A 115,343-nucleotide genomic window follows, 5' to 3' on the forward strand; every position below is an offset into this window, starting at 1 on the left:
CGCCGTACTCCAGCGAGTAGGACTCCTCGTACGTCGCTGCCGGCAGCTTCCCCTTCTTGCGGACCGGCACGAAGCCGGCCCCGAGGGCGAGAGCGACCGGAGCGGCCAGGATGAAGCCACGGGCTTCGATCCCGACCACCTTGTCGACCACGACGTTGCCGTCGGCATCCCGGCCCGAGGCGGCCAGCGCCTCCACCACCTGACTGAAGCCGGTGTGGTCCGCCAGCAGCGGGGTGATGTCCTTGAACACCACCCCCGCCTGCGGGTAGTCCGGGATATCGCGAATGCCGTCCTTCAGTACCTGTTCCAGCGAACGCATCAGCAGCCCGTCACTTACCGCGCTTGGAGCGCGGCTTGCGAGCCGGTTGCGGTCGTCCTGCACCGCTTGTCGGCCGCACCGGGCGGCTCGACGCTGTCGGTGCCCCTGCGGTCGCACTGGCGGCCTTGGGCCGGTCGTCCTGCACCCGCGGTCCGTCGGACGTTCTGGCAGCACCCGCCACTGCGCCGGCCGGGACCGGAGCACCGGCTGCGACGCCCAGCTGGGCGCGCTTGGCGAGCACCCGGCGGCTCAGGGCCTGCATGCCCGGCTCGCGCTCCTTGAAGAGGGCCAGCAGGGCCGGGGCGATGAAGATCGACGAGTACGCACCGACGGCGATACCGACGAACAACGCCAGCGACAGGTCCTTCAGCGGGCCGGTGCCCAGTACGACGGTACCGACGACCAGGATCGAGCCGACCGGCATCAGCGCAATCAGCGTGGTGTTGATCGAGCGGACGATGGTCTGGTTGACGGCCAGGTTGGTCGCGTCGCTGTAGGTGAAGCGGTTCGACCCGGTGATGCCGCGGGTGTTCTCCCGCACCTTGTCGAACACCACGACGGTGTCGTACAGCGAGTAACCCAGGATGGTCAGTACGCCGATCACCGTGGCCGGCGTGACGTCGAAGCCGATCAGCGCGTAGACACCGACCGTGATGAACACGTCGTGGATCAGCGCGATGATCGCGGCCATCGAGGCCTTGGGCTCTCGGAAGTACGCCCAGATGACGCCGAAGACGAGGACCAGGAAGACGATCAGGGCGAGGATCGCCTTGTTCGCGATCTGCGAGCCCCAGGAGGCGCCGATCTGCTGGTTGCTCACCTGGTCGGTCGCAACCCCGACCTCCTTGCCGATCGCCTGCCGGACCTTGACGATGTCGTCCTGGGCCAGCGGCTTGGTCTGCACCCGCACCTGGTCGTCGCCGACCGTGGTGACGACCGGGTCGCCGAGGTCCTTGGCGTTGGTCGCCTTCACCGCCGCGGTGACGTCGTCGACCGTGCTGTTGGTGATCTTGACCTTCGCCTGGTACTCGACGCCGCCCTTGAACTCGATGCCCAGCGCCAGCCCCTTGGCCAGCAGCGAGCCGAGCGAGATGACGATCAGCGCGATCGAGACGGCGAACCAGATCTTGCGCTTGCCGATGAAGTCGTAGGAGACCTCGCCGCGGTGCAACCGGGCACCGATGGTTCCGAGCTTCGACATCAGACCTCGCCTCCGACGGGCTTGGGCGTGGACTTCTTCGCGGCCGGGCGGGCCGATGGTTTCATCTGGCCGGGCAGCCGTTCGACGCCGAGATGCTCGGGGTCGAGACCGGACAGCTTGTGGCCGTGGCCGAAGAAGTCGGTCCGGGCCAGCAGCGTCACGATCGGCTTGGTGAAGACGAACACGACGAACAGGTCGATCAGGGTGGTCAGGCCGAGCGTGAACGCGAAGCCCTTCACGCTGCCGACCGCGAGGATGTAGAGCACCACGGCGGCGAGCAGTGAGATCGAGTCGGCCGCGATGATGGTGTGCTTGGCGCGGGCCCAGCCGGTCTCCACCGACGAGCGCAGGCTGCGGCCCTCACGGACCTCGTCCCGCAATCGTTCGAAGTAGATGACGAACGAGTCCGCGGTGATACCGATCGCCACGATCAGACCGGCGATCCCGGACAGCGTCAGGGCGAAGCCCATCGACTTGCCCAGCAGCACCACGGCCGCATACGTCAGCGCCGCCGCGACCACCAGCGACATCACGACGACGAGGCCCAGGCCGCGGTAGTACAGGAACGAGAAGAGCACGACCAGCGCGAGGCCGATCAGGCCGGCGGTGATACCGGCCGAGAGCTGGTCACCACCGAGCTGCGCCGAGACGGTCTCGACCGACGAGGTGTCGAACTTCACCGGCAGCGCACCGTACTTGAGCACGTTGCCCAGGTCGCGGGCTTCGGTCTCGGTGAACGAACCGGTGATCTGCGCCTGGCCACCCGGGATCGGCTGGCTCACGGTCGGGGTGGAGATCGTCACGCCGTCGAGCACGATCGCGAACAGGTTCGACGGCGGGGTGAGCTTGGAGATCGCGGTGGTGGCGTCCAGGAACTTGTCGCCGCCCTCACCGGTGAACTTCAGGTTGACCTGCCAGGCGACACCGTTCTGCGGGATGGCCGCGGAGGCGTCGGACAGGTCGGTGCCCTTCAGGATCGCCGGGCCGAGCAGGTACTTCGTGGAGTAGTCCTGGCTGCAGGAGAACAGCGGCTTCTTCTCGATGTCCTGCGGAAGCGGCTTGTCCTTGTCGCAGGTGAACGCCGCGAAGGCAGCAGTGGTGGCCGCGTCGGGCTTCCACGCCAGCGGGTCGCCGGTGACTTCCCCTCCCGGCACGGTCGGCGCCGCCGGGGTGGCCGGCGTGCTCGGCTTGGGGGTCGGGGTCGTCGACGGCTTGGGCGTCGGCGTGGCGGCACCGAGCACGCTCGACCAGGCGCGGCCGTTCGGCGTGGCGGTGCTGGACGGCTTGATCGTGCTGGCCGGCTTCGGCGTCGTGGTCGGCTTCGGCGTGGTCGACGGCTTGCCGGTCGGCGTGGCCGACGGCGGCGCGGGCGGCAGCGGCTGGCCGGCCTGCTGGTCGTACACGATCCGGAAGTTCAGCAGCGCGGTCTGGCCGATCTGCTTGACCAGCGCGTCCTGGTTGGCGCCCGGCACGGAGACGGTGATGTGGTTCTTGCCGGAGGTGGCGACCTCGGCCTCACCGACACCCGCACCGTTCACGCGCTGCGTGATGATGTTCTTCGCCTCGGACAGCTGTTCGGCCGTCGGGTCGCCGCCACCGCCCACGTTGCTGGCCGTCAGCGTGACGGTGGTGCCGCCGCGCAGGTCCAGGCCGAGCTTGGGCGCCCAGGTCTTGGCGATCGCCATGATCCCGAACAACAGGACCAGGATGACTGCCAGGACGATCAGGTTCCTGCCGGGGCGGGATGTCGTCGTCGTTGCCACGTCAAATTCTTCCTTGCGCTACTGGGCGCGCCCGGGCATCACCGTGATGCCCGTGCGCCGCACGCCGATAGGACGGGGTGGATCAGTTCTCGGTGTGCGTAGGGGGCAGCTTGGGCTTGTCCTGGACCTTGTCGGCGCCGGCGTCCGGCACCTCCACGGACTCCTTGACGTCAGCCGGCTCCGTCGCGGTCTCCCCGGCGGCCTCATCCGCCGGCTCGTCCGCCGCCACGTCCTCGGTCTCCTCCGGGAGAACCCGGCCGATCGCGGCCTTCACGAACTGCACGAGCACGCCGTCGGAGATCTCCAGCGTCACGTACTCGTCGTCGACCTCCTCGACGATGCCGACCTGGCCGCTGGTGGTGATCACCTTGGTACCCGGCTGCAGCGCGGCGACCGTCTCGGCCTGCCTGGTCTTCTGCTTGCGCTGGGTACGGCTCATGAACCAGATCATCCCGACGATCAGGATCAGCGGGAGCAGGAGCGTGATGCCCCCACCGCCGGAGGAGGCCATCGGTGCGGCGATCAATACCATCGGGACTCAGAATCCTTCGTCGAGAGTACGGGTGCCCCGCACGCTCTGCTCAAGCGCGCAGGGTCGTTGCGGGATGGCCCGGGTACGGGCCACCGGGGAGTCTAACGCGTGGGCGGCAACAAGTACCTCATGACTGCGGGTCACGTTTGAGTTACTCGGTATCCGTACAACGTCGGTTGCCGCCGGATGGTGCCCGGCTACTCGTCCTCGGTGTCGAAAAGCGTGTCCGCGAAGGTCGCGCCCTTCGGCACTGCGAGGCCGAGATGACGCCAGGCGGCCGGGGTGGCGACGCGGCCACGCGGAGTACGGGCCAGGTAGCCGGAGCGGACCAGGAAGGGTTCGGCGACCTCCTCCACGGTTTCGCGCTCCTCACCGACAGCGACCGCGAGGGTGGACAGGCCGACCGGTCCCCCGCCGAAGCGACGGCAGAGGGCGTCGAGGACCGACCGGTCGAGCCGGTCGAGGCCCATCCGGTCCACCTCGTACAGCTCCAGCGCGGCCTTCGAGAGCGCGATCGTGACGATGCCGTCGGCCCGTACCTCCGCGTAGTCGCGGACGCGGCGGAGCAGCCGGTTCGCGATCCGGGGTGTGCCACGGGACCGGGAGGCGATCTCGGCGGCCGCCTCCTTGGTGATGTCGACGTCGAGCAACGCCGCCGAGCGGTTGATGATCTTCTCCAGCTCGGCCGACTCGTAGAACTCCAGGTGTCCGGTGAACCCGAACCTGTCCCGCAGCGGTCCCGGCAGCAGCCCGGCCCGGGTGGTCGCGCCGACCAGCGTGAACGGCGGGATCTCCAGCGGGATGGCGGTCGCGCCGGGGCCCTTGCCGACGATCACGTCGACCCGGAAGTCCTCCATCGCCATGTAGAGCAGCTCTTCGGCCGGGCGGGACATCCGGTGGATCTCGTCGAGGAAGAGGACTTCGCCCTCGTTCAGCCCGGAGAGGATCGCGGCCAGGTCGCCGGCATGCTGGATCGCCGGTCCGCTGGTGATCCGCAGCGGCGCGGAGAGCTCGGCCGCGATGATCATGGCCAGGGTCGTCTTGCCCAGCCCGGGCGGGCCGGACAGCAGGACGTGGTCGGGCGCGCGGTTGCGGCCGCGGGCCGCGTGCAGGACCAGCTCGAGTTGCTCGCTGACTCGGCGCTGTCCACCGAACTCGGCCAACGTGCGCGGGCGCAGCGCGGACTCGATCTTGCGTTCCTCGATGTCCATAGCGTCCGCGGACACCAACGGGCGAACGTTGTCGTCCATCCGCTACGCCCCCACGATCTGGCCGGACGGCTGTGCTGACTTCATCGGCTACGCCTTCGAGAGGGCGCGGAGTGCGGCGCGGAGGAGATCGGGAACGGAGGGTTCAGTTTCACCCTGCGCCAGCGGTGAGACGGCGATGACCGCGTCGTCGGCGTCGCGGGCCGACCAGCCGAGGCCGACCAGACCGGCGTGTACTTGCTCGCGCCAGACCTCGGTCGACGCCAGCGGACGGCCGGCGACCGTGCGCGAGGGGGCGCCGATCTTGTCCTTGAGCTCCAGGACGAGGCGTTGCGCGACTTTCTTGCCGACGCCGGGGATCTTCACCAGCATCGCGAGGTCTTCTGCGGCCACGGCTTGGCGGAGCTGGTCCGGGCTCAGCACTGCGAGCGCTGCCTGAGCCAGCTTCGGGCCGACGCCCGAAGCTGTCTGCAGCAGCTCGAACAGTTCCTTCTCGTCGGCGTCGGAGAAGCCGTACAGGGTCAACGAGTCCTCGCGCACCACCAGCGAGGTGGCGAGCTTGAACTCCTGGCCGGGGCGCAGCGTCGCCAAGGTGCCGGGGTGGCAGTAGAGCTGCAGCCCGACTCCCCCGACCTCGATCACACAGCTGTCCAGCCCGATCGCGGCCACCGGGCCACGCACGAACGCGATCATCGTTTCCCTCCCGTAGTCATCGTCGGCCTTCCTGGGCGGCTACCGCGGCGCGCAGTCTTGCTACCTGGAGGCGGGATTGTGCTTGGGCGAGCGCTTCAAGGTTGGCTCGGCTGCTGGCGGCTTCTTCCAGGCGGCTTGTCACTCCGCCCCGCCAGACGTGGCAGATCGCCAGTGCCAGGGCGTCCGCGGCGTCGGCTGGTGTCGGTCGCTCGGGCAGCTTGAGGATCCGGGTCACCATCGTGGTGACCTGCTCCTTGCCGGCCCGGCCCGAGCCGGTCACCGCCGCCTTCACCTCGCTCGGCGTATGCAACGCCACCGGCAGACCTCGCCGGGCGGCCACCACCATCGCCACCCCGGAGGCCTGCGCCGTGCCCATCACCGTCCGCACGTTCTGCTGGGCGAACACCCGCTCGACCGCGACCGCGTCAGGCCGGTGCTCGATGATCCACTCCTCCAGCTCGGCCTCGATCCGGACCAGCCGCTTGGCGACGTCCAGGTCGGCCGGCGTCCGGATCACCCCGACCGCGATCATCGTCGGCGGCCGCCCAGGGCTGCCCTCGACAACACCGAGACCACACCGGGTCAGTCCCGGGTCCACTCCGAGCACGCGCACTGGATCACCTCCGAACGTTTGTTCGACAAACCCTAGACGCCCACCCGGAGACCGGTGAAATCGACGCGCCCAGGACCTGTGGACAACCTCAGAAGTAGTCGAGCATGTACGACGTCGCGCCCGAGAAGGCCGTGTCGATCGCCCCGTCGTCGGAGGCCGAGCCGCCCCACGCCAGCCCGGCCTTGCGCACCGAGCCCAGCGGCGTACCGGCGTACAGGGCGGTCAGGCCGCGGGAGCCCAGGCGCAGGGCGTCGCCAGTGGAACTAACAGGCGTCAGCGAGCCGGCGCCATCCGAGACGGACAGGTGCCAGCGGCCGGTGTTGGCGCTGAGTTCGGAGTCGTCGAGGTCCAGGTCGACCTCCAGAGAGGCACCAGGCGCGAAGCCGCGAGCGGCGATGGCTGCGGGAGCGTCGAGCAGCCGCAGCATCCAGTGCTCGACCTGTACGTTGTGGTCGGCTTCCGTGGGGACCAGGAGATTCGCGGGGTCGTCCGGAGCGAGGTGGGCCTCCACCTCGGTCGAGATGGACGATCCGGAGCCGACAATCGACCACAGCGCCCGCGCGGTGGCTTCGGAGCCGGCAATCAGCTCCTCCACCCGCAGCTTGCCGCCCTGCCAGCCGTAGACGACGAACCCGTCATCAGCCAGGTAGCAGAAGCTGTTGTCCTCCCCCAACCACTCGGCGACCTTCGCTTCGGGCCATACCAGCGGTCCACTGCTCCGCCCAGAACTGTGCAACTCCCCCGCTAGCTCCAGGAAGCGAGCGGCGTCAGCAGGGCCGGCTCGGCGGACGCTGACCTCCTTGCCGCCCAGCGAACGCAGGTCTGCCGCCGGGAAGGTGTACCGGTACCGGCCGCCGCCGAACTCGTATCCCAGGTGCCGATAGATCACAGTGGTCGCCGGGTAGAGCCCCGACAACGGATACCCCTGCTCGACAGCCCGGGCGAGGATCCCGCGCATCACCATGCTGCCGACCCCGCGTCCCCGGTACTCCGGTGCGACGACAACCCCGGCCACACCGGCCATCGGCACCTTGCGCCCGCTCCACCACTGCTCGAACGGCCAGAACCTGGCGGCGGCGACCACCTCGTCGCCATCCATCACGCCGACTATCCGCCGGTCGGTGATCCAGACCTGCGCATCCGCTTTCCACTCCTCGAGCCGCCCGGCCTCGAGTAGCCCGAAGGAGCGCGAACGCACCCGTACTACGTCGTCCAGGTGCTCGTTCTGAATATCCACCAACCGCAAGTCATCAGCCACGCTCAGACCCTACGACGCGGGCGGCCGCCACTACGCAGGCTTTTTCACTTCTTATCGGTAACCCAAAGGTTGATGGTGCCTTGTACTACGACCGTCCCGTCCGTACGGGTCGCCTTCACCTGAACGGGCACGTCGGGACCGGCCGTCCAGGCGTCAGGGTCGGTCTCAGCCGAGCAGGTGAGGTCCGACGTGGACTTGGCGAGGTACTCGACCTCCATCCCCTTCGGCAGCCAGCGCTTGCCGGAGGGGATGGTCGCCTCGGCCAGGGCGCCCATGGCTGCCTCCAGGCCGTTGCACACCGCGATCGCGTGCACGGTGCCGATGTGGTTCTGGACGGCCCGGCGCTTCGGAAGTACCAGGGAGGCGTAGTTGGGACTCACCTGGACGAAGCGCGGGCGGACCGAGCGGAAATACGGCGCCTTCAGCGTGAAGGCCAGCGAGAACAGCCGCGAACCGCCCGGAACCCCACGGAACTTCTCCCACCTGCGCAGCACGTCGTTGGCCATGCCGCACATGTTACCCACGGGTAAAGCTATTGTCAGCCGACCTCGGCCATGACCTCGTCGGAGACATCGAAGTTGGCGTAGACGTTCTGCACGTCGTCGCTCTCCTCGAGGGCGTCGATCAGCCGGAAGATCTTGCCGGCGCCGTCGGCGTCCAGGTCGACCGTCATCGAGGGGACGAAGGAGGCGTCGGCCGACTCGTAGTCGATCCCGGCGTCCTGCAGCGCCGTGCGGACCTTCACCAGGTCGCCCGCCTCGCTGATCACCTCGAAGGACTCGTCGAGGTCGTTCACCTCGTCGGCGCCGGCCTCGAGGACGGCCTCCATCACGTCGTCCTCGGTGTAGGTCTTGCCGTCCTGCACCTTGTTGACCACGATGACGCCCTTGCGGTGGAACAGGTAGGCGACGCTGTTCGGGTCGGCCAGCGAGCCGCCGTTGCGGGTCATCGCCGTCCGGACGTCGGCCGCCGCGCGGTTGCGGTTGTCGGTCAGGCACTCGATCAGCATCGCGACGCCGTTCGGCCCGTAGCCCTCGTACGTGATCGACTGCCAGTCCGCGCCACCGGCCTCGGCACCGGAGCCGCGCTTGACCGCGCGGTCGATGTTGTCGTTCGGGACCGAGGACTTCTTCGCCTTCTGGACCGCGTCGTACAGGGTCGGGTTGCCCGCGAGGTCACCGCCGCCCGTGCGGGCGGCCACCTCGATGTTCTTGATCAGCTTCGCGAAGAGCTTGGCGCGCCTCGAGTCGATGACCGCTTTCTTGTGCTTGGTGGTGGCCCATTTGGAGTGGCCTGACATCGCGAACCCAACCCTTCTACCGCCTGCAACTGACCTAGAGGTCGCGCACCAGATCGGCGAAGTAGCCGTGCAGCCGAGCATCACCCGTCATCTCGGGGTGGAACGACGTGGCCAGCAGCCGATCGTGGCGAACCGCGACGATCCTACCTGCGGCGGGGCCCGACCTCACCGTCGACAGTACTTCGACGTCGCGCCCGACGCGTTCCACCCACGGTGCCCGGATGAACACCGCGTGGTACGGCGCGTCGAAGGCCGCGAAGTCGAGATCCGCCTCGAACGAGTCGACCTGCCGCCCGAACGCGTTCCGCCGGACCGTCACGTCCAGGCCGCCGAGCGTCTCCTGGCCGTCGATCCCGCCGGTGATCTCGTTGGCCAGCATGATCATCCCGGCGCACGTCCCGAAGGTCGGCATGCCGTCCGCGATCCGCTTCTGCAACGGCTCGAACAGCTCGAAGGTCCGGGCCAGCTTGTCCATCGTGGTCGACTCGCCACCGGGCAGCACCAGCCCGTCCACCTCGGCGAGCTCGGACGGCCGGCGTACCGGGCGGGCCTCGACGCCGACCTGGGCCAGCATCGCCAGATGCTCACGCACGTTGCCCTGCAGCGCGAACACGCCGATAACCGTCACAGCTGGACCCTCCGTTGCCAGTCGATGGTCACTTCGATCCGGCCCTCGTCGAAGACCGCAGGCAGCCGCCGCTCGTGCAGCAGCGCCAGTACGTCGTCCAGCAACGCCTCCCCCGGCGCCACGTTGGCCGTGTCGGGGTGCCAGACCTTGAGCTCGAGCATGTTGAAGTCGACCGCGTGCCAGACGTCGGTGTCGGTGAAGAACACCAGCCCCTTCGGGTCCGCGGCTGCCTCCAACGCCTGACGTGCAGCGTGGTGATCCGAGGTGTAGCGCACTACTACGACGCCTAGCGACTCCAACTCAGCCAGTACTGCGTCCAGCCGGTCCGGGTCCGTCTCCTCGGCCCAGTCCGCGGCATCCGCCGTCACTGCAGCCACTGCCTCGTCGACCAGCTCCGGCACAAGTACTGCCGGGTCAGCCGCCGGTGCGTCCTCCTGCACGGCCTCCGTCAGGGCAGCCGTGACAGCGGCGCGGTCGGCGTACCCGGAACGGACCAGGACGCGAGCAAGACCGCGCAACTCGCGCGCGGTCCGCTCACTGATCGCCTGCTCTGTCACCGGCGTTGCTTACCAGCCGCGCTCGGCGAGCCGGTGCGGCTGCGGGATCTCGTCGACGTTGATGCCGACCATGGCCTCGCCCAGGCCGCGGGAGACCTTGGCGAGCACGTCCGGGTCGTCGTAGAAGGTGGTGGCCTTCACGATCGCCTCGGCGCGCTGGGCCGGGTTGCCGGACTTGAAGATGCCGGAGCCGACGAACACGCCCTCGGCGCCGAGCTGCATCATCATGGCCGCGTCGGCCGGGGTGGCGATGCCGCCGGCGGTGAACAGTACGACCGGGAGCTTGCCCGCCTGGGCGACCTCCTTGACCAGCTCGTACGGCGCCTGCAGCTCCTTCGCCGCGACGAACAGCTCGTCCTCGGGCAGGTTCTGCAGGTGGCGGAGCTGCTGGCGGATCTGGCGCATGTGGGTGGTCGCGTTGGAGACGTCACCGGTGCCGGCCTCACCCTTGGAGCGGATCATCGCCGCGCCCTCTGTGATCCGGCGCAGCGCCTCGCCCAGGTTGGTCGCGCCGCAGACGAACGGAACGGTGAAGTTCCACTTGTCGATGTGGTTCGCGTAGTCGGCCGGGGTGAGCACCTCGGACTCGTCGATGTAGTCGACGCCCAGGCTCTGCAGGATCTGCGCCTCGACGAAGTGACCGATCCGGGCCTTCGCCATCACCGGGATCGACACGGTGCTGATGATGGACTCGATCATGTCCGGGTCGCTCATCCGGGAGACGCCGCCCTGGGCGCGGATGTCGGCCGGGACCCGCTCGAGCGCCATCACCGCGACGGCGCCGGCGTCCTCGGCGATCTTGGCCTGCTCGGCGGTGACGACGTCCATGATCACGCCGCCCTTGAGCATCTCGGCCATGCCCCGCTTGACCTTGGCGGTACCGGTCTGCGGGCTGTTCTGGGTGTCGGTCACTGCATCCTCCTGGTCGCGGTCTGGCACGAGTCCAGCGTAGGACGATTGGCCTGCTGAGCTTCAGTCCACCTCGAATCAACTGGACTGAGCTAGCGCTGTTCCCAGGCGCGCGACGACAAGTTTCAAGGTGGCAGGTGGAGCGGTGAATGGGATGCGGATGTGCCTGCGGTCGGTCCCGTCCGGTGTGAACAGATCCCCGGCGCCTAGTAGCAAGCCCTGCTCCCGTGCGGCCTCCAGTACTCGCCTAGCCCGTACTTCCGTCAGCTCAAGCCACAGCGTCATGCCGCCGGTCGGGGTCGGCCAGGCCACGCCGTCCAGCGTCTTCAGCCCGGTCTCCAGAGCGGCCAGGTTGGACCTGAGCCGCGTCTTGCGCCGGGAGATCACCCGGTCGAGACGGCCGAGGATCGCCTGTGCCAGTAGGTCATCCAGCGCACTGGGCGAGGTCACGCTCAGCTGGGCCGACGTGTTGATCCTGCGTCTCAGTTGCCGGCCGGTACGGACCCAGCCGACGCGCAGGCCGCCCCAGACGGTCTTACTGAGCGAGCCGACGCTGACCGTGCGCGGGTACCGGCTCAGCGGCTCGGCCTGCTCTCCACTGGCGAGCCAGAGCGGCCGCATGGTCTCGTCGCTGATCAGTGCGGCGTCGTAGCGCCGGGCGATCTCCACCACTGCTGCACGCCGGTCCGCTGGGAGGCTGAGGCCAGTTGGGTTGTGGTTGTCCGCTTGGAGGTAGATCACCTTCGGCTTGTGACGCCTGCAGAGATGAGCGAGCTGGTCCGTGTCCCAGACGCCCGCTGGCCAGCCAACTACGTCCAGGCGGTGTCGGCGGAGTAGGTCGAAGGCTGCTGGGTAGGTGGGCGACTCGGTGATCGCGACGCCCGGTCCTAGGTCCAGCCCGGCTAGGGCCGCGTTGAGGCCAGCTGCGGCACCTACGGTCAGGGTCAACTGGCCTGGCTCGGTGGGGACGCCCTCAAGCGTGAGGCGTTCGGCTAGCGCCGTACGGAGGTCTAGGGAGCCGCCGGAGGGTGGGCCGTCGCCGCCCATGGCTTGTGGGAGGCCCTCGGCGATGATCTGCGCGGCTACCTCGGCTACGTCATGCGGTGCGGCGGTTGTGGCGAAGCGGAGGTCCAGGAGGGGTTGGTCGCCGGCCGAGACTGTTGAGGCCGGGGCGATGGGGTCCAGTAGGCGGTCGAGTGGCCTTACGTGAGTACCGGAGCCTCGTTTGGTCTCCAGTACGCCGTCTGCTCTTAGCTGGTCCAGAGCGCGGACGACGGTCACCCGGCTGAGGCCGAGGCGCTCAGCTAGTACTCGCTCCGAGGGGAGGCGGGATCCGATCGACAGGTCGCCGCGCTCGATCCGGCGCAGGACCAGGGCCTCGACCTGTTCGGTCTTGGTCCCGTCCGCTGGATCCAGATCGCTCCCCCGCCACATAAGTCCAGTGTCACATGATTGGCCTCACTCGACGCCCCGGCTCCTCCACCCGACCGGCGAACGCGGCGCCGTATCCCCTCCCGGCACCACCACCATTCAGCCAAAGCCCAGCCCCTCCCCTCCCCTCCCCTCGCCCCACGAGCGCGGTGGGCCGACATCTGAGGGGGTTAACCCCTCAACTTGTGGGTTGCCACCCCTGGTTCAAGGGTGACAACCCACAACCTCAGGGGTTAACCCCCCAAATGGCGGGGCCGAGGGGCGGACTCGAGGCCGGGCAGGCGGTAGCCGCTGAGGTGGAGCGAGGCGGCGGTGGGGGTGGTCGAGTCAGCCAAAGCCCAGCCCCTCCCCTCGACCGCGCCCGACGAGCGCCGTGGGCCGACACCTGAGGGGTTAACTGTGATGTTCAGGGAGGTTGTCCCGGATTTGGTGGGTGACTCGGCCTGTCGTTGAGGCATGACGAAGGCCTCCGGTTGTGAAGTGGAGATGTCGAGTAACCGCTTCAGCAACAGGAGGCCTTCGTGTCCCACGTTAACGCTCAACTGACCCCGCGTGCACGGTTACGGCTGGCGCGTTTGATCGTTGACCAGGGCTGGCCGGTCGCGACCACGGCCAAGATGTTTATGGTGGCGTCGAAGACAGCACGCAAGTGGGCTGATCGGTACCAGACCGAAGGCCCGGCCGGGATGTGTGATCGCAGCTCGCGTCCGCATCACAGCCCGACTAAGACCCCCACCGCGGTAGTACGCCGGATCGTACGGCTGCGCTGGCGTCACCGGCTCGGCCCCGTCCAGATCGCCGGGCGCCTCGGACTGCCGGCCTCCACCGTGCACGCCGTGCTCGTACGCTGCCGGATCAACCGGTTGTCACGCATCGACCGAGCCACCGGTGAACCATTACGCCGCTACGAACACGCCTACCCCGGCTCGCTGATCCACGTCGACGTCACCAAGTTCGGCAACATTCCCGACGGCGGCGGCGCACGCTACCTGGGCAAGCAACAAGGCAAACTCAACTCCCGCCACACCGCCAGAACGCGCACCGGCTACACCGCCAACCGCAACGTCCGCATCGGCACGGCCTACCTGCACACCGTCATCGACGACCACTCCCGCGTCGCCTACGCCGAAATCTGCGCCGACGAGAAAGCAGCCACCGCCATCGATGTCCTGCGCCGGGCCGTGGCCTGGTACGCCGAACACGGCGTCACCGTCGAACGAGTCCTGTCCGACAACGGATCAGCCTACAAAGCCCACGCGTGGCGCGACACCTGCACCGAACTCGGCATCACACCCAAGAAAACCAGGCCCTACCGACCCCAAACCAACGGCAAAATCGAACGCTTCCACCGCACCCTCGCAGACGGCTGGGCCTACGCCCGCTTCTACACCACCGAAGCCGAACGACGCGCTGCTCTACCCACCTGGCTCCACACCTACAATCACCACCGACTCCACACCGCAATCGGCAACAAACCACCCATCAGCCGACTGACCAACCTCCCTGAACATCACAGTTAACCCCTCAACCTGTGGGTCGCCACCCCTGGTTCAAAGGTGACAACCCACAACCTCGGGGGTTAACCCCCCAAATGGCGGGGCCGAGAGGCGGACTCGAGGCTGGGCAAGCGGTGGCCGCTGAGGTGGGGCGAGGCGGCGGCGGGGGTGGTCGAACGGGTGGGAGCCGAGTGGGTGGGTGGGAGGCGGGTGGGTGGGAGGCGGGTGGGTGGGAGGCGGGTGGGCGGGAGTCGGGTGGGCGGGGTGGTGGGTCGCGTGGGGTGGGTCGGTGGAGGTGGGGTGCGGGTTTTGTCCGTGGTAGGTGTGAGGATCTGGGCATGGACGAGCGGTGGGCGATCGCGCCGGTTGAGGGTGGTGGGGCGCTGTTGGTTGCCCTGCATCCTGACGGGCAGCCTGCCGGTCCTGTACTACGGGAGCCGGACCTGGCCGCCGCTGTCGGGTCGCGGCCGGAGGTGAGCCGGTGGGTTTGGCGGTCGAGTCCTGAGATCTACCCGCGGCTGCTGGCGGCCGGAGTACGGGTTGAGCGGTGCTACGACATCGAGAGCGCCGAGTTGTTGCTGCTCGGGCATGAGGGGCGATGGGGTGAGCCTCGGTCCGCGGCGGCGGCTTGGGCGCGGTTGAGTGGGAAGCCGGTTCCGGCGGATCCGCCGTTGCGGTCGACGACGCCTGGCGAGCAGTCGTCGCTGTTCGAGATTCAGGAAGAGCCGATCGGGTTCGAGGCGCTGCTTCGGGTGTACGCCGAGCAACTTCGCCGGCACCAGCAAGCGGAGTACCCGGAACGGATGCGGCTGCTGACTGCCTCGGAGTCGTCGGGGATGCTGGTCGCCGCTGAGATGGATCGGGCCGGGCTGCCGTGGAGTGCCTCGCGGCATCGCGCTTTGTTGAGCGAGTTGCTCGGGGAGCGGTTTGCGGGCAGTGGGGAGCCGCGGCGGCTGACTGAGTTGGCTGAGCAGATCTCGGAGGCGTTCGGGCGGCGGGTACGGCCGGAGCTGCCTGCTGATGTGCTGAAGGCGTTCAAGCAGGCTGGGTTCCAGGTCACGTCAACTCGCAAGTGGGAGCTGGAGCGGATCGAGCATCCGGCGGTGGCGCCGATCCTGGAGTACAAGACGCTCTATCGGATCTACACGGCCAACGGGTGGTCGTGGTTGAGCGATTGGGTGCATGACGGGCGGTTCCGGCCGGGGTTCATCCCGGGTGGCACGGTGTCTGGTCGGTGGGTGACCAACGGTGGTGGTGGGCTGCAGATTCCGAAGGTGATCCGGCGCGCCGTCGTCGCCGATCCGGGATGGCGGCTGGTCGTCGCCGACGCGTCGCAGCTGGAGCCGCGGGTGCTGGCTGCGATCTCGCGTGATCCGGGGTTGATGGAGGTCGCTGGTGATGCGGGTGATCTCTACAAAGCCGTTTCGGATAAGGCGTTCTCGGGCGATCGTGGGATGGCGAAGCTTGCCGTTCTCGGGTCGATCTACGGGCAGACGTCGGGCGACGGGTTGAAGAATCTGGCGATGCTGCGGAAGCGGTTCCCGAAGGCTGTTGCCTATGTGGACGATGCGGCTCGGGCTGGGGAGGAAGGGCGGTTGGTCCGGACCTGGCTCGGGCGGACCTGCCCGCCTTCGGGGTCGCCGATCGACGAAGCGATGTTGGAGGGGCCGTCGGAGGAGCGGCAGACGGATGCGCGGCATGCTCGGGCGCGGGGGCGGTTCACGCGGAACTTCGTTGTCCAGGGTTCGGCTGCCGACTGGGCGTTGTTGATGATGGCTGCGTTGCGACAGTCCATCACTGAGCTCAAGGCTGAGCTGGTCTTCTTCCAGCACGACGAGGTGATCGTGCATTGTCCGGTCGACGAGGCCGAGGAGGTTGCTCGGGCGATTCAGGCCGCGGGCGATCTAGCGGGGCGGATCACCTTTGGTGAGACGCCGACCCGCTTTCCCTTCACCACCGCCATTGTGGAGTGCTATGCCGACGCGAAATGAGTAGGCGCCAAGCTATGCCAGCTGATCAGGTAGGTCGAGGCGGTCGAAGTCGGTGAGTTCGAAGGCGGTCATCTCGGCGATCAGGCCGTGTTCGATCCGGAAGAGGTCGATGCCGAACGGGCGGTAGCGGTCGTCGCCGGGCACCTTGAGGTACGCGGCCAGGGCGGGCTGCCGGTTCACTTTGATGACCAGGAAGCGCCAGTCGCCGCGGTTGGTGTTGCCGTCCGGGTCGAGGTTGGCGGCCATGATCCGCTCGGCGTCGACGCGGCCCTCGAACCAGAACGGGTATGGCGGCATCGTGATGCGGATGTCCTCGTGCATAAGCTGGGCGATGCCTGCGGAGTCGGCTCGCTCCCAGGCGTCCATGTACTTCTGCAGGAGCGCCTGCTCCTCCGCTGACGGGTCGCCGGTGGGCGCCCACTCGGTACGCCGGGCCGGCAGGTGCTCCCGTAGTACCGGCCGGGCTCTTTGCAGCGCACTGTTGACCGAGGCCACGCTGGAGTCGAGCAGGTCAGCCGTCTCCTTCGCGGACCAGCCCAGTACGTCCCGGAGGATCAGTACTGCGCGCTGCCGCGCCGGAAGGTGCTGAATCGCGATCAGGAACGCCAGCTCGATCGTCTCCCGCCGGACAGCCGCCGCGTCGGGCTCCTCGGCGCGGTCGAGCAGGACGTCGGGGAACGGTTGCAGCCAAGGGAGGTCGGTGCGGGCGATGGCCTCGCCGGTCGGCCAGCAGGCGGGTTCGAGCTGGTGTGGGAGGACGCGTTGCGGGCGGCGTACGTCATCGATGCAGGCGTTGGTCGCGATCTTGTATAGCCAAGCGCGGAAGGACGAGCGGCCTGCGAAGTCGGTGCGCTTGCGCCAGGCGCGGAGGAAGGTCTCCTGGACCATGTCCTCGGCATCGTCGAAGGAACCGAGCATCCGGTAGCAGTGCACCCGCAGTTCGTGCCGGAACTGCTCCGCCTGCTCGGCGAAGGTCTCCTCGGCCACGATGGTCATCAGGCTGCGGTCCTCCCGGTTCATCAGCTGCCGTCCTCGCAGTTCATCAGCTGCCGTCTTCCAGTTCGATGGTGCCAGGCATCGGGGCGTGGCCGGCTAGGCGGAACCAGGTGACGATGCGGCGGCTGCGCAGCACGCGGGTCGACACCACGATGTCGTTGTGGAAGCGCCTGGCGAGCTGGACGCGGCGTACCGCAGTACCGAGCTCTGTGGCCCAGGGCTCGACGTCGGTGCCAGTTGCTCCGATTGCTCGGGTCAATGCCGACTCGGCTCGCTCGCGCGTGTCGCTGGTGGCAGTACGGGCTCGGTGGGCTGCATCCAGCAAGAGTAGGGATGAGGCGGGGTCTAGTACGCCGCTGCCGGCTAGCTCGGCGACTAGGGCGGAGCGGCGGGCGAGTTCGGTCTCGAGGGAGGCGCGGGCGGTGGCGACCCGGTGGTGCAGGCGGTCGAGGCGGCCGGCGGTCCAGCTGCAGTAGCCGCCGAGCAGGAGCAGCAGTACTCCCACGAGGATCAGCGCTGCGGAGACCGTCACGGGGACATTCGACCATCAATCAACAACTCGGCTACTGCGCAGCCCCGACCAGGTCGCGGGCCGCGGCGACCAAGGCTTCTCGGGGCCGCTGCATCTGCCGGCCCGGGTCGATTACGGAGTGCTGACGGAGTGGGCGAATCGGGTAGTTGCCGGGGCGCGGGATCCTAGGGTCGGAGGCATGGCGGAAATCGGTGTGATCGGTGGGTCTGGCTTCTACTCGTTCCTGTCCGGGGCGCGGACGGTCGAGGTGTCGACGCCGTTCGGGGCGCCGAGTGAGATGCCTGTGGTTGGGGTGGTGGAGGGGCGCGAGGTCGCCTTCATTCCGCGGCATGGCTCGGACCATCGGCTGCCACCTCATCGGGTCAACTATCGCGCCAACCTTTGGGCGTTGCGGTCGCTCGGTGTGCGGCAGGTGCTCGGGCCGTGCGCGGTTGGGTCGCTGAAGGCTTCGCTGACGCCGGGGACGATGGTCGTTCCAGACCAGTACGTCGACCGGACCTGGGGCCGCGAGCACACGGTGTACGACGGAGTCGCGGGCGGCGGCGTACCGGCTGCAGGTGGCGGCGTACCGGCTGATCGTGCGGGTGGGCCCGTTGTGCATGTGTCGGTGGCGGATCCGTACTGTCCGGCCGGGCGGGCTGCGGTGATTGCTGCGGGCAACGGATTGGTGGTTGCCGAGGGCACCATGGTGGTGATCAACGGGCCGCGGTTCTCCACCCGGGCCGAATCGCAATGGCACGCCACCCAAGGATGGTCCGTGGTCGGGATGACCGGCGCCCCGGAGGCGTCGATCGCGCGCGAACTGGCGCTCTGCTACACCTCAGTCGCCGTCGTCACCGACCACGATGCGGGAGTCGCGGCAGGCGGGGGCGTCACCCAGGCGGAGGTGTTCGAAGTCTTCGGCCGCAGCATCGAACGACTGAAGGGCCTCCTCACCGAGGTGATCGGCCAACTCCCCAAGGCCGACGAGGACTGCACCTGCCGGCACGCCCTGGACGGAACAGCCGGAGAGGACCTCTGGTGAAGATCCTGCTGACGGGCGGCGCCGGTTTCATCGGGCGACACGTCCACGCCCAGTTACTTGCCGACGGCCACGAGGTGCGGATCCTCGATTCCCTGCGCCCCGATGTGCACCAGTCGCGGCCTTCCATCGACGGCCTGATCGTCGGCGACATCCGCGATGCCGCCGCTGTCTCTGCAGCCCTACATGGCGTGGATGCAGTCGTACACCTCGCAGCGAAGGTCGGCCTCGGCGTCGACCTCAACGACATGGACGACTACGTCAGTACCAACAGCCTCGGTACCGCCGTACTGCTCCGCGCGATGGGCCAGCACCAGGTGCGACGACTCGTCTACGCCAGCTCAATGGTCGTCTACGGCGAAGGCCACTACGAATGCGACCGCCACGGCACCGTGGCCCCCGGCCCGCGCCGGATCGAGGACCTCGAATCCGGCCTCTTCGAACCCCCGTGCCCCGTCTGCTCCGAGCCCCTGCGACCGGGCTTGGTCAGCGAGGACGCCCCGACCGACCCTCGCAACACCTACGCCGCCACCAAACTCAACGGCGAACACCTAGCCGCCACCTGGTCCCGCGAAACCGGCAGCCAGGCGACCGCCCTCCGCTTCCACAACGTCTACGGCCTCGGCATGCCCCGCAACACCCCGTACGCCGGCGTCGCAGCCATCTTCCGCTCCATGCTCGAACGCGGCGAAGCTCCGCGCGTCTTCGAAGACGGTGCCCAACGCCGAGACTTCATCCACGTCACCGACATCGCCACCGCGGTTGCCGCCGCGACCGCGGCTTCGTCCGACAGCTCGGACTTCACCGCCTACAACGTGGGCAGCGGTACGGTCCGCACCATCGGCGACCTGGCGGCCGAACTGGCCCGCGCGTATGGCGGCCCGGCGCCGGTGGTCACCGGCGCCTACCGCCTAGGCGACGTCCGCCACATCACCGCATCATCAGAACGCCTACGCAACAACCTCCACTGGAAACCCGACTACGACTTACGCACAGGCCTAGCGGACCTCCTGCGTCACCAGTAGCCGGTACTCACGTCCCGGCCGACAGGACGTAGTCAACCCGACCTAGTGCACTTGAGCGCGAATCACGTCAGCGTGTACGCCGTACCAAGGTGCACTACCTGTCGACCGGGACACCGAGGGCCCACCTCCACGGGCAGCGGTACATCTGTCAGCCACCGAGCTGAGGGTGGGCGGGCAGCGTGGGATTTAGCTTGGGGTGGTTACTGGGGGGAGTTCGATTTTGAAGGTGCAGCCGCCGGGGATGTTGGTTACTGCTATCTCGCCGTCGTGGGATTCGACTACGCCTCGGGCGATCGCCAAGCCGAGGCCGCCACCGCCGCCACCGCCGCTGCTGCTGCCGGTGCTGGTGGCTGCCACGCCATTTGCTGGGGTGCGTTGTTCGTCGCCCCGCCAGCCGATGTCGAAGACCCGCTCGAGGTCGTCGTCCGGGATCCCACCACAGCCGTCGGTCACGGCCAGACGGACCCGACCGTCGTCCTCGCGAGCCACCATCACCTTGACCGTGCCGCCGCGTTCGGTGTGGCGGATTGCGTTGCCGACCAGGTTCGAGACTGCGCGGGTCAGCTCATCCGCATCGCCATGGACAGCGAGCCGATCATCGTCAGAAGGCGTCGCGACGGACAGCGCCACCCCCTCCGACCGAGCATGCTCGCAGCTCTCCCCCACCACGTCCTCGGCCAGTTCGCGCAAACTCACCGCGGACCGCCGACGCGGTGGCGGTGCCGCCGACAGCCGGGACAGTTCGAACAGGTCGTCCACCAGCCCGGTCATCCGGTCGACCGTCGTCCGCATCTGCCGCAACGCGCCGGGCACGTCGTCGATGACCCCGTCCTCCAGCCCCTCCGACACGGCCCGCAGCCCAGCGAGCGGAGTCCGCAGATCGTGCGACATGAACGCGACCAGCTCGCGCCGACTCGCCTCCAACGCCCGCTCCCGATCGTTGGACGCGGCCAGCTTCAACCGCGTCATCTCGAGCTCGTCCGTGATCGCGGCCAGCTCGGCGGGCACGTTGGCGTTGCCTTCGACCGGCTCGTACGACGTACCAAGGTGCCGCAGCCGCCGTCCGACATCACGCGAGCCCGTACTGATCCAGTGCCCGAGCAGCACCGACATCGCCAACCCGAGCACCCCCGAGAACGCGAGCGTCCACAGAACCACGAGCGAGTCGTGGGCCGAGATGAACATCGCCTGCACGCTCTGCGTCACGGCAGCGAGCGCGCCAAGCATCGGCACCAGCCCGGCCACGATGATCGTGATCCGCAGCGACTTGCGCCGGAACCGCCACAGCACCGCCGCACCGAGCAGCGCGACGATCAGCGTCCAGCCGGCGGTGAGCGCGAGGATCGTGACCTGGTCGCGGTTCATTCGGCCTCACCCGCGAAGCGGTATCCCGTCCGCGGAACGGTCAGTACCAGCTGCGGATCCGACGGATCGACCTCGATCTTCTCCCGCAGCCGGCGTACGTGCACGGTCACCGTCGACGAGTCGCCGAAGTCCCAGCCCCACACCCGCCGCAACAACTCGGCCTTCGTATAGGCCTTGCCCGGATGCGCCACCAGGAACGCCAGCAGATCGAACTCGCGATGCGTCAACGACAGCGCGCGACCATCGAGCATCGCGATCCGTGCGGCCGTGTCGACGGTGATGGGCCCGCCCACCAGCTTGGTCGGCGTGAGATCCGTGCCGGCGAGCCGTTCCTCCCGCCGCAGCATCGCCTGCACCCGCAGGGTCAGTTCGCGCGGGCTGAACGGCTTCACCACGTAGTCGTCGGCGCCGAACTCCAGCCCGACCAGGCGATCCTCTTCCTCGCCCCGGGCCGACAGCATGATCACGGCGGCACCGTCGTCGGCGGCCCGCATCCGGCGCAGTACCTCCAGACCGGACAGGCCGGGCAGCATCACGTCCAGTACTACGACCGACGGCTTCCACTGCTGCCACACCTCGACCGCCATCACCCCATCGGCGACCACGCGGGCGTCGTACCCGGCCTTGGTCAGGTACGCCGAGACGACGTTGGACACGGTCGGGTCATCGTCCACCACGAGCACACGAGTAGCCACTGGTCGAGCGTAGATCGTCCGTCTGGCCGAAAGCGCCACCTGGACCGCTCCGGAGTGGGACGTAAGCGAGCGGTATCCAGTACTGGCCCCGCAAACCCGCCGATCCTCCCTACCGTCGAAGGGTGCAACCAGCAGAAGTCGACCTCATCCTCCCCTGCCTCAACGAAGCCGCTGCGCTGCCCTGGGTGCTCACCCGGCTGCCGGTCGGAGTGCGGGCTGTTGTCGTCGACAACGGCTCCACCGACGGCTCTGCTGAGATCGCTGCCCGGCTGGGAGCGCTAGTGGTGCCGTGCGAGATCCGTGGGTACGGCGCTGCCTGCCATGCGGGGCTAGAGGCCAGTACTGCGGCAGTGGTCGCCTTCCTCGATGCGGACGCGTCTCTGGATCCACGGCAGCTCGTACGGGTGACTGCACCCGTACTGGCTGGGCAGATGGACCTCATGCTCGGCAGGAGGCGACCGGTGTCGCGCAATGCGTGGCCGTGGCATCTGCGGCTGGCCAATGCTGAGTTGTCGAGGCGGGTGCGTCGGCGTACCGGAGTACAGCTGAGGGATCTGGGTCCGATGCGTGCAGCGAGGCGGGATGCCTTGCTGAGCTTGGACCTGCACGACCGGCGGTCCGGGTACCCGCTGGAGACGGTGGTGAGGGCGGCAGACGCCGGCTGGCGGATCGCGGAGGTCGACGTGGACTACCTGCCACGCTCTGGGCGGTCAAAGGTCACCGGTACGCCGCTGGGCGCAGCGCGGGCCGTGCTGGATATGTCGAAGGTGTTGTCGGCGTGAAGGCGGACACGCTGATCGTGATCGCGAAGGAGCCGGTCGCGGGGCGGGTGAAGACGCGCCTGCAGACTGAGTTCACCCCTGCGGAGGCAGCGGCCCTGGCCCGCGCCTCACTGGCCGACACCCTTGCAGCTGTCCAGTCCACGCCGGTACGCCGGTATGTGCTCGCGCTGGACGGGCAGAGCGGCCCCTGGTTGCCACCCGCGTTCCAGGTCGTCCAGCAGCGGGGTGACGGTCTGGCAGAGCGGCTCTCCGAAGCATTCGAGGACTCGTACGCCGGTGGGCCGATGCTGCTGGTCGGTATGGACACCCCTCAGCTCACGCGGGAACTCCTGGACGTTGATTGGGCTGAGCACGACGCAGTACTCGGGTTGACCGAGGACGGCGGCTACTGGTGCCTCGGGTTGCGGCAACCGGACCGGCGGGCGCTGGTCGGCGTACCGATGTCCACTGATCACACCGGGGCGGATCAGCTCGCACGGCTGCGGTTGCTCGGGTACAAGGTGTTGCTGCTGCCGATGTTGCGGGACATGGACACACCGGAGGATGCGGCCGTGTTGGCGGCGAGCTTCCCGGCGTTGCGGATGTCGCGGTTGCATCGGCGGTTGCAGCATTCGGCGTCGCCGGGGTTGCTGTTCGAGAAGGCGCTCTCCGGTGCGCGAGTGGTTGCCACCGGCATCGATGGGCAGAGGGTGCCGTCGTTGTGCGAGGTCGATCGGTGGCAGGCGCCGGCGGATGAGGTGGACCGGTTGGCGCTGAGTCGGTGCGAGGGTCCGGTGCTCGACATCGGCTGCGGGCCGGGGCGGATCGTCACAGCCCTGGCGGAGCGAGGCATCCCGGCGCTTGGCGTCGACATCTCGGCCGAGGCGGTCCTGCTGACTACTAGCCGAGGTGCTCCAGCTCTCCGACGTCCTGTGCAGGAACCGCTGCCGGGCGAGGGGCGCTGGGGAAGTGTGCTCTTGATGGACGGCAACATCGGCATCGGCGGCGCGCCCGCCCTCCTGCTGCGCCGTTGCGCTGAGCTGGTCCGCCCCGACGGACTGGTCCTGGTGGAGGTCGATCCCGACGACCACCTCGACGACACGGCGCCGATCATCCTGCACGCAGACGGCGGTCGGCGCTCAAAGCCCTTGCCCTGGGCAAGAGTCGGCACCCGAGCAGTACTCCGCCACGCCCTCGCCGCCGACCTCTTGGCCACCGAGGACTGGCGCACCCCCCACCGAGCCTTCCTGACCTTCCGCCGCTCCCCCGCCACCCTCCGCCAGGCGTCCAACCGATGAAGACGTCCAGCGGGAAACCCCATGCGGTGGGCGGTGTGGGGTTGATGGTCGGTGGGGGTGTTGCTGTCGCTGTTTCGGTCGGAGTGGTTGCAGCGGAGGGTGCTGGGTGGTGGCCGAACTTGGTGTTGGTGGGTGGCTGCGCGGTGGTGGGTGGCATCGGCTGGCTAGTGACGAGGCGACCGGCCGGAGCGCGCGTAGTACTGGCTGTGGTGGCGGTGGCGGCGGTGTGTCAGGTGCCTGGGTTATTCAGGGTGCCCATCACCAGTACTGATGCATACCGGTATGTGTGGGACGGGCGGGTGCAGCTGTCTGGGAGTTCGCCCTATAGCCATGTGCCGCTGGCTGACGAGCTGGCCCGGCTTAGAGACCCCGTACTGTTCCCAGGCCTCTCCCCCGCCGACCGCACCGGGGTGACCGGGCCGCCGCGGGTGCCGCGGGACCCGGCAGGCATCACAGCCGCATCGGCCGACGACCCGCGTACCAAGATCAACCGCCCGCGGGTACCGACCATCTACCCGCCAGTGGCTCAGGCGTACTTCACCGCAGTAGCCCTCTTCACCCCCTGGTCGGCGGGGACACTTGGACTCCAGGTAGCGGCCGCAGCACTCGCCGTCGCGCTGACAGCCCTCCTGGCAAGCGAACTCAAGCGCCGCAAACGAGACCCACGCTGGGCTCTGCTGTGGGGTTGGTCACCGATCGTGGCCCTGGAGGCTGGCAACGCAGCCCATGTCGACGTCCTCGCAGCCCTACTCATCGCAGCCGCAGTAGCCCTCGCAGCCCGCCGCCGACCAATCCTCGCCGGCCTCCTCCTAGGCGCCGCAGCGGCCACCAAGCTCCTCCCCCTGCTGCTGCTCCCAGCCTTCACCGCCATCAGGCATAAAGACCTCCGCACCCCATTGGTTGCCGTAGGCACCTTTGTCGCCAGCTACATCCCCCACCTACTCGCCGCCGGCACCCTCGTGATCGGCTTCCTGCCCGGCTACCTCACCCAAGAGGGCTTCGAGGACGGCAGCTCTCGCTCGGCGATTCTCGCGCTGGTGTTGCCTCCTGAGGCCCGCCAGCTCGCCGCCGGACTCCTGGCCGTGGCGCTCGCCGTCCTCGCCCTCCAACGCCACGGCCGCGAGCCGATCGCCGTCACTTGCTGCTGGCTGTACGGCGCCGCGCTGCTCGTCACCACGCCGACCTACCCCTGGTACGGGCTGCCCTTGATCGCTGTGGCCGTACTGGCCGGCCGGTTCGAGTGGCTCGTCGTACCGGCCGCCGCGTACCTCGCCTACGCCAGCTTCGGCCACGACCAGCGCCAGGGCCTGATCTACCTCGCGGCCCTTGTCATCGTTGTCATCCCGATCACGCTCCGTCAGCGGACCGCCACGCGAATCCGGTTTGACGAACCGATCGAGGCGCGCCAACACTGAGCGACGTGAGAATCGCACTGGCTACCTCGACCGACTACGCAGAGCTGCACCCGCACGACCTGCCGCTCGCCACCGCCCTCAAAGCCGCCGGGCTCGACGCGGTGGCCGAGGTGTGGACCGACCCGTCGGTCGACTGGTCCTCGTACGACGCAGTGCTGCTGCGCTCCGTCTGGGACTACCACCGGCGCTACCTCGAGTTCACCGAGTGGCTCGGCCAGCTCGACAAGGCCGGTGTCACGCTCCTCAACGAGACCGACCTGGTCCGCTGGAACGCTGACAAGCGCTACCTCTTGGAACTGCGCGAGCGCGGAGTCGCGATCGTGCCGTCCCAGATCGCCGCCGGCGCCTGCCTGCGCGAGGTCGTCGCCGGGCTGGACGGCCAGGAGATCGTGATCAAGCCGACCGTCAGCGCCACGGCTCACCACACGATCCGCGGCACCGCGGGATCCCCCGAGCTCAGCCGCTCGATCGAGGACCTCCCGGACAACGTCTACCTGGTGCAGCCGTTCCAGCCGGAGATCCAGAACGAGGGCGAGTGGTCGCTGATCTTCCTCGACGGCGAGTTCAGCCACGCGGTCCTGAAGCGCCCGGCAGCTGGTGACTACCGGGTGCAGGACGACTTCGGCGGTACTGCCGAACTGCTCGACCCACCGGCCGCCGTCCTGACCGGTTCGACCGAGGCCCTCGCAGCAGCCAACAGCCGCCAGGCCCCCGCCTACGCCCGCGTCGACGGCATCCTGAGCAACGGCCGGTACCTGCTGATGGAGCTCGAACTGATCGAGCCCTACCTGTTCCTCCCGCTGGCTCCCGACGCCGCCACCCGCTTCGCCACCACTGTCGCCAACCGTCTCGCCGCCGCGAAGGTCTAGCCTAAGTGCAGTAATTCAGTAGACAAGCTCTCATATTCTAAGACGCGCCCCGGGACCCCAGGTACCGGGCATAGCGTTTGCGTTATGAGGCCGACCCTGACAGTGATCGCAGACCCCGCGGACCGCTGGATGACCAAGGCAGCCTGTGTCGGACAAGCATCCTTGTACGACGAGACTGCATCGCCTTGGGAACAGCGCAAGGCGCGTGAGCTCTGCCTGAGCAGCTGCCCTGTGATCAACGAGTGCCACGCGTGGGCCCGCCGGGAGAAGTTCACCGGTACCGCCGCCGGCCAGCGCCTGCTCTACGGCCGTCGCCGCGGCCACCCGGAGACGGCGGCCGCCCCGGAGAGCGCAGTCGGTTAGGGAGCGCACTCAGCCGGAGGGCGCAGTCAGCTGAGGCCGAGGTTGACGCTGAGGTAGCCGTCGTAGTCCGGGTCGTGCGGCCGAGACAGCACATGCGCGACCCAGGACTGCCGCTCCTGGTCCACCACGAGCAGCTCCCACGCACACGCGGTCGGACCGTCCGGCGGTACCAGGTGGAAGTCCGTAGTACCAAGGTCTGCGCGCAGGGAGCGGACGTACAGGATGTCGAGCTCCCACCAGCCGAGGATGCCCCAGAGCGCCTCGGTACCGGTGTGCACGATCAGGAACGCCATCCCCGGCCGCTCTGTCGTCACTACGGGCAGGAGCTTCTCCGCTGCGTCGAGGGCTGCGTCCTGGGCGGACGCATCAGGCAGTACTCCGGTAGCCGAGATGCCGGTCACCCTGACCCGCCAGTCGCCGCGCTGCTGGACTCCGAGGGTACGAGTCAGCCGCGGTCGGTAGGCCGGCATCGGGAGCGGGGCGGTCATGGGTCAATCATCTCGTGGTTCGGGTCCAGGCCGCACTAATGTCTGACCTATGCCGACCATCGAGGACGTCCGTACCGCCGCCGCTGGACTGCATGGGCGGATCCACCGCACGCCGATGGTCGAGTCGTCGGCGCTCGATGAGCTGTTCGGCGGACGGCTCACGCTGAAGGCTGAGCTGTTCCAGAAGACGGGCAGCTTCAAGGTGCGCGGGCTGCTCAACAAGACGCTCAAGTTGACGGCCGAAGAGCGCGAGCGTGGCGTCATCACCGTGTCAGCGGGTAACGCGGCCGGGGCGCTGGCCTGGGCGGCCCGGGATGCGGGAGTGCCGGCGACTGTGGTGATGGCGAAGACCGCTGTGCCGGCGAAGATCGCGGCGGCTAAGGCGTACGGGGCTCAGGTGGAGCTGGTCGAGGGCGATCTGATGGGCGCCTACGAGTCGATCCGGGACGAGCGGAAGCTGACCGGGGTGCACCCGTTCGACGACCTCGACGTGATCACTGGGCACGCCAGCCTCGCGCTGGAACTCCTCGACGACCGGCCAGACGTCGATACCGTGCTTGTGCCGGTCGGTGGTGGTGGACTCATCTCGGGCGTCGCGCTCGCGCTCAAGCTGATCCGGCCGAGCATCCGCGTGATCGGCATCGAGCCCGAGAACGCCGATGTCGTCAGCCGCAGCCTCGCCGCGGGCTCACCGCAGAAGCTCCCCACCGCGAAGAGCGTCGCCGACGGCCTCGCCGCCCCGGTCTGCGGCACCCACAACTACGGCATCATCGCCCAGTACGTCGATCAGGTGGTCCGCGTGAGCGAGGAGTCGCTTATCGAGGCGACGAAGCTAGTCATGTCCCGTACGAAGCTCGCCCTCGAGCCCGCCGCAGCAGCACCCTTCGCCGCCCTACTGGAAGGCAAGGTCCAGCTAGGCACCCTGGCTGCCGCCGTCGTCAGCGGCGGCAACCTGGATGTCTCCAAGCTGATGCTCTAGGCGTGCGCCGGGTCTAGTCGGCGGGGTGGGGGGTCTGCGAGGACGCCGTCGCCGGGGTCATTGATGAGGTCGCCCTGGCGGACGGGGTCGTTCTCCGGGAGCAGGATGTCGCGGGAGACGACCAGCATCAGCCACAGGGTGCCGGCCATGCGTAGTACGACCGAGAGCCAGTAGATCTTGTCCGGCTGGTTCGGGTCGCCGGGTGCGAGGTACTGGGCGAGATGCAGCCAGACCATCATCCAGTAGAACGACTCGCACGCCTGCCAGATCAGCCAGTCGCGCAGCTTCGGCCGGGCCAGCGCGACGAGCGGCAGCAGCCAGAGCACGTACTGCGGTGAGTACACCTTGTTGACCAGCAGGAACGCGGCTACCACCAGGAACGCCAGCTGCGCGAACCGCGGCGGTCGCGGCGCCATCAGGCCGAGGATCGCGATCGACAGGCAGAGCCCGGCGAAGATGACGATGTTGAGCTGGTTGACGTCGGCGACCTCGTGTTTGGCCAGCTTGAGGACGTACCAGATCGAGCCGTAGTCGCTCTCGCGCTCGTCGTTGAAGACCCAGAACGACAGCCACTCGTTCTTCGCCAGCAGGTAGATGGGGGCGTTGACCAGCCCCCAGCTGAACCCGGTGGCCACCAGCGCGAGGAACCAATGCCACAGCTTCCGCCCACGCAGGCAGACGATCAGCAGCGGCCCAAGCAGCAGGAACGGGTAGAACTTCGCCGCTGTCCCCAGTCCGAGCAGGATGCCGAACCAGATCGGCTTGCCCCGCGACCACGCCCACATCGCGCCCGCTGTCAGTACGACCGCGAACAGGTCCCAGTTGATCGTGGAGGTGAACGCCAGTACCGGCGCAGCTGCGACGTACAGGGCGATCATCGGCTGCCCACGGGCCCCGCCGTGGCGTTTGGGCACACCTCGAGCTGTCGCCACGGTCAGCCCGACCAGGATCAGCGCGCAGAGGAAGAGCATCGCGACGTTGACGACGAAGAAGACGCCGGCCGTGTCGCGCTTCTGCTGGTCCGTGACGTCCTTCTTGGGGTCGCCGGTGAAGACCCAGGTGATCTTGGCCGCGACCTCCATGAAGCCGCCGGTGAGCACCGGGTACTCCAGTACCGGGTAGTTGCCGGTGTCGAGGAACGGCCGGTTGCCCTCGGCGAAGCCGCGCTCCTGGTAGAGGTAGCCGATGTCGGAGTAGCACAGCGCCTGGAACGGCCGCCAGCTCTGCCGGTTCCAGCCGTCCTCCATACAGGGCGCCTTCTGCAGTACGCCGAGCGCGAAGGTGATGCAGCACACCGCGAGCGCGATCCGCAGCGGCGTCCACCAGGACGAGCTGAGCCGGGCGAACTTCCCAGTAGGACCGCCGAGGCCCACAGTCAGACGTGCGACGGCCGGTTCGACCTCAGGTGGCCGTGGCTGCGCGTCCTGGGCACTTGGTGGCGTCACGGGGGCCATCGTCTCCTATCCGCTCGGCCGCCCGGCAGGCGGCGCCCGCCAGGTTACCTAGGTTGTCCACCCCTGTGCGTCATTGAGGTCGGAAGAACCCTAGCGGGGTCAGCTCAGGCGTGGGAGTTTGGCGTGGCGGTTGACGTCTTTGTAGATGAGGTAGCGGAACGGGCCGGGTCCGCCGGCGTAGCAGGCCTGGGGGCAGAAGGCGCGGAGCCAGAGGAAGTCGCCCTCCTGGACCTCCACCCAGTCCTTGTTGAGCAGGTAGACCGCCTTGCCCTCGAGGATGTAGATGCCGTGTTCCATCACGTGCGTCTCGGGGAACGGGATCACGCCGCCGGGTTCGAAGCTCACGATGTTGACGTGGAAGTCGTACCGGACATCGAGCGGATCGACGAACCGCTGCGTCCGCCACCGCCCCTCGGTCCCCGGCATCTCGATGCCCTCGACATCGGTCTCGTTCGTGACGAAGGCCTCCGGCGCGGGAATCCCCTCGACTGCTTCGTAGGCCTTGCGCACGAAATGGAAGGTCGCGAGCTGGTCGCTGGTGTTGCGCAGGGTCCAGTCCGAGCTCGGCGGCAGGAACGCATAGCCACCCGGCGCCAGCTCGTGCTTCTCCCCGCCGACCGTCAGCACCAAGTTGCCGGAGACAACGAACAGTACGGCCGAAGCGCCCGGGTCCGTCTCGGGCTTGTCGCTGCCGCCACCCGGCGAGACCTCGACGATGTACTGCGAGAACGTCTCCGCGAACCCCGACAGCGGCCGCGCGATCACCCACAGCCTGGTGTTGTCCCAGAACGGCAACTGGCTGGTGACGATGTCGCGCATCGTGCCCCGCGGCAGTACGGCGTACGACTCGGTGAAGACCGCGCGATCGGTGGTCAGCTCCGTCTGCGCGGGGTGCCCGCCCATTGGGGAGTAGTAGGTCATGCGTCGTCTCCTCGGGTCAGCAGCCGGCCGCGGGGGCCGGCGTCGATGTCGATGGGGCGGCCGCGCAGCCAGGTACTGCGAACCACACCGGCAAGCGGCCGTCCGGCGTACGGGGTGATCGCGTTCTTGTGATGGAGCGCGGCGACATCCACCACGAACGACTCGTCGGGCGCGAACACGCAGAAGTCAGCGTCGTACCCGACCTCGAGCCGGCCCTTGTGCGTCAGACCCACCTGCGCGGCCGGCGCCTGGCACATCCAGCGGGCGACGTCGGTGAGCGTGAAACCCCGTTCGCGCGCTCCCGTCCAGACGGCCGGCAGCCCGACTTGGAGCGACGCGATACCACCCCAGGCCGCGCCGAAGTCGCCGGTGTCGAGCCGCTTCAGGTCGATGGTCGACGGCGAATGGTCGGAGACGACCAGGTCGATCAGCCCGTCGCGCAGCCCCTGCCAAAGCAACTCACGGTTGGCCGCCTCGCGGATCGGCGGGCAGCACTTGTACTGCGTTGCGCCGTCCGGGATCTCCTCGGCGGAGAAGGTCAAGTAGTGCGGGCAGGTCTCGGCGGTGATCCGCACGCCGTCGCGACGAGCGGCCGCGAGCAAGGGCAGTACGTCGGCGCTGGACACGTGCAATATGTGCACTCGGCAACCAGTCTGGCGGGCCAGCTCGATCACCTCAGCCACTGCGGCGTTCTCCGCCTCACGCGGGCGGGAGTGGAGGAAGCGCTGATAACTCGCACCGTCCGGCTGAGGGGCGGTGTCGATCTGGTGAGCGTCCTCGGCATGAACGATCAGGAGTCCGTCGAACGCGCTGATCTCGCGCATCGCGCGCTGGAGCTCTTTGGCGTCCAGCGGTGGAAACTCATCGACTCCCGAGTGGAGCAAGAAGCATTTGAACCCGAACACTCCGGCCTCATGCAGCGGCCTCAACTGCTCGGCGTTCCCGGGGATCGCTCCACCCCAGAAACCGACGTCGACGTAGGCCTGGCTCTGGGCTGTCTTTCTCTTGAGCTCCAACGCCGGTACGTCGCAAGTCGGCGGGATACTGTTGAGCGGCATGTCGATGATCGTGGTGACACCGCCCGCCGCGGCCGCCCGGGTCGCGCTGGTGAAGCCCTCCCAGTCGGTCCGCCCCGGATCGTTCACGTGCACATGCGAGTCGACAAGCCCCGGGAACAGCACCTCGTCCTCGGCCAGCTCAACCAGCTCGGGAGCGCCGTGCCCTTCGCCTGGGGTGGCGTCTTCGTACACCGTGTCGTACGGGTCGATGCTGACGATCCGGCCGTCCTTCACGCCGACGGCAGCGGGTACGAGGCCCGTGGTACTGACCATCCGGCGGGCCCGGATGACGAGGTCCAACGCGGTCATGCGGTCCCCTCTCGGTTGAAACTCATCGTAGGTCGGCCGCGATCCGTTCACCGAGCAATCGCAGCAACGGCACCGGATCCGCAATACACCGCCGTACGTCCGGCTCGAGATCCGTCAGCGCATAAGCCTTCTTGATCCCCGCCTCCCGCAGCCGCTCCCCGTCCAGCGTGTTGGCACCACAAACAGCCACCACCGGTACGCCGGCAGCCGCCCCCGCCGCAGCCACTCCTACAACCGCCTTCCCCCGCAACGTCTGCTCGTCCAACTTCCCCTCACCCGTCACCAGCAAATCAGCCCCCACCAACCGCTCCCCAAACCCCACCAGCTCCAGCACCAACCCAATCCCCGCCCGCAACTCCCCACCAAGCACCCCCACCACCACAAACCCCACACCCCCAGCAGCCCCCGCCCCAGGTACCTCCCGAGCGTCCACGCGAGGCGCAGAGTCGAGGTCCGCCCCCGCCGCCCGCTCGGAGCGGAGCTCCCGCCCCGCCGCGTGTGCGGAGTCGAGGTCCGCCCCCGCCGGGTGCGCGGGGAGGAGGTCTGGCGCCGCGTGTGCGGAGCGGAGATCCGGGCGGGCGGGATCGCCATGCTCGTGGCTGGTGGTTTGAGCCACGAGGTTGGCCCAGTGGTCTAGAGCGCGGTCGAGTGCTTCGACGTCACTCGGGCTGGCGCCCTTCTGCGGCCCGTACGTTGCTGCGGCACCCGTCGGGCCTGTCAATGGATTGTCGACGTCGCAGGCGACGATGATCTCCACGCCCTGCAATCGCGTGCGGAGCGCGCTCAGGTCGACTGACTCTGCCGCGAGTAGCCCGGCGCCGCCTTCGGGGACTTCCTCTCCGCGGGCGTCGAGTACCCGTGCTCCGAGCGCGCGGATGAGGCCAGCGCCTCCGTCGGTACTAGCGCTGCCGCCGATTCCGAGGATCACCCGCGTGCACCCGCTGTCGACCGCAGCCGCCAGTACCTCCCCGACTCCCCGCGACGACGCGCTCATCGGAGCCGGCTTGCCGCCGGGCAGCCGCACCAATCCACACACGTCAGCCAACTCGACAACAGCCGTATCCCCACGCCGAGCAAACCCACTCCACACCAACTCACCAGTCGGCCCAGACGCCACCACCGGCACCAGCTCAAACCCCGCAGCAACAACAGCAGCCAACGTCCCATCCCCACCATCAGCCACCGACACCCAGTCGACGACAGCGTCCGGTCGCTCCCGCCGCACGCCTTCACCGACGGCGGCGGCAACCTCATCGCTGCCGACTGATCCCTTGAACTTGTCTGAGGCAACCAGCACCCGGCACCCCGCCTCTGGCTTTCCCAAAGGCGGGGTGGAGGAAGAAGCCGACATCAGCTACTCGCTGGGGCGGCGGCCGACAGCACACCCGGAGCGAGTGTGGTGACCGCTGTGGGAGCGTCCTCTGCAGTTTCCGCGAGGGGCTCGAATTCGTTGATGCTGTCGATTTCGGTGCCCATGGAGACGTTGGTGACTCGTTCGAGGATGACCTCGACGACGACCGGGACGTGGAACTCGTCCAGCAGCTTCTTCGCTTGTTCCAGGGCCGGCAGGATCTCGTCGGGCTCGGAGACCCGCAACGCCTTGCACCCCAAGCCCTCGGCGACCTTCACATGATCGACGCCGTAGCCGTTGAGTTCGGGGCTGTTGAGGTTTTCGAAGGAGAGTTGGACGCAGTAGTCCATTTCGAGGCCGCGTTGGGCTTGGCGGATCAGGCCGAGGTAAGAGTTGTTCACCACCACGTGGATGTACGGGATGTTGAACTGGGCGCCGACCGCCAACTCCTCGATCAGGAATTGGAAGTCGTAGTCGCCCGAGAGCGCGACGACGGTTGACTCCGGATCGGCAACCGCGACACCGAGCGCCGCCGGCACGGTCCACCCCAACGGACCGGCCTGGCCGGCGTTGATCCAGTGGCGGGGGCGGTAGACATGCAGCAGCTGGGCGGCCTGGATTTGCGACAAGCCGATCGTGCTGACGTACCGGGTCTCCGGACCGAAGGCCCGGTTCATTTCCTCATACACGCGCTGCGGCTTCACCGGCACGGCATCGAAGTGCGTCTTCCGCTGCAACGTCGCCCGCCGCTCGCGGCACTCCTCTCCCCACGTCCAGCGCCCAGCCAGCTTGCCTTCGAGTGCCCATTCCCGAGCAACCTCGATGAAGACCTCCAGCGCAGCCCGCGCATCGGACACGATCGAGTAGTCCGGCGCCAGCACCCGCCCGATCTGGGTCGGTTCGATATCGACGTGCACGATCTTGCGACCTTCGGTGTACGTGGAGATCGAACCGGTATGCCGGTTGGCCCACCGATTACCGATCCCGAGCACGAAGTCGGACGCCAGCAACGTCGCGTTCCCGTACCGATGCGAAGTCTGCAGCCCGACCATCCCAGCCGCCAGCGGATGGTCATCCGGAATCGCACCCCACCCCATCAGAGTCGGTGCGACCGGTACACCGACCAGCTCGGCAAACTCGACCAGCAACCCAGCCGCATCCGCGTTGATCACCCCACCACCAGCAACAATCAGCGGCCGCGAGGCCGAGTTGAGCATCTCCAGCGCCTTCTCCGCCTGAGCCCGAGTCGCGGCAGGCCGGAGTACCGGCAGTGGTTCGTACGTGTCGATGTCGAACTCGATCTCCGCCAGCTGCACATCGATCGGCAGGTCAACGAGCACCGGTCCCGGCCGTCCCTCTCGCATCAACCAGAAGGCCCGCTGGAACGTCCCCGGAACCTGCGCCGCCTCCATCACCGTGACCGCCCATTTGGCGACCGGCCCGGCGATCGAAGCGATGTCGACCGCCTGGAAATCCTCCTTGTGCAGCTTGGCCACCGGCGCCTGCCCGGTGATGCACAGGATCGGGATCGAGTCGGCCGAAGCGGAGTACAGGCCGGTGATCATGTCGGTACCCGCCGGGCCGGACGTACCGATGCAGATGCCGATGTTCCCGTAGGCAGCCCGCGTGTAGCCCTCAGCCATGTGCGAGGCAGCCTCGACGTGGCGAGCCAGCACGTGCTTAACCCCGCCATGCTTCTTCAGAGCGCTGTAGAACGGATTGATCGCGGCACCGGGCAACCCGAACGCCTGCGTCGCACCTTCCTTCTCCAGGATCAGTACTGCGGCATCGACCGCGCGCATGCGAGCCATCAGGCCACAACCTTCCCCGACAGCCGCTCGACGCCACGCAGCAGCGCGGAGTGGTCGAGCCCGCCATCGCCGTTGGCCCGAGCCGATGCGACCAGCTGAGCAACCAAAGCCCCCAGCGGGACGACCACGCCAGCCTCGCGGGCCGCCGCCGTCACGATCCCCATGTCCTTGTGATGCAGATCGATCCGGAACCCTGGCTGGAAGGAGCGCGACAACATGTTCTCCTTCTTCTGCTGAAGCACCGCCGATCCCGCCAGCCCGCCGCCGAGCACCTCCAGCGCGGCCTTTGTGTCCACCCCGTACGCCTCCAGGAACACCAGCGCCTCTGACACCGCCTGGATGTTCGCCGCGACGATCAGCTGGTTAGCGGCCTTAACCGTCTGCCCCGAACCACTCGGCCCGACGTGGACAACGGTCTTACCCACGGCATCGAACAACGGCTTGGCGATCGCGAAGTCGTCCGCCTCACCACCGACCATGATCGACAGCGCAGCGTTCCGAGCCCCAGCCTCACCACCGGAGACAGGAGCATCGAGCATCCGGAACCCAACCGCCCGCGCCCGCTCGGCAAGCTGCTGCGTGACATCGGGCCTAATGCTGGAGAAGTCGATGATCAGCGTGCCGGTCTCGGCCAGCTGGAAGACCCCTTCCTCCCCGGTCAGCACCTGCTCCACGTCGGGCGAGTCCGGCACCATCACGCAGATCACGTCGGCCCCCTTGACCGCGTCGGCCAGCGACTCGGCCGCCCGCCCGCCGGCCTCGACCAGCGCGACAGCACGCTCCGGGCTGTGGTCGAAGCCAGCAACTACGTGACCGGCGTTGGCCAGATGGACAGCCATCGGATTGCCCATGATGCCGAGGCCGATGAAAGCAATATTCGTCATCTCAAAGTCTCCTAAGAAGTAGGCAGGCCGCGGCGCGAACGCGGCAGCCAGCCGAAGCTGTCGTTGGTGGAAGTGGCCGGCTTGTACTCGAGCGAGACCCAGCCGGAGTAGCCGTTCGCCTCGAGCGCAGCGAGCTGAGCGTCGAGCGGGAGTGACCCGGTACCGGGCTCGTTGCGGCCAGGAGCATCCGCGATCTGCACATGCGCGATCCGGTCGGTGTGCTCGGCGATCACCCGATCGACGTCATCACCGTTGACCGCGAGGTGGTACAGATCCGCGAGCAACCCAAGATTCTGTACTCCGGAAGCCGCCCGCACCCGATCGATGACACCGAGCACATCGGCGGCCGTCCGCAGCGGATACCGCTCAGCCCCACTGACCGGCTCGACCAGCACCGTCGCGCCGATCCGATCAGCAGCCCGCGCCGCCAACGCAAGATTCTCGACGGCAAGCTCATCCTGCTCAAGAGCGCTGTCGATGCGGTTGCCGTAGAGCGCATTGAACGCCCGGCACCCGAGCTGCTCGCCGATGCCGACCGTCACGTCGACGTTGTCCCGGAACTCCCCCGACCGCTTGGGCCACGACACCAGCCCGCGATCACCACCAGGCATGTCCCCGGCGAAGAAGTTGAGCCCGACCAGCTGCACGCCGGCATCCCGGATCGCGGTCACAAACCCCTCGACCTCGGCATCACCCGGTACCGCCTCAGCGAACGGCCACCAGAACTCGACCGCCTCGAACCCAGCCTCCCGGGCAGCCGCCGGGCGCTCCAGCAGCGGCAGCTCTGTGAACAGGATCGAGCAGTTCACGGCGTGGCGCAGCGCGTGGCTCATGGAGTCCTTCTCTCGTTTTCCGCATTGTGGAAACTTACTTCTGCTATGCGAAATTACCATAGAATGCCGACGACGAGCCCGTCAAGCACTGGCCGCAAAGCCCGAAGAGGCCTGATCGATGTCCACACGGGCATATCGCGCGCGCGTGCTCGCGTTGTACGTTCCTCCAAAGAGCCGGCAACAAATCGGAGGAGGCGCAGATGCTGCTTTCAGAGCTGTTCGAGCCGCCCGAACTGCGGCTCCGGCTGCTGCACGCGGCCCGCGGCGCGTACGACCGCCCGATCGGCCGGATCATCACCACCGACCTGCTCGAACCCGGCACCTACCTCAACGGCGGCGAGCTGGTCCTCACCGGCCTGGTCTGGCGGCGCAGCGCCAAGGACAGCGAAACCTTCGTCGCATCAGTCGCCGAGCGGGGCGCGACCACGATCCTCGCGGGCGCCGCACTCCTCGGCGAGGTCCCCGACGACCTGCTCCAGGCCTGCCGCCGCCACCAGGTCACCCTCGTCGAGGTACCGAAAGAGATCGCTTTCGCCGACGTCACCGAGTACGTCGCAGCGGCCGGCTCAGCCGGTACCGGCGCCCGGCTCTCCGCAAGCCTCGTCCGCCAGCGCCAACTCCTCTCGGCGATCGCGTCAGGCCGCAGCCTCGACGAGCTGACCGCCCGGATCTCCACCGAGATCGACCACGACTGCCGCGTCATCACCTCCACCGGCAGGCACGTAGTACCAGGCCCCGGCCCACTCGACGAGGACGCGCTCAACGCGATCACCCGACGCTTCCTGACCGCAGATCGCACCCCAGCCGTCGCCGACGCAGCCAGTACGTCGTACAGCCTGTTCCCGATCGGATCAGGCCTCGGCAACCGCCTCACCGCCTGGCTACTCGTCGTCGACGGCGACCACACCCAGTGGCCCCGGGCGCACGTCGAAGCGGTCCAGGAACTGTGCGCCATCGCCGCTCTAGACCGGGTACGCCGCGACGAGGGTCGCCTCGCACTACGCCCGCTGGTCGAGGACGCGCTGAGCCTGGTCGAATCGGGCGGCCCCCAAGCCGAGGTCGCGACCCGGCTGCGGCAGGCCGGCGTACAGGTCGATCGTCCGATGGCTGTCGCCGTGGCCGAACTGCGGGACGACGGTCCGGTCGAGGTCGCCCACGCGGTCTTCGAGGACGTCGCCCTCACCGTGGGACCAGCGGTCGTCGCGGCCGGGCGGGACGGTCTTCTCGTCGCCCTGTTGCCGTGGTCGTCAGAGCTCCCCGATCTCCTCCGCCACGCCTTCGGCCGGCTCGATCCCGGCCTGGCCAAGGCGAGGCTCGCGGTCGGAGTCAGCGGCGAGACGACCGTCGACGCCTTGACCGGCGCGCTGGAGGAGGCACGTTTCGCCCAACGGGCGGCACTGTCCGGGCGTACCCGGGTCTCGGTGGTGACCTCCGACGAGGTCGCCTCGCACGTCCTGCTGCTCGCGACCGTGCCCGACGATGTCCGGCGCACCTACGCCCACCGGGTGCTCGGGCCGGTGCTCGAGCACGATCGCCGCACCCGCGCAGACCTGCTTGCCACGCTGACGGAGTTCCTGGCCTGGTCGGGCTCCTGGTCCCGTACCGCGGAGTCGTTGCACCTGCACGTCAACACGGTTCGTTACCGGATCGAACGCGTCGAGCAACTGACCGGTCGCGATCTGTCGAACTTCGAGGACCGGGTCGACGTGTTCCTCGCCCTCAAGTCGCTCTGATTGGAGGATCCTCCAAAAGCAGCCGAGCAGAAACCGCGCAAGTTCAGAGGTTTATCGGGTGCAATCGGCCACCGCCCGGGCCCAAGCTGTCGTGCAGGTCAGATCCGCCGCGACCCCTTGGAAGGTGCCGAATGAAGGCAGAAACGCGACCGAGCCGCGCAAGTCGTCATCCTGTCGACGAAGTGCTCTCGCCGGGCAAGCTCGCCGTCTACGGCACCCAGCACGTGCTGGCCTTCTATGCCGGCGCGGTGATCGTACCGATCCTGCTAGCGAACTCGATCGGCCTGAGCACGGCGCAGCTGGTGCACCTGATCAACGCCGACCTGTTCACCTGCGGTATCGCCTCGATCATCCAGTCGGTCGGCTTCTGGAAGGTCGGTGTCCGGCTGCCGCTGCTGCAGGGCGTGACCTTCACGGCAGTCTCGCCGATGATCGCCATCGGCCTCGCAGCCGGCGGCGGTACGGACGGCCTGCTGGTCATCTACGGCGCGGTCCTGGTGGCCGGGCTGGCGACCTTCTTCATCGCCCCGTTCTTCAGCAAGCTGATCCGGTACTTCCCACCCGTCGTCACGGGCTCGGTGATCACGATCATCGGGCTGGCCCTGCTGCCGGTGGCCGCCGGGGACGCGACCGGCGGCGCGGGACCGACCTCGGACCCGACCAGTGGCAAGAACCTCGCCTATGCACTCGGGACGCTCGCGCTGATCGTGCTCATCCAGCGAGTCTTCAAGGGCTTCATGGCCACGGTCGCAGTACTGGTCGGCCTGGTCGTCGGGACCCTGGTCGCGTGGAGCTTCGGTGACGCGCACTTCGGTGCGGTCGGCGACGCGGCCTGGGTCGGCGTGACCCAGCCCTTCTACTTCGGCTGGCCCAAGTTCTCGATCGCCGCGATCATCTCGATGGTCGTCGTCATGCTGATCACCGCGGTGGAGACCACCGGTGACGTGTTCGCGACCGGCGAGATCGTGCAGAAGCGGATCACCCGCAACGACATCGCCCGGGCGCTGCGCGCCGACGGCCTGGCCACCACGATCGGCGGCATCTTCAACTCCTTCCCCTATACCTGCTTCGCCGAGAATGTCGGGCTGGTCCGGCTGACCCGGGTGAAGAGCCGCTGGGTGGTCGCCACGGCCGGCGGGATCATGATCCTGCTCGGCCTGATCCCCAAGGCGGGCGCGATCGTGGCCGGCATCCCGCACCCTGTGCTCGGCGGCGCCGCCCTGGCGATGTTCGCCACCGTCGCGGTGGTCGGTTTCCAGACGCTGGCCAAGGTCGACTTCCACGACCACCGCAACGTGGTGATCGTGGCGACCAGCGTCGGCCTGGCGATGTACGTCACCGCGCAGCCGCAGATCTCCCAGGCGGTACCGGACTGGGCCGAGATCATCTTCGGCAGCGGCATCACGCTCGGCAGCCTGACCGCGATCGGGCTGAACCTGCTCTTCCACCACGTCGGCAAGGACTTCGGCCCCGCGGTGGCCGGCCAACCGAACCGTACCGGGCTGGTCCGGCTCGACCAGGTGAACAAGATGAGCCGCGACGAGTTCGTACAGACCTTCTCCGGGCTGTTCCAGGGACCGACCTGGATGGTCGAACGGGCCTGGGAGATGCGGCCGTTCACCGATACGCATGCCTTGCGCCGGTCGTTCCAGGAGGCGCTCTTCTCCGGGTCGCCTGAGGAGCAGCGCGAGCTGATCGGGTCGTATCCGCAGCTCGGCTCGCAGTTCGTCGCCGACGGGCTCAGTGGCGAGGCCTCACTGCGCGATCAGGCGACTCGAGGGCTGACCTTCCTGCCGGAGCCCGACCGGGACGAGTTGGCGGCGATCACCGCGGAGTACAAGGAGCGGTTCGGCTTCCCGCTCGTCATCTCGGTCAGGGACGCGGAGTCGTTCGACCGGATCGTCGAGCAGGGCCGGGTACGGCTCGGCAACTGCGAGAACCAGGAGCACGCCGCCGCGCTGCTGGAGATCGCGAAGATCGCCGGCTACCGCTTCGACGACTTCCTGCAGGACGCGAACCCCATCCACAGTGCAAGGACCCGCTGGAGCCGACCATGACGACGATCAAGGTGAACGGCACAGACGCCAGCCTCGACGGCGTACCTGTCCACACCACCGTGCTGGACTGGCTCCGCGACCGAGGACTGACCGGAGCCAAGGAAGGCTGCGCCGAGGGCGAGTGCGGTGCCTGCTCGGTACTGGTCGCCCGCCCGGGCATCGACACCCCCACCCAGTGGACGGCCATCAACGCCTGCCTTCTGCCCGCAGCATCCCTCGACGGCCAGGAGATCATCACCTCGGAAGGCCTCGGCAAGAGCACTGAGCTGCACCCGGTCCAACAGGAGATGGCAGTCCGCGGCGGATCCCAGTGTGGCTTCTGTACTCCGGGCTTCGTGTGCAGCATGGCCGCCGAGTACTACCGCGCAGACCGCACTCCGTCCGCCTCTTGCGAGCATGAGCACGGCCCCAACGGCTTCGACCTCCATGCGTTGAGCGGCAACCTCTGCCGCTGCACCGGCTACCGCCCCATCCGCGACGCCGCCTACGCTTTGGGTGATCCGGCCGCCGACGACACGCTCGCGGCCCGCCGGTCGTCACCCCCTCCTCCCCCGGTCGCCACCCGCCTAACTGTCGACGGAGCGGAGTTCATCCGCCCGGCCACCTTGGCCGAGGTCCTGGAGATCCTCACCGAGTGCCCCGAGGCCCGAATCGTCGCCGGCTCCACCGACGCCGGCGTAGAGGTCAACATCCGAGGCCTCCGGCCCCCACTCGTCGTAGCCGTCGACCGCCTGGCCGAACTCCGTGAGTTCACGTGGCACCCCCAGCCAGGCGAGGCCTACGGCCTCAGCAAGGTGGACGAGCCCGGTCAGCCCGATGGGCTGGGTGAGGTTGGTCGGGCCAGCGGGCCGGGCGAGGTGCGGATCGGCGCTGCGTTGACGTTGAGCGAGATCGAGCGGTTGCTCGCGGGACGGGTGCCGTTGCTGGCTCAGGTGTTTCCGCAGTTTGCTTCTCGGTTGATTCGCAACGGGGCGACGATCGGCGGCAACCTTGGGACTGGGTCGCCGATTGGTGATACTCCACCGGCGCTGCTCGCCCTCGACGCATCGCTGGTCCTCACCTCGACCCGCGGTGAGCGCACCGTCGCCCTCGCCGACTACTTCACTGGCTACCGGCAGACGCTGAAGGCGCCGGATGAGTTGATTCGGAGCATCGTGGTGCCGTTGCCGTTGGCACCGATGACCGCGTTCCACAAGATTGCCAAGCGGCGGTTCGACGACATCTCAAGCGTTGCGATCGGGTACGCCGTGGAGGTCGTCGACGGAGTGGTTCGGCAGGCGCGGATCGGGCTCGGTGGAGTGGCGGCCACGCCGTTGCGTGCGCGAGCGACGGAGGACGCGTTGATCGGCCAGCCGTGGACCGAGCAGAGCGTCCGCGAAGCGGCCGGAGTACTGGCCGGGGAGGGGACTCCGATGGACGATCACCGGGCTAGTTCGGCGTACCGGTCGGCGATGCTTGGGCAGTCGTTGCTCCGCTTCTTTGCTCAGCACCTTGCAGCCGAGGGGGTCAGCGCATGAGCTCGTTGTCGCTCCGTCCGGAGAACTCGATCGTCGGGCTGCCGTTGCCGCATGAGAGTGCCGCGCTGCATGTGACCGGCGAGGCGCTCTACACCGACGACCTCGTGCAGCGGACCCGTGACGTACTGCATGCCTGGCCGGTTCAGTCGCCGCATGCTCATGCGCGGATCCTGGATCTCCGGGTGAAGCCGGCGTACGACGTACCGGGCGTTGTCCGGGTGCTGACGTCGGAGGATGTGCCTGGGGTCAACGACGCCGGGGTGAAGCATGACGAGCCGCTGTTCCCGTCGGAGGCGATGTTTCACGGGCATGCGATCTGCTGGGTGCTCGGCGAGACGCTGGAGGCTGCGCGGCTTGGCGCTTTGGCGGTCGAGGTCGAGTACGAGGAACTGCCCTCGCTGGTGACCGTCCGCGAAGCGATTGCCGCGGGCAACTTCCAGGGGATCGGGCGGCATCTGGAGAACGGTGATGTCGAGGCCGCACTGAGCTCCGCGCCGCATGTCTTCGAGGGCGAGTTCGAGTTCGCCGGGCAGGAGCACTTCTACCTGGAGACCAACTCGGCGCTGGCCCTCATCGACGAGGGCGGCCAGATCTTCGTCCAGAGCAGCACGCAGCATCCGTCGGAGACGCAGGAGATCATCGCCCACGTGCTCGGCGTCGCGAGCCACGCGGTGACCGTCCAGTGCTTGCGGATGGGTGGCGGGTTTGGCGGCAAGGAGATGCAGCCGCACGGTTTCGCCGCCATCGCGGCGCTCGGCGCGACGTTGACCGGGCGGCCGGTGCGGCTGCGCCTCAACCGCACCCAGGACGTCACGATGACCGGCAAGCGGCACGGCTTCCACAGCTCGTGGCGGGTCGGCTTCGACGACGAGGGTCATCTCGTTGCCCTCGACGCAACGCTCACGGCCGATGGTGGCTGGAGTCTCGACCTGTCCGAGCCGGTGCTCGCCCGCGCGATGTGCCACATCGACAACGGGTACTCGATCCCCAACGTCCGCGTCGACGGCCGGATCGCCAAGACGAACAAGACGTCACAGACCGCCTTCCGCGGCTTCGGCGGGCCGCAGGGCATGCTCGTGATCGAGGACATCCTCGGCCGGTGCGCGCCGCAGCTCGGGTACGACGCGATGGAGCTGCGGCGGCGCAACTTCTACCAGTCCGGCGACAGTACGCCGTACGGGATGCCGGTACGTCATGCCGAGCGGCTCGAGGCGTGCTGGAGCGAGGTACTCGAAACCGGCGACATCGAACAGCGGAAGACCGAGATCGCGGAGTTCAACGCGACGCATCCGCACCTCAAGCGGGCGATCGCGATGACGCCGGTGAAGTTCGGCATCTCGTTCAACCTGACCGCGTTCAACCAGGCGGGCGCGCTGGTGCACGTCTACAAGGACGGCTCGGTGCTGATCAATCACGGCGGTACCGAGATGGGCCAAGGGCTGCACACCAAGATGTTGCAGGTGGCGGCGACGACGCTCGGTGTTCCGCTGGAACGGGTACGGCTGGCGCCGACGCGGACCGACAAGGTGCCCAACACCTCAGCCACGGCCGCGAGCTCGGGTGCCGACCTCAACGGTGCCGCGATCAAGAATGCCTGTGAGCAGATCCGCACGCGGCTCGAACAAGTTGCCGGGGGCAAGTTGGGAATCGGCGCGCACGACGTGCGGTTCGTGGATGGTCGCGTGCGTGGGCTGACCTTCGACAGTACGAGCCTGAGCTGGGAAGAGGTCGTCAACGCGGCGTACTTCCAGCGGGTGCAGTTGTGGGCGGCCGGCTTCTATCGGACCGAGGGGCTGCATTGGGATGCCAATGCGATGCGCGGGGAGCCGTTCAAGTACTTCGCGTATGGCGTTGCGGCCTCTGAGGTCGAGGTCGACGGCTTCACCGGCGCGTACACGTTGCGGCAGGTGGACATCGTCCATGACGTCGGCGACAGCCTCAGCCCGCTGATCGACATCGGGCAGATCGAGGGTGGATTCGTCCAGGGCGCCGGCTGGCTGACGCTGGAGGACCTGCGCTGGGACGAGAGCAATGGCCCGAACCGTGGACGGCTAGCCACCCAGGCAGCTAGCACGTACAAACTGCCGAGCTTCTCGGAGATGCCCGAGATCTTCAACGTCCGCCTACTGGAGAAGGCCCACGAAGACGGCGCGGTCTACGGCTCCAAAGCCGTCGGCGAACCGCCGCTGATGCTCGCCTTCTCAGTCCGCGAAGCGCTTCGCCAGGCAGCCGCAGCCTTCGGGCCAGCCGGCACAAGCGTCGACCTCGGCTGCCCCGCGACGCCGGAGGCGGTCTACTGGGCGCTCGAGAAGGCCCGAGCTGGCTCCACCTCCCCCACCAGCGTGAGTGAGGGGTGAGCGAGATGGAGTGGATGCGAGCTGTTCAAGCTCTTCGCGAGCAGCGTCGGGCCGGCGTGCTGGTGACGGTGATCTCCGTTCGTGGGCACTCGCCGCGGGATGCCGGCGCCAAGATGGTCGTCTCCGCGGATGGTGTCTGGGCGACTGTTGGTGGGGGCAACCTCGAAGCGGTGGCCATCGAGCGGGCGCGGGTTCTGCTGGCCGATGGAGCCGGCGAGCCCGAAGTACTGGAGTTTTCGCTGTCGGATAAGGCCCCCTTCCAGCAAGCCGTCCAATGTTGTGGCGGTGAGGTGAAGTTGCTGCTGGAGCCGTTGCCGGTGGTACCGGCGGTGGCAATCTTCGGGATCGGGCATGTCGGACTCGAGCTGGCGCGCATCCTCGCCCGGCACGATCTGGAGCTGCACCTGATCGACTCGCGACCCGACCAGCTCGTACCGTCGCGCCTATCCGTCCTCGACGACGCCGTAGCCGGAGTACACGTCCACCACGTACCGGTACTACCGGAGCTCGTCGTCGGTGAGTTGCCACCAGGCACGCACGCGCTGGTGATGACGCACGACCACGCGGAGGATGCCGCCCTCTGCGACGCCGCCCTCCGCAATGGGCAGCTGGCCACGATCGGCCTGATCGGATCGAGCGCGAAGTGGGCGCGGTTCCGCAAGAAGCTCGCCGACGACGGCAACCCGGTCGAGGCGATCGACTCGATCACCACCCCGATCGGCCTGTCCGATCTGCCCGGCAAGGAGCCGGCCGTCATCGCGGTCAGCGTGGCCGCCTGGCTGCTCCAACTGTTCGTTGCCGAGCGCAACTCCGCGCCGGTTCACCGTGAGGCAAAAGCATGACGCTCTTCAGAGGCACGTTCCTCGACACCCCGGACAACCCGTTCACCGGCGGCGCCTTACGCGTCGCCACTGACGCCGCGCTGCTCGTCGAGGACGGCCTGATCACCGCCCGCGGGTCGTTCCTGGAACTCCGCAACGCCCACCCGGCCGAGCGCGTCGTCGACCTGACCGGCGGCCTGGTGCTGCCCGGCTTCGTCGACACCCACGTGCACTTCCCGCAGATCCGCGCGGTCGGCGGTATGGGGATGCCGTTGCTCGAATGGCTCGACCGCTACGCGCTGCCCGAGGAAGCCCGGATGGCCGACGCGACGTATGCGTCCAGCGTGGCCGACGAGTTCGTCCGTGGTCTGGCGGCAGCCGGTACCACGAGCGCGCTGGTCTTCGGCGCGCACTTCGCCTCCGCCGTCGACACCCTCTTCACGGCCGCCTCCCGGGTGGGCCTGCGGATCACCAGCGGGCTGGTCGTGAGCGACCGGATCATCCGCGCGGACCTGCTCACCACACCGGAACGCGCCTACACGGAGTCCCTCGAGCTGGCTAACCGCTGGCACGGCGTCGGCCGCAACCGGTACGCCGTGACGCCACGGTTCTCCCTCTCCTGCACGGACGACCTCCTCGCGACCTGCCACACGATCCTCGAGGAGATCCCGGGCGCCCTCTTCACCTCGCACCTCAACGAGAACGAGGCAGAGATCGCCACAGTGACCGAGCTCTTCGGCGGCAGCGACTACGTCAGTACCTATGACAAGCACGGCCTGGTCGACCGGCGAAGCGTGCTCGCCCACAACGTCCACCCGACCGACGTCGAGCTCAAGCTGCTCGGCGACAGCGGAGCGACTATCGCACATTGCCCGACGAGCAACGCGGTGCTCGGCAGTGGGCTCTTCCCGCTCACCCGGCACCTCGAGCACGGCGTCAGGGTCGCGCTCGGTTCGGATGTTGGCGCTGGTACCGGGTTCTCGTTGTTGAAGGAGGGGCTGCAGGCGTACTTCTGCCAGCAGCTGATGGGCGATCGCGGTCTGGCCCTGAACTCCGCACACTTGTTGCATCTGGCAACGACTGCCGGAGCGGAAGCGCTGGGATTGGACGACGTCGGCGAGCTGAGTGTGGGCAAGCGGTTCGATGCTCAGCTGCTGCGGCCGGCCGACGGTTCGCCGCTGGCGATCGGGCTGGAGCATGCCGAGGACTACGAGGACGCGCTGGCCCGCGCCTTCACGCTCGGTACGCCGGCCGACGTCCGCGCGGTCTGGATCGACGGCCAACTGGTCAATGACGTGGAGGTCGGATGAACCTGCAGGACTTCAACTCCACTCGCGCCGACGAGCTGCGCCCGCTGCTGGCCGCTTGCTGCGACGTCCCGGGCTGGGTCGACACCATCCTCGCCGACCGCCCGTACGCCGAACTCGCCGCCCTCACCAAGGTCGCGGATGAGGCTGCCCGCGCCCTGACCAACGATGAGGTCGCCCGGGCGCTCGCCGCGCACCCGCGCATCGGTGATCGCGCTCAAGGCGGGAGCACCGAAGCAGCCTGGTCCCGCAAGGAACAGTCCGGCGTCGGCGACGACCCGGTGGCGCGGGAGGCCCTCGCGGCCGGCAACCGGGAGTACGAGCAGCGTTTCAACCGGGTCTTCCTGATCTGCGCCACCGGCCTGTCAGCCACCGAGATGCTCACCGCGCTCCGCCATCGCCTCACCAACGACGACACCACCGAGGCAGTCGTAGTCCACGAAGAACTCCGCAAAATAGCCCTCCTCCGCCTAGCAAAGGCGATCACATGAGCACCCTCTCCACCCACGTCCTAGACACAGCGCTTGGAAAGCCGGCCGAAGGTGTCCCGGTCAAGCTGACCCGCCTCAAGCCGGCCGTCCTGACACTCGGCAACGGGACCACCGATCACGACGGACGGATCGGCAGCCTGACCGACAAGGAACTGATCGCCGGCACCTACCAACTGACGTTCGACACCGCCGCCTATGCGCGCGCTACCGACCAAGACACCTTCTTTCCCGAGGTCACCGTGACCTTTCTGATCGGCGACGAGCGGCATTACCACGTTCCGTTGCTGCTCAGCCCGTTCGCCTTTTCCACTTATCGAGGGAGCTGATCCGATGGCGATCCACCTGGGAGCCAATCAGTACGGCAAGGCCGAGAGCCGCGTCGTCCGCATCTACCGCGACACGCCCCGGCACCAGATCCGCGACCTCAACGTCTCGTCCGCGTTGCGCGGCCGGTTCGAGAACGCGCACACGACCGGCGACCAGTCCGACGTACTGCCGACCGACAGCCAGAAGAACACCGCCTTCGCCTTCGCCAAGGAGAAGGGCGTCGACTCGATCGAGGAGTTCGCGCTCACTCTCGCCGACCACTTCCTGGCGGCCTCGGACGCGGCCGACGGCGCCCGGGTCGAGATCGAGGAGTACCCCTGGGAGCGCATCCCAGTCGACGGCGCCGGTCACGACCACTCCTTCGTCCGCAGCGGCGCCGGCATCCGTACGACGGTCGTCAACGTCGACGGCCGTGGCGACGACCGCAAAGCACATGTCGTCTCGGGCATCCGCGACCTGACCGTGCTCAAGTCGACCGGCTCGGAGTTCCACGGCTTCCTCAAGGATAAGTACACGACCCTGAAGGAGACCGACGACCGCATCCTCGCCACGTCGCTGGTCGCCCGCTGGCGGTATGACCACACGGACGTCGACTGGGACAAGTCGTACGACGAGATCAAGAGCCTGCTGCTGGAGAAGTTCGCCACGATCCACAGCCTCGCGCTGCAGCAGACCCTGTACGGCATGGGCGAGGCGGTACTGGAGCGCCACCCGGAGGTCGCGGAGATCAAGTTCTCGGCGCCCAACAAGCACCACTTCCTGGTCGACCTGAGCCCGTTCGAGGTGGAGAACCCTGGTGAGGTCTTCATCGCGGCGGACCGGCCGTACGGGTTGATCGAGGCGACCGTCGTCCGTGACGACGCGACGGACGCGGGGTCGGCCTGGCACGCAGTACCGGGCTTCTGTTGATCGTCATCGACGGCGCGGCCGTGGTCACGCTCGACCGGGAACGGCGCGAGCTGACCACCGGCCACGTCGTTGCTGACGGCAACCGGATCGTCGCGGTCGGGGCCGGCCCAGCACCGGCGTACGACGGAGCGCGGGTGATCGACGGCCGCGGATGTCTCGTCACGCCCGGCTTCGTCAACACCCACCAGCATCTGTACCAATGGGTGACGCGCGGACTGGCGGCCGACGCGACGCTCTTCGGCTGGCTCAACACCCTGTATCCGGTCTGGGCAGGCATCGACGAGCAGTCGGTCCATGTGGCTGCGCAGGGCGCACTGGCTCAACTGGCGCGCACCGGTTGCACGACGGCGTCGGATCACCACTATGTCTTTCCACGACGTGGCGGTGATCTCCTCGAGGCTGAGATCACCGCGGCTGCTGCGGTGGGGCTGCGATTTCATCCGGCCCGCGGCTCGATGGACCTCAGCCAGAAGGACGGCGGTCTGCCGCCCGATTCCGTTGTCGAGGATCGCGAGGAGATCCTGCTCGCGACCGAGGCCGCGATCGACCGCTGGCATGACCCTTCGCCGGATTCGATGCTGCAGGTCGTCGTCGCGCCCTGCTCGCCGTTCAGTGTCACCGGCGATCTCATGCGGGAGTCGGCGGAACTCGCCCGGCGCAAAGGTGTCCGGCTGCACACGCATCTGGCCGAGACGACGGACGAAGCTGAGTGGTGCGACGAGCGGTTTGGCTGTACGCCGTCGGAGTACGCCGCTGAGCTGGGCTGGACCGGATCCGACGTGTGGTTCGCGCACGGCATCCACTTCGACGACGCGGAGATCAAACGCCTTGGCCAGAGCTCGACCGGCGTCGCTCATTGCCCCAGCTCGAACGCTCGTCTTGGCGCCGGGATCGCCCGCGTCGCCGACCTGCGAGCCGCCGGCTGTCCGGTCGGTCTCGGCGTGGATGGTGCCGCGAGCAACGAAGCGGGCAGCCTGCTCGAGGAGTTGCGCCACGCGCTGTTGTTCGCCCGCGCTCGTAGTGGGCCGCAGGCTCTCGACGTACGGACAGCTTTGGAGTTGGCGACCCTGGATGGCGCGCGGATCCTCGGGCGCTCTGACGAGATCGGCTCGCTAGAGGTCGGCAAGTTGGCCGACCTCGCCGTCTGGCGGCTCGACACCCTCGCCCACGCCGGCATCGCCGACCCCGTGGCGGCGTTGGCCCTGGGCGCTCCCCCACCGCTGGAGCTGCTCCTGGTCAACGGAAAACCCGTCGTCGAGCAGGACACCGTCGTCACCATCGACGAACCGACTTTGGCCCGCCAGGTGGCCGACACCCAGCGAGTACTACTGAGGAGCATCAGTGGATGAACAGCTGTTTGCCGAACTGGATCGGCGACTGGCCGATGCCGATGCTGCCCTGACGACGCTCTACCCCGGCGATCGTGGTGTGAGGCAACCGATCCATACCGTCTACGTGCCAGCTGATCGCTTCACTGCCGGCACCGTCAGCGAGTGGGCAGAGCAGGCTCGGGCAGTACTGCGTGAGCACGGTGGGTCCGTCGCCGAGCTGACCGAAGTACTGGGGTTGCCGGCCGATCACGCTGCCGAGGTCTACGACCGCGTACGCGCCAAGCTTGAGCGCGAGCCGATCGAGGACCTGCGGATCGACTTCGAGGACGGCTATGGGGTAAGGCCGGACGAGCAGGAGGACGCTGCGGCGGTCGAGGCGGCTCGGGCGTTGGCGGAGCTGGTCAAGGGCGACGCGGCGCCGCCGTACCACGGGCTCCGGATCAAGTCGCTCGAGGCGCCGAGCCGTCGGCGTGGGGTCCGGACGCTCGATCTGTTCGTCGGCGAGCTGGCTCGCACCGGGACCGTGACGGACGGCTTCGTGATCACCCTGGCGAAGGTCACGTCGCTCGATCAGATCTCGGCGATGATGCTGGTGCTCGGGGCCGTCGAGCAGTCGCACGGGCTGGCTTCAGGTTCGCTGAAGTTCGAGATCCAGGTGGAGACGCCGCAGGCGATTCTCGGGTCGAACGGTATGACGCCGCTGCCCATGATGATCAGGGCCGGCGGGGGGCGGGTCACTGGTCTGCACTACGGCACCTACGACTATTCGGCCTCGTTGGGGGTCGCAGCGGCGTACCAGAGCATGGAGCATCCGGTCGCCGACCATGCGAAGGACGTCATGCAGTTGGCTGCGGCAGGTACCGGCGTCTTCGTGTGTGACGGCTCTACCAATGTGCTGCCCATTGGTCAGCGCGAGCAGGTGCATGCCGCCTGGCGTCTCCACCAGCGTCTGGTTCGCCGGTCGCTGGAACGCGGTATCTACCAGGGCTGGGACATGCATCCGGCACAACTGCCGAGTCGGTACATCGCGACGTACCTGTTCTATCGGGAAGGTCTGGCGACTGCTTCCGCTCGGCTCCGGGCTTACGTCGAAGGCGGCAATTCCGGCTACTTGGACGAGCCCGCGACTGCCGCCGCGCTGGCTGGCTTTGTACTGCGTGGCCTGGAGTGCGGTGCCCTCGACACCACCGAGCTCGACAAGCTGATCGGGGTCGACACCGCCGGCCTGGCGAGACTCGCCCGCCGCCCACTCCGCTCCTGAGTTCCTCGGTACTTCCGGCATCTGTGGTTAAACTTCCATAATCCGGAAGTACCGAGGAGAGTGGAGCCGCCGTGGCGGACAAGCAGAGCGGAACCTCCGCGGCGGAACCGGCAGGATCGGGCGGGACGCAGCCGGAGGGCGCGGGAAGCAAGGGTCGCTCGGGGAGCGTGCAGTCGATCGAGCGTGCCTTCGCCCTGCTCGAGATGATGGCCGACGCCGGTGGGATGGTGCCGCTGTCCCAGCTCGCCACCACCTCCGGACTCCCGCTGCCCACGATCCACCGCCTGGTCCGCACTTTGGTGGACCTCGGCTATGTCCGCCAGGAGCCGTCCCGCCAGTACGTCCTCGGGCCGCGGCTGATCCGTCTCGGCGAGGCGTCGTCGCACATGCTCAGCATCTGGGCCCGACCGCATCTGGCCGAACTGGTCGACCAGGTGGGTGAATCGGCCAACATGGCGATGCTCGACGGCGACCAGATCGTGTACCTCGCTCAGGTACAGTCCCGCCACTCGATGCGCATGTTCACCGAGGTCGGCCGTCGGGTCCTCCCCCACTGCACGGCCGTCGGCAAGGCGATCCTCGCCAAGCTGCCAGAGCCAGAGGTCCGCGACCTCCTCCACCGCACCGGCATGCCCCAACACACCGCGACCACCATCACCAACCCGGACGAGTTCATCGCCCAACTCCACAAGGCCGAAACTGACGGCTACGCACTGGACGAAGGCGAACAGGAGCAAGGAGTCCGCTGCGTCGCAGTACCAGTCCCCGACGCCCCCTCCCGCCTAGCCCTCTCAATCTCCGGCCCAGCAGGCCGAATGACCGAAGACCTCCTCCACCACGCAGTCCCGTTGCTAACCCAAGCCGCCAAGGCCTTGTCCGACGACCTCCGGTAATACCCCACGCTGCTGCGGGAACCAGTCAGGCGGAGCGCCGAGGAGTTCGGCTGCTCGGGTGGTGCGCCGACCCGGGTAGCTCGGGTGCTCCGTCGTCGACTGGCGTTCCCCATCCGGCGTTCCGCCCGCCGCGTCAGAGCAGGCAGCTCAGAACGGTGGTTGTTCGTCTTGGCTGACAGCGGGTGCTGGTGGGGGTTTGCGGATCGGGCCGGGCGTTGCGGGTGGGGTGGTGTAGCGGTGACCGGTGGGGGTGGTGAGTGTGGTCGAGCCGTCGGGGTTGTTGGTGGCAACCCAACCCCAGGCGGGAGTGTCCTTGATGATGTGGTGCAGTTCGCAGTAGTTGCGCAGGTCGGCCAGCCGGGTGATCCCGGTCCGAGCAAACGGGGTGCCGTGGTCGCGATCGCATTCGCGGGCGGCTCGGTTGCAGTTCACCCAGTCGCAGGTGGGATGTGCCGCGAGCAAGGTCTCCGAGACGAGCATCCCCGGGTCGTGTCGCGTGGTCGAAGCCTCGAGCACGGTCCCGTTGACCGGATCGGTCAAGATGCGCCGCCAGGTGGCATCGGCGGCGATACGGCGTGCCATCTCGGCTGGTATCGGGCCGTAGCCGGTCAGCTCGCAGGGTTCGTCGCCCATGCCGAGCAGCGTGGTGATGGGAGTGAGGACTTCGATGTGAGGTCGGCGTCGATGCTGGTCGGGCAGTCGCCGCCCGAGCCAGTCGAGTCCGTTCCACAGCATGAAGTCGAAGAGGTCCGCGACCACGTCGGCCCGCCGCTGATCGGCCGTTCGACGAGGAACCGGCTGCTGACCGACCGTAGCGGGATCGGGTGGCCGCTGGTCCGCGGGCGAGCCAGCCGCAGTCCCATCATCTGTCGCACCGCGCTGGGTGGTACTGGATGCGCTGGAGCTAGTGGTTGTGTCGGAGCTAGTGGTTGTGTCGGAGTTGCTGGTGCGTCGCTTGGCAAGGTCGGCCATCGCCTGGATGACGATCCACATCTGCTGGATCTTGTCGGCACTGTCGACGACCCACAGACCCGCCATGCCATCATCCAAGGGAACGACCCGGACCTCACGCTTCTCCTTGGCCTCCCGGTGCCGGTCGGCTGCGTTCTTGGCGTTGTACTTGGCGACCTGACGGTTCAACGACCGCTGCAGGTTGGCGTGCGACTGGATCGGTGCCCGCTTCAGCACCGCATTCTCGACGGCACGGGTCTTCGCATCATCCAACTGCTCGGTCGCCTTGCTGATCGATATCGCCTTCGACAGGCTGATCGCACCGCAACGCAACGCGGAATGCGTGTTGGACAGGACGCTGGTCAGACGCAGCGCGGTGCCGACATGCTTGCTCACTGTCTGCGGCGACAGCTTCAGTGCGCAGGCGATCTCCGCCTCCCACGAACGTTCCGGATCCACCGGACGACCATGGAGGTCGACCTCGCCTGAGTCTGGCAGTTCGGCAGCCTGGGCTTTGCGCTGGCGGTAGAACGCGGCCATCGCCGCGACCCGGATCGATTCACTCCACGCGGTCTGTCGCGCGGACGCCTTCATCAGTTCGATCAAAGCGATCGGAGACAGCGACTGTGGGCGAACCTGCGCCAGCGCGGCAGCCAGCTCGGCGCCGGGCGGGAGGAACACCCAGGCAGGCGCGTTCTCTGCCAGTAGACGCCGCTCGGCCTCGTCCTGCTCGATGCCGGCCCACTGCTCCCACTCAAGTGCATCGACCGCCGACAGTGGCGGGAGCTCGTCGTAGTAGTCCGCCTCATCGAGAAACCTCGGCCCAGCAGGACCAGCCGGGTCCTCAGGCGCACAGATCACCCCGGACTCGAGCAGCAGGTCGAGCTCGTCGGCGAACGACTGCCCGCCGTACTCTCGATCGACCACGCCGCTCTTCATGCGGCCACATTAGAACAACTGTTCGAATGAAGTCAAAACATCACGGCCCGCGAGTGTGATGTCTCAAGACACGGGTGATGGTTCTGGATCAGGACATCGGTGACATTTGATGTGTCAGGACATCGGTGACGGTTCAGGGGTCTTGGCGTGGGCCGCGAGGGTGGCCGTTGTCGACGTAGGTCACTCCGGGCGCGGGTCTGGTGTGCTCGATGAGGATCTCGCCTTCGAGGTCGGCGACGGTGATGACGAGGACCTGTTGCTGGTCAGCTTTAGGTGACGGTGCCGTCGGGCAGGTCTGTGGGCATTGGTGCCCGGGTGGGTCGGGACCGGCCGGCGGATCAGATCACGGGTGGGACGGTCTTCGCGGTGGTCTCTCAGGCGGCCACGGGGCGACGATCTAGCCGCGACCGGCAGCTGTGCCCTCTGCGCTGTTCGGACCCCGCTGGGCCGTCAGTCCAGGAGACTTGCCCAGTCGTCTATTTGCCGAAGGATCCGCGGCAGGTGCTCGGCGGCGTCGAGGAGCGAGCGGGTGCAGAACTCGACCTGCTCCGCGCTCTCGTCGCGGTGTCCCAACGCCACCCACAGGCACCAGGCGGTGAAGCTGAGGTGCCCGACGAGTAACCCGGCGAAGGCGGTCGCGTCGGCCGGCCCGGCCGGGCCGCCGTGGTCGCGGTAGGACGCGATCAGCGGCCGGACGATCCGTGGGTCGCCGCCCGCGATGCTCCGTTCGTCGGCAGCGGCGAGCCGGACGGCGTTGCTTGCCGCGTCCCACCACGGGACGTCGGCGGTCGCCGACTCCCAGTCGATCAGCACCAGTCCGTCCGGGCCGGCGAGGATGTTGGCTCGGGCGGCGTCCCCATGGGTCATCGTCAGGGGCGGGCGGTTCCGCAGGGCGTCGGCGATCAGATCGGCCGAGTCCTCGGCCACGCCGAGCACGGCGCGGGCGGCCCCGCCCAGCGCCGGGTCCGCCGCGCCCTCGGCCTCGCGGACCCAGTCCCGCCACTCCTCCAGCGGGTGGACCGGCGACGCGTCGGCGTCCTGGTCGACCGCCACGTCCAGTCGGGCGATCCGGGCCAGCACGCTGCCGAGCCAGGGAGCCAGCTCCTCATCGGGAATGCGGGCGTCCCGCAGGTCGCGTCCCTCCACCCACTCGGTCACCCTGGCGAGGTCGCCGCCCGCGTCCGGTGGCGCGTACCAGAAGCCCACGTTCGGCTCGGGCGGTTGGACGGGGCGCGGCATGGGGATGCCGGCCGCCGCGGCGGCGCTCTCCAGCCGGTGCACGGTCCAGGCCTTGGTGCGCTGCCAGTCGGAGAGGTCGGGACGGTCGACGGAGGCGAGGTGGTCGTGCTTGACCACCCAGCGCCCCGTCGTCGTCGACACGATGCGGGTGACGGCCGGGCGGTCTCCGTTGGCCAGCGGGCGGTCCTCCAGGACGGCTCCGAGACCGAAAGCATGGGCGACCTGCTCGGCGGAGATCGGCATCCGGGAAGTGTGCCACGCGCGTACCGGGCGTGCGACGCCTTTCGACCGGCAGTGGGAGTGCGTGGAGGCGGGCAGGTGCCAGCATCTGCCGTCATCCAATGGGACAACGGCACCTGGGACTTCAGACTCGACAATGCGAGGTGTAGGGCCGAGTCCTACGACGGTAACGACTCACCGAAGTGTCACCACCAACGCCCTCGAAAGCGTCACCGATATCTCGATGCAGAACTGTCACCGATGTCCTGCGACACAACAGTCACGGCACGCGGGTGAGCCAGTCGTCGGTGCCGAACTTCGACTCGACTCGGCGCTGGGCTTCGGCGACTGTGTCGGCGTCGATCGTCGTGTCGGTGAGACCGTAGCGGTTGGCGAAGGTGCCTACCAGGCGGGTGATCACTTCGCCTCGCTCAAGACCGGTCTGGCTGCGCAGGGGGTCGACTCGTTTGTTGGCGCTCTTGGTGCCCTTGTCGGACATCTTTTCGCGGCCGATCCGGAGCACCTCGACCATCTTCGACGCGTCCATGTCGTACGCCATCGTCACGTGATGCAGTACCGCACCACCCGCGAAGCGCTTCTGGGCGGCGCCCGCGATCTTGCCGGCCGGGGACGTGATGTCGTTGATCGGCTGGTACGTCGCGGCGATGCCGAGCTCGTTCAGCGCCCCGACGACCCAGTCGTCCAGGAAGGCATACGAGTCGACAAAGGACAGTCCTGAGACGAGCGACTCAGGCACATACAGCGAGTACGTGATCGTGTTGCCCGGCTCGACGAACATCGCGCCGCCGCCACTGATCCGCCGTACCACCGTCACGTCATGCTTAGCCGCCCCGCCGAGATCCACCTCATTGGCCAGCGACTGAAAGCTCCCGATGATGACCGCGTTCGACGCCCACTCCCAGATCCGCAGCGTCGGCGGCCGCTCCCCCGCCCCCACCTGCTCGGCCAGCACCTCGTCCAGCGCCATCTGCAACGCCGGCTCCCGCGGCACGTCATGCACGAATTCCCACGCATGATCCGTCCACGCCGTAGCACCGGTCAGCGCCCGCCGTACCGCCACCGCAACAGCCTCCGGCGAGAACCCCAGCATCTCCACGCCATCCCCGAGCACCCCACGAACCCGAGCCGCAATCTGAGCCACCGGCATCTCAACCGGTACCCCCGCTAGCGCCCCATTGATCCGCTCCAACGCGTCATCGGGCTCCAGGAAGAAGTCCCCACTGATCCGCCCCCGTCGCACCACCTCGTCGACAACGTCGAGATCGGCGACAACCAACTTCCCACCGGGCACCTTGTATTCACCATGCACACCACTACCCAACCACCCACCACCCGGAGATGTTCCTCAAGACCCCCACCCCAAGCGATCATCAGCCATGCGCGAACGCCTGAACTCGACCCCCACCTGGGCACTCTTCCTGATGCTCTGGCTTGCCTGGGCGGCGGTAGCGTTCGCCATCGCCATCATCGAGACCAGTGACCTCTTCTGGTCGGCCGTCTCCGCGGCAGTGATGGCCCTCTTCGTGTCCGCCGCGATGGCCTACGGCATCAAGACCAGACTGCGCTGGGAGAACGGCGCACTCGGCGACACCCCGAAGGACGCCCGCCGACTGGCCCTGAAGACCGCCTGGAAAGGCCCGCTCCCCACCGACCCCGACCTCCGCGCAACAACCCTCGCCGTCGCCCAAGAACAACTCCGCCAAATGCGCCGCGGCCGCCCCCTCCTGATCGTCGCCCTCTCATTGGCCGTGGTATCGGCGATCGGCCTCGCCATCACCAGCTCCCCCTGGCAACTGCTCCTCCTCGTCTTCTACCTCCCGCTGGCGATCACCTTCCTGCTCGCCCCCAACCGCCTCCGGAAACGCATCGCTCTGCTGTCCGAACCGGAGTAGGTGTATCAGCGGACGTGCACCGAGTGCTCTCGAAGGGAGGTGAACAGACCCGAGACGAGGGCGGCACAGATGTCGGAACTGAGCGTGGACGTGGAACTGCTGGCCATCGGCGCCGGACCGTCGAACCTAGGGCTCGCAGTAGCGCTCGAGGAGTTGGCGCCGGAGCTGGCGGAGAGCAGTCTGCTGATCGACCGGAACACGGAGATCGCCTGGCAGCAGGGGATGTTGATGCCGTGGGCTACCAGCCAGGTGTCGTTCCTCAAGGATCTGGTCACGCAGCGGGATCCGACCAGCAAGTTCTCGTTCCTCAACCATCTGTTCGAGACCGGGCGGATGGACGATTTCGTCAACATGAGCACCTTCACCCCGTACCGGGTGGAGTTCACCGAGTACCTGCGCTGGGTCGCCGCGTCGCTCGAGAAGGTGAAGATCGAGCTCGGCAAGCAGGTCGTCGCGATGCGGCCGCGCAAGGACGAGTCCGGCGCGGTGACCGGCTGGGTCACCACCCTCGCGGACGGCAGCACGATCAACAGCCGGTACCTCGTGTACGGCGGGAGTCGCGAGGCCAACATCCCGCCGGTACTCGCCGACCTGCCGCCCAACCGGGTCGTGCACAGCACGGAGTACCGGCAGCGAGTGGCCCAATTCGATGGCGAGCTGCCGTACCGCGTCGCCGTCGTCGGCAGCTCCCAGAGCGCCGCGGAGATGTTCCGCGCCCTGCGCGACGACTTGCCCGACAGTGACGTCGCCTGGCTGATGCGGTCCATCGGGCTGAGCTCCGACGCGTCCAGCAAGTTCACCAACGAGCTGTACTACCCCGGCTTCGTCGACGAGTTCTACGACGCCCGGCCGGCCGCGCGGGAGCAGATCCTGCAGGAGATGTACCGGACCAACTACTCCGTCGTCACTCCCCCGATGCTGGAGCACCTGTACGCCGACCTGTACCTCGACCGCTTCAACCACCGCCACGAACGCCGCCTGATCCCGATGGTCGACATCACCGGCGCCCGCGAGACCGGCGACGAGCTGGTGCTCGAGCTCACCGACCGCCGGACCGGTACCGTCACCGAGCTGCATCGCGATGTCGTCTTCCTCGGTACTGGCTTCGACACCCGGATGCCGCGGCTGGTCCGCGAGCTGGCGGGCAGCCTCGACCTCGACCGGATCGACGTCACCCGCCAGTACCAGCTGGAGCTCGGCGTACCGAGTGCGGCGGCCTGCTACCTGCAGGGCGTCAACGAGCAGACCCACGGCATCTCCGACACCCTGCTCAGCGTGCTGGCCCAGCGGGCCGAGGAGATCTGCCGCGACATCATCGCCCACCGCGAGCGGGTCCCGGCAGCGGCTGTATCAGACCAGGAGGGGGCCGGACTCTAACGGGTGGCAGAACGGCAACCCCGAGGAGATCCCGGATGGCAATGGTCGAACTGGAACGGCCCGCGCTCGACGACGTGGCTCGGGCCCGCGAGCAGGCCTTCGCCGGCCTGCAGGTAGCGATGCCACCGGCCATCCTGGCCGAGGCGTTGCGCTGCAGCGTCCGGCTGCTGGCCGAGCTGCCGTACCGCGAGGAGCTCGAGAAGAACCTCGTCATGGTGGCGTTCGGTGGCGGCAAGGACAGCTCGTACACGCTGGCCTTCGTCCGTACGATGCAGCTGATCCTGTACCGCGTCCACGGCCGCACCTTCCGGATGCGGGTGGCGACCAACCGGCACGCGGGCATGCCGCGGCCGGTGATGGAGAACATCGATCGCGAGTACCTGGCCCTGCGGCTGTTCGATGACCCGGACTGCGAGCTGCTGCTGGTCGACGGCGACGAGGTGTCCGAGTTCTACGTCGACTCGCCGCAGCGCGAGCACGTGATCCGGCGCAACCGGCTGGACATCCTGATGACCGGCCACCGCACCTTCGCGGACGGCCGGCCGACGTTCTGCAACTCCTGCAATCTCAGCGTCTTCAACGCCTTCGGGGTGGCCGCGGCCCATGGCGACGGCGCCGACATCCTCATCACCGGCGATTCGCCGCGTGAGCAGCGTCAGTACACCGCCTGGGTCGGCCGGCTGGCCCGCCAGATCCGCGCGACCGACCCGGGCACGATCCGCGAGCACGCCAGCACCGAGAACGGGTTCGGCAAGGTGCTCGGCCAGCTCGACGACATCGCCGGCGCCTACTTCACCGACATCCTCGGCCCCGACGCGACCACCGCGATCGCCGAGCGGCAGGTCAGTACCGCCGTCCCGGACCGGTTGAAGTTCTTCTCGATCTACGACGAGACCGACTACGCGGCCGGCGACCACTTCGAGCTGCTGACCGGCTTCCTCGGCTTCCAGTTCGACGACCTGGCCTTCAGCTTCACCGAGTCCGACTGCGCCAACCCGGCCCTGATGGCGCACCTGCGCGGAATCAAGGCCGAGCACCTGTTCCAGCGCTCGTACGACGAGGGGATGGCCGAGTACGTCGAGTTCGCCCTCGGCCTGATGCGCAAGAAGGACATCCCGGCCGGCCTGATCGAGACGATGCGGGCGCGGTACGACACCCCGGACGCGCTCAAGCGGATGCGGCTGCTGGCCGAGGAGTACGCGCTGGAGACCTTCGCCCTCACCGAGAGCCACCTGGTCTGCATGACGTACTCCCCCTTCGCCGGTCAGGGCGCCGGGCTCGAGCAGTTCATCGAGCGTGAGCACCCGGAACTGCTCGAGCGGCTCGCGGACATGCACAGCCTGCTGGCCGGCGTGACCAACGACCAGGAGCTGGCCGCGGAACTCGAGCGGATCAGCGGCCTCGAGCCGAGCCAGCTGCGGGTGCTCTACAGCCGGTCGGTGCAGACCCCCGGCGGCGGGGGCACGCCGGTGATCGACCTGATCCTGCAGGGCGATCCGCACAAGGCGGTCATCGAGACCAAACACACCCAGAACGGTCCGAACACCTTCGAGCAGATTTCGGGACGGTAACCCATGGTCGTACACATCTCGCGGCTGGATCGCGAGAATCTCCTGCACGAGTACAGCGTCGACACCCAGCGGCTGCAGCCGTGGGCGGTGCTGAACGCGCCGTTCGAGGTCTCGTACGCCGTCTGCCGCGCGAACACGGTCTCCAAGCTGCACACCCACCACGAGCAGGAGATCTTCGTCGCCGTCTCCGGCGAGGTCGAGGTCGAGTGCGGTGGCGAGCGGCAGCCCTTCCGGGCCGGTGATGTCTGCTACTTCACGCCGGGCCAGCTGCACCGGGTGCACAACCACAACGACGAGGACTTCGTCTTCACCAGCATCTGGTGGGACCCGGAGATGTCGCACCGGTTCCTGGCCGAGCACGCCGGGTCGGAGACCGAGAAGCTCGCCGCCGAGGCACGCGAGAAGGAAGCCGAGAACGCCGCAACCGCGGAGGCGATCGAGAACTCAGAGCGCGAAGGAGTCACCGCGTGACCGGCGTACTGCCCAAGGACGACGACCGTCCCGTCCTGGTCCTTGGCCCGAACCCGACTCCCAACGGCGGCATGCACCTCGGCCACATCGCCGGACCGTACCTGGCCGGTGACGTGTACGCGCGCTACCAGCGAGCGCGCGGCCGCAACGTCATCTTCACCACCGAGACCGACGACAGCCAGACGTACGTGGTCGCGTCGGCCGCTCGCGAGGGCATCACGTCGGAGGAGCTCTGCAAGCGCTCGACCGGCCAGATCCAGGAGGCCCTGCAGGCGATCGGCATCTCGTACGACGGCTTCGGACCGTTCGATTCGACGTACAAGGCCACTGTCCTGCAGTACTTCCACGCGCTGCACGCCGCCGGCGTCTTCAAGCTGAAGACCGTCCGGCTGCCGTTCCTGGAGCGGACCGGCGAGTTCATGGTCGAGGGTCTGATCGAGGGCGACTGCCCGGTCTGCCTGAGCAGCAGTCGCGGTGGCCTGTGCGAGACCTGTTGCCACCCGAACAACTTCGACCAGTTGCTCAACCCGCACTCCACGATCAACAAGGACGACAAGCTCACCTACCGCGAAGCCACCATCATGGTGCTGCCGCTGGAGGAGTACCGCGACCGGCTGACGCAGTACCACGAATCGCTGGCCACGCACCGGCGCCCGCACGTGCGGCAGATGATCGCCGAACTGCTGGCCCGCCCGTTGCAGGACGTGCCGATCACCTTCCCGCTCAACTGGGGTATCGACGCGCAGTTCCCGGAGGTCCCCGGCCAGGTGCTCAACGCCTGGCTCGAACTGATCCCGGCCGGCATGTTCACCACGTCGTACGCCGCGAGCAAGCTCGGCCGCGACACCGTGCCCGGTGAGCTGTGGCGCAAGGCGGAGAACCTGCGGATCGTGCACTTCCTCGGCTTCGACAACGCGTACTACTTCTGCCTCCCGCACATCGCGATGCTGATGGCGCACGGCGACAAGTACGTCTGGCCGGAGTCCATTATCAACAACGAGTTCTACGAGCTGGAGAGCTCGAAGTTCTCGACCAGCAAGCGGCACGTGCTGACGCCGCAGGAGCTGCTGACGGAGGTACCGCGGGACGTCGCCCGGCTCTACTTGGCGCTGACGGCCCCGGAGTACCAGCGGTCGACCTTCAGCCGGGCGGGTCTGGACAAGATGGCCGAGGACCGGCTGATCGGACCCTGGAACCAGTTGGCCGGAGTGCTCGCCAAGGCGATCGCCAACGCCGGCGACGACAGCAGACTGCCGGTCACGCCAGGCGGTCGCGGCCGGATCGTCCTGATGCTGGAGCGGTTCGACCTGTTCTACGAGATGCCGACGTTCAACCTGAACCGGGCGGCGGACACCGTGCTGGTTCAGCTCGAGCGGCTGCGCGGTCGCGCGGCGGCCCTCGACGGGGTCGGTCTGGACGAGCAGCCCGAAGCCTGGGGCGACCTGTTCGCCGAGGTCAAAGCCCTGCTGGCGTTGGCTTCTCCGCTCTTGATCGACCTGGTCGCAGCAGCCCGGGAAGCAGGCGTCTTCGACGGTACTCCGGAAGCCGGCTTGCTGGTGAACGGAGCCTACGACGCCGCCGACATCAAGCCGTTCGCCCCGCCGCTCCTTTCGGCCGAGCCGGCCGCGGCAGCTGAGCCGGCCGGCGCGCTCGCCGGAGGTGGGTGATCCCGGATGCGGATCACGGTGGTAGGTGGTGGCGTGATCGGGCTGCTCACCGCGATCGAGTGCGTCCGCGCGCCCGGCGCCCACCAGGTCGACCTGGTGGACGCCGGCCCGATCCCGTCTCCGCTGGCCACGTCGAACGACCGGCTCCGGGTGACCCGCGCGCTGCACCGGGGCGACCCGGTGCTGACGGCTGCGGCCGCGGGCTCGCATTCCGCCTGGCAGGATGTCGAGCGGCTGCTCGGCACGCGGTTCTATCACCCGACCGGTGCTCTCACGGCGATGCCGGCTGAGCAGGCTCACGCCGAACTGGCCGAGCTCACGGTGGACGGCGCGAAGGCCTGGGCGCTCTCACCACAGGACCTGGCCAAGTGGTACCCACGCGTCCGCTTCCCCGTCGGCAGTGCTGCCGTGCTGGAGGCCACGGCCGGTGTCCTGCTGGCCGATCACGCCTTGGTCGCCATGGCCCATTGGCTGGGCGAGCATCCCCGAGTACGGCTGCTCCCCCACCGCCAGGTCGTCGCGGTGTCCGAGGTCGACGGTGACGGCGTGATCCGGTTCGCCGATGGCGGGACGCAGTCGGCGGACCGGGTGGTGATCGCCGCCGGGCCCTGGTCACGCGAATTGCTGGCCGGCTCGGTCGGACCTGACCTCACGTTGTACCGGCAGAGCGTGCTCTCCTACCGGCCGCCGACCTACCGGCGGAACTGGGCCGAGATGCCGGTGGTACTCGGTCTCGGCCCCGACCGCGATGCCTGGTTCATGCCGACGGTGGCGCAGTCGGGGGCGCCGATGCGGTTGAGCGCGGCGAGCGCGTGCCGGCCGGTGGACGAGATGACCGACCGCAGTACGCCGGACCAGTGGCGTCATCACCTCATCGACCTCTTCTCGCAGCTGATCGAATCCTTCGACCCGGCCGGGGTTGTCGGCGCCAACGACGGCTACTACCTGGCCGAGCGCACGCAAGGCGGGCCACTGCTGGCGTCGTACGGGGCAGGCACGGTCTGGGCGTTCGCAGCCTGTGGCGGGATGTCCTTCAAGTTCGCACCCCAGATCGCCCGGGCGATCGCCGATCGTGCCATGGGTGCCCCGCCCCGCGCGACCGGTCTTGAGCCGATCGACAGGCCGCGACAGCTCGCCGCGGTCGGTGAGGAGTAGAGCCATGAAGCTACTCGCGCTGGAAGCCGTGCAGAACGCCGGCTATTACCAGTCCCGTTACCAGCAGGTCGAGGAGTTCGGCGGCACGCTGCATGTGCTCAACGGTCTCGGCGAGCCAGGCTATTGGGCCGCCGACCGGTACCGGATCGCCGGCTCCAAGCACATCGACGACATCATCAAGGCTGCCCAGGAATGGCACGAAGCCGAAGGTTTCGACGGTGTGCTCACGTTCTCGGAGTCCGGTGTGCTCACGGTTGCTGCGGTGGCCGAGGCACTCGGGTTGCCGAGCGTGGGTCTCGACGCAGCCCGGATCAGCCGGAACAAGCTGCTGATGCGGCAGGCGCAGGAACTCGGCGGGGCGCCGGTACCGAAGTACCGGCTGGTACCTGACGTCAACGCGGCGCTGGAAGCGGCCGAGGAGTTCGGCTACCCGATCATCCTCAAGCCGACGTTGGGTGCCGCGAGCAACTTCGTCTTCAAGGTGGACAGCCCCGACGAGCTGCGGACCCGGTTCCCGCAAGCGCTGGAGGGGATGGCAGGCATGTCGTGGTTCCGGATGGAGCCCGACGGGCTCGACCTCGGACCGTACGGACTGCTCGTCGAGTCGTTCCTGGACGGGCGGGAGATGCAGATCGAGGCGCTCGCCTGGGACGGCGAGGTGTACCTCGGCTCGATCGTCGACCGGATCACGATCGAGGGCAACACCTTCGACGACGACGCGCACCAGGCGCCGACGACGCTCGACGCGGATCAGCTCGCCGCTGTCCACGAGGTCGTCACCAAGGCTGCCCGCGCGCAAGGCCTCAAGCGAAGCGTGATGCATGCCGAGGTCCGTTTCCACCAAGGCAAACCGCACATGCTGGAGATCGCCGTGCGGCCGGGCGGTGGCGGGCTCGACTACTTCGCCCGGCTGAGCACGGGCTACTGCCCGATCCGCGCCACGATGGCGGTCGCTTCCGGTGTGAAGCCCGAGGTCCAGCACTATCACCCGACCGGCGTCCACCTGGCCGGAACGTGCTTGATCAGCGCGCCCGGCCGGATCGAGCAGATCACCGTGCCGCCGGCGGTGGCCGAGTCCGACCGGGTGTTCTTCCTCAAGATCACGGCCAAGCCCGGCGACCTCGTCCGGCGCCCACCGGACGGCAACAACATCCTCGGCTTCCTCTGCACCAGCGGAGCGACGTTCGACGAGGCGATCGCGACGGCTTACGAGTTCGCCGCGCAGATCGACGTACGGCTCGCACTGCCGGCAACGGCCTAGAAGATCCACCAAGAAAGGTGACCTGATGTCCACTACGTTGACCACGCAGGATTCCGGCCAGCCGTCCGAGGCGGGCCGGCCAGTCAAGGGTGGCATCGTCACCTGGGCCTGCAACCCCGGCTTCCCGCCGGCCGCGATCTTCCCGTTCACGCCGCGGGAGCGGATCGGGATCCGGAACCTGTACGAGTTCCAGATCCTGATGTTCCGTCCGCTGTACTGGCTGGGCAAGGACGGCGCCGCGGGCGTCGACTACGACCGCAGCCTGGCGCACCCGCCGGAGTGGAGCGAGGACGGGCTGAGCGTCACCGTCACGCTGAAGGACTGGCAGTGGTCCAACGGCGAGCCGATCTGCGCCGACAACGTGATGTTCTGGGTGAACATGATGGCGGTGAAGGGCGACCGGCTCGGCTACTACGTGCCCGGCTACTTCCCGGACAACCTGTCGTCGTACGAGAAGGTTGCCGAGGACAAGGTCCGCTTCACCTTCAACGAGGTCTACTCCAAGACCTGGGTGGAGATGAACCAGCTGACGCTGATCACCCCGATGCCGAAGGCCTGGGACCGTACCGCCGAGGGCCCGGCGCGCGCGTCCTTCGACAAGGACGACATCCCGGCCGTCTACGACTACCTCGTGTCGGAGAACGGCGACTGGACCGAGGAGGCCAACCTGCACCGCGGCGGCTGGGCCGACAGCCCGGTCTGGAGTGTCGTCAGCGGACCGTGGAAGCTGAAGAGCTACGACCTCGACGGCCTGGTCACCTTCGTCCCGAACGAGAACTACTCCGGCCCGAACAAGCCCCAGCTGGCCGAGTTCCGCCAGGTGCAGAACGACACCGACGAGCTGATGTACGAACGGCTGCTGGCCGGACCGGATGCTGAGGACGGGATCCACATCGGCTATCTGCCGCCCGGCATGGAGGTGACGGACGGCAGCCCGGACCCGCTGGCGGAGAAGTACCGGGTGGTGCCGCAGGACGTGTTCGTGGTCAGGTACATGCCGTTCAACTTCGACAACGACTCCGACGCGGCGGCGATCTACAAGCACGCGTACGTCCGGCAGGCGCTGCAGATGTGCCTCGACCAGGACCGCATCATCCGTGAGGTCTTCAACGGCAACGCGTACCGGATGGACGGTCCGGTGCCGCTGTCGCCGCCGAACCCGCACGTCTCCCCCAAGCAACTGAAGGACCCGATGCCGTTCGACCCGGCGGCCGCGAACGCGCTGCTCGAGTCACACGGCTGGGACACCAGCACGATGCCGGCCGGCTGCGTCCAGCCGGGCGAGGTCGACGGCTGCGCCGGCGAGGGCGTCGAGATCGGCGCGCACATGTCCTTCACGATCCGGTACGTCGAAGGCAAGGACGCGCTGGTCAAGCTGCTGGAGATCTTCAAGGAGGACGCGGCCAAGGCCGGGATCGAGCTCAAGCTGGAGCCCGTCTACGGCTCGGTGATGGTGGCCGAGGACCACGCCCCGAACCAGCCGGCCAAGCGGCTGTGGGAGATCAACACCTGGAACGGCGGCTGGTCGTTCTACGGCCACCTGACCGGCGAGATGCTGTTCGCCACCGGCGGCGGCAGCAACTTCGGCGACTACTCCGACCCGACCGCGGACAAGCTGATCGACGCGACCGTGCACAGCGACGACCCGGAAGCGATGTACGCCTACCAGGACTACATCGCCGAGCAGGTGCCGACGATCTGGTCACCGGGCTTCCCGAACCGGATGTTCGAGGTCGCCAAGAACCTGCGCGGCGTCGAGCCCTGCAACCCGTACGGCCTGATCAACCCCGAGGACTGGTACTACGTCGAGGACTGATCCACCGCACAAGAAGAAAGCCTCCCCAGCCAGGCTGGGGAGGCTTTCTCTTTGGCTAGCTCAGTGCTTCAGCGGTGTGGTTGCCGCCGGCAAGTGGTGCATGCCGCGCAGCAGCGTGCTCGGCTCCCACTCCAGGAACTTCGGGTCGGCGGTCATCCGCAGATCCGGGAAACGCTCCAGCAGCCGGGTGAGCGCGATGTTCGTCTGCATCTTGGCCAGCGGCTGGCCGATGCAGAAGTGCGGACCGTGGCCGAACCCGAGCACGCCCTTGGGCTTGCGGTCCAGGTCCAGCTTGTTCGCGTTCTCGTACTGTGCCTCGTCGCGGTGCGCGGACAGGATCGACAGCGCCATGATGCTGTTCTCCGGCACCACGGTGTCACCGATCTCGATGTCCTCCAGCGAGAACCGGAAGGTGGCCACCCCGACGCCGCCGTCGTAGCGCATCAGCTCGTCGATCGCCTGCGACATGATCCCCAGATCGCCGCGCAGCCGGTCCATCGCGTCCGGGTTGGTGAGCAGGCTGAGGATCGCGTTCGACAGCGTGTGCTGCGAGGTGATGTGGCCGGCCACGGTGTAGAGGAAGATCATCGCGACGAGCTCGTCGTCGGTCAGCCGGTCGCCGTCCGGGTTGCCCTCGATCATCGCGCTGACCATGTCGTCGCCGGGGTTCTTGCGCTTCATCTCGATGATCGACTGGCCGTACTCCTGGACGTTCTTCGACGCCTGCTCGACCACCTCCGGCGGGTGCCCCGCGCCGACCAGCTCGACCGCCCACTGCTGGAACCGCTCGCGGTCCTCGAACGGGATACCGAGCACGTCGCAGATGATCACGATCGGCAGCGGCTGGGCGAACTCGGTCACCAGGTCGACGTCGTCGCGACCCTCGAGCTTGTCCAGGTACTGGCCGACCAGCTCCTCGATCCGGTCCCGGAAGTTCTCCATCCGCTTCAGCGTGAACGCCTTGCTCACCAGCGCCCGCAGCCGGGTGTGCCGGGGCGCGTCGGTGTTCAGCATGTGCTGGGACAGCTCGTCGTCGAAGCCGACGTCGGGCTTGTCGGTCTCGACATACGTACCGGTGTGCCGGGCGAACATCTCGTTCATCCGGGTGCCGTCCTTGCTCACCCGCGGGTCTTGCAGCAGCGTCCGTACATCCGCGTACTGGGTGACGAGCCAGACGTCGGCACCGTGCGGGAAGACCACGTGGTGCACGCGGCCGGCCTTCCGGTACGGCTCGAGAATCTCGTACGGCCTCTGCATGAAGTCGTCCGGGATCCGGTCGAGGTCCCGATGGATTTCGATGGTCATATTGGTCCGATCCTCCTGCCAGCAGGGCATGACGACGAGGGGGCACACGCGGTCCGCGATGTGTCGCCGTCACCCCACCAGAGGCGCTCGGGATTCGCGGTTGATACACGTGTTTTAGTTGCCTGCAAACCCTGTCCTGCGGGCGTTCGGCGCGGTAGCGTGCGGGACCAAATGTCCGCAGGCATTACTGTCCGGACACCTTGCCTGCCCGGAACCAAGGGGTGAAGTAACCGATGAGTGAAGAAGTCGACCGCGATCCGGCACCGGCCGAACAACCTGGCACCGGGCTCGGCGCGATCGCGACCTGGCGGCAGACCTCGCTGACCTCGAAGGCGCTGCTGTTCGGCGTGTTCGTCAACCGGCTGGGCGCCTTCCTGCAGATCTTCCTGGTGCTGTTCATGACGCACAAGGGGTTCTCGGCCGGCGAGGCCGGCTTCGCGCTGGGCGTGTACGGCGCCGGCCATGTGCTCGGCTCGTTCGTCGGTGGCTGGCTCACCGACCGGCTGAGCGCGCGCGCCGCCACCTTGATCAGCATGCTCGGCTCGGCCGTGCTGATCGTCTCGATCCTGTACATCAAGCCGTACTGGCTGATCCTGCTCGCGATCCTCGTGGTCAGCACGGTCAGCATGCTGAACCGGCCGGCCGCGCAGGCGATGCTGGCCGAGCTGACCAAGCCTGGTCAGCTCGTGATGACGATGGCGATGTACCGGTTGGCGATCAACCTGGGTACCGCGGTCACCCCGATCGTGGGCGTGGCGCTGGTCTCGGTCTCGTACAACCTGCTGTTCTGGGCCGAGGCGTTCGCTGCGGTGCTCTACAGCGCCATCGCGTGGAAGTTCCTGCCTGGCAAGCCCAGTGCGGCTGAGCAGGCTCAGAAGGCCGCGGCGAAGGCGGCCGAGAAGAAGCAGGGCTACCGCGCTGTCCTCGCCGACTGGCGCTACGACTTCTACCTGGCCGCCGTCTTCTTGGTGACCATCGTCTACTGCCAGTACCTCGCGGTACTTCCGCTGGCGATCGTGGACGACGGCATGAGCCTGTGGTGGTACAGCCTGGTCGTCTCGGCGAACGCGATCGTGGTGGCGGTCTGCGAAGTGCCTGCCACCAAGTACGTGCAAACCTGGCCGCTCCGAATCACCGCCATCGCCGGCTTCGGTCTCGTCGCCGTCGGATACGGCATGTATGCCATCGCCCTGATCCCAGCCCTCCTGATCGTAGGCACGATCATCTGGACCGCATCCGAGATCATCGGCGCCCCGACGACCTTCGCCTACCCCGGCATGGTCGCCCCACCCCACCTGATGGGCCGCTACTCCGGCGCCATGCTGACCGTCTTCGGCCTGGGCAACGCAGTAGGCCCCGCAGTAGGCGTCTGGGCCTGGTCCCACCTAGGCCAGTCCTTCTGGCTCTGGGCCGCCGGCGTAGCAGTCCTCTCCGCAGTCTGCGCCCGCATAGGCATGCGCCGCCCCGACGGAGAACCTTCCAAGATCCCCGCCCCCACCCCCACCACAGACCCCAGCACCGAACCCGCCACTTAACAGCTAGCAACAAAACAACCCCGCCGCGGACTGAACTGCTCCCCGGAAGTTGGACTGAGAAATTCAGTTCCGGCTTCTGGGGAGTGTTCGTATGGATCGGCGTAGCTCTTTGTCCGTGGGGCAGCGTGAGCAGGCGGTAGCGTGGTTCGAGGAGGATTTGGGGTATAGCTCGGTGGCGAGGCTGCTGGGTGTGGCGCTCTGGCCGGTCAAGCAGCTGTATGAGCGCTGGCGGATCTGGGGCAGAGGAGCGCTGGTGAGCAGGCCGACGAAGCGGTCGTACTCGTTCGAGTTCAAGCTGGCTGTGGTGGAGCGGTTCCTGGCTGGTGAGCCGGTGACCGTGCTGGCGGCCGAACACGAGTTGTCCTCGCCGGAGTTGGTGAGGGCGTGGGTGCGGACGTATCGGCGCGAGGGTGCTGAGGGGTTGCGGCCGAAGCCGAAGGGCCGGCCGCGCAAGGACCCGGACGCGCCGGTGCGGCCGACCTCGGAGTTGGAGCAGCTTCGCCGCGAGAACGAACGGTTGCGGGCAGAGAACGCCTACCTGGGAAAAGTACGGGCCTTGAGGGATCAGCAACGGCCGTGAAGGTGGCCGCTGTGATCGCCCTCAAGGCTGACTACCGTCTGGACTTGCTGTTGCAGATCGCGGGGCTGGCCCGGTCCACGTTCTTCTACCACCAGGCCCGCCTGGCCCGGCCTGACCCGATGGCTGAGTTGAAGACCGCGATCACGACCGTGTTCGAGGCCGCCGAGCGACGCTACGGGCATCGGCGTGTCCACGCTGTACTGGCAGGGCAGGGCTGGCAGGTGGCGAAGAAGACCGTTCTGAAACTGATGCGCCGCCTCGGCCTCGTATGCCTGGTACGGCGCAAGAAGCGTTACAACTCCTACCAGGGCGAGGCCGGCAGGACCGCTCCGAACCTGCTGGCCCGTGACTTCACCGCGACCACCCCGGCCCAGAAATGGGTCACCGACGTCACCGAGTTCAGGATCGGAGACCGCAAGGTCTACCTGTCGCCGGTGATGGACCTGTTCGACCGCCAAATCATCGCCTACACGATCGCCGACTCACCGAACCTGGACCTGACCAACCAGTCACTGCGAGACGCTCTGGCCACCCTCGAGCCCGGCCAGGCACCGCTGGTTCATTCCGACCAAGGGTTCCAGTACCAGCACCCTTCCTGGCAGCGCCTGCTCGCCGCGGCCGGCGCAACCCAGTCGATGTCTCGCAAAGCCAACTGCTACGACAACGCCGTCATCGAGAACTGGTTCGGACACCTCAAAGAAGAAACCTTCAACCACACCCGATACCTCACCACCGACGCCCTCACCCAAGCACTCCACAACTACATCCACTGGTACAACAACCACCGCATCTCAACACGACTCGAGGGCCTGAGCCCGGTGCAATACCGGACCCAGACCCTCGCGGCCTAGACACCCCATAACCTCTTACTTAACCAGTCCAACTTTCGGGGAGCAGTTCAGACTGCGGCGGGGTTGTTTTGTTTGGTGTTACTTGACCGGAAGCGCGGTGCCCGGTTCTACGTCTGAGTCTTCCGGCAGCACGTGCATGCCGGTACCAACCGAGGCGCCGGCCATCAGGCGGATGACCTCGAGGTCCGACTCCACCGTGGCGGCCCGGGCGAACACTCCGCCGAAGCCGTTGACGACGGTGAAGACACCCCAGTTCACCAACCAGGGCACGGGATCACCCTCGGGCATCGGGAAGTACTCCACCACCGGCCGGATCCGCCGCTGCACGATCCACGACCCACCGACAGCCGCCCGCACCCGCTCTTCCCACTCCTCCGCGCTAGTCTCCGAGCGCCACCCCAGCAGCACCCCGTCGCCACCATGCAGCTGCGTCGGCTTCAGCACCAGATCGTCCTGGTGCGAGAGCACATAGTCGATCAGGTCGACCCGGCTACCGTCCTCCAACGTCACCTGCTCGGACCGCACCATCCGCGTCCACGGCAGGATCCGGTCCAGGCTCGCCAGTGTCTCGGCGTCGAAGTGCTTGCGGTTCGCCTCGTCGGACAGCATCGCCAGCGCGCTCTTGCTGGCGAACATCTCCGAGTCCAGCGGCGTGAAGATCTTCACCTCACCGCGGGCCGCCGCGTCCAGGATCGGCTCGGCCAGCGCCAGCGACTCCGGGTCCTCGAGGTCCTCCAGCATGAACAGCCGCTGGATGATGTCGAGCTTCACGTCGCCGAGCCAGACCCCGCCGTCGCGGACCTCGAGCTGCCCGATGTGACCGAAGACGGTGTCGATCCCCATCTCGGTCAGCCGGCCGGAGAAGTGCTGCATGTACGGCTCGAGCGTCTCGTAGCTGCTCGGCCAGTCGACGGTCGCCATCTTCGGCCGCGACCCGGGCGCGAACCCGCTCTCCACCAGCATGTCGTTGACCTGCTCGCGCATCGTGTCGACGAACGTCAGCCGGTGCTTCTGGGCGAACTCCAGCATCACCGGCTGGTCCAGCAACGCGGTGGCCATGTCGGAGTGGTCGATGCCACCGAGCGCGCTGCCCATGTTGAACTCGAGCAGCTTGAACCCGTCCTCGGACAGGTACAGGTCGCCGCGGCTCTGCTTGGTGACGGTGGTGCCGCGGCTGCGCAGTACCGCCGAGACCTGAGCCTCGCTCAGTCCGACTGCCCGGCCGAACGCGCCGAAGTCACCGCCGTACAGCTTGTCGGGCAGGCTGACCAGGGCCGCGTGCATGTTCAGCATGTCGTGCGCCAGCTGCTCGGTCTCCTCGGCACCGAGGAACAACGGGCGGGACAGGTACCGGCCGCCGTAGAAGGACTGCAGACCGACGGACTCGGGTTGGGTGCTGGTGAGTTCGCCGGCCGAGATCCCCCGTCGCTTGACCTCGTCCAGGTACAGCGATGTGAGTTCAGTTCGGCTCAAGCCGGTAACCATATGTCGAACCTCCGAGTGGGCTGGGCGGAGCAGAGCCGCTCCTACTCGCAAGAGCACCCGACCGGCCCGCGGAAATACACCCTGGGGGTGAGGTATCTGATCGTGGTCCTTGCATCCTCTGGTGGGCATGGAAAACACCACTCGGCAGGCCACCGCCCGCCACTACCTGATGTGCCCGCCGACCCACTTCGACGTCACCTACTCCATCAACCCGTGGATGGACCCTGGCAAACCGACCGACCAGTCGATCGCCATGGACCAGTGGCAGCGGATCCACGACCAGCTGCTCGCCCTCGGCCACACCGTCGATGTCGTCCCACCGCTCGACGGCCTGCCCGACATGGTCTTCGCCGCCAACGGCGCCACCGTGTACGGCGACCGGGCGCTGGTGGCCCGGTTCCGTTTCCCCGAGCGGGACGCGGAGTCGGCCGGCTACCTCGACTGGTTCGCCGCCAAGGGGCTCAAGGTCCGCCAGGCGACGCTCGAGAACGAAGGCGAGGGCGACTACCTGGCCGTCGGACCGTGGATCCTGGCGGGCAACGGCTTCCGTACCGACCGCCGCAGCCACGTGGAGACCGAGGAGTACTTCGGCCGCCCGGTGATCGGCCTGACCCTGGTGAACGACAAGTTCTACCACCTGGACACCGCGCTGTCGGCGCTCGACGAGCACACGGTCATGTACTACCCGGCCGCCTTCACCCCAGGCAGCCAGGCGATCCTGCGTGAGCTCTTCCCGAACGCCATCCTCGCGGACCACGACGACGCCGAGGCATTCGGCCTGAACGCGGTCTCCGACGGCAAGCACGTCCTGATGCCCGAGGGCGCCGCGAACCTTGTCGCCCAGCTGCGGGCAGCCGGCTTCGAGACGTACGGCATGGACGTCTCCGAGCTGCTCCGGGCCGGCGGCGGCGTGAAGTGCTGCATCCTCGAGCTGCACGATCAGGTACGCCCCTAGTGATCGACTACGACGGCAGGAGGTTCCGCGATGTCGCGCACGCCGAGGGCGATGGCCCGTCGGCCGTGTACCGGCAGCGCGGTGACCTCCTGTGGGGCGACTTCAGCGGCGGCAAGGTCAGGCGGGGCTCGTTGACCGGCGTGTGCCGCCCGGACGGCTCGATCGAGTTCACCTACACGATGGCCCTGGCCGACGGCTCAGTGCTGGCCGGCCGCTGCGAGAGCACCCCCGAGATGCTGCCCGACGGCCGGATCCGGCTGCACGAGATCTGGGAGCGGTACGGACCGCAAGCGGCCACCGGTACCTCCCAGCTGGACGAAATCCCGCCGTCCTGAGCGGGCGATGTATCAGGGCGTGACCGACCGATGCTCTGCTTGTCATGGATCATGTCGCCGCCGTCCCGGCCGGCAGAGCCGCCGGGAACGGCGACCTCACCGTGCTGCTGACCAGCGTCTCCTCGGACTCGCACACCTGGAACCTGGTGTTCCTGCAGCTGGTGCTCGAGGAACTCGGCCACCAAGTGCACAACCTCGGCGCCTGTGTGCCGGACGAACTGCTGATCGCCGAGTCCGAGCGCCTCCAGCCCGATCTGATCGTGGTCAGCACGGTCAACGGGCACGGCTTCCACGACGGGCTGCGGGTGATCACCCAGCTGCGCGAACGGGCCGGCCTGGCCCAGGTACCGGCGGTGATCGGCGGCAAGCTGGGCATCGACGGACCGGGCTCCGACGGCTCCCGCGCCAGGCTGATGTCCGCGGGCTTCGACGCGGTCTTCGACGACGGAACCGGGCTGACCGCGTTCCAGTCGTTCGTCCGTCAGCTCACCACCGGCGTCGCTTCGTGAGTCTCCCCTCCACCGGCTCGTTCGGTGACTTCGTCACGCGCGCCCAGCAGGCCGGCCGGCTCGTCGTCCAGCCCCGGATGGGGGTCAGCGACGCGGCGTCGATGCGCCTCGGGCTGCAGCACACCAAGGCCGCGGCCGCTACCACGGTCGGCACGATCACGCTCGACAGCTACACCCGGGTGGGCGACAATCTCAGCGCCAGCGCGGCGCTGGCCGCCGGGATCGAGCTGAACGGCTACCCGATCGTCGCGCACGACGTCTCCACCACCCGGGCGGTCCTGGACGGCGTCGTCGGCGCCGACTTCCCGGTCCAGGTCCGGCACGGCTCACCGTTGCCTGCGGCAATCATTCGCTCGCTGGCCGCGGCCGGTCTGCACGCGACCGAGGGCGGGCCGGTCTCGTACTGCCTGCCCTACAGCCGGGCGCCGCTGACCGAGTCGATCCCGAACTGGGCGCTCAGCTGCGAGTTGCTGGCCGAGGTACGGGAGACCGGTGTCGAACCGCATCTGGAGAGCTTCGGCGGCTGCATGATGGGGCAGCTCTGCCCGCCCGGTCTGCTGGTCGCGCTGAGCGTGCTCGAGTGCATGTTCTTCCGCCAGCACGGCATCCGCAGCGTCTCGCTGAGCTATGCCCAGCAGACCGACCCGGACCAGGACGCCGAGGCGATCCTGGCGATGCGCCGGCTGGCCGCGAAGTGGTTGCCGGACATCGACTGGCACGTCGTGGTCTACACCTACATGGGCGTCTACCCGCGTACCCCCGAAGGCGCCTCGCGGCTGCTCGAAGAGGCGGCGCGACTAGCGGTCCGGACCGCGTCGGCCCGGCTGATCGTGAAGACCGTTGCCGAGGGCTACCGGATCCCCACCTTCGCCGAGAACGTCGCCGCGCTGGAGACCGCAGCGGCGGCCGCGGCGCGCTGCACCAGGATCATCGGCGACGTCGAGGACACCGGCATCCACGCCGAGGCGAGCGCGTTGGTCGAGGCGGTCGTCAACCTCGACCCGGACCTCGGTACTGCGCTCGAGATCGCCTTCCGTCGCGGCTACCTCGACGTCCCGTACTGCCTGCACCCGGACAACGCGGGCAAGGCGCGCAGCTACCTCGACGACCAGGGCCGGCTGCAGTGGTCGTCGGTCGGATCGATGCCGATCCACGAGTCGGTCAGGCGGACCGGCGCCGGGAAGCTGACCGCGATGGGGCTGCTGTCGACGCTGTCGTACATCGAGCGGAAGTTCGACAGCGCGAGCCTCGAACAGGAGTACCAGGCCGCACCCGCGACCGAGCACCTTCCGGATTCCAAACCACCGCCCCGGCCGGACGAACTGACCCGCACGAACTGACAGGGAGCAACTGATGACCGAGACCCGGATTCCCCCCGCGCAGGCCGAGGCCTCGTTGCCGCCGAGTCCCCGTGAGCACCTGACCTCGCCGGACACCCGAGCGGTCCTGGTGATCCAGAACAAGATGCTGGCCGCCACCCGCGAGTACCTCACCGGCCGCGGCTTCCTGGAGTTGCTGCCGCCGATCATCGGACCGGTCACCGACCCGGGCGCCCGCGGCGCCAAGCAGGTCGACGTCGACTACTACGGCCACCGGTACAAGCTGATGACGAGCGCGATCCTCTACAAGCAGGCGGCGCTGACCTCGTTCGACAAGATCTTCTTCATCGCGCCGAACGTCCGGCTGGAGCCGCTGGAGACCACGTCGACCAGCCGGCACCTGGCCGAGTTCCACCAGATCGACTGCGAGATGGCGAACGCCGGCCGCGACGACGCGCTCGACCTGGCGGAGGGGTTGGTCCGGTACGTCATCGAGCGGGTGCTGACCGACCTGCCCGGCGAGCTGCACACCCTTGGCCGGGACGCCGGCGCGCTGGCCGAAGTACTGACCGGGCACTTCGGGCGCCGGACGCATGCTGACGCCGTCGCCGATCTGCGGGCCATCGACCACGACCAGAGCCCGGACGCGGAGATCGACTGGGTCGGCGAGGCGAGGCTGTCGCAGCAGGTGGACCGGCCGTTCTTCGTCACCGACTACCCGAAGGGGTCGCGCGGCTTCTACGACAAGGAGAGCAAGGACCAGCCCGGCATGCTGCGCAACTTCGACCTGATAGCGGCCGAGGGGTACGGCGAGCTGTGCAGCGGTTCTGAGCGCGAGCAGGACTACGCGACCATCGTCGCCCGGATGCGGGAGACGGCCGAGAACCCGGCGAAGTACGCGTGGTACCTGCAATTGCTCAAGGAAGGCGTACCGCCGAGCGCCGGGTTCGGTCTCGGGCTGGAACGCTTCACCCGCTACGTGGCCGGCCTCGACTCGGTCTGGCAGGCGAGCGCGTTCCCGAAGGTACCGGGTATCCCCTCTCCGTGACCGCCTCGGGCAAGCGAAGATGTCCCGCATGACCGAAGCAACCACGGAGCCGAGCGGCACGCTCAGCCTGGGCCAGGGCACGGCCTTGTACGTCGGGGCCGTGCTGGCCACTGGCGTGATCGCACTCCCCGCGTTGGCCGCCGAGGTGGCCGGGCCGGCGTCGCTGCTGGCCTGGCTCGGCCTGGCGATCGTCTCCGCTCCCCTGGCGGCGACGTTCGCCGCGCTCGGTGCGCGGTATCCGGACTCCGGTGGCGTCGCGACGTACGCCCGGCTGGCGTTCGGCGACAAGGCGGCGGCTGTAGTCGGGTGGTGCTTCTACTTGTCCGTACCTGTGGGAGGACCGGCCGCTGCGCTCTGGGCCGGCGGCTATGTCGAGGCGGGCATCGGGGGCGGCGAGAAGACGGTACTGGCGACCATGCTGTTCCTGATCCTGGCGGTACCGGCCACCAACGCCTTCGGGATCCAGGTGACCGGCCGTGTCCAGATCGCCCTGGCCGCGCTGCTGGCCGTCTTCCTGGTCGGAGCGGTCGCCCTGTCACTCCCCCACGCCGACCTGGCCAACCTGCATCCCTTCGCTCCGCATGGCTGGAAGGCGATCGGCCCTGCGGCCGCACTGCTCGTGTGGAGCTTCGTCGGCTGGGAGGCGGTCACCCACTTGACCGCCGAGTTCCGTCGCCCGGCAAGGGATGTGCCACGGGCTACTGCCATCGCAGTAGTCGTGGTCGGGGTGCTCTACCTGAGCGTCGCCTTCGCAACCATCACCGTGCTCGGCCCGGGTGCGGCCGACACCGACGCGCCCCTGGGCGACCTGCTGGCGATCGGCCTCGGCGGCAACTCCCGCATCCTTGCCGCCTGTGCCGCGCTCCTGCTCAGCTTCGGCGCCATGAACGCGTACTACGCCGGCGCCTCCAAGCTGGGTGCTGCCCTGGCCCGCGACGGCTCGCTGCCGCAGTGGCTCACCCAGGGCAGCGCTGCTGGTGAGATACCGCGCCGCAGTCTCACCTTGCTCGGTGGCATGTCCACGGTGACGGCTCTGATCGTGGTGGCGGCGGGAATCACACCGTCATCCCTGGTGCTGCTCACCACCGGCCTGTTCGTCACCGTGTACGCCGTAGGTGTCGCGGCAGCCGTCAAGCTGCTGCCGAAGGGCAGCAAGGGTCGCCTTGCTGCCCTCATCGCGCAGGGGGCCGTCGTGGTCCTCCTTGTGATGGCTGGGCCCTACCTGCTCTGGGCATTGATCGTTACGGTGGCCGCACTGTCGTACCGCTGGCTGACTCGGGGTCAGCGGCGGCCGTAGAGGGCCTGCATCCCGAGGACGTCGCCTCGGCCGAGCGTGCGCATGTGTCCGGTACAGCGCCGGACACCTGGGTACATCGTGAGGTTGAGGTCCTCGTCGGCGCTGAGGTTCACCAGCCCGTAGACGTGGCCCATCTCGTGCGTCAGGACCGACTCCACGTCGTACCGCCAGCGGTCCTTGTCCGGCGGCAGCTCGGGCTTGCACTGGGGATCGTTTGCCGGGTCGTAGGTCCAGTTGTAGTCGGCGTTGTTCATCCTGATGTCGGCCTCGACGGCTCGGGTCCGGCCGTGCCTGGTCTCGGACCAGGTGCAGGTCCAGGCCAGGGTCGCCTCGAACGAGCCGCCGGGCAGGTCGCCCTCGTCGATCACGCTCTGGTGATCGCGTTCGCCGCAGGTGGTCTGGCCATCGACGTACACGAAGTTCCCTTGCCGGGCGGTGTGACCGACGAGAGCACCGGACGCACCGTTCTTGCCCCGCATGCCGCAGGTGTTGTGGCCCTTGGTCATGTTGGCGAGGGCCCGTCGAGTGGCCGCGTCGAAGTCGGACTGCCGGTTGGTGGCGAGCTTTGTGCCCCACGTCGTACGGAACAACCAGGGTGAGTGCCACTTGTAGTCGCGGAGTGCGTAGGTGTCGCGGTCGCAGGCACCGGGCTGCCCGGCGAGGTCAGGGAACTGGTTGACCGGCTCGTGCTTGGCGGGAGCCGAACCGGTAATCACCCGCCCCTGCTCGTCGGTGGTCAGCGTGTAGGTGCGTGCGCCGGACGGGAACAGCAGGTCCATCGTGACGCTGTCCCCCGGCTGCTGGACGGCCAGTGCGACGCCGTCGCCGGCGTCAAGGAGTCTGCCGACGGCACCGCAGTTGACTGCGGAGCGCGTGGCGAGGGCGGTGGAGTGCAGGACGCCTTCCGGCAACCTGCAGGGATTCGTGGCGGCGGTAGCGCCGCCGACGGGCAACGTACTGATACCCAGGGTGAAGGCGACCAGCAAGGTGATCGCGCGTGCGGACTTCATGGTTGTGCCCCCCGGCCCAATCGAGTGTGAACCGCTTATACACAAGGTGAGGGAACGGCCCGGAGCGGCTGATACGAGTGTCCGCGACCCGGACTCAGGGTTGGTCGTATTCGCCCTACTCCCATCCCGAGCGCAGCGAGGGGTATTTTCGTCGGTCTTTCTCTGCCTCTGTCGGAGCAAGAGCCAGTGCGAATCGATTGAGGTGGCCATCCTGCACGCCGAGACGTTCCCCGAGGCAGCTGTCCGAAGCCGGGCCAAGACCGGCGCTGCCGACGCGTTCCCGCCCGCGGACCAGTACGGGCAGGCGTTGTTCGGCGCGGAGACCGGCGGGCCGGAGCCGACCTGCCCGATCGACCGGCTCCGGCTCGTACCACCGGTCTTCGTCCCGCAGCGCTTCGCGAAACTCCTCGAGCTGGCCCGGGAACCGGTTTACCGCGACGTCGTGCTCGAGACGACGATCGGTGGCTTCCGGTCCGCGCTACCCCTGTACATCTCGGCCTTCGGCTCGACCGAGGCGGCCAGCGTCGCGCTCGGCATCGCGGCGAGCAGGCAGGCCGGCCGGCTCGGCATCCCCATGGTCGTCGGCGAGAACGTGATGCCGGTGAACAGCTACGGCCGGCTGGAGGAGGACGCTGAACGCTCCTTGCTCGGCCGGATCAGCGCGTACCAGGCCGAAGCGCTCGACGGGTACGGCGGTGTCGTCGTACAGCAGAGCACCGAGGACGCGGACGCCGAGGTGTGGAATCTGGTCTACAGCGACCCGAATGCCTTGTCCCTGTTGCAGTCTGGCCGGCTGGCGTTCGAGCTCAAGGTCGGCCAAGGCGCGAAGCCGGGCCTGGGCGGGATGACGCTAATGGGCACCGAGGCGGCCGAGCGGCTGGCCGAGGCCTACCTCCTCGATCCCGTGGTCGGCAATGGTCAGGTACTACGGAGCAGCAGCCCCGGCAGCTTCACCGCCGAGATCCTGCGGCAGCAGATCCGGCTCATGCGCAACAACTACCCGCGAGCCCGGATCTGGGTGAAGCTGCCACCAGCGAGAGATGTCGCGGAAGCCTCCCGAGTGGCCTGGGACGCCGGAGCAGATGCCGTGACCGTCGACGGCGCTGAGGGCGGTACCGGCTGGGCACCGCGCGCGTTCCTCGACCAGGTCGGCCTCCCTCTCGGAGAGTGCCTGCGCCGGATCGAGAAATCATCCGAGTGTTTGCTGGTCTCCGGCCGGATGTGGGAAGGCGCGCGGGTCGCCAAGTCCCTTGCCCTCGGCGCCAACGCGGCCGGGTTGGGCCGGGCCGCGTTGATCTCGGTCGACACCGACCCTGACAACGGCCTCGTCAACCTGGTCGAGTGCCTGGCACTCGAGCTGCAGCTGATCATCAGCGCGCTCGGCAAGTACCACGTCGAAGCACTCGACCAGGAAGACGTCTGGAGTCCGTCGGCGTACTAGGCCAGATGGCGGTTCCGCCGGAGCATGTCGGGCATCTCCCGGCGGGCGTGCGAGACGGTCTGCCGGCTGCGGACCAGGTCCACCAGTTCCGCGGTCGGCTCGACCCCGAGCTCGGTGGCCAGGCTCTTGCGGAAGAACTCCAGCCGCCGGATCGCCTCCACCACGTTGTCCTCGGCCAGATGGACCTCGATCAGCACGCGGGTCGCGCTCTCCCGCAACGGCTCCAGCCGCACCGCTGCCATCGCGGCCTCGATCGCCTCGGCGTACCGGCCGTCGCAGGTCAACGCCTGCGCGGTCAGCTCGAGCGCGTGCAACTGCAATTGGCGCAGCCGCTCCCGCCCCAGCAGGACCCAGTCGTCGTACCAGCCGGGGAGCAACTCCCCCATCGTGGCCAGCGTCGGCAACAACCCCTGATCGGCGCCGCACTCTCCGTCGTTGATCACCCGGCGAATCGCGGTGACGAGCGTACTGACGTCTACATCAAGCGATTCATCCAAACGCAGGGTTTCGTCGCCGGTGACCAACGGGTGCTCACTCAACTGACGCAACCGCCACAAAGCCGTTCGCAGGCACGCCTGTGCCTTGGAATCCGAAACCTCCGGCCACAGCGTGCCAGCCACCTCCGCGCGACTGGACCGGCCCCGGAGCGCCACATACGCGACCACCCGCCGGGCGCTGAGCGGAATGGACAGTGTCTGCTGGTCCACCACCGCCCGGAAACCGTCGAGCAGCCGAAGTTTGGGTACGTCCATGTTTTCTTCCGGCGCAGAATCCGGAACCGGGTTATCGACTAGACCGGATTCAATCGTCGAGCGTCCCCCCACAGGTGTGAATTCCCACTTCCTGTGATTACTGGGCGACGCTCCGTTACGGCGAAGACTTTCGCCGGATCCGTCTCCCGATATCGGCATCGGACCTCCTCATCAGTGACCCCTGCGTTACCTGCGGTGAAGTCTGAATCCTCAGCTAAATGATCACAAGGCATTGGCCCGGCTGATATCAGACAATTCCCCGGCAGTTCCCGAACCGGGCTCCCGGACACGCTCCCGAGCAGGTCCCCGGACAGGTCCCTGGACAGGTCGCTGTATCACCCGTGCCACCCGGTCCCCTCTCGTTGGGTAGTGCTCAGCCCGGGAGGCAAACGCGTGGACGACGACAACACCGACGGTGTCGTGCTGCAGTTCGGTAGCGGCTTTCAGCCCTACCGCCAGTACCTGCTGGAGGGTGCGGCCAAACGCCGGCCGCTGTGGCTGATCGACGACGAACCGGTGACGTGGCAACAGCCCTTCCTGGCCGGCAGCAACGTTGTCGTTCCCTTACAGGGATCCGGTCTAGTCCTCGATCACGAGGCTTTGCTGGCTGCAGCAGAGGCGGTCGCGAAATCGCATCGCGTCCGCGGTGTCTTCACGTACGACGAACCGTCGGTGATCATCACCGCCTTGGTGGCGGATCGACTCGGCCTCACCGGCCTGACGCCCGCCGGCGCCGAAGGGTGCCGCAACAAGGTCAAGAGCAGAGAAGCACTGACAGCCGCCGGACTCCCGCAACCACGGTTCGCGGTAGCGACGACAGCGGAAGCGGCCGCCACCGCAGCCGCCGAAATCGGGTACCCGGTAGTGGTCAAGCCGCGCGGTATGGCCGCCAGCATCGGTGTCGCTCTGGTCAACGGACCGGACGATATCGCCGCGGCGTTCGAGCGAGCCGACGACTCCAGTCGCAGCGGACCGGCCGCGTACCACGGTGGCGCCTTGATCGAGGAGCTTGTCGACGGTCCGGAGATCAGCGTTGACGGTGCCGTGGTCGACGGCGAGTACACGCCGTTCTGCATCGCCCACAAGCAACTCGGGCCGCCGCCGTACTTCGAGGAGATCGGCCACATCGTCGACGGCAACGACCCGCTGCTGACCGATCCCGAGCTGCGCGAACTGCTCCGGTCGGCACACGCCGCGCTCGGGGTGCCGTACGGGATCACCCACACCGAGATCCGGTTCAGCTCCCGCGGCCCGACCATCATCGAGGTGAACGGACGGCTCGGCGGCGACCTGATCCCGTACCTGGGAAAGCTTGCCACCGGCATCGATCCGGGCACCGTGCTGGTCGACGTCGCCGAAGGCGTCCAGCCCGACCTGGCGATGGATCACCGCAGCTGCGTCGGAATCCGGTTCTGCTATCCGCCCGAGGACGCTCGGGTCGTGGAGATCACGGTGCCGGAGCCGGGCGCGGTACCGGGCCTGATCGAGGCACACCCGATGGTGCCCGCCGGCGCGACCGTACGGCTACCGCCGCGCGCGCACATCGGCCGGCACGCGTACGTCATCTGTACCGCCGACGACCCCGCCAGCTGCGCCGACCGGCTGACCGCCGCGGCGGAGCTGGTCGAGCTGAAGTACGAAGCGCTGAACGAGACCGAGTTTTCCGGACGGCCATGGTGAGCCGGGACAGAGCAAACACACTGGGAGCCCGCATGACAAACCGTGAGGTCGAGTTACTCGCAATCGGTGGAGGGCCGGCCAACCTGGCCCTCGCCGTCGCGGTCGAGGAGCTCGGGATCGACGGCCTGGCAGAGAACTCGCTCGTGATCGAACGCGGTCACACCGTCGAGTGGCAGCGCGGGCTGCTGCTGCCGTGGACGAAGAGTCAGGTGGCCTTCGCCAAGGACCTGGTGACGCTGCGGAACCCGCGCAGCCGGTTCACCTTCCTCAACTACCTGCGCAGTGTCGGCCGGCTCGACGACTTCATCAACATGGGCAGCTTCACGCCGTACCGGGTGGAGATCTCCGGCTACCTGAGCTGGGTGGCGGAGTCGCTGCAGAAGGTGAAGTTCGAGCTCGGCTGCGAGTGCACGTCGATCGCGCCGGTCCGCGACGCGTCCGGCACGCTGACCGGCTGGCTGACCAAGCTCGCGGACGGCAGCACGATCTCCAGCCGGTACCTGGTCATCGGCGCCGGCCGCGACGCCTACGTGCCACCGGTCCTCGCCGGCCTGCCTGCTGACCGGCTCGTGCACAGCACGCAGTACCGGTACCGGATCGCGGAGCTGGCCAAGGACAAGCCGCACCGGGTCGCCGTGGTCGGTGCGGCGCAGAGCGCGGCCGAGATGTTCCGCGCGCTGCAGAACGACCTGCCGACCGGCGACGTGAACTGGGTGATGCGGTCGATCGGGCTGCGTGCGTACGACACCAACAAGTTCATCAACGAGCTGTACTACCCGTCGTTCATCGACAAGGTCTGGGAGGCGCGGCCCGAGGGCCGGGAGCAGATCCTGCGCGAGATGCACCTGACGAACTACTCCGGCGTCGAGACCGACCTGCTGCAGGACCTCTATACCGGTATGTACCTGGACAAGCTGCACGGTGTCGACCGGCGCCGCCTGGTGACGATGACCGACATCACCGCCGCCCGCGAGGAAGGCGACGAGATCGTTCTCGAGCTGACCGACCGGCGCAACGAAGAGGTCACCGAGCTCCGGCTCGACTACCTCTTCCTCGGGACCGGCTTCGTCCGCGAAATGCCTGCCATGGTTCGCGATCTGACCGCGGCGATCGGACTGGACCAGATCGAGGTGACCCGGCGGTACCGGCTGGAGCTGAACGAGCCGTCGGACGCGGCCTGCTACCTGCAGGGCGTGAACGAGGCGACGCACGGCATCGCGGACTCGCTGCTCAGTGTGCTCGGCAACCGGGCCGGCGACATCGCCCACGATCTACTGGCTCGCCGGTCCGGCCAGGCGACCAACGGGACGCATCGGACTGTGGAGGAGCTCACCGCAGTACCGCTCTCCGCCGACGGCGCGCTGCGCAGCTGAACCCTTCAAATACCTGAATAGAGAGGCCGCCATGTCCGCAACAGACAGTTCCCTGCTGCCCAAACCCGGTCGTGGACTGGCGGTCGCCGGCGGTCTCGTCGCCGCCGCGGTCGTCCTGCTCGGCATCGCGTACGCCGCCGGGTGGCTCGATCCGGAGCACCACACTGCCGCGGCCGGTCCGGTCGCACCGGCCGCGGCTTCTCCGGCTCAGCTGATGTGGCGGCTGCTGATCGCGGTCGCCGTCGTCTGCGCGCTGGCGACCGTGTTCGGCAAGCTCGCCAAGCTGATCGGCCAGCCGCCGGTGGTCGGCGAGATCATCGCCGGGCTGATCCTCGGCCCGTCGGTGATCGGGTCGCTGGCGCCCGGGCTCTTCAACGCGATCGTCCCGGCATCGGTCCTGCCCAACCTGAATCTGCTCGCGCAGGCGGGGCTGGCCATCTTCATGTTCACCGTCGGCGCCGAGTTCGGCCGGGACAAACTCGGTCGTGATCGGGGGGCGATCGCCGGTGCGAGCCTCGCGATCATGGCTGTCCCGTTCGCCCTTGGTGTGGTCGCGGCGCTGCCTTTGTACTCGACCTTGGCCGGACCGGCGGTCGGCCGGCTGCCGTTCGCCATCTTCATCGGTACCGCCCTCGCCATCACCGCTTTCCCGGTGCTGGCGCGGATCGTGCAGGACTTCCGGCTGGTCGGCACCCGGCTCGGCTCGCTGGCCATGCTCTGCGCTGCCGTTGCCGACGTACTCGCCTGGTGTGCGCTCGCGATCGTCCTCGCGCTGATCAAGTCCTCGGACCTGACGACGGCCCTGGTGGCCCTGGTCCTGACGATCCTGGTCGGCGTCGGCTGCGTGTTCGTCCTCAAGCCGGTACTACGCTGGCTCGCCGACCGGTACGCCGCGGCCCTCCCCACCCCGATCCTGGTGCTGGCGGTGCTCGCGCTGATCCTGGGCCTGGCTGCCGCTACCGACGCGATCGGCGTCCACGCGATCTTCGGCGGCTTCCTGGCCGGGCTGGTGGTACCGAAGGAGGTGCTGCCGGTGAAGCAGGTGTCCGAGCAGATCTGCGGGCTGAACCGGGCGCTGCTGGTGCCCGTCTTCTTCGCCTCGATCGGCCTCAAGACCGACGTCAACGCCGCCATCTCGCATCCGCAGGTCCTCGCGGCTGGCGCCCTGCTCCTGGTCGTCGCGGTGGTCGGCAAGTTCCTCGGCGCCACGCCAGTGGCGCGAGCGGGCGGCCTGCCGGTCCGGTCGGCGATCGGGCTCGGCGTACTGATGAATGCCCGAGGCATCACCGAGATCGTCGTCCTGTCCGCGGGGCTCAGTGCCGGGCTGATCAATCAGGGCGCTTTCACCGTGATGGTGATGATGGCGCTGATCACCACGATGATGGCGCTGCCGTTGCTCCGGCTGCTCGGATCGTCACTTCGCGAACCCAGTGCGACCGAGCAATCACCCATTGCTGATACGTATGCCAGCGGTGACGCCAAGACCGTCGTTCCGTGACGCCATGACTACGCCTACGTGACGGGCCCGGTGATCGAATAGTCACTGAAGGCAGCACTGACGACGGCCGCTGGGGGCGCGTGAGGCACAGGTCGCTTCAAGGTATTGCCGAGTGAGGATTCATCCAGCCCACAGCTCCCTGCGGGCTGCCTGCTGACGTCCGCCAGTGTCGGCAGAACACACCTGTGCCTTTTTGCTCCCAGGCCGTTCGCTCATTCTGCGTGAATCAGCGAAAGGACGTGGAACGTGTCGACGATCTCGCCACGCAAAACTGAACGGACGCCCGAGGGAAATCGCCACCACACCGATTCCGGACCCTCCCTGGAGGTCCTCCTCGGCCGGGCCCTCGACTCCGATTGGTCAGCCTGGAAGGAGCTGGAGGGCCGCTACGCCCACCTGCTCACCCACGCGGCTCGCGGCGTCGGTCTCAGCCACAGCGACGCAGCAGACGTCGCTCAGCTCACCTGGTTGCGGCTGTGGCAGCACGGTCGCCAGATTCGCGACCCCGAGTGCCTGCCGGCCTGGCTGGCCGCGACGGCCCGGCGCGAGGGACTGCGGCTCGCGATCAGCCGGAAGCGGTACCTCCTGTACGCCGACCCGACCGCTGAGCACAGTGACGGCCAGCGGACCGCAGTACTGGACGTCTACCCGGTCGACGGGGAGTACGAGCCCTCCACGGAACAGGCCCTGCGCCGGTTGCCGGGGCGGTACCAGCGGCTGATCCGCCTGCTGATGTCGGACAGCTGCCCGTCGTACACCGAGATCGCCGAGATGCTGAACCTGCCGATCGGCAGCATCGGCCCGATGCGGATGCGAGCCCTGCAAATGCTCCGCCGCACGCCCGAGCTGGCCGCTGGGATGGCGCACTGAGGATGACACCCGGGCAGTCGACGGAGTGCACTGAAACCATTGCGTTCAGTGACCGGTCGACTGCATCCTTTGGGGGCGCCCCGCTCGATTCTGAGGAGATCGATGAGAATCCGCCCCCGCCCCGCCCTGTTCGCCACGCTCTCTTCGCTCGTTCTGACCGCCGCTGCGGCTGGTGGTGCCGTCGCGGCGGTCGCGCCCGACGGCCCACCCGCCGCAGGTGCGGTGTCGCTCGCCGCAGCCCCGCTCGCGACCGACACCGACGGCGACTCGCTCCCCGACGCCTGGGAGATCAATGGCTACGACGCCAACAGTGACGGCGTCATCGACGTCAACCTGCCCGCGATGGGCGCGACGCCGAACAAGAAGGACCTGTTCGTCGAGATGGACTACATGAGCGGCCGGCTGGCCAGTACCGCCGCGTTCGACCGGATCAAGGCGGTCTTCGCCGCCGCGCCGATCAGCAACCCTGACGGCAGTACCGGCATCCGCATCCACCTCGATGGCGGGCCGGCCGCTGGTTCGGCGTACAACCTCGGCGGCGGCAACCAGGTGCCGTACGACAGCAACCTGCAGCCCGCCGAGTCGCAGACCGACGCGATCAAGAACGCCAACTTCGCCTCGGCGCGCAAGGCCGTCTTCCACTACATGCTCTGGGCCGACGACTACGACAACTCCTGCAGCAGCGGCAACGCCTTCGCCATCCCCAACGACACCTTCATCGTGACGATGGGCCCGAAGTGCAACTGGACCGTCACCGAGAACCGGAACGTCGGCACCTTCATCCACGAGCTCGGCCACGACCTCGGCCTGACCCACGGCGGCACCAACAGCGTCAACTACAAGCCGAACTACCTCAGCGTGATGAACTACTTCTTCCAGTTCGACGGCGTCCCCCGCACCAGCGGCGCCAACTGGTTCAGTTACTCGAACTTCGCCCCGCCCGCACTGAACGAGAACAGCCTGCGTGAGTCGGTAGGCCTCAACACCTCCGCCGCCGCCACCTGGAAGACCTACTGGAAGTGCCCCAACGGCACCACCCGTACTTCGGGAGCCGGCAACGCAGCCATCGACTGGAACTGCGACGGCGACACCCTGGACACCGCCGCCACCTCCATCAACGGCGACACCAGCCGCACCACCCTCACCGCCCAGAACAACTGGTCCAACATCCGCTTCGGCGGCGGCGACGTAGGCGGCGGCAGCCCCCAATCCAAGACCCCCGCCCACGAGCTGCACGAGCTGACCCAACAGGAATACAACACCTTCAAAGCCACCACCCGCTAAGTACTCCCCACGCCGGCCGCAACGTCCGCCCCTACGTCGCCGGCTTGGACGACCGCTCGAGCGCTGACCCGGGTGGGTCGAGGCACCCACCTCGACCCACCCGGCTGACGCTACACACTCTCGCAGCCCTTGCAGACAAGGGAGATGAGCATCTGTCGATTTCGCGGTCACGCAAAGTCACGATAGAATCGAACACATGTTCGACGATGGATGGGGTGACTTCGACGCCGCCGCGACCCTCGACGCCGCCGTCGAATTCGACACGGAAGAAAACCGCGCCGCCCTCGGCAAACTCCAAGCAACCCTCCACTTCGCCGACCTCCACACCACCCTGCCCACAACCTCTGAAAAGAGTTCCGGGGCGCGTGGCGGTGAGCGGCTGGTCGTGTACGGCGGCGACGGATGTCCGGCAATCGCCGAATTCGCCCCCGCCGAACTCGGCGTCCTGCTCAAGATCTCCAGCGGCGCCGCCGCCAGCTATATCGGTGAAGCACTCGCCCTGCGGCACCGCTTCCCGCGTATCTGGGCCAAGACCCTCAACGGCCAGACCGTCGTGTGGCGCGCCCGCGCTGTCGCCCGCGCCTGCCTGAAACTCTCCCTCGAAGCCGCCGCCCTCGTCGACGAACGCGTCGTCGCCGTCATCGACACCCTCTCGGCCTACCGCCTCCAGAAAATCATCGACGCCGTCATCAAAGAAGCCGACCCCGACGCCGCCCGCCAAGCCGCCGAACAACACGCCCGCGAACGCGGCGTCTGGGTCCAGCCCTCCGACGACCACGGCACCAAAACCATCTGGGTCAAAGCCTCCAGTGGCGACGTCATCGCCATCGACGCCTCCCTCAACGACGTCGCCTGGGCCCTCCACGAGCTGGGCGACCCCGACTCCCTGTCCGAACGCCGAGCCAAAGCCATCGGCTGGCTAGCCGACCCCCTCGCCGCCTACGAACTCCTCACCGCCGCCCGCTACCTCGCCACCCACCCCACCCGCACCGACACCCCAACCACCGAGGCAGACCCGAACGAGCCCGGAGCACCCGCCAACCCGCCCGGAGCACCCACTTCGACTACACCAGCGGCGCCACCCCGCGAACCCTCGGATACCGAGCCGAAGTTGCCCAAAGCAACGGCTTCACGCCCGGCCTATGACACCTCGGACGCCGGCCCGAACCCGCCCGGAGCGCCGACCGGGCAGCTACCTGGCAGCTCCACAGACGCTGAACTGGTCTCCGCCGCAGCACCTGCTGCGAAATCAGCTGACCACTCCTCGGAGGTCGGGATGGACTTGCCTGGAGCAGTTGCGGAATCGGTTGCCAGCGTATCGGTGGGCGAGTTGGAGTTGCCCGAATTCCCGGCCGAAGAACCGCCCGGTGACCTTGGTGACACCGGCGACTTCAGCAACTTCTCGGACATCGACGACTTGGGTGGTGTCGGTGAGTTCGGTGGGCCTGGGCCGGCCGATGAAGCAGTCTGGCGCGCGTCGTACCTGAGTTCTGGGCAGGAGCCAGTAGGCCGTGTCCATTCTCCTGCCATCGACACACGGGCAGCGATCGACCCATACTCCCGCCACCAACTAGCCAGCAAACTCGCCACCATCAAAAACGCAGCCCACTCCCCCGGAACCCGCAGCGGGAGGGGCGAACGTGTCGTGCTCTACGTCCACATCACCGACGAGACCCTCCTGACAGGCGAAGGCATCGTCAGAGTCGAAGAGCACGGAGCATTCATCGCCACCCAGCTCAAAGAGCTACTCGGCCACAACCAGGTAATCCTCAAACCAGTCATCGACCTCAACGAACACATCGACGTCAACGCCTACGAAATCCCCACCCGCATCCGCGAACGCATCCGCCTCGCCCAGCCCGTCGAACGATTCCCCTACAGCACAACAGAAACCACCCCACACACCGACCTGGACCACATCCAGCCCTACAACCCCCACGGACCACCAGGCCAAACCAGCACCACCAACCTCACACCAGCAACGCGGTACCACCACCGCGTCAAAACCCACGCCCACGGCTGGCGAGTCCAGCCCACCGACGAAGGAGCACTCCACTGGACCACCCCCAACGGCTTCACCTTCCGCGTCGACCACACCGGCACCCACCGCCTCACCTGATCGACGGCGCGCACATGGACGATCCCTCGCGCAACATGTCGCCCGGGCTCTGGCCGCGCCGGATGTTGCCGGGCTCGTACTGACCGCGCGCGATTGCGGCGTTCGCGGGTGCGGGGGCACCCGGATGAGACGGCCCACCGCGAACGCTTTCACCAAGCGGCCGACGGAGGAGGACGCGCACCAGGGGCGGGTGGGAGCGCCGGAGAAGCACGCGACGAGGGAGCGGGCGTAGCGGGAGCGGGCGTAGCGGGCAGCTTGGGGCCGTCACCCACCACAGATCCACCCGGCGACGATCCCGCCACCACCAGCCGACCCGGCTCCCACTCGACGTCGGACCCGCCACCGTCTTCACCAAGTGGGCGACCGAGGAGCCCGCGATCGGGTGGAGTGGGAGCCTGGCGCGGAGTGAGCGACGTAGGAGTGAGCGACGTAGGAGTGAGCGACGTAGGAATGAGCGTGGCGGCAGGCGTGGGGAATACTCCGACCGGGACTGCCTGCCGCCAGGGGCTCAGCGGTGGGTGAAGTTTGGCTTGCGTTTTTCGGTGAAGGCGGTCATGCCTTCGGTGCGGTCGTCGAAGGCGAAGGTGGCGTGGAAGGTGCGCCGTTCGAAGAGGATGCCTTCGGCAAGGGTTGTTTCGAAGGAGCGGTTGACGGCCTCCTTCGCGACATAGACAGCGGGCAGGGACATCGACGCGATCTTGTGGGCTACCTCGGATGCCTCAGCAAGCAAGGTCGACGCCGGGACGATGCGGGAGACCAGGCCGGCGCGTTCGGCTTCTTCGGCGGAGATGGTGCGGCCGGTGAGGATCAGGTCCATTGCCTTCGCCTTGCCGATCGCGCGGGTCAGGCGTTGCGAGCCTCCGATCCCCGGGATGACCCCGAGCGTGATCTCCGGCTGGCCGAATTTCGCCGTGTCCGCGGCGATCAGGATGTCGCAGATCATCGCCAGTTCGCACCCGCCACCCAGCGCGTATCCGCTGACCGCCGCGATCAATGGCGTACGGACCGCCGCCAGCCGATCCCAGGCCGTGAACCAGTCCGACAGATACATGTCCTGGTACGACTGTGCCTGCATCTCCTTGATGTCAGCCCCGGCCGCGAACGCCCGTTCCGACCCGGTGATCACGATCGCCGCGACCCCACGATCGGCGTCCAGCGAGGTCGCGGCCTCCACCACCTCGTGCATCAACTCCTCGTTCAAGGCGTTGAGTGCCTTCGGCCGATCCAAGGTGATCGTCGCCGTCCGCCCGTCGCGGGTCACGATGATGTTGTTCATGAAGCATCCCTGATCTCGTTGATGATGGCCGAGAAGTCCAGCCCCGAACCGTTGCCATCGGCAAACTCCCGGTAGAGCGCCGCAGCCAGGGCGCCCAGACTTGCTGACGTACCGGTCGACTCAGCAGCCTGCAGGGCCAGCCCGAGGTCCTTCGCCATCAGCGGCGCCGCAAAACCAGGCTGGTACGAACGGTTGGCCGGACTGGTCGGCACGGGACCCGGTACCGGGCAGTTGGTAGTCAAGGCCCAGCACTGACCCGACGCGGTCGACGTCACGTCGAACAGCGCCTGATGCGAAAGCCCCAGCTTCTCGCCGAGTACAAAAGCTTCGCTCACCCCGATCATCGAGATGCCGAGAATCAGGTTGTTGCAGATCTTCGCCGCCTGCCCAGCCCCCGGCTCGCCACAGTGCACGACGCGCCCAGCCATCGGATCCAGTACCTCGCGTACCGCCTCGAGATCCTCAGCCAGCGCCCCCACCATCAGCGTCAACGTCCCCGCGGTGGCGCCGACGACGCCACCCGAGACCGGAGCATCAAGCGCCCGGTGACCAGCCTTGACGACAAGGGCACCCGCCTCACGCGCGTCCGACACCGCGATCGTCGAGCAGTCCACGAAGTACGCACCCGCAGGCGCCGCGGCCAACAGCCCGTCAGCACCTTGATAGACATCGAGCACATGCCGCCCACTAGGCAGCATCGTGATGACCACTTCAGCCCCGACAACCGCCTCGACAGCAGAAGCAGCCACCACGACGCCGGCCTCAGCAGCCAAAGCGCGCGCCGCATCCACAGGATCGAAGCCGGTCACCACATACCCAGCCTTGACCAGGTTTGCCGCCATCGGCCCACCCATGTTGCCCAGCCCGATAAACCCAACCTTCACAATGCACTCCCCTGGGTCAGTCCAAGCTCATCAGCACCAAGCCCAGCGAAGTACGCCGCAACCGTCTCCTCAGCAACATCGTCGAGCGACGACGGCACCCACTGCGGATTGCGATCCTTATCGATCACCTGCGCCCGAACCCCCTCCAGAAAGTCATGCGACCCGTGGAACCGCAACGACAAGCGGTACTCCTGATCAAGCGCCTCCCGCAGCGACGAGAAGTCCGCCGCCGACCGCAACGCCCGCAGCGTCACCTTCACCGAGATCGGCGACTTCCCAGCCAGTACTAAGGCCGTCGCCCGCGCCGCCTCAACCTCCGACGCCGCCAACCGCGCATGGATCTTCACCACGTCATCGCCCTCGTACGCCGCATCGATCCACTCCCGATCCGCCAGTAACCCAGAAGCCGGAGCCTCCAAAGCCACCGCCGCCAACGCCTCAGCCGGCGCCACAGAAGCCAGTGAAGCAATCAACGCAGGAAGCCGATCGCTAGACACATACCAATCGGCCAACCCCACAGCGATCGCATCGCCCGCCTGCACAGACCCAGCCGTCAGCGCCAGATGCGTCCCCAACTCCCCCGGCGCCCGCGACAGCAGATAGGTCCCACCGATATCAGGGAAGAACCCGATCCCCGTCTCCGGCATCCCGATCTTCGACCGCTCGGTGACGACCCGCAAATCAGCATGCGCCGACAGCCCGATCCCGCCACCCAGCACTATCCCGTCCATGATCGCCACGAACGGCTTCGGGTACTCAGCGATCGTCGCATCCAGCCGGTACTCCGCGGCCCAGAACTCTGCCGACGCCGTACCACCGGCAAGCCCGTCCTGGTAGATCGAGACGATGTCGCCACCCGCACACAACCCGCGCTCGCCGCTACCGGTCAGCACCACCGTCTGCACCGATGGATCGGAAGCCCACGAATCCAGCGCCGTCTGGATCAGCGTCACCATCTCGTGGGTCAGCGCGTTGATCGCCTTCGGCCGGTTGAGCACGATGTGCCCCGCCCGGCCGTCCTGGCTGATCAGCACAGTGGGCTCGGTCATGCCGCCTCCTCGATGAGCGCGCGGCCGACGATCAGTCGCATGATCTCGTTGGTTCCTTCCAGGATCTGGTGGACGCGCAGGTCGCGGACCACCTTCTCGATGCCGTACTCGCTCAGGTACCCGTACCCGCCGTGCAACTGCAAAGCCTTGTTCGCAACGCCGAATGCGGCATCAGTCACGAACCGCTTAGCCATCGCGCAAACCTTCGCCGCATCAGCCGCCCGACTATCAAGCGTCCGAGCCGCGTGATGCAGCAAGCACCGCGACGCCTCCAGCTCAGTCGCCATGTCGGCCAACTGAAACACCAACGCCTGCTGGCTGATCAGCGGCCCGCCAAACGCCGTGCGGGTCTGCAGATAGCTGGTCGCCTGCTCCAAAGCCCATTGCGCACCACCAAGAGAGCACGCGGCGATATTCAACCGACCACCGTTGAGCCCGCGCATCGCAATGCCGAACCCCTCACCCTCCTCGCCAAGACGCTGAGACAAAGGAACCCGTACGCCGTCCAGGATCACCTGCCGCGTCGGCTGCGCATGCCAACCCATCTTGCGCTCGTTCACCCCGAACGACAGCCCGTCAGCATCCCCGGGCACGATGAAAGCGGTGATCCCCCGCGGCCCAGCATCGCCGGTACGCGCCATCACGACGTACACGCTGGACGACCCCGCACCCGAGATGAACTGCTTCACCCCATCGAGCACATACCCATCGCCGTCGCGGCGAGCCGTAGTCCGCAAGGCCCCCGCGTCCGAGCCGGCCTCAGGCTCGGTGAGGCAGTAGCTCCCCAGCCCTTCCATACTTGCCAATCCAGGCACCCACCGCTGACGCTGGGAGTCAGTACCAGCCGAGTCGATCATCGACACGACCATGTTGTGGATCGACACGTACGCCGCGATCGCGGTGTCCCCTCGCGCCAATTCCTCGAAGATCGTCACCGCCTCGAGCCGCCCCAGCCCCGAGCCACCGACATCCTCGGCGACGCAGATACCACCCAGCCCGAGATCACCGGCGCGCCGCAGTACATCGACAGGAAAGTGCTTGGTCTGATCCCACTCGATCGCGTTCGGCGCCAGCTCGTGCTCGGCGAACTTGCGCACCTCCCGCGCGATCGCGTCCAGCTCTTCGTTGTCCGAGGTCATCGCGTCAGCTCATCGTCGGGATGACGAAGCTGGCACCCTCTTTGGCTCCTGAAGGCCACCGCGACGTCACCGTCTTGGTCTTCGTGTAGAAGCGGAAAGAGTCGGGCCCGTGCTGGTTCAGATCGCCGAAGCCGGACCGCTTCCAGCCGCCGAACGTGTGGTACGCGATCGGTACCGGGATCGGCACGTTCACGCCGACCATGCCGACATTGACGCGTGCGGTGAAGTCCCGCGCGGTGTCGCCGTCCCGGGTGAAGATCGAGACACCGTTGCCGTAGGCATGCTCACTCGGCAGCCGGAGTGCTTCCTCGTACGTCTCCGCGCGCGCGATCACGAGTACCGGCCCGAAGATCTCCTCGTCGTAGATCCGCATGCCCGGACCGACCTTGTCGAACAACGTCGGCCCGAGGAAGAAGCCCGACTCGTGGCCGGCCAGAACGAAGTCCCGACCGTCGACCAGCAACTCCGCGCCCTCTTCGACACCGGCCCCGATGTAGTCGATCACCCGCTGCCGCGCCTCGGCGGTGACGAGCGGTCCGTAGTCGGCCTTCTCATCCAGGCTGTGCCCGACGGTCAACTCAGCGATCCGCTCCTTCAGCTTCGCCACGAGCGCGTCGGCCGTCTCCGCACCGACCGGTACCGCCACCGAGATCGCCATGCACCGCTCGCCGGCCGAACCGTACCCAGCACCGATGAGCGCATCGGCGACATCGTCGAGGTCCGCGTCAGGCATCACGATCATGTGGTTCTTGGCGCCGCCGAAGCACTGCGCCCGCTTACCGTTGGCCGCCGCGGACTCATAGATGTACTGCGCGATCGGCGTCGACCCGACGAAGCCGACGGCCCTGACGCGCTCATCCTCCAGCAGCGTGTCGACCGCTTCCTTGTCCCCGTTGACGACGTTGAAGACACCGGCCGGCAGCCCCGCCTCGAGGAACAATTCGGCAATCCGCAACGGCACCGAAGGATCGCGCTCAGACGGCTTGAGGATGAACGCATTGCCCGCGGCCAGCGCCGGTCCGGCCTTCCACAGCGGAATCATCGCCGGGAAGTTGAACGGCGTGATCCCAGCAACCACACCAAGCGGCTGACGCATCGAGTAGACGTCGATGCCGGTACCAGCGCCGGTCGTGTACTCCCCCTTGAGCAGGTGCGGTCCCCCGGCAGCGAACTCGATCACCTCGAGCCCACGCTGGATGTCCCCCTTGGCATCCGCAACGGTCTTCCCGTGCTCACTCGACAGGGTCCGAGCCAGCGACTCCATGTCCCGGTTGACCAGGTCGAGGAAGCGCAGCAACACCCGCGCCCGCCGCTGCGGGTTCCAAGCCGCCCACTCGAGCTGAGCCCGCTCGGCGTCATCGATCGCCGCGACGACCTCCGCCTTACTGGCCAGCGGCACCCGCGCCTGCACGCCACCCGTGTTCGGATCGAAGACGTCGGCGAACCGTCCCGAGGTCCCTGCGAGGTGCTGCCCGGCCACAAAGTGGCTCAGCTCAGTGCTCAACGTCTCACTCCCGTACGTCGCGACTGCAATGGGCAGCCTCACCAGATACTAGGAAGTCCGACTATATGCGTGGACGTCCTACTATTTGCCGAAGAGTGACCGACCGCACTTAACCTTCAAGCAGCTTGTCGACGGGTTGCTCGCACCCGGCGAACAACCAGTACTACGGCAGCCGCAACCAGGACGAGCGCCAGCAGCAACGCCCATGGGATCGTCCACGCGTGGGCGCTGGTCTTACTGACCGGGAAGGTCGCCGTCGAGCCGGCCGCGTCGGTGACCAACGGGAGCAGGTCGACCGCCGCGGTCAGACGGCCGGCAGCGGTTACGTCGTGGACAGGTACGGAGACCTTCCACGTCTCGCCGGGCAGCAGCTGAGGCGAGTCCGCGATCGCGCCCGACTTGGCCTTCAGCTGTCCGAAGGGGCCGGAGACCGACGCCTCTTGGCGGGCCGCGGCGATCGTGTTGCCGGTGTTGCGGATCTCGTAGGCGACGGTGGCATCGCCGCTACCGAGCAGCTTGCCCGAGTACTGCACTGTCAGGTCCTCGACCGCGAGGCTCGGCTTGAGTTCTCCGCTGACTCGCAACCGGATCCGGATGGCGAGCCGGCGCTCGACATCGTTCTGGGTCAGCGAGGTGATGACGCCGCCAAGATGGTCACCCGGTCGCGCGTCGGCCGGTACGGCGATCTTGAAAGGCACCTCGACGGACTTGCCCGGCAGAACCCTTACCTGCTTGCGATCTGCATGCACCCAGGTACCGAGATCCTTCGAGTCAGCACCCCGAAGATCGAGCTCGCCGTCCGCCGTGGTGAAGGCGTCCCCTGCGTAGACCGCGAGGTCAATCGGCGCCTTGCCACGGTTCACCACGACAAAAGCGTCCTCTACCTGGCCTCCAGCAGCGAGCGTGTAAGCGTAGTTCGCCCGGCCGGAGCCGTAGCTGTTCGACGCCGTCTTCACCTGCCAGGGCGTGCCGTCATCCGCCGCGGCGGTGCCCGCTCCCAAAACGATGGCACCGACAGCTAGCAGCACTACACCGGGCATACGAAACATCTGGCAATCTCCAATGCGAAAAGGGCGGGCGCCCCAGAGAGCGCCCGCCCCGCGAGGGTCAGCTCACCGAGGTGAGGGTGACCTTCTCCTGACCGTCTTCCGTCGTGGTCTTGCTCTGGGTCCAGTTCACGCCGTCGGCGGCCGCGGCGCGGACACCACGGTCGTTGTACGGGTAGTACCGGACCCGGTCGATCACGGAGCCGACCGGCTGGGCCGGGCTGGCGCCGCTGTTCGGACCGCACCAGGCGACGCGCCCGAGCTCGACCGCGGCGTTCGGGGCGGCACAGGTACCGCTGCGGATCTCCTCGACCGTGAGCTTGTCGTCGCGCACGTCGACCTTCACGTACGTCCGGACGTGCTCCTGGTTCTCGACCGAGTTGGCCCAGTGGTTCTTCGGGTTCAACGGGTCGGGACCGTAGTTCGGGTCCTTGCTGGTGTCGGGTGCCGTCAGGTCGTAGTACTTCGAACCCGACGCCGAGTTCGCCGTCACGTAGATGACGCCGCCCGGACCCTGCTCCACCTTGGTGGCGCCCGGCTGCTCGGCCGGGTTGGCCTTCTTGCCGTTCTTGATCACGTAGCTACGCGAGTAGCTGTGGTCGTGGCCCTGCAGCACCAGGTCGACGCCGAGGTTCGAGAAGGCCGTCGGGAAGTCCAGCCGGCGCTTCTGGTTGTCGGTGTCGTTGGCGTGATCGGCCGGCGAGTAGATCGAGTGGTGGTACACGAGCACCGTGTACTTCGCACCCGCGCCCTGCGCCTGGATCACCTTGCTGACGTAGTCGATGTGCGCTGCGTCGGCGTTGTTGGCGTAGGCGTTGCTGTTCAGGTCGACGAACAGCACGTCCTTGTACTTGTACCAGTAGTCGCCGCCCGATTCGGACTTGGCGTCACCGCGGTAGAACGGTGCCGAACGGTCGGTGTTCGGAGTCCAGAAGTGCTGCTCGTAGGCCTTGCCGCCGACATCGTGGTTGCCGATGGTCGCCGCCCACGGGTACTGCCGCAGCTTGTCGGAACCCAGGAAGGCGTCCCACTGCGGCTCGTTGTTGGCCGTCTCGACCTGGTCGCCACCGGAGACCAGGAGCTCGGCGCTCGGGTTGGCGGTCAGTGCGACGTTGAGCGTGTCGGCCCAGCCGGCGCCGTCCCGCGCGACGTCCCCGGACGACCCGATCTGCGGGTCGCCGAAGAACAGGAAGTCGTAGTCACCGCTGAACGCGTGCGTCTTGAACGTGTACGCCGGCGACCAGGTGGCGCCGTTGCCGACGTGGTACGTGTACGACGTGTTCTGCTTCAACCCGTCGAGCGTCGCGTGCCCGTTGAAGCCGCCGTTCACGACGTTGGCGGCAACGGTGGCCGGGAAGCTGGTCGCGTTCGCCGGGAACTTGCCCTTGACGATCTTCGCGGTCTCGGCCAGCTCGACGACCTGCGCCGCGTCGGTCGAGGCGTACCAGCTCACGACGCGTTGAGCCTCGGAGGAGCCGACTCCGAGGATGATCCGGGTGGGTGCCGGGGCATCGGCGGCCTGCGCCGTACCCAGACCGCCGCCGAACGCCACCGAGGCGCCGACGGCGGCTACTGCCACCCATTTGATGAGCTTCATCGATTGTCCATCCCCCTACAGAGGTGGTGCCTGAAAGTGCGATCCGAGCGTCTTCCCGGTCGGTGGAATTCAGGTGAACAAGGGTTCACTACTCGACTGCACGCCACGCAACAGTCGAGGGCGCGTCACATCCCGGTCACTCGCTGTACGAACCAGAACAAACCGGCCGCTGAGACGCCGGCGGCGATCGTGCCAGTGGTCCAGAGAGCGGCAACCGGAGCGCGGTGGCGGAGCAACGCGAGCAACGGGAAGGTGAGCGCGATCAGCGACAGCTGGACGACCTCGATGCCAATGTTGAAGACGAGCAACGACCACAACAGCTGCCACGACCAGGCTTCGTCGATCCCCAGCGCACCGGCGAAACCGAGTCCGTGCACGAGCCCGAAGCAGAACACGACGGCCAGCCGGGTCCAGCCCGCACGGTCCAGGCTGAGATGGCTGCGGCTGTCCGTCTCGATCACGGTCGCCGTCCGGCCGCGACGCCAGAGCCGCCACAGATGCCAGCCCGCGACGACCGCGATCGACAAGGCGATGACCGGCTCGACGAAGGATGCGGTCACGTGGACGAGACCGAGCGCGGCCAGTACGAAGGTCACCGAGTGAGCGATCGTGAAGGTCGTTGCCGCGAGCACGATCTCGCGCAACCGGCGGGATCCGGCGATCAGCGCCAGCAGGAACAAGATGTGATCGAGCCCGGTCAGCAAGTGCTCGGCGCCGAGCCGGAAGAACTCCCAGAACCGTTGCCCTGTTGACTGTTGAGTCGACAGTACGGGGTGCTGGTCGTCGAGGGCGCTGCTGCCCTTCTTCAGGTCGAGGTGGTACGTGACGATCGTCTTGGTGCCTTTGACATAGCCCTCGGCGTCGGGGAACAGCCCGCTGTGGATCTCGTGCGCAGCGGCTTGGGGGCAGTGGAAGTCGAGTACCAGGGCGACGTACGGGACGCCCTCGCGTTCCTCCATGGTGAAGTCGCCGTCGCGCTTCGCAGTACAGGCCTGGCCGTCGGCCGTGACGGTGAAGCGTTGGGTGGCGTAGCGGACGACCGCGTCGGCATGCTTCGTCAGCGCGGCCGTCTGTTGCTCCGCGTCGCCGGATTCGAACGCAGCGGTACCGTCCTTGAAGAGCGGGTCGTCCTTCCCGGCGTCGGCGGCCGAGACGACGAGCAGGTCGTACTCGAGTCCCAATTGGGCGCGGACATGCTCCTTGGCCGGCGAGGTGAGATCGGCGTACACGGTCGAACTGAAGCCGTGCGCTTCCGCCGCCGGCGCGGTCCCCAGTACTACGACCACGGCGGCCGCGGCCACTGCGAGGACCCTCGTGATACCTGACATGGAGCGCACGCTCCACCTGATGGGTGAACGATCGGCTGCCCGCAGACGAACAAGTGCCGACCACCAGAAGTATCGGCGAACCATGAGGTAAAAAGAGCTGATCCCCTGCTGACGAAGGACGATTCCGTGCGCCTACTCCAAGCCGTCGGTACTACGGCCGCGATCGCCGTACTCGCCACCGGCTGTGCATCGGCCGACGACTGGTCGCAACCACGCGCGGCCGCACCGACCCCGATCGGCGCCCTCGGCGCCGGCTTCGTGCCCAGCGTGAAACCGTCGCCCGAGGCAACGATCACGCCGCGACCCGGTTCGTGGGAGGGCGTCCACCCGCCGAAGGACTACCGTGTCGTCCTGCTCACCGCTGGTGACGACGCCCAGACGAAAACGCTGGTGACCGCGGTCGAGGACTGGGCGAAGCAGGAAGACGTCAGCCTGAGGACCGTCAAGGCGACCACGCCCGACAAGTACATCGCCCAGATCGGCGATGCGATGAACCTGCACCCCGACCTGATCGTCGCCGCCGGCGACAATCTCGTCGACCCCCTCGCGATTGTCACGCCCAACCATCTCGACCAGCAGTTCCTCGTCGTCGGCGCCGAGCTGGCCGAGCCCACCGGCAACGTCACAGCCGCCGACTGGACCGGCGCCTCCTTCCGAGGCGAAGGCCTGGGCGCCTCTTCCACCTACGACCCCACCACCTTCACCCCGGCCCGAGCCTCCGCCGCCATCCGCGCAGGCACAGCCAGCGTCCTCACCGGCCACACCGGACTCGTCCTCTGGCTCCCGTAGCCGGCCTCCTGAGCTCATTCCCGGGAGCCGGCCTGGGCCAGCGCCGGCTTTCGGAGTAGTAGGCCGATGGGCAGGATCGTGGTGGTCATCGCGAGCAGGGTGGCTCCGCCGAGTACTGCGATCCAGCCCAGCGCCGGTACGTACGGGAGAGCTCCGCCGGTCACAGCGCGGACCACTGTCGTCAGGGTCACGGCCGCGATCGCTCCACCGATCAGCAGGGCGACTCCGAGGAGGGCGGCCTGCTCGGCGTTGACCATCCGCTTGACCTGGCGGGTTGTGACGCCGGTCAGTCGCAACACAGCCACCTCGCGGCGGCGAGCCAAGGCTGCCATCACCATGGTGTTGGCGGCGGCCAGGGCGGCGTACCCGATCATCACGCCGATGAGCAGCTTGTTGAGCCAGGCGCTGATCGCGAGATCCTTCGCGGTCTGCACGGTGAGCTGACCGACCGGGATCAGGGTCGCGCCGGGGAGCTGCTGCGCCAAGGCGGTCGGTTTGCTGCCCGAAGTACGGATCAGTACCTCGTCCAGTCCCTGTCCTTCGACCGTCGCCCGGTCCAGAATGAAGTCGCCGAAGCCCAGACCGCGGGCGTAGATCGCGTCGACCTTCAGCCGCTTCGGCGTTCCGTCGGCGAGCCAGACGTCGACGGTGTCGCCGAGCTTCCAGTTCTGCGAGTCTGCCCGGACCTTGGAGACTGCAACGCTGCCTGGAGTCAGCGCACCCTCTTTGATCTGCAGATCGGTCGTCTCGAGGGCATCAGTGAGGTCCATCGCCTGGGCGGGAACGACCTCGGCGTCCTGGAAGACCTTCACGATCACGGAGGTACGGCGTACGCCCGTCGCCGCCTCCACTCCCGGGGTATCGCGCAATCTCTCCGCCGCATCGTCCGGCAAGCCCGTGGACGAGACCACCGCGTACTGCGCGAGCGTCCCGGCCTGCACCTGCTGAACGGTCTGCCGCTCGAGGTTGTCCTGCAGGAACCAGACAGAGCCGCCGAACCCGACCGAGAGGACCAGTGCCGTGAGTACTGTCGCCATGCCTCGCGCGTTCGCGGCCAGGTTCCTAGTAGCGAGATAGCCGCTGTTACCCCAGACCGCTTTCAGTAGTGGGCTGAGCAGCCTGGCTGCGGTGCCGTTGATCCAGGGCGCGAGCAGAGCGACGGCAAGGACGAGCAGGTACAGCATGCTGATCGCACCCGCGAGCGCTGCCTGGCCACCGCCCACCACTGCGAACGCGCTGGACGAGAGGGCACCGACAAGAGCCGCCAGGCCGAAGCCGAGTCGTACCTTGCCACTGCGAGTGGGCTCGACCGCCGCGTCGGCCAGTGCCTCGGCGGGCCGGATCGCGGAGATCCTGCGCGAGGCGAGCAGGGCTGCAGCAACCGCGAGCACGACGATGAGCAGCGCCGCTGCCGGCGCGGCCAGAACTCCCATGGACATGGGGAAATCGGCCGGTACGAAGCCTCTGCTGATCAGCTGGTCGCCCATCCAGCGACTGGCCAGCAGCCCGGCGGGGATACCGATCACCGAGGCAACAGCACCGAGGATCGCGGCCTCGCCCATCAGCATCCGCCGGAGCTGCCACGGTGTCGCACCAGTTGCCCTGAGCAACGCCAGCTCACGCCGGCGACCACGGATGGACAGGCCGATCGTACCGGCGACGACGAAGACGATCAGCATCACGACGTAGCCGCCAAACGCCGCGCCGACCTGGATCAACAGGTCGCGGGCTGTTGCCAGGTCTGGCCGCTCGACGGTTCCCCTGGCGTTGCCGGCGTACGCCTTCGCCTGCTCCGACGCGGCGAGCTTGTCGACCTCCGCCTTGACCGCGGCTCGGTCCGCTCCGGCTTCCTCGGTGATCGTGATGACCTCCACCCGGCCGGGCTGGGTTCCTTTCGACTGTATGCCTGTCGCCTCGTCGCCGACTGCTGGGTCTGCGACGACCTTGGAGACTCCGGGCACCTGCCGGAGTTGGGCGACCAGGCTGGCCGGCATCGTGCCGGGCTCGGGGAGGCGGGTTGTCGTGGTGTAGGTGTCACCGCCGAATTCCTTGCCGGTGAAGGTGATGTCGCGCTTGGCGACGACGAGGTCGGCGGCTCCGTAGAGCTCCGGCTTCGGCTGGTGACGGAGGCCGGACTCGACCAGGGCGCCCGTACCCGTCATCACCATGACGCCGGCGGCGAGGGCGATCAGGGTGGCAAGGACGGTACCGGGTCGGTGGCGGATCAGCCGCACTGCGAGCGCGATCATGCGCGTACTCCTGAGTCAGAGATGATGCGGCCGTCGGCGAGTACCAGCACGCGGTCGGCGTACGACGCCGCCAGCTGGTCGTGGGTGACCATGATGATCGTCTGGCCCTGGTCGTCGACGATCGATCTCAACAGGGCAAGGACCTCAGCGGCGGTGTGGCTGTCGAGCGCGCCCGTCGGTTCGTCCGCGAAGACCACCGTCGGGCGCATCGCGAGTGCCCGGGCGATGGCGACGCGCTGCTGCTGCCCACCCGACAACTCAGCCGGCCGATGCCGGAGCCGCTCTCCTACGCCGACCCGCTCGACGACCTCTTTGAGCCATCTACGATCCACCGGTACTCCGGACAGCCGCAGCGGAAGCGTGACGTTCTCCTCCACGGTCAAAGCGCCGACCAGGTTGAAGTTCTGGAACACGAATCCGATCTCGCTCCGGCGCAACCGGGTGAGCTTGGCCTCCGACAACCGGGACAGCTCCTTGTCGCCGACCCAGACCCGTCCGGAGGTCGGCCGGTCCAACCCGGCCGCGGTCTGGAGCAGGGTGCTCTTGCCGGAACCGGACGGGCCCATCACGGCGGTGAACGTGCCGCGGGTGAAAGTGGCGTCGACACCGTCGAGGGCGGCGACCGGTTGTCCGCCGGCGGCGTAGATGCGGGTGACCTGCTCCACCCGCACAGCCGCCGCCGGGCCGGTCGTGCGGTCGGCCGGCAACGCTCGTGAGTTCAGTGCGAGGTCAGTTTCAGTGATCGCTGAGGTCATACCGGCAACGCTAGGGAGCCCGTAGCGTCGGCGACATCCCACCAACTGGCGGTTCGGAGGTAGAGCTGGCACCACCTCTGGACACGCGCACCCCCGACATGCTCCTATTTGGCCTGCAAGGATTTCCATCGTTGTAGACCGCCCCCTCTTCGAATCGGAGTCCGATCGTGCGGATGAGAACAGCGAAGGTTCTGGCCGTCCTCCTAGGTTCCTGTGTGGTGGCCGGCGGATTGATAGCCCGGCCGGCCGTCGCCGACCCACCGAGACAGACAGTCGTCGCGGGCAACGCCCGCTTCCAAGTGCTCTCCCCCACCCTGATCCGGACCGAGTACGCCGGTGACGGCAAGTTCCAGGACTCCGCGACCTTCAACGCCGTCGGACGCGCCGACTTTGCGGCCGTACCGTTCACGTCCTCGGTCTCCCAAGGCGTGCTCACCATCCGGACCAGCGCGGCGACGTTGACGTACAAGGTCGGCTCCGGTCCGTTCGACGCTGGCAACCTCGGTCTCCGACTCAACGCCGGATCCGCGCCGGTCGCCGCCGCGCCCTGGCACCGCCTGACTTGTGCCGTCGGCGCGCTCTGCGAAGGCGAGGACCTGACCGCCGACGGTCTCGGACTCGCCACTGACCACACGGGCTATACCGGCGCTGGATTCCTTGCAGGGTTCGAAACCACAGGTGCGCAAGCGACCGCGGACATCCTCGTCACCGATGCCGGGTTGTACTCATTCACCACCCGCTACGCCAACGGAACCGGCGGAGACGGCAAGCATGAAGCACGGACGCTGAGCGTGTCCGTCGATGGCAGCGCGGCCCGTACCGTGACGTTCGCCCCGACCGACGGCTGGGACTCGTGGGCCCTCGCCTCGGCGCCACTCACCCTCACCGCCGGGCATCACGTCTTGCGTCTGGTCCGGACCGCGGCCGACTCCGGCAACCTCAACGTCGACAGCTTCTCGGTGCTCAAGGCTGGCGCCGCCTACCCGCCGGCAAGCGCCCGCGCATATGGCGACTGCGCCTTCGCCGTCAGCTGCGAGGCCGAGGCCGGTCTTCCGTCGGGGTCAGCTCTGGTGGCGAGCGATCATCCCGGGTATGCCGGACGCGGCTTCATCGCTGAGCTCAACGCCGGTGCGAGCCTCACCCAGCGGGTCGTCGGAGTGCCTGCTGATGGCACCTACCAACTGCACCTCCGCTACGCGAACGGGACCGGAGGCGACGGTCGCCATGAGACCCGGACCGCCACCGTCACGGCTGCCGGCGTCACCCGCACCATCTCCCTCCCGGTGACGACCGACTGGAACGCGTGGGGCACCGCGTCGATCCCGGTCGACCTCAAGGCGGGGACGAACGAAGTCGTACTCGGCTGCCCGACCGCGACGAGCTGCCACGTCAACGTGGACACCGTCGCCGTGGCGGCAACCGGCGCGCTGGCTCCGCAGCCGCACCTCGCGCTCGGCGGGTACCGGCGCGGCCTCGACGGTGTCAACGGGGACAACGGTGCGCCGCCGACCGCTGAAGGGTTGCTGCATCGGGACGGGTGGTACCTGCTCGACGACACGAGTTCGGCGCTCTATGAGAGTGGCGCCCGGCGGGTGACGCAACGGCCGGGGCATGGCGGATCGGCGTACCAGGATGGCTACGTCTTCGGGTTCGGGCATGACTACAAGGCAGGTCTCGGTGATCTCAAGACGCTGACCGGACCGGCGGAGTTGCTGCCGCGATGGGCCTATGGCGTCTGGTACTCGGAGTACATCGACCGCACCGCGGCCGACTATCGCGACACGATCCTGCCCGCCTTCCGCGCCAACGGCGTACCGCTGGACGTGCTGGTCACCGACACGGACTTCAAGGCGCCGGACACCTGGAACGGCTGGCAGTTCGACACAGCGAAGTTCCCCGACCCGGCCGGCTTCTTCGCCTGGTCGAAGTCACAGGGCCTGCACAACAACCTCAACATCCATCCCAGCATCATGGGCAACGACCCGCAGTTCGCCCAGGCGCAGGCCACCGCGAAGGGCAAGCTGACCAAGTCCGGTTGCGGCACCGACTGCTACGTCTTCGACTGGGCCGACCCGGATCAGCTCAAGGCCTACCTCGACCTGCATGCGGGCATGATGGAGCAGGGCAACGACTTCTGGTGGCTCGATTGGTGCTGCGACAGCTCCCGGTCCAGCCTGCCCGGTGTCACGCCGGACGCCTGGATCAACCAGCAGTACGCAGACCTGGCTGCACCGGCGATCGGTCGTGGGTTCGTCATCTCGCGTGCCTACGGATCGTTGCAGGCCGGCGGCTATGGCGGTCCGACCGCGCTGGCGACTGGTCCTTGGGCTGACAAGCGCAGCACCCTGCACTTCACGGGCGACACCTCATCGACGTGGGGCACCTTGCGAATGGAGGTCGGAGCGACCCCTGGTGAGTCGGTAGCGACCGGCATGTCGGCGATCAGCCACGACATCGGCGGCCACAACGACGGCAACGGCTTGCCTGGCAGCGAGCTCTACACCGTTGGCGGCCAGCAACGCCGGACGTCCAAGCTGCCCGACGACATGTACGCCCGGTGGGTCCAGCTCGGCACGTTCCAGCCGATCGACCGGCTGCACAGCAACCACAGTGACCGGCTGCCCTGGCAGTACGGGACTGCGGCGGCGAAGTCCGCGACGCGGTTCCTCAACCTGCGCGAGAACCTGGTGCCTTACACCTACACGCTTGCACAGGAGGCGGCGACTACCGGCGTACCGGTGGTTCGGCCGACCTACTTGGAGTATCCGGAGGAGGCGACTGCCTATGCTGCTGCCGCTAGCGAGTACTTCTATGGGCCCGACCTACTGGTGGCTCCGGTGACCACGCCGGGCACTGCTGCAACCACGTCTGTGTGGTTCCCGCCGGGTCAATGGACGGACTACTTCACCGGTAAGACCTATGCCGGCGGGACGACCCAGTCGATCACGACTGGTCTCAGCACCATGCCGGTCTTCGTCCGGGCCGGCGGCATCATGACCACCCGCAGCACGAACATCACCAACGACAGCCAGAACCCGCTGACGAAGGTGACCGCGACCATCGGGCCTGGCGCCTCGGGCACGTTCACGCTCTTCGACGACGACGGCTCGACGACCGACAAGGCGCTGAGCGCGACGACCGAACTCACGTACCAGGAGACTCCTGGCCGGCGTGAGCTGACGATCGACCCGACGCAGGGCCGTTTCCCAGGTCAGGTGACCGAGCGGGAGTGGACGGTGAAGTTCCTCGGCGTCCCCGCGGCACCCGCCCGGATCAGCCTCAACGGGCAGCGCCTCGGCGCCCAGAACTGGAGCTGGGACAGCGCCACCCGGACCCTGACCGTCAACGCACCCTCCCAACGGATCAGGACACCGCTCCGGATCTCCTACTGACAACCCTTTCCACAGGTAGGCTCCGCCTGATCGGACGCAGTCAGGCGGAGTACTACGGGATAGGGGCGGACCTCTTGGGGCAGTCTCGGGTGAGTCTGGGCATTCTGGGCGCGTTGCGGGTCCAGGTGGATGGCCAGGCGGTGCCTGCGAAGCGGCCGGCTGTTCGCAATCTGCTGGGCGCGTTGCTCCTGCACACCGGCCAGACGCCGAGTGCGGCGCGGGTGATCGAGCTCGGCTGGGGCCCGGACGGGTGCTCGAGTGGTTCCTTGCACACGACCGTGTCGCGACTCAGGGACTGGCTCCAGAAGGAATGTGGGCCGGAGGCAACGGTCACCTGGGACGGGCACGGGTACCGGTTGGAGCTTCCGCACTCGGAGGACGACTTCGCGAAGTACCAGCAACTCGTCCTGGCGCCGCGAGCCGCTGACCCGCTTGACCGCGCCCAAGCGTTGCACCACGCGCTCGACCTGTGGCGTGGGCCGCTCTTCGCCGACGGTCCCGAATGGATCCGCACCGACCCGCTGGTCCGCCGGTGGGAGGAGTCGCGGATCAGCCTGGTCCTCGAGCTCGCCGACGCGGCCCTGCAAGCCGGCCGGCCCGAGTTCGCCCTCGACCAGCTGGAGCAACTCGCGTCCGAGCTGCCGTACGACGAGCGGGTCCACGCTCGCCTGTTGACGATCCTGCTCGCCTCCGGCCGACGGGCTGACGCCTTACGCCGGTACGACGATGTGCGCCGCCGCCTTGCCGAAGAACTCGGCGTCAGCCCCAGCGCGGCGCTCTCCGAGGCCCACGCGGAGTTGCTCCGCGAGCCGCGCTCGGCCAGAGCACCGTTCCACGACCGGCCGAAGTCCGGCGAACTGGTGATCGGCAGCCATGAAGCGATCATCACCCTCCCCGAGGTCCGGGCCCTGCTCGCCGAGATGCGGGTCCAGCACCCTGAGCTGACCATCAAGGTCCGCCACCTCGACTTCGTCGAACAGGTGACCGCCCTGCCCCAGGGCCAGGTCGACGTCATCGTCGCCTTCCTCCCCGTCCCACCCGGCGTTCCGGTGCAGGCCATCGGAACCGGAACCCGTGCAGTTGCTGTCAGCAACCACCACGAACTCGCCACCCGCGACCACCTCCTGATCGCGGACCTGAAGGGCCACAAAGTGGTCAGCCTCTCCCCCAGCGTCCACCAGGAGTACCGCGACTTCTGGGCCGTGGACCCGCGCCCCGACGGCACCCGCGTCGACTTCACCGACGATGAGGTCACCAACCTCGAAGAACTCTTCTCAGCCGTTGCCCTAGGCCCCAACATCACCGTGGTCCCCGCCGCCTGCCGAGACCTCTACCCCCGACCCGACATCGCCTACATCGACGTCCTCGACATGGCCCCCATCACCGTCGCCCTCGCCTGGCTCCCCGGTCCCGACCGCCCAGCCCTGACGGCCCTCATCGAGGAAGCCGCCCGCCTCTCCACGGGACTCAGCTCGCCGGGCGCCTGACCCAGCGGGCGCGCGTTCTTGCGCCACTGGGTGTCCGGCAGGATCAGCGACCCGCTGTCAGCGGCTGGACAGCGTTGTCGATCTCCAGCTCGATCAGGCGCTGGGCCTCGATCGTCTGGTGGTCGAAGACCCCGGTCAGTTCGAGGCTGACGATCCCGTGTACCCGTGACCAGACCAGGATGGCCGCGGTGGCCGCCAACGGCGTGGTGTCCGGCCGCTCCTGCGACTGCGCCCAGTGCCGCAGCTGCCCGTCGAGCGCGCGGTCTCCGGTCGTACCGGGTGCCCGGGCCGCATCCTGGATGGCGACCAGCAGGTCGATGAGCAGCGCCATCGCCTGGTCGAGCGGCGTCTGCACACGCGACTGGCCGGGCGAGTCGTCCGCGCGCTCGGCGAAGAGCATGCCGTAGCGCCGCCGGTGCCGCAGCGCCCACTCCCGGTAAGCCTCGACCAGCAGCCGCACCCGCGCCCGCGGAGCTCGCCGGCTGCCCTCGACGGCTTGGCTCATCGCATCGGCCAACTGCTGGTACGACAGCGTCACCAGGTGCTCGATCAGGGCGTCGCGGGAGGCGAAGTACCGGTAGACGGCCGGCGCCGACATCGCCATGCTGCGCCCCAGCGCCGCGATCGTCAGCGCGTGCACACCGTCGGCATCGATGATCGCGAACGAGGTGTCCTCGATCTCCCGCAGCGTCTGCGCGCGCAGCCGTTCACGCCGGCTCACCTGCGGCTGGTTGGTCATCTTCGCAGCGTAACGCATCCATTCGGTTGACGAACTGCAACGTCTCGGTTCATAGTTACGGTCATTAACTCTGCGATGCTTCATTACTCAACTCCCTCGCACCTCCCCCCTAGAGAGCGAACGCACATGTCGCACCACACAGCCGCCCCGCGGACGACGATCGCTCGCTGGGTAGGTCCGGCGTTCATCGCCGCCGCCGCGATCTACGTCGTCGCCGAGGCGATCGTCGCCAGCGCCTGGGACCGGCGGCCGTACAGTTACGTCGACGACTACGTGAACTTCCTCGGCAGCAGGTTCACCGAAGACTTCCGCGGCTACACCATCTCCTCACCTTTGTGGTGGCTGATGGACATCGCCTGGGCCCTGACCGGCGTACTCGTCGCCGCGGCCGTGATCAGCCTCAGCCGCCGGCTCAGCGGATGGCGGCGCAGCACCATCACCGCCCTCGGAATCGCGCAGGCGGTCGCCCTCATCTTGTTCGCAGTCTTCCCGCTCGGCCAGGACACCGTCGACAACGGAACACTCGCGCTCTACCTGATCGGGGCATTCCTCTCGATCATCGCGGGCAACTGCCTCGCCATCGTCACCGGGCTTTCACGCCGGCTACTCGGCCTCCCCCGCTGGCTCGGGACCGCCAGCATCACCCTGGGCGCTATCGGACTGGTGAACATCCCCGCCACCTACGGCTGGGTGCCCACCGGCATCGCCGAGCGCATCTCCCTCTACAGCTACCTCCTCTGGGTTCTGACAACCGGCATCGCCATCCTCCGGACCAGCAGCCCCGCCGGCCTTCCCGTCGCGGTTGAGGCGAGCACGGTCGTCACCGAGGCAGTACTACCGGGCAAGGTGGAGCCATCGGGGATCACCCTCGTGCAGCGCGAGCTACCAGCACCCACCGCAGGCCAGGCCCGGGTGCGGATCGAGTCGACCGGCGTCTCCTTCGCCGAGAGCGCCATGCGCCGCGGCCGGTACTTCGGACAGCCACCGTTCCCCTTCGTACCCGGCTACGACCTGGTCGGCGTCGTCGAGGCAGTCGGCCCGGGCGAGGACCAGTCCCTGGTCGGCCGCCGAGTGGCAGCACTAACCAAGACCGGTGGCTGGGCAACAGCCGCACTACTGCCGGTCGCGGAACTCGTACAGGTTCCCCACGGAATCAGCGCCGCCGAGGCAGAGACGCTGATCGTCAACGGGCTGACGGCGTACCAGATGCTCTACCGCACCGCCAAGGTCAGCGCTGGGCAGACGATCCTGGTACTCGGCGCCAGCGGTGGCGTCGGCACGATCCTGGTGCAGTTGGCGCGGCAGGTGGGTGCCCAGGTGATCGGCACTGCCAACCCCCGGCACCATGACGCGTTGCGAGCGCTCGGAGTGCAGCCGGTCGACTACCGGGACCCTGAGCTTGTCGACCGCATCCGGGAGCTCGCGCCCGACGGCGTGGACGCCGTGTTCGATCACCTCGGCGGCGCGAGTGTGAACACGTCATACGGACTGCTCAACCGCACCGGCACCCTGGTCTCGTACAGCATCGCGGGCAAGCTCGACGACAAGTTGCCCGTGATCATGTACTTCCTGCCGCTGTTGGCCAAGCTGGCGTTCTGGAACTACCTGCCCAGCGGCAGACACGCGAGCTTCTTCGACATCTGGGCGGGCTCGGGCAAGCCGGGAACACCCAAGCGCGAGCAGTTCCGGCGGCAGATCCGGACCGACCTCACGGAGGTCTTCGGGTTGCTCAGCGACGGCGTCCTGACCGCGCAGATCGCCGCCCGTTATCCCCTGGCCGAGGTGGCCGCGGCGGTGAAGCTGTCCGAGTCGTCCGACCGCACGGCCCTCGGCAAGATCCTGCTGATGCCCGATTGGCCGGAGTCGGACACGCCGGGCAATTGACCTCGGACGGCAGTTCGGCGGAGGATTCACCGAAGCATTGAAACGATTCATGAGGTGGGGCTATGGACATCCGCGGTGGACGGCGAGTGCGGGCACGTGGACTGTTGCTGCTGGCCCCCATGCTGGCGGTGTTATTGACCCCGCTGACCGCCACGGCCGCGTTGGCACCTCAGCCGGCCTCGGTCTCGACGATCGTGAACGGTGATGCAGCCGGGCCGACCGTGCGGTTCGTGCCTTCCGGCGATGCCGTCGACGCGCACGACGGGGAGATCCAGAAGTTCGGGTCGCGGTACTACCTGTACGGAACCAGCTACGGCTGCGGCTTCGAGTGGCAGCAGCCGGGCACCCCGTTCTGCGGGTTCAAGTCGTACAGCTCGACCGACCTGGTCCATTGGACCGACGAGGGCTTCCTGTTCGACGCGACCACGAGCAGCTGGCAGCAACGGTGCAGCGGCTCGACGTACGGGTGTTACCGCCCGCATGTCCTCTACAACCGGACCACCCGCAAGTACGTGCTGTGGATCAACTCGTACGACGTCGGCGTCGGGTACCACGTCTTCACCGCGGACCGGCCGAACGGGCCGTTCGCCGAGCAGGCGATCCCGAAGCTTGCCGTCAACAACGACATCCCGCCCGGCGTCAACAACGGCGACCACGACCTGTTCCGCGACACCGACGGTACTGCGTACCTGGCATACACCGACTGGCGCGTCGGCGGCGAAATCGTGGTCGAGAAGCTGGACCCGACGTACCGCACCGGGACCGGCCAGTTCACCCGGCTCGGCGTGCAGTCCACCGAGGCGCCGTCGATGTTCAAGCGCGACGGCAGCTACTACGTGACGCTGTCCGACCCAAACTGCGGCTACTGCACCACCGGTACGTCGTACTTCCGCGCCGCCACTCCCCTGGGTCCGTGGCAGGGGTCCACCTCCGACGCGGCGTGGCAGGTCCAGGACCAAGCACTGCAGATCACCGGCGGCGGCGTCGGACTGTCCAAGGGTGGCCAGCAATGGAGTGACTACGACCTGTCGTTCCGGGCAGTCCCCCAGCAGACCGGCGGAGGCGGCAGCTATGCCCAAGCCGGCTGGACCTTCCGCGCCACCGACACCGGTACCGGGTACGTCTGGATGCTCGGCAACTATCCGCATCCCGGCGCCGAAGGCGGCAGTCTCACCAAGGCCGTCTTCCGGAACGGATCGGTGCAGAGGCTGGAGATCGTGAAGACGCCGATGCCGATCACCGGCGGTCAGTCCTACCAGGTGCGGACCCAGATCGAAGGCTCGACGATCCGGACCTGGGTGAACGGCACCTTGATCGACACGACCACGGACACCTCGTACGCCGCCGGGCGGATCGGCTTCCGCGAGAGCGGCGGCAACGACACCGAGAGCGCCCGCTTCGACGACGTTCGGGTGCTGGCACCGGACGGAACGGTGTTGCTGGCCGACGACTTCGCCGGCGACCTGTCGGCTTGGTTGCCGCCAGCAACCACCGTGCACGGCGTGAAGATCAGCTCGGACTCCTGCGGCGGCCAGCCGGCCGACGTCGCCGAGTTGCCGACGCCGGACGGCCCGATCTACCTCTACCAGAGCGACCGCTGGAACGATCGCGCGCCGAACGAGGCGTTGGCCACCCATCAGTGGGAGCCGCTGCGATTCCGCGCCGACGGATCCATCGAACCGCTCCAGTGCGGCACCAGCTACGACCTCGACGTCAGCGACACCGTTCGTTCCCGTGCACAGGTCCGCGGTATCTCGGCCGGAGATGTCGGCTTCCACTCGTACTGCGATGTCGCGGGCGAGATCACCCGGGCGCAGACCTTCACGATCGCCGCCGCCGGCAACCTGAAGCCGGTCTCCTACACCACCTTCCAATCCGGCCATCCCAACGCGCCACTGACCCTCGAGGTGACCCGGACCGACGCCCAGGGCAACCCTGGCGCGGTGGTGGCGAGCCGCACGGTCGCGCCCGCAGACGTGAGCTGGTCACCGTCCCGGGTCACTGTCTCAATGCCGGCGCATGTGCGAGCCGCCGCCGGTGAACGCTTCGCGATCGTCGTCAAGAGCACGACCACCACCGGCTGTTACGGCCTGGCCTACAACGATGGCGACCCGTTGGCCGGTGGCAATGCGCTCTACAGCAACGACGGCGGAGCAAGTTGGCGGCCGGAGCCTTCCCGCGACCTACGCATCGACCTGTCCTGATCGTCAGGCCTGTTTGTAGACGCCGACCTCCGCGATGGACAGCGGACCGCTCTGGTTTTCGAGTTGGATGCGGACGTACCGGCCGGAGGCGCCTGCGAAGTTGAGTGTCGTGGGAGTGCCAGCGGTACCGGCCTGGCGTTTGGCGGTGACTCCGGGGCCGGTGCGAGCGGTGGCCAGGTCCTGGGCGGTGATGGGGTTGTCGGAGACGATCACCCAGAAGTCGCTCAGACGGGAGCCGAAACCGCCGTCGGTCCGGTTGTAGACCTCGACGTCGCCGATCGGGGCCGAAGCACCGAGATCGACCTGCCACCAGGCTTCCTTGGCGTCGACGGTGGTGTGGGTGACGGAGTTGTTGAAGTAGTTGCCGTCCGTGTTGCCATCGACGGCCCGGGCCGCGTCGCCGTCGTAGTCGGTGGAGATCTGAGTGGCCGGCTTGTTCAGGGCGAGATTGCCCGGACGGACGGGATCACTGATCAGTTCGGCGCTCAGGTACTCATGCGACAGCGGGTCGCGGTACTTCACGTGGACCAGTTCCACCGGCCCGGCGGCGATATCGAGCCCGGCTAGGTTGAGGTCAACCCCGCCGTCGCTCCTGACCGTGAACGGAACAGCCCGGCCCTTGGGGGTCTTCGCCCAGACCACCGGGTTGTTCAGATTCGGCACTCTCAGGAGATCCTTGTCCCTGGGCCGCTTGAACAAGAACACGTTCATCGTGGCGTCCTTGAAGGTGGTCGCCGCGAGAGGACTCGGCCTGATCGGTCCACCCCGGGTGCCGTAGATCGCCGCACCGTAGGCCTTCATCCACTGACCGACCTCGGCCAGCCGGTCGCGCTGCGGCTTGTCCACCTCGCCGGACGGCTTCGGCCCCACGTTGAAGAGCAGGTTCCCGTCACCGGTCGCCGTCGAGATCACCGTCTTGACGATCGTCTCCAGCGACTTCACCGACTCGTTCGGCCGCCAGGACCACTGGTCGCCGATCGTGATGCACGATTCCCAGGCTCGCGCCACGTCGAACGCACCGACCCGCTGCTCGGGAGTCGAGTAGTCACCGGCCAGCGTCGGCAGCGGGTCCGCCCAGCCGAGCGCGTACCCGCGATTGTTGATCAGCAGGCCTGGCTGGAGGTTGCGGGGTACGGAGTGGAAAGTCGGCGGGTGGTAGACGCTCAGGTCTGTCGGTGCGATCCCGTCGTACCAGAGGAAGGAGATGTCGCCGTAGTCGCTCATGAGCTGCCTGAGGTGACTCATCATGTAGTCGTAGTACTCGTCGTTCTTGCCCGCGACGATCAGCGGATTCGTCCAGTCCCAGCCGGAGTAGTACAGGCCGAACTCGATCCCGCGGGAGCGGCAGGCGATCGCGACCTCGTCGACCAGATCACGCTTCGACTTGCCCAGCGGAGTGGTCGCGAAGTCCGGATAGAACGACTTGGCGAAGTTGCTCGCCCGGAACATCGGGAAGCCGTCATGGTGCTTGCTGGTCAGCACCAGGTACTTCATCCCGGCCGACACGGCGACGTCGGCCAGGTCCTCGGCCCAGCCCTTCGCCGGCAGGAACGACTTGTACGCCACGTCGTACACCGGATCGAACAGCTTGGTCGGATCGTTGTACGGCGACGTCGTCTCGTCCGTCTTGCCGGCCCGGTACGCCTCCCGCCCCCAGCCGGTCTCCCGCCCGGTCAGGCTGGCCGGCCCGAAATGCACGAACAACCCGAACCGCAGCCTCGCGAGCGCCTCCTGCGCATCGACTCGCTGCCCCGTCGCCTGGTCCATGACCGGCGCGGCGTGGGCCTGGGTGCCTGCCGAACCGAGCAAAGTGGCGGCAACACCGACAGCGGGCGCGCCGACCAGGATCGAACGGCGTCGTAAGCCTCGGGCGGGAGAATCAGATTCCGGCATTGAAGTGGCCTTTCAGTCGCGGGCGGCGAGTCACTCAAAATCGGATACGATATTGGAAATTAGAAGCTGCGTGGCCTGCTGTCAATGGCCAGAGCAGGAGGAGACCGTGCGCGAACAAGACCCGGGCCCGGCGCGGACGTTGCGCCCCGCGCCCCGCCTGATGCTGCGCGAGAGCGTCTACGAGTCGCTCAAACGCTTACTGATGGACAACGCCCTGGAGCCCGGCGCCCGCCTGTCGATCGACGGCCTGGCCCGCGAGCTAGAGGTGTCCCAAACCCCCGTCCGCGAAGCCCTCTTCCGCTGCGAAGCCGAAGGCCTGGTGGTCCGCCGTCCCAACGCCGGCTACCTGGTCGCCCCACTCCTAGGCCGCGACGCCCTCCTGAACCTCTACGACCTCCGCCTCCTCCTGGAACCCGCCGCCGCAGCCCGAGCCGCCGCCAACGCGACAACCCAAGACCGCCAAGCTATCGACGACGCCGTCCAGGCCATGGCCCCCGCCGTCCACGGCGACACCTACCGGGCATACCGAGACTTCGCCGACGAAGACGCCAAACTCCACACCACCATCGCGATCGCCAGCGGCAACCCCCTGATCGCCGAAACCCTCGACCGCCTCCACGCCCACATCCACTCGTACCGCCTGTACTTCCGCCACGGCATCGCCGAGGTAACCACCACCGAACACCAAGCAATAGCCGACGCCATCCACACCCAAAACCAACCGGCCGCCGAACAGGCCATGCGAACCCACCTAGAAAACTCCCGAACCCGCCTCCTAACCGCCTACGACCAGACCTAACGGGCAAAACTCGCCACGCCACCTCCTCCGTCGCGCGAAACTTTGCCCATGAGAATCCTGCTTCGGGTCAAACCGGGAGCCTCCCGCACCAGCGTCGGCGGCCGCTACGACGGCCCGGCCGGCCCCGCGTTGATCGTCGCGGTCGCCGCCCGAGCGGTAGAGGGCCAAGCAAC

At 67.6% G+C, this 115,343-nt stretch carries 98 protein-coding genes (2 of these 98 cut by a window edge); 53 read left to right on the top strand and 45 right to left on the bottom strand.

Annotated features, from left to right (window positions below):
• From OHA70_RS35515 to OHA70_RS35580, 14 genes are all read right to left on the bottom strand, one after another.
• Window positions 1-319, bottom strand: the 5' portion of a protein-coding gene (locus tag OHA70_RS35515) for an adenine phosphoribosyltransferase (RefSeq protein WP_328325321.1). It extends 221 nt beyond the left edge of the window; only the first 319 of its 540 coding nucleotides appear in the window; it begins with the start codon at window positions 317-319; its stop codon lies off the left edge, out of view.
• 10 nt (window positions 320-329) lie between these two features.
• Window positions 330-1,520: a protein translocase subunit SecF gene (gene secF / locus OHA70_RS35520; RefSeq protein ID WP_328325323.1), complete on the bottom strand. Its 1,191-nt coding sequence runs from the start codon at window positions 1,518-1,520 to the stop codon at window positions 330-332.
• On the bottom strand, window positions 1,520-3,283 hold the full coding sequence (secD, locus tag OHA70_RS35525; protein WP_328325324.1) for a protein translocase subunit SecD: 1,764 nt from the start codon (window positions 3,281-3,283) through the stop codon (window positions 1,520-1,522). The genes secF and secD overlap by 1 nt, the downstream gene beginning before the upstream one ends.
• Window positions 3,284-3,365: 82 nt before the next feature.
• The gene (gene yajC, locus OHA70_RS35530; RefSeq protein WP_328325326.1) at window positions 3,366-3,815 is read right to left on the bottom strand and encodes a preprotein translocase subunit YajC; all 450 of its coding nucleotides are present in this window, start codon (window positions 3,813-3,815) and stop codon (window positions 3,366-3,368) included.
• Between the two features lie 197 nt (window positions 3,816-4,012).
• Window positions 4,013-5,065, bottom strand: coding sequence for a Holliday junction branch migration DNA helicase RuvB (ruvB, locus tag OHA70_RS35535; RefSeq protein ID WP_328325328.1), 1,053 nt, complete (start codon window positions 5,063-5,065; stop codon window positions 4,013-4,015).
• Window positions 5,066-5,113: 48 nt separating this feature from the next.
• Window positions 5,114-5,716: a Holliday junction branch migration protein RuvA gene (ruvA, locus tag OHA70_RS35540; RefSeq protein ID WP_328325330.1), complete on the bottom strand. Its 603-nt coding sequence runs from the start codon at window positions 5,714-5,716 to the stop codon at window positions 5,114-5,116.
• Between the two features lie 16 nt (window positions 5,717-5,732).
• Entirely contained in the window at window positions 5,733-6,329 is a 597-nt protein-coding gene (gene ruvC / locus OHA70_RS35545; RefSeq protein ID WP_328325332.1) for a crossover junction endodeoxyribonuclease RuvC, read from the bottom strand.
• Window positions 6,330-6,417: 88 nt separating this feature from the next.
• Entirely contained in the window at window positions 6,418-7,587 is a 1,170-nt protein-coding gene (locus tag OHA70_RS35550; RefSeq protein ID WP_328325334.1) for a GNAT family N-acetyltransferase, read from the bottom strand.
• Between the two features lie 44 nt (window positions 7,588-7,631).
• The gene (locus tag OHA70_RS35555) at window positions 7,632-8,093 is read right to left on the bottom strand and encodes a hotdog fold domain-containing protein (protein ID WP_328325336.1); all 462 of its coding nucleotides are present in this window, start codon (window positions 8,091-8,093) and stop codon (window positions 7,632-7,634) included.
• Window positions 8,094-8,125: 32 nt separating this feature from the next.
• Window positions 8,126-8,887 (bottom strand): YebC/PmpR family DNA-binding transcriptional regulator, encoded by a 762-nt coding sequence (locus OHA70_RS35560; protein ID WP_328325338.1) that lies wholly within the window; start codon window positions 8,885-8,887, stop codon window positions 8,126-8,128.
• A 34-nt stretch (window positions 8,888-8,921) separates the two neighbouring features.
• Window positions 8,922-9,515 carry a pyridoxal 5'-phosphate synthase glutaminase subunit PdxT gene (gene pdxT, locus OHA70_RS35565; protein WP_328325340.1) on the bottom strand — a complete coding sequence of 198 codons (594 nt, stop codon included), beginning with the start codon at window positions 9,513-9,515 and terminating at the stop codon, window positions 8,922-8,924.
• The gene (locus tag OHA70_RS35570) at window positions 9,512-10,072 is read right to left on the bottom strand and encodes a DUF6891 domain-containing protein (protein ID WP_328325343.1); all 561 of its coding nucleotides are present in this window, start codon (window positions 10,070-10,072) and stop codon (window positions 9,512-9,514) included. The genes pdxT and OHA70_RS35570 overlap by 4 nt, the downstream gene beginning before the upstream one ends.
• A gap of 9 nt (window positions 10,073-10,081) precedes the next feature.
• On the bottom strand, window positions 10,082-10,984 hold the full coding sequence (gene pdxS / locus OHA70_RS35575; RefSeq protein WP_328335280.1) for a pyridoxal 5'-phosphate synthase lyase subunit PdxS: 903 nt from the start codon (window positions 10,982-10,984) through the stop codon (window positions 10,082-10,084).
• Window positions 10,985-11,059: 75 nt separating this feature from the next.
• Complete coding sequence (locus tag OHA70_RS35580) at window positions 11,060-12,415, bottom strand: aminotransferase-like domain-containing protein (protein ID WP_328325345.1); 1,356 nt, start codon at window positions 12,413-12,415, stop codon at window positions 11,060-11,062.
• Between the two features lie 518 nt (window positions 12,416-12,933).
• Here OHA70_RS35580 and OHA70_RS35585 point away from each other — a divergent pair.
• Both OHA70_RS35585 and OHA70_RS35590 read left to right on the top strand, forming a co-directional pair.
• Window positions 12,934-13,932: an IS481 family transposase gene (locus OHA70_RS35585; protein WP_328325348.1), complete on the top strand. Its 999-nt coding sequence runs from the start codon at window positions 12,934-12,936 to the stop codon at window positions 13,930-13,932.
• Between the two features lie 314 nt (window positions 13,933-14,246).
• Entirely contained in the window at window positions 14,247-15,899 is a 1,653-nt protein-coding gene (locus tag OHA70_RS35590) for a bifunctional 3'-5' exonuclease/DNA polymerase (protein WP_328325350.1), read from the top strand.
• Between the two features lie 12 nt (window positions 15,900-15,911).
• Here OHA70_RS35590 and OHA70_RS35595 read toward each other — a convergent pair whose 3' ends face one another.
• Together OHA70_RS35595 and OHA70_RS35600 are read right to left on the bottom strand one after the other, a co-directional pair.
• Window positions 15,912-16,919, bottom strand: a complete 1,008-nt coding sequence (locus tag OHA70_RS35595) for an RNA polymerase subunit sigma-70 (protein ID WP_328325352.1) — start codon at window positions 16,917-16,919, stop codon at window positions 15,912-15,914.
• Between the two features lie 22 nt (window positions 16,920-16,941).
• Window positions 16,942-17,427 carry a hypothetical protein gene (locus OHA70_RS35600; RefSeq protein ID WP_328325353.1) on the bottom strand — a complete coding sequence of 162 codons (486 nt, stop codon included), beginning with the start codon at window positions 17,425-17,427 and terminating at the stop codon, window positions 16,942-16,944.
• A gap of 178 nt (window positions 17,428-17,605) precedes the next feature.
• On the opposite strand from OHA70_RS35600, the gene OHA70_RS35605 reads away from it, so the two are divergent.
• On the top strand, window positions 17,606-18,451 hold the full coding sequence (locus OHA70_RS35605) for an S-methyl-5'-thioadenosine phosphorylase (protein ID WP_328325355.1): 846 nt from the start codon (window positions 17,606-17,608) through the stop codon (window positions 18,449-18,451).
• The gene (locus tag OHA70_RS35610; protein WP_328325357.1) at window positions 18,448-19,473 is read left to right on the top strand and encodes an NAD-dependent epimerase/dehydratase family protein; all 1,026 of its coding nucleotides are present in this window, start codon (window positions 18,448-18,450) and stop codon (window positions 19,471-19,473) included. The genes OHA70_RS35605 and OHA70_RS35610 overlap by 4 nt, the downstream gene beginning before the upstream one ends.
• A 186-nt stretch (window positions 19,474-19,659) precedes the next feature.
• Here OHA70_RS35610 and OHA70_RS35615 read toward each other — a convergent pair whose 3' ends face one another.
• Both OHA70_RS35615 and OHA70_RS35620 read right to left on the bottom strand, forming a co-directional pair.
• Window positions 19,660-20,838, bottom strand: a complete 1,179-nt coding sequence (locus OHA70_RS35615) for a sensor histidine kinase (RefSeq protein WP_328325359.1) — start codon at window positions 20,836-20,838, stop codon at window positions 19,660-19,662.
• Window positions 20,835-21,533: a response regulator transcription factor gene (locus tag OHA70_RS35620; protein WP_328325361.1), complete on the bottom strand. Its 699-nt coding sequence runs from the start codon at window positions 21,531-21,533 to the stop codon at window positions 20,835-20,837. Before OHA70_RS35620 ends, OHA70_RS35615 begins: the two co-directional genes overlap by 4 nt.
• A 122-nt stretch (window positions 21,534-21,655) precedes the next feature.
• Between OHA70_RS35620 and OHA70_RS35625 the strand changes: the two genes are divergently transcribed.
• The 5 genes from OHA70_RS35625 (at window position 21,656) to OHA70_RS35645 (ending at window position 26,239) form a co-directional block, all read left to right on the top strand.
• Window positions 21,656-22,315: a glycosyltransferase family 2 protein gene (locus OHA70_RS35625; protein ID WP_328325363.1), complete on the top strand. Its 660-nt coding sequence runs from the start codon at window positions 21,656-21,658 to the stop codon at window positions 22,313-22,315.
• On the top strand, window positions 22,312-23,592 hold the full coding sequence (locus OHA70_RS35630) for a DUF2064 domain-containing protein (protein WP_328325365.1): 1,281 nt from the start codon (window positions 22,312-22,314) through the stop codon (window positions 23,590-23,592). The genes OHA70_RS35625 and OHA70_RS35630 overlap by 4 nt, the downstream gene beginning before the upstream one ends.
• Entirely contained in the window at window positions 23,589-25,007 is a 1,419-nt protein-coding gene (locus OHA70_RS35635) for a glycosyltransferase 87 family protein (protein ID WP_328325367.1), read from the top strand. Before OHA70_RS35630 ends, OHA70_RS35635 begins: the two co-directional genes overlap by 4 nt.
• A gap of 5 nt (window positions 25,008-25,012) precedes the next feature.
• Window positions 25,013-25,876, top strand: a complete 864-nt coding sequence (locus OHA70_RS35640) for an ATP-grasp domain-containing protein (RefSeq protein ID WP_328325370.1) — start codon at window positions 25,013-25,015, stop codon at window positions 25,874-25,876.
• A gap of 84 nt (window positions 25,877-25,960) precedes the next feature.
• Window positions 25,961-26,239 carry a WhiB family transcriptional regulator gene (locus tag OHA70_RS35645; RefSeq protein WP_328325372.1) on the top strand — a complete coding sequence of 93 codons (279 nt, stop codon included), beginning with the start codon at window positions 25,961-25,963 and terminating at the stop codon, window positions 26,237-26,239.
• Window positions 26,240-26,265: 26 nt separating this feature from the next.
• On the opposite strand, the gene OHA70_RS35650 is transcribed toward OHA70_RS35645, so the two are convergent.
• Window positions 26,266-26,727 carry a hypothetical protein gene (locus OHA70_RS35650; RefSeq protein ID WP_328325374.1) on the bottom strand — a complete coding sequence of 154 codons (462 nt, stop codon included), beginning with the start codon at window positions 26,725-26,727 and terminating at the stop codon, window positions 26,266-26,268.
• A 49-nt stretch (window positions 26,728-26,776) separates the two neighbouring features.
• On the opposite strand from OHA70_RS35650, the gene OHA70_RS35655 reads away from it, so the two are divergent.
• Window positions 26,777-27,706: a threonine ammonia-lyase gene (locus OHA70_RS35655; RefSeq protein ID WP_328325376.1), complete on the top strand. Its 930-nt coding sequence runs from the start codon at window positions 26,777-26,779 to the stop codon at window positions 27,704-27,706.
• Here OHA70_RS35655 and OHA70_RS35660 read toward each other — a convergent pair.
• The 7 genes from OHA70_RS35660 to OHA70_RS35690 form a co-directional block, all read right to left on the bottom strand.
• Complete coding sequence (locus OHA70_RS35660) at window positions 27,703-29,160, bottom strand: glycosyltransferase family 87 protein (protein ID WP_328325378.1); 1,458 nt, start codon at window positions 29,158-29,160, stop codon at window positions 27,703-27,705. The genes OHA70_RS35655 and OHA70_RS35660 overlap by 4 nt on opposite strands.
• Before the next feature lie 99 nt (window positions 29,161-29,259).
• On the bottom strand, window positions 29,260-30,081 hold the full coding sequence (locus OHA70_RS35665; RefSeq protein WP_328325381.1) for a bifunctional allantoicase/(S)-ureidoglycine aminohydrolase: 822 nt from the start codon (window positions 30,079-30,081) through the stop codon (window positions 29,260-29,262).
• Window positions 30,078-31,448: an allantoinase AllB gene (allB, locus tag OHA70_RS35670; protein WP_328325383.1), complete on the bottom strand. Its 1,371-nt coding sequence runs from the start codon at window positions 31,446-31,448 to the stop codon at window positions 30,078-30,080. Before allB ends, OHA70_RS35665 begins: the two co-directional genes overlap by 4 nt.
• A gap of 22 nt (window positions 31,449-31,470) precedes the next feature.
• Window positions 31,471-32,745, bottom strand: coding sequence for a glycerate kinase (locus tag OHA70_RS35675; RefSeq protein ID WP_328325385.1), 1,275 nt, complete (start codon window positions 32,743-32,745; stop codon window positions 31,471-31,473).
• A 53-nt stretch (window positions 32,746-32,798) separates the two neighbouring features.
• The gene (gene gcl, locus OHA70_RS35680) at window positions 32,799-34,610 is read right to left on the bottom strand and encodes a glyoxylate carboligase (RefSeq protein ID WP_328325387.1); all 1,812 of its coding nucleotides are present in this window, start codon (window positions 34,608-34,610) and stop codon (window positions 32,799-32,801) included.
• Window positions 34,610-35,494 (bottom strand): 2-hydroxy-3-oxopropionate reductase, encoded by an 885-nt coding sequence (locus tag OHA70_RS35685; protein ID WP_328325389.1) that lies wholly within the window; start codon window positions 35,492-35,494, stop codon window positions 34,610-34,612. The genes gcl and OHA70_RS35685 overlap by 1 nt, the downstream gene beginning before the upstream one ends.
• 11 nt (window positions 35,495-35,505) lie before the next feature.
• Window positions 35,506-36,327, bottom strand: coding sequence for a hydroxypyruvate isomerase family protein (locus tag OHA70_RS35690; RefSeq protein ID WP_328325391.1), 822 nt, complete (start codon window positions 36,325-36,327; stop codon window positions 35,506-35,508).
• Window positions 36,328-36,527: 200 nt separating this feature from the next.
• Here OHA70_RS35690 and OHA70_RS35695 point away from each other — a divergent pair, with 200 nt between their 5' ends.
• From OHA70_RS35695 to OHA70_RS35750, 12 genes are all read left to right on the top strand, one after another.
• Window positions 36,528-38,060 carry a PucR family transcriptional regulator gene (locus OHA70_RS35695; RefSeq protein ID WP_328325397.1) on the top strand — a complete coding sequence of 511 codons (1,533 nt, stop codon included), beginning with the start codon at window positions 36,528-36,530 and terminating at the stop codon, window positions 38,058-38,060.
• A gap of 131 nt (window positions 38,061-38,191) precedes the next feature.
• Window positions 38,192-40,117, top strand: a complete 1,926-nt coding sequence (gene uraD / locus OHA70_RS35700) for a 2-oxo-4-hydroxy-4-carboxy-5-ureidoimidazoline decarboxylase (protein ID WP_328325400.1) — start codon at window positions 38,192-38,194, stop codon at window positions 40,115-40,117.
• Window positions 40,114-41,634, top strand: a complete 1,521-nt coding sequence (locus tag OHA70_RS35705; protein ID WP_328325402.1) for a xanthine dehydrogenase small subunit — start codon at window positions 40,114-40,116, stop codon at window positions 41,632-41,634. Before uraD (OHA70_RS35700) ends, OHA70_RS35705 begins: the two co-directional genes overlap by 4 nt.
• Complete coding sequence (xdhB, locus tag OHA70_RS35710) at window positions 41,631-43,991, top strand: xanthine dehydrogenase molybdopterin binding subunit (RefSeq protein WP_328325404.1); 2,361 nt, start codon at window positions 41,631-41,633, stop codon at window positions 43,989-43,991. The genes OHA70_RS35705 and xdhB overlap by 4 nt, the downstream gene beginning before the upstream one ends.
• A 14-nt stretch (window positions 43,992-44,005) precedes the next feature.
• A complete protein-coding gene (gene xdhC, locus OHA70_RS35715; RefSeq protein ID WP_328325406.1) occupies window positions 44,006-44,833 on the top strand; it encodes a xanthine dehydrogenase accessory protein XdhC in 828 nt (275 codons plus the stop codon).
• Window positions 44,830-46,122, top strand: coding sequence for a guanine deaminase (gene guaD, locus OHA70_RS35720; protein ID WP_328325408.1), 1,293 nt, complete (start codon window positions 44,830-44,832; stop codon window positions 46,120-46,122). The genes xdhC and guaD overlap by 4 nt, the downstream gene beginning before the upstream one ends.
• Window positions 46,119-46,610: a 2-oxo-4-hydroxy-4-carboxy-5-ureidoimidazoline decarboxylase gene (gene uraD / locus OHA70_RS35725; RefSeq protein WP_328325410.1), complete on the top strand. Its 492-nt coding sequence runs from the start codon at window positions 46,119-46,121 to the stop codon at window positions 46,608-46,610. Before guaD ends, uraD (OHA70_RS35725) begins: the two co-directional genes overlap by 4 nt.
• Entirely contained in the window at window positions 46,607-46,936 is a 330-nt protein-coding gene (gene uraH / locus OHA70_RS35730; RefSeq protein ID WP_328325412.1) for a hydroxyisourate hydrolase, read from the top strand. Before uraD (OHA70_RS35725) ends, uraH begins: the two co-directional genes overlap by 4 nt.
• Window positions 46,937-46,940: 4 nt before the next feature.
• On the top strand, window positions 46,941-47,846 hold the full coding sequence (gene pucL / locus OHA70_RS35735) for a factor-independent urate hydroxylase (RefSeq protein WP_328325414.1): 906 nt from the start codon (window positions 46,941-46,943) through the stop codon (window positions 47,844-47,846).
• Entirely contained in the window at window positions 47,843-49,195 is a 1,353-nt protein-coding gene (locus tag OHA70_RS35740; protein ID WP_328325416.1) for an 8-oxoguanine deaminase, read from the top strand. The genes pucL and OHA70_RS35740 overlap by 4 nt, the downstream gene beginning before the upstream one ends.
• On the top strand, window positions 49,188-50,438 hold the full coding sequence (locus tag OHA70_RS35745) for a DUF6986 family protein (RefSeq protein WP_328325418.1): 1,251 nt from the start codon (window positions 49,188-49,190) through the stop codon (window positions 50,436-50,438). The genes OHA70_RS35740 and OHA70_RS35745 overlap by 8 nt, the downstream gene beginning before the upstream one ends.
• A gap of 71 nt (window positions 50,439-50,509) precedes the next feature.
• Window positions 50,510-51,331 (top strand): IclR family transcriptional regulator, encoded by an 822-nt coding sequence (locus tag OHA70_RS35750; RefSeq protein ID WP_328325420.1) that lies wholly within the window; start codon window positions 50,510-50,512, stop codon window positions 51,329-51,331.
• A gap of 147 nt (window positions 51,332-51,478) precedes the next feature.
• Here the strand turns inward: OHA70_RS35750 and OHA70_RS35755 are convergent, their stop codons facing one another.
• The 3 genes from OHA70_RS35755 to OHA70_RS35765 all read right to left on the bottom strand — a co-directional run bounded on the left by OHA70_RS35755 (window position 51,479) and on the right by OHA70_RS35765 (window position 55,991).
• Window positions 51,479-53,221: a DUF222 domain-containing protein gene (locus tag OHA70_RS35755; RefSeq protein WP_328325422.1), complete on the bottom strand. Its 1,743-nt coding sequence runs from the start codon at window positions 53,219-53,221 to the stop codon at window positions 51,479-51,481.
• A 450-nt stretch (window positions 53,222-53,671) separates the two neighbouring features.
• Window positions 53,672-54,703 (bottom strand): aminoglycoside phosphotransferase family protein, encoded by a 1,032-nt coding sequence (locus OHA70_RS35760; RefSeq protein WP_328325424.1) that lies wholly within the window; start codon window positions 54,701-54,703, stop codon window positions 53,672-53,674.
• Window positions 54,704-54,959: 256 nt separating this feature from the next.
• A complete protein-coding gene (locus OHA70_RS35765) occupies window positions 54,960-55,991 on the bottom strand; it encodes a lipoate--protein ligase family protein (RefSeq protein ID WP_328325426.1) in 1,032 nt (343 codons plus the stop codon).
• Between the two features lie 85 nt (window positions 55,992-56,076).
• On the opposite strand from OHA70_RS35765, the gene OHA70_RS35770 reads away from it, so the two are divergent.
• The 8 genes from OHA70_RS35770 (at window position 56,077) to OHA70_RS35805 (ending at window position 65,910) form a co-directional block, all read left to right on the top strand.
• Complete coding sequence (locus OHA70_RS35770; protein ID WP_328325428.1) at window positions 56,077-56,592, top strand: hypothetical protein; 516 nt, start codon at window positions 56,077-56,079, stop codon at window positions 56,590-56,592.
• 69 nt (window positions 56,593-56,661) lie between these two features.
• Complete coding sequence (locus OHA70_RS35775) at window positions 56,662-57,969, top strand: SidA/IucD/PvdA family monooxygenase (RefSeq protein WP_328325430.1); 1,308 nt, start codon at window positions 56,662-56,664, stop codon at window positions 57,967-57,969.
• A gap of 35 nt (window positions 57,970-58,004) precedes the next feature.
• The gene (locus OHA70_RS35780) at window positions 58,005-59,540 is read left to right on the top strand and encodes a PqqD family protein (protein ID WP_328325432.1); all 1,536 of its coding nucleotides are present in this window, start codon (window positions 58,005-58,007) and stop codon (window positions 59,538-59,540) included.
• Between the two features lie 3 nt (window positions 59,541-59,543).
• Complete coding sequence (locus tag OHA70_RS35785; RefSeq protein WP_328325434.1) at window positions 59,544-60,011, top strand: cupin domain-containing protein; 468 nt, start codon at window positions 59,544-59,546, stop codon at window positions 60,009-60,011.
• On the top strand, window positions 60,008-61,678 hold the full coding sequence (locus OHA70_RS35790; RefSeq protein WP_328325436.1) for a class I tRNA ligase family protein: 1,671 nt from the start codon (window positions 60,008-60,010) through the stop codon (window positions 61,676-61,678). Before OHA70_RS35785 ends, OHA70_RS35790 begins: the two co-directional genes overlap by 4 nt.
• A gap of 6 nt (window positions 61,679-61,684) precedes the next feature.
• A complete protein-coding gene (locus OHA70_RS35795; RefSeq protein WP_328325438.1) occupies window positions 61,685-62,833 on the top strand; it encodes an NAD(P)/FAD-dependent oxidoreductase in 1,149 nt (382 codons plus the stop codon).
• A gap of 4 nt (window positions 62,834-62,837) precedes the next feature.
• Window positions 62,838-64,094 (top strand): ATP-grasp domain-containing protein, encoded by a 1,257-nt coding sequence (locus OHA70_RS35800; RefSeq protein WP_328325440.1) that lies wholly within the window; start codon window positions 62,838-62,840, stop codon window positions 64,092-64,094.
• A 25-nt stretch (window positions 64,095-64,119) separates the two neighbouring features.
• Window positions 64,120-65,910 (top strand): ABC transporter substrate-binding protein, encoded by a 1,791-nt coding sequence (locus tag OHA70_RS35805; protein WP_328325442.1) that lies wholly within the window; start codon window positions 64,120-64,122, stop codon window positions 65,908-65,910.
• 60 nt (window positions 65,911-65,970) lie between these two features.
• Here OHA70_RS35805 and OHA70_RS35810 read toward each other — a convergent pair whose 3' ends face one another.
• Entirely contained in the window at window positions 65,971-67,215 is a 1,245-nt protein-coding gene (locus tag OHA70_RS35810; protein ID WP_328325444.1) for a cytochrome P450 family protein, read from the bottom strand.
• Between the two features lie 233 nt (window positions 67,216-67,448).
• On the opposite strand from OHA70_RS35810, the gene OHA70_RS35815 reads away from it, so the two are divergent.
• From OHA70_RS35815 to OHA70_RS35825, 3 genes are all read left to right on the top strand, one after another.
• A complete protein-coding gene (locus OHA70_RS35815; RefSeq protein ID WP_328325446.1) occupies window positions 67,449-68,750 on the top strand; it encodes an MFS transporter in 1,302 nt (433 codons plus the stop codon).
• Between the two features lie 172 nt (window positions 68,751-68,922).
• Window positions 68,923-69,330: a helix-turn-helix domain-containing protein gene (locus OHA70_RS35820; protein ID WP_328325449.1), complete on the top strand. Its 408-nt coding sequence runs from the start codon at window positions 68,923-68,925 to the stop codon at window positions 69,328-69,330.
• 11 nt (window positions 69,331-69,341) lie between these two features.
• Window positions 69,342-70,181, top strand: coding sequence for an IS3 family transposase (locus tag OHA70_RS35825; RefSeq protein ID WP_328325451.1), 840 nt, complete (start codon window positions 69,342-69,344; stop codon window positions 70,179-70,181).
• A 78-nt stretch (window positions 70,182-70,259) separates the two neighbouring features.
• Here OHA70_RS35825 and OHA70_RS35830 read toward each other — a convergent pair whose 3' ends face one another.
• Complete coding sequence (locus tag OHA70_RS35830) at window positions 70,260-71,654, bottom strand: hypothetical protein (RefSeq protein WP_328325453.1); 1,395 nt, start codon at window positions 71,652-71,654, stop codon at window positions 70,260-70,262.
• Between the two features lie 139 nt (window positions 71,655-71,793).
• On the opposite strand from OHA70_RS35830, the gene ddaH reads away from it, so the two are divergent.
• The 6 genes from ddaH to OHA70_RS35860 are packed head-to-tail and all read left to right on the top strand — an operon-like array spanning window position 71,794 to window position 77,129.
• Window positions 71,794-72,621 (top strand): dimethylargininase, encoded by an 828-nt coding sequence (gene ddaH, locus OHA70_RS35835; RefSeq protein ID WP_328325455.1) that lies wholly within the window; start codon window positions 71,794-71,796, stop codon window positions 72,619-72,621.
• On the top strand, window positions 72,621-72,956 hold the full coding sequence (locus tag OHA70_RS35840; protein ID WP_328325456.1) for a hypothetical protein: 336 nt from the start codon (window positions 72,621-72,623) through the stop codon (window positions 72,954-72,956). Before ddaH ends, OHA70_RS35840 begins: the two co-directional genes overlap by 1 nt.
• Before the next feature lie 44 nt (window positions 72,957-73,000).
• Window positions 73,001-73,465, top strand: a complete 465-nt coding sequence (locus OHA70_RS35845; protein ID WP_328325458.1) for a cobalamin B12-binding domain-containing protein — start codon at window positions 73,001-73,003, stop codon at window positions 73,463-73,465.
• Complete coding sequence (locus OHA70_RS35850; RefSeq protein ID WP_328325460.1) at window positions 73,462-74,805, top strand: methylaspartate mutase; 1,344 nt, start codon at window positions 73,462-73,464, stop codon at window positions 74,803-74,805. The genes OHA70_RS35845 and OHA70_RS35850 overlap by 4 nt, the downstream gene beginning before the upstream one ends.
• A gap of 13 nt (window positions 74,806-74,818) precedes the next feature.
• Window positions 74,819-75,832 carry an asparagine synthetase A gene (locus OHA70_RS35855; protein WP_328325462.1) on the top strand — a complete coding sequence of 338 codons (1,014 nt, stop codon included), beginning with the start codon at window positions 74,819-74,821 and terminating at the stop codon, window positions 75,830-75,832.
• Window positions 75,833-75,860: 28 nt separating this feature from the next.
• A complete protein-coding gene (locus OHA70_RS35860) occupies window positions 75,861-77,129 on the top strand; it encodes an amino acid permease (RefSeq protein ID WP_328325589.1) in 1,269 nt (422 codons plus the stop codon).
• On the opposite strand, the gene OHA70_RS35865 is transcribed toward OHA70_RS35860, so the two are convergent.
• The gene (locus OHA70_RS35865; protein ID WP_328325591.1) at window positions 77,114-78,139 is read right to left on the bottom strand and encodes a matrixin family metalloprotease; all 1,026 of its coding nucleotides are present in this window, start codon (window positions 78,137-78,139) and stop codon (window positions 77,114-77,116) included. The genes OHA70_RS35860 and OHA70_RS35865 overlap by 16 nt on opposite strands.
• Window positions 78,140-78,341: 202 nt before the next feature.
• On the opposite strand from OHA70_RS35865, the gene OHA70_RS35870 reads away from it, so the two are divergent.
• A complete protein-coding gene (locus tag OHA70_RS35870) occupies window positions 78,342-79,580 on the top strand; it encodes a glutamate synthase-related protein (RefSeq protein WP_328325593.1) in 1,239 nt (412 codons plus the stop codon).
• Here the strand turns inward: OHA70_RS35870 and OHA70_RS35875 are convergent.
• A complete protein-coding gene (locus tag OHA70_RS35875) occupies window positions 79,577-80,332 on the bottom strand; it encodes an AfsR/SARP family transcriptional regulator (RefSeq protein WP_328325595.1) in 756 nt (251 codons plus the stop codon). The two genes, OHA70_RS35870 and OHA70_RS35875, sit on opposite strands and share 4 nt — an antisense overlap.
• Window positions 80,333-80,725: 393 nt before the next feature.
• Between OHA70_RS35875 and OHA70_RS35880 the strand changes: the two genes are divergently transcribed.
• From OHA70_RS35880 to OHA70_RS35905, 6 genes are all read left to right on the top strand, one after another.
• Window positions 80,726-82,012, top strand: a complete 1,287-nt coding sequence (locus tag OHA70_RS35880; RefSeq protein WP_328325597.1) for an ATP-grasp domain-containing protein — start codon at window positions 80,726-80,728, stop codon at window positions 82,010-82,012.
• 32 nt (window positions 82,013-82,044) lie between these two features.
• Window positions 82,045-83,385 carry a SidA/IucD/PvdA family monooxygenase gene (locus tag OHA70_RS35885; RefSeq protein ID WP_328325599.1) on the top strand — a complete coding sequence of 447 codons (1,341 nt, stop codon included), beginning with the start codon at window positions 82,045-82,047 and terminating at the stop codon, window positions 83,383-83,385.
• 31 nt (window positions 83,386-83,416) lie between these two features.
• The gene (locus tag OHA70_RS35890) at window positions 83,417-84,883 is read left to right on the top strand and encodes a cation:proton antiporter (RefSeq protein WP_328325601.1); all 1,467 of its coding nucleotides are present in this window, start codon (window positions 83,417-83,419) and stop codon (window positions 84,881-84,883) included.
• Between the two features lie 246 nt (window positions 84,884-85,129).
• Entirely contained in the window at window positions 85,130-85,753 is a 624-nt protein-coding gene (locus OHA70_RS35895) for an RNA polymerase sigma factor (protein ID WP_328325603.1), read from the top strand.
• Between the two features lie 102 nt (window positions 85,754-85,855).
• On the top strand, window positions 85,856-87,037 hold the full coding sequence (locus OHA70_RS35900) for a hypothetical protein (protein WP_328325605.1): 1,182 nt from the start codon (window positions 85,856-85,858) through the stop codon (window positions 87,035-87,037).
• Between the two features lie 196 nt (window positions 87,038-87,233).
• Window positions 87,234-89,156: an HNH endonuclease signature motif containing protein gene (locus tag OHA70_RS35905; protein ID WP_328325607.1), complete on the top strand. Its 1,923-nt coding sequence runs from the start codon at window positions 87,234-87,236 to the stop codon at window positions 89,154-89,156.
• 508 nt (window positions 89,157-89,664) lie between these two features.
• On the opposite strand, the gene OHA70_RS35910 is transcribed toward OHA70_RS35905, so the two are convergent.
• From OHA70_RS35910 to OHA70_RS35945, 8 genes are all read right to left on the bottom strand, one after another.
• On the bottom strand, window positions 89,665-90,432 hold the full coding sequence (locus tag OHA70_RS35910; protein WP_328325609.1) for an enoyl-CoA hydratase: 768 nt from the start codon (window positions 90,430-90,432) through the stop codon (window positions 89,665-89,667).
• Window positions 90,429-91,316: a 3-hydroxyisobutyrate dehydrogenase gene (mmsB, locus tag OHA70_RS35915; RefSeq protein WP_328325611.1), complete on the bottom strand. Its 888-nt coding sequence runs from the start codon at window positions 91,314-91,316 to the stop codon at window positions 90,429-90,431. The genes OHA70_RS35910 and mmsB overlap by 4 nt, the downstream gene beginning before the upstream one ends.
• Window positions 91,313-92,365 carry an enoyl-CoA hydratase/isomerase family protein gene (locus tag OHA70_RS35920; RefSeq protein WP_328325613.1) on the bottom strand — a complete coding sequence of 351 codons (1,053 nt, stop codon included), beginning with the start codon at window positions 92,363-92,365 and terminating at the stop codon, window positions 91,313-91,315. Before OHA70_RS35920 ends, mmsB begins: the two co-directional genes overlap by 4 nt.
• Window positions 92,362-93,504: an acyl-CoA dehydrogenase family protein gene (locus OHA70_RS35925; RefSeq protein WP_328325615.1), complete on the bottom strand. Its 1,143-nt coding sequence runs from the start codon at window positions 93,502-93,504 to the stop codon at window positions 92,362-92,364. The genes OHA70_RS35920 and OHA70_RS35925 overlap by 4 nt, the downstream gene beginning before the upstream one ends.
• A gap of 4 nt (window positions 93,505-93,508) precedes the next feature.
• The gene (locus OHA70_RS35930; protein WP_328325617.1) at window positions 93,509-95,050 is read right to left on the bottom strand and encodes a CoA-acylating methylmalonate-semialdehyde dehydrogenase; all 1,542 of its coding nucleotides are present in this window, start codon (window positions 95,048-95,050) and stop codon (window positions 93,509-93,511) included.
• A 74-nt stretch (window positions 95,051-95,124) separates the two neighbouring features.
• Entirely contained in the window at window positions 95,125-96,048 is a 924-nt protein-coding gene (locus OHA70_RS35935) for a WxL protein peptidoglycan domain-containing protein (RefSeq protein ID WP_328325619.1), read from the bottom strand.
• A gap of 67 nt (window positions 96,049-96,115) precedes the next feature.
• Window positions 96,116-97,651, bottom strand: coding sequence for a metallophosphoesterase family protein (locus OHA70_RS35940; RefSeq protein ID WP_328325621.1), 1,536 nt, complete (start codon window positions 97,649-97,651; stop codon window positions 96,116-96,118).
• A 125-nt stretch (window positions 97,652-97,776) separates the two neighbouring features.
• Complete coding sequence (locus OHA70_RS35945) at window positions 97,777-98,979, bottom strand: HupE/UreJ family protein (protein ID WP_328325625.1); 1,203 nt, start codon at window positions 98,977-98,979, stop codon at window positions 97,777-97,779.
• A 126-nt stretch (window positions 98,980-99,105) separates the two neighbouring features.
• Here OHA70_RS35945 and OHA70_RS35950 point away from each other — a divergent pair, with 126 nt between their 5' ends.
• Window positions 99,106-99,768, top strand: a complete 663-nt coding sequence (locus OHA70_RS35950) for a hypothetical protein (RefSeq protein ID WP_328325627.1) — start codon at window positions 99,106-99,108, stop codon at window positions 99,766-99,768.
• Window positions 99,769-99,782: 14 nt separating this feature from the next.
• Here OHA70_RS35950 and OHA70_RS35955 read toward each other — a convergent pair whose 3' ends face one another.
• Together OHA70_RS35955 and OHA70_RS35960 are read right to left on the bottom strand one after the other, a co-directional pair.
• Window positions 99,783-102,017: an ABC transporter permease gene (locus OHA70_RS35955; protein ID WP_328325629.1), complete on the bottom strand. Its 2,235-nt coding sequence runs from the start codon at window positions 102,015-102,017 to the stop codon at window positions 99,783-99,785.
• Window positions 102,014-102,772 (bottom strand): ABC transporter ATP-binding protein, encoded by a 759-nt coding sequence (locus OHA70_RS35960; protein ID WP_328325631.1) that lies wholly within the window; start codon window positions 102,770-102,772, stop codon window positions 102,014-102,016. Before OHA70_RS35960 ends, OHA70_RS35955 begins: the two co-directional genes overlap by 4 nt.
• A gap of 173 nt (window positions 102,773-102,945) precedes the next feature.
• Between OHA70_RS35960 and OHA70_RS35965 the strand changes: the two genes are divergently transcribed.
• Entirely contained in the window at window positions 102,946-106,164 is a 3,219-nt protein-coding gene (locus OHA70_RS35965) for a TIM-barrel domain-containing protein (RefSeq protein WP_328325633.1), read from the top strand.
• 89 nt (window positions 106,165-106,253) lie between these two features.
• Entirely contained in the window at window positions 106,254-107,651 is a 1,398-nt protein-coding gene (locus tag OHA70_RS35970) for a BTAD domain-containing putative transcriptional regulator (protein ID WP_328325635.1), read from the top strand.
• A 43-nt stretch (window positions 107,652-107,694) separates the two neighbouring features.
• On the opposite strand, the gene OHA70_RS35975 is transcribed toward OHA70_RS35970, so the two are convergent.
• Window positions 107,695-108,390, bottom strand: coding sequence for a TetR/AcrR family transcriptional regulator (locus OHA70_RS35975; protein WP_328325637.1), 696 nt, complete (start codon window positions 108,388-108,390; stop codon window positions 107,695-107,697).
• A 126-nt stretch (window positions 108,391-108,516) separates the two neighbouring features.
• On the opposite strand from OHA70_RS35975, the gene OHA70_RS35980 reads away from it, so the two are divergent.
• Entirely contained in the window at window positions 108,517-110,274 is a 1,758-nt protein-coding gene (locus OHA70_RS35980) for a zinc-binding dehydrogenase (protein ID WP_328325639.1), read from the top strand.
• 62 nt (window positions 110,275-110,336) lie between these two features.
• Window positions 110,337-112,478: a family 43 glycosylhydrolase gene (locus OHA70_RS35985; RefSeq protein WP_328325641.1), complete on the top strand. Its 2,142-nt coding sequence runs from the start codon at window positions 110,337-110,339 to the stop codon at window positions 112,476-112,478.
• A 3-nt stretch (window positions 112,479-112,481) separates the two neighbouring features.
• Here OHA70_RS35985 and OHA70_RS35990 read toward each other — a convergent pair whose 3' ends face one another.
• Window positions 112,482-114,371 carry an alpha-L-fucosidase gene (locus OHA70_RS35990; RefSeq protein ID WP_328325643.1) on the bottom strand — a complete coding sequence of 630 codons (1,890 nt, stop codon included), beginning with the start codon at window positions 114,369-114,371 and terminating at the stop codon, window positions 112,482-112,484.
• A gap of 106 nt (window positions 114,372-114,477) precedes the next feature.
• On the opposite strand from OHA70_RS35990, the gene OHA70_RS35995 reads away from it, so the two are divergent.
• A complete protein-coding gene (locus tag OHA70_RS35995; RefSeq protein WP_328325645.1) occupies window positions 114,478-115,170 on the top strand; it encodes a GntR family transcriptional regulator in 693 nt (230 codons plus the stop codon).
• 48 nt (window positions 115,171-115,218) lie between these two features.
• Window positions 115,219-115,343, top strand: the beginning of a protein-coding gene (locus tag OHA70_RS36000) for a DUF167 domain-containing protein (RefSeq protein WP_328325647.1). It continues 151 nt past the right edge of the window; 125 of the gene's 276 nt are visible here — the first part of the coding sequence; it begins with the start codon at window positions 115,219-115,221; the stop codon falls past the right edge of the window.

The sequence above is a fragment of the Kribbella sp. NBC_00382 genome, from assembly GCF_036067295.1.
Lineage (GTDB): Bacteria > Actinomycetota > Actinomycetes > Propionibacteriales > Kribbellaceae > Kribbella.

What these genes read in the sequence shown, in the direction of transcription:
- secF (WP_328325323.1), bottom strand. Translation starts at nt 1,520, where the DNA reads ATGTCGAAGCTCGGAACCATCGGTGCCCGGTTGCACCGCGGCGAGGTC.
- yajC (WP_328325326.1), bottom strand. Translation starts at nt 3,815, where the DNA reads ATGGTATTGATCGCCGCACCGATGGCCTCCTCCGGCGGTGGGGGCATC.
- ruvB (WP_328325328.1), bottom strand. Translation starts at nt 5,065, where the DNA reads ATGGACGACAACGTTCGCCCGTTGGTGTCCGCGGACGCTATGGACATC.
- ruvA (WP_328325330.1), bottom strand. Translation starts at nt 5,716, where the DNA reads ATGATCGCGTTCGTGCGTGGCCCGGTGGCCGCGATCGGGCTGGACAGC.
- OHA70_RS35555 (WP_328325336.1), bottom strand. Translation starts at nt 8,093, where the DNA reads ATGGCCAACGACGTGCTGCGCAGGTGGGAGAAGTTCCGTGGGGTTCCG.
- OHA70_RS35560 (WP_328325338.1), bottom strand. Translation starts at nt 8,887, where the DNA reads ATGTCAGGCCACTCCAAATGGGCCACCACCAAGCACAAGAAAGCGGTC.
- OHA70_RS35580 (WP_328325345.1), bottom strand. Translation starts at nt 12,415, where the DNA reads ATGTGGCGGGGGAGCGATCTGGATCCAGCGGACGGGACCAAGACCGAA.
- OHA70_RS35590 (WP_328325350.1), top strand. Translation starts at nt 14,247, where the DNA reads ATGGACGAGCGGTGGGCGATCGCGCCGGTTGAGGGTGGTGGGGCGCTG.
- OHA70_RS35595 (WP_328325352.1), bottom strand. Translation starts at nt 16,919, where the DNA reads ATGAACCGGGAGGACCGCAGCCTGATGACCATCGTGGCCGAGGAGACC.
- OHA70_RS35605 (WP_328325355.1), top strand. Translation starts at nt 17,606, where the DNA reads ATGGCGGAAATCGGTGTGATCGGTGGGTCTGGCTTCTACTCGTTCCTG.
- OHA70_RS35615 (WP_328325359.1), bottom strand. Translation starts at nt 20,838, where the DNA reads ATGAACCGCGACCAGGTCACGATCCTCGCGCTCACCGCCGGCTGGACG.
- OHA70_RS35635 (WP_328325367.1), top strand. Translation starts at nt 23,589, where the DNA reads ATGAAGACGTCCAGCGGGAAACCCCATGCGGTGGGCGGTGTGGGGTTG.
- OHA70_RS35645 (WP_328325372.1), top strand. Translation starts at nt 25,961, where the DNA reads ATGAGGCCGACCCTGACAGTGATCGCAGACCCCGCGGACCGCTGGATG.
- OHA70_RS35650 (WP_328325374.1), bottom strand. Translation starts at nt 26,727, where the DNA reads ATGACCGCCCCGCTCCCGATGCCGGCCTACCGACCGCGGCTGACTCGT.
- OHA70_RS35655 (WP_328325376.1), top strand. Translation starts at nt 26,777, where the DNA reads ATGCCGACCATCGAGGACGTCCGTACCGCCGCCGCTGGACTGCATGGG.
- OHA70_RS35660 (WP_328325378.1), bottom strand. Translation starts at nt 29,160, where the DNA reads ATGGCCCCCGTGACGCCACCAAGTGCCCAGGACGCGCAGCCACGGCCA.
- OHA70_RS35665 (WP_328325381.1), bottom strand. Translation starts at nt 30,081, where the DNA reads ATGACCTACTACTCCCCAATGGGCGGGCACCCCGCGCAGACGGAGCTG.
- allB (WP_328325383.1), bottom strand. Translation starts at nt 31,448, where the DNA reads ATGACCGCGTTGGACCTCGTCATCCGGGCCCGCCGGATGGTCAGTACC.
- gcl (WP_328325387.1), bottom strand. Translation starts at nt 34,610, where the DNA reads ATGGCTCGCATGCGCGCGGTCGATGCCGCAGTACTGATCCTGGAGAAG.
- OHA70_RS35685 (WP_328325389.1), bottom strand. Translation starts at nt 35,494, where the DNA reads ATGACGAATATTGCTTTCATCGGCCTCGGCATCATGGGCAATCCGATG.
- OHA70_RS35690 (WP_328325391.1), bottom strand. Translation starts at nt 36,327, where the DNA reads ATGAGCCACGCGCTGCGCCACGCCGTGAACTGCTCGATCCTGTTCACA.
- OHA70_RS35695 (WP_328325397.1), top strand. Translation starts at nt 36,528, where the DNA reads ATGCTGCTTTCAGAGCTGTTCGAGCCGCCCGAACTGCGGCTCCGGCTG.
- uraD (WP_328325400.1), top strand. Translation starts at nt 38,192, where the DNA reads ATGAAGGCAGAAACGCGACCGAGCCGCGCAAGTCGTCATCCTGTCGAC.
- OHA70_RS35705 (WP_328325402.1), top strand. Translation starts at nt 40,114, where the DNA reads ATGACGACGATCAAGGTGAACGGCACAGACGCCAGCCTCGACGGCGTA.
- xdhB (WP_328325404.1), top strand. Translation starts at nt 41,631, where the DNA reads ATGAGCTCGTTGTCGCTCCGTCCGGAGAACTCGATCGTCGGGCTGCCG.
- xdhC (WP_328325406.1), top strand. Translation starts at nt 44,006, where the DNA reads ATGCGAGCTGTTCAAGCTCTTCGCGAGCAGCGTCGGGCCGGCGTGCTG.
- guaD (WP_328325408.1), top strand. Translation starts at nt 44,830, where the DNA reads ATGACGCTCTTCAGAGGCACGTTCCTCGACACCCCGGACAACCCGTTC.
- uraD (WP_328325410.1), top strand. Translation starts at nt 46,119, where the DNA reads ATGAACCTGCAGGACTTCAACTCCACTCGCGCCGACGAGCTGCGCCCG.
- uraH (WP_328325412.1), top strand. Translation starts at nt 46,607, where the DNA reads ATGAGCACCCTCTCCACCCACGTCCTAGACACAGCGCTTGGAAAGCCG.
- pucL (WP_328325414.1), top strand. Translation starts at nt 46,941, where the DNA reads ATGGCGATCCACCTGGGAGCCAATCAGTACGGCAAGGCCGAGAGCCGC.
- OHA70_RS35755 (WP_328325422.1), bottom strand. Translation starts at nt 53,221, where the DNA reads ATGAAGAGCGGCGTGGTCGATCGAGAGTACGGCGGGCAGTCGTTCGCC.
- OHA70_RS35760 (WP_328325424.1), bottom strand. Translation starts at nt 54,703, where the DNA reads ATGCCGATCTCCGCCGAGCAGGTCGCCCATGCTTTCGGTCTCGGAGCC.
- OHA70_RS35770 (WP_328325428.1), top strand. Translation starts at nt 56,077, where the DNA reads ATGCGCGAACGCCTGAACTCGACCCCCACCTGGGCACTCTTCCTGATG.
- OHA70_RS35775 (WP_328325430.1), top strand. Translation starts at nt 56,662, where the DNA reads ATGTCGGAACTGAGCGTGGACGTGGAACTGCTGGCCATCGGCGCCGGA.
- OHA70_RS35780 (WP_328325432.1), top strand. Translation starts at nt 58,005, where the DNA reads ATGGCAATGGTCGAACTGGAACGGCCCGCGCTCGACGACGTGGCTCGG.
- OHA70_RS35785 (WP_328325434.1), top strand. Translation starts at nt 59,544, where the DNA reads ATGGTCGTACACATCTCGCGGCTGGATCGCGAGAATCTCCTGCACGAG.
- OHA70_RS35795 (WP_328325438.1), top strand. Translation starts at nt 61,685, where the DNA reads ATGCGGATCACGGTGGTAGGTGGTGGCGTGATCGGGCTGCTCACCGCG.
- OHA70_RS35800 (WP_328325440.1), top strand. Translation starts at nt 62,838, where the DNA reads ATGAAGCTACTCGCGCTGGAAGCCGTGCAGAACGCCGGCTATTACCAG.
- OHA70_RS35805 (WP_328325442.1), top strand. Translation starts at nt 64,120, where the DNA reads ATGTCCACTACGTTGACCACGCAGGATTCCGGCCAGCCGTCCGAGGCG.
- OHA70_RS35810 (WP_328325444.1), bottom strand. Translation starts at nt 67,215, where the DNA reads ATGACCATCGAAATCCATCGGGACCTCGACCGGATCCCGGACGACTTC.
- OHA70_RS35815 (WP_328325446.1), top strand. Translation starts at nt 67,449, where the DNA reads ATGAGTGAAGAAGTCGACCGCGATCCGGCACCGGCCGAACAACCTGGC.
- ddaH (WP_328325455.1), top strand. Translation starts at nt 71,794, where the DNA reads ATGGAAAACACCACTCGGCAGGCCACCGCCCGCCACTACCTGATGTGC.
- OHA70_RS35845 (WP_328325458.1), top strand. Translation starts at nt 73,001, where the DNA reads ATGGATCATGTCGCCGCCGTCCCGGCCGGCAGAGCCGCCGGGAACGGC.
- OHA70_RS35855 (WP_328325462.1), top strand. Translation starts at nt 74,819, where the DNA reads ATGACCGAGACCCGGATTCCCCCCGCGCAGGCCGAGGCCTCGTTGCCG.
- OHA70_RS35860 (WP_328325589.1), top strand. Translation starts at nt 75,861, where the DNA reads ATGACCGAAGCAACCACGGAGCCGAGCGGCACGCTCAGCCTGGGCCAG.
- OHA70_RS35865 (WP_328325591.1), bottom strand. Translation starts at nt 78,139, where the DNA reads ATGAAGTCCGCACGCGCGATCACCTTGCTGGTCGCCTTCACCCTGGGT.
- OHA70_RS35875 (WP_328325595.1), bottom strand. Translation starts at nt 80,332, where the DNA reads ATGGACGTACCCAAACTTCGGCTGCTCGACGGTTTCCGGGCGGTGGTG.
- OHA70_RS35885 (WP_328325599.1), top strand. Translation starts at nt 82,045, where the DNA reads ATGACAAACCGTGAGGTCGAGTTACTCGCAATCGGTGGAGGGCCGGCC.
- OHA70_RS35890 (WP_328325601.1), top strand. Translation starts at nt 83,417, where the DNA reads ATGTCCGCAACAGACAGTTCCCTGCTGCCCAAACCCGGTCGTGGACTG.
- OHA70_RS35900 (WP_328325605.1), top strand. Translation starts at nt 85,856, where the DNA reads ATGAGAATCCGCCCCCGCCCCGCCCTGTTCGCCACGCTCTCTTCGCTC.
- OHA70_RS35905 (WP_328325607.1), top strand. Translation starts at nt 87,234, where the DNA reads ATGTTCGACGATGGATGGGGTGACTTCGACGCCGCCGCGACCCTCGAC.
- OHA70_RS35910 (WP_328325609.1), bottom strand. Translation starts at nt 90,432, where the DNA reads ATGAACAACATCATCGTGACCCGCGACGGGCGGACGGCGACGATCACC.
- OHA70_RS35920 (WP_328325613.1), bottom strand. Translation starts at nt 92,365, where the DNA reads ATGACCGAGCCCACTGTGCTGATCAGCCAGGACGGCCGGGCGGGGCAC.
- OHA70_RS35925 (WP_328325615.1), bottom strand. Translation starts at nt 93,504, where the DNA reads ATGACCTCGGACAACGAAGAGCTGGACGCGATCGCGCGGGAGGTGCGC.
- OHA70_RS35935 (WP_328325619.1), bottom strand. Translation starts at nt 96,048, where the DNA reads ATGCCCGGTGTAGTGCTGCTAGCTGTCGGTGCCATCGTTTTGGGAGCG.
- OHA70_RS35940 (WP_328325621.1), bottom strand. Translation starts at nt 97,651, where the DNA reads ATGAAGCTCATCAAATGGGTGGCAGTAGCCGCCGTCGGCGCCTCGGTG.
- OHA70_RS35945 (WP_328325625.1), bottom strand. Translation starts at nt 98,979, where the DNA reads ATGTCAGGTATCACGAGGGTCCTCGCAGTGGCCGCGGCCGCCGTGGTC.
- OHA70_RS35955 (WP_328325629.1), bottom strand. Translation starts at nt 102,017, where the DNA reads ATGATCGCGCTCGCAGTGCGGCTGATCCGCCACCGACCCGGTACCGTC.
- OHA70_RS35960 (WP_328325631.1), bottom strand. Translation starts at nt 102,772, where the DNA reads ATGACCTCAGCGATCACTGAAACTGACCTCGCACTGAACTCACGAGCG.
- OHA70_RS35965 (WP_328325633.1), top strand. Translation starts at nt 102,946, where the DNA reads ATGAGAACAGCGAAGGTTCTGGCCGTCCTCCTAGGTTCCTGTGTGGTG.
- OHA70_RS35975 (WP_328325637.1), bottom strand. Translation starts at nt 108,390, where the DNA reads ATGACCAACCAGCCGCAGGTGAGCCGGCGTGAACGGCTGCGCGCGCAG.
- OHA70_RS35980 (WP_328325639.1), top strand. Translation starts at nt 108,517, where the DNA reads ATGTCGCACCACACAGCCGCCCCGCGGACGACGATCGCTCGCTGGGTA.
- OHA70_RS35985 (WP_328325641.1), top strand. Translation starts at nt 110,337, where the DNA reads ATGGACATCCGCGGTGGACGGCGAGTGCGGGCACGTGGACTGTTGCTG.
- OHA70_RS35990 (WP_328325643.1), bottom strand. Translation starts at nt 114,371, where the DNA reads ATGCCGGAATCTGATTCTCCCGCCCGAGGCTTACGACGCCGTTCGATC.